Source organism: Winogradskyella immobilis (assembly GCF_021887715.1).
GTDB lineage: Bacteria > Bacteroidota > Bacteroidia > Flavobacteriales > Flavobacteriaceae > Winogradskyella > Winogradskyella immobilis.
The window spans coordinates 173015-287488 of the sequence record NZ_JAIQXX010000002.1 but is presented as its reverse complement, the minus strand read 5'-3'; the positions used below and the strand labels follow the sequence as shown (position 1 = coordinate 287488).

At 31.0% G+C, this 114474-nt stretch carries 105 protein-coding genes and 1 tRNA gene (1 of these 106 running past the window's edge); 25 read left to right on the top strand and 81 right to left on the bottom strand.

The window, feature by feature from the left end; all coding sequences use genetic code 11:
- Positions 1-77 precede the first annotated feature (77 nt).
- From atpG to K8Z87_RS02815, 16 genes are all read right to left on the bottom strand, one after another.
- Positions 78-938, bottom strand: a complete 861-nt coding sequence (gene atpG / locus K8Z87_RS02890) for an ATP synthase F1 subunit gamma (RefSeq protein ID WP_227475971.1) — start codon at positions 936-938, stop codon at positions 78-80.
- Positions 939-1020: 82 nt separating this feature from the next.
- Positions 1021-2601 (bottom strand): F0F1 ATP synthase subunit alpha, encoded by a 1581-nt coding sequence (gene atpA / locus K8Z87_RS02885; RefSeq protein ID WP_227475970.1) that lies wholly within the window; start codon positions 2599-2601, stop codon positions 1021-1023.
- A gap of 59 nt (positions 2602-2660) precedes the next feature.
- Positions 2661-3197 carry an ATP synthase F1 subunit delta gene (atpH, locus tag K8Z87_RS02880; protein ID WP_227475969.1) on the bottom strand — a complete coding sequence of 179 codons (537 nt, stop codon included), beginning with the start codon at positions 3195-3197 and terminating at the stop codon, positions 2661-2663.
- Positions 3198-3203: 6 nt separating this feature from the next.
- Entirely contained in the window at positions 3204-3698 is a 495-nt protein-coding gene (locus K8Z87_RS02875; RefSeq protein ID WP_227475968.1) for a F0F1 ATP synthase subunit B, read from the bottom strand.
- Between the two features lie 117 nt (positions 3699-3815).
- The gene (gene atpE / locus K8Z87_RS02870) at positions 3816-4037 is read right to left on the bottom strand and encodes an ATP synthase F0 subunit C (protein ID WP_227475967.1); all 222 of its coding nucleotides are present in this window, start codon (positions 4035-4037) and stop codon (positions 3816-3818) included.
- A 19-nt stretch (positions 4038-4056) separates the two neighbouring features.
- Entirely contained in the window at positions 4057-5142 is a 1086-nt protein-coding gene (atpB, locus tag K8Z87_RS02865; RefSeq protein ID WP_227475966.1) for a F0F1 ATP synthase subunit A, read from the bottom strand.
- A gap of 146 nt (positions 5143-5288) precedes the next feature.
- Positions 5289-5684, bottom strand: a complete 396-nt coding sequence (locus K8Z87_RS02860) for a hypothetical protein (RefSeq protein ID WP_227475965.1) — start codon at positions 5682-5684, stop codon at positions 5289-5291.
- A 5-nt stretch (positions 5685-5689) separates the two neighbouring features.
- Positions 5690-5941 carry an AtpZ/AtpI family protein gene (locus K8Z87_RS02855; protein ID WP_227475964.1) on the bottom strand — a complete coding sequence of 84 codons (252 nt, stop codon included), beginning with the start codon at positions 5939-5941 and terminating at the stop codon, positions 5690-5692.
- On the bottom strand, positions 5889-6287 hold the full coding sequence (locus tag K8Z87_RS02850; RefSeq protein ID WP_407704192.1) for a bactofilin family protein: 399 nt from the start codon (positions 6285-6287) through the stop codon (positions 5889-5891). The genes K8Z87_RS02855 and K8Z87_RS02850 overlap by 53 nt, the downstream gene beginning before the upstream one ends.
- Positions 6288-6341: 54 nt before the next feature.
- A complete protein-coding gene (porW, locus tag K8Z87_RS02845; RefSeq protein ID WP_227475962.1) occupies positions 6342-8930 on the bottom strand; it encodes a type IX secretion system periplasmic lipoprotein PorW/SprE in 2589 nt (862 codons plus the stop codon).
- A 191-nt stretch (positions 8931-9121) separates the two neighbouring features.
- Entirely contained in the window at positions 9122-9847 is a 726-nt protein-coding gene (locus K8Z87_RS02840) for an ABC transporter ATP-binding protein (RefSeq protein WP_227475961.1), read from the bottom strand.
- A 14-nt stretch (positions 9848-9861) separates the two neighbouring features.
- Complete coding sequence (locus K8Z87_RS02835; protein WP_317207416.1) at positions 9862-11376, bottom strand: DUF5687 family protein; 1515 nt, start codon at positions 11374-11376, stop codon at positions 9862-9864.
- A gap of 218 nt (positions 11377-11594) precedes the next feature.
- Positions 11595-13415 (bottom strand): hypothetical protein, encoded by a 1821-nt coding sequence (locus K8Z87_RS02830; protein WP_227475960.1) that lies wholly within the window; start codon positions 13413-13415, stop codon positions 11595-11597.
- A gap of 445 nt (positions 13416-13860) precedes the next feature.
- On the bottom strand, positions 13861-14742 hold the full coding sequence (locus tag K8Z87_RS02825) for a DUF5777 family beta-barrel protein (RefSeq protein ID WP_227475959.1): 882 nt from the start codon (positions 14740-14742) through the stop codon (positions 13861-13863).
- Positions 14732-15277, bottom strand: a complete 546-nt coding sequence (locus K8Z87_RS02820; protein WP_227475958.1) for a YceI family protein — start codon at positions 15275-15277, stop codon at positions 14732-14734. The genes K8Z87_RS02825 and K8Z87_RS02820 overlap by 11 nt, the downstream gene beginning before the upstream one ends.
- Positions 15278-15283: 6 nt before the next feature.
- Positions 15284-15700 (bottom strand): OB-fold putative lipoprotein, encoded by a 417-nt coding sequence (locus K8Z87_RS02815; RefSeq protein ID WP_227475957.1) that lies wholly within the window; start codon positions 15698-15700, stop codon positions 15284-15286.
- Between the two features lie 75 nt (positions 15701-15775).
- Between K8Z87_RS02815 and K8Z87_RS02810 the strand changes: the two genes are divergently transcribed.
- The gene (locus K8Z87_RS02810; protein WP_227475956.1) at positions 15776-16969 is read left to right on the top strand and encodes a LytR/AlgR family response regulator transcription factor; all 1194 of its coding nucleotides are present in this window, start codon (positions 15776-15778) and stop codon (positions 16967-16969) included.
- Between the two features lie 14 nt (positions 16970-16983).
- Here the strand turns inward: K8Z87_RS02810 and K8Z87_RS02805 are convergent, their stop codons facing one another.
- From K8Z87_RS02805 to K8Z87_RS02795, 3 genes are read right to left on the bottom strand one after another with little or no spacing between them, the layout of a single operon-like run.
- On the bottom strand, positions 16984-17679 hold the full coding sequence (locus K8Z87_RS02805; RefSeq protein ID WP_227475955.1) for a hypothetical protein: 696 nt from the start codon (positions 17677-17679) through the stop codon (positions 16984-16986).
- The gene (locus tag K8Z87_RS02800; protein ID WP_227475954.1) at positions 17676-18311 is read right to left on the bottom strand and encodes a hypothetical protein; all 636 of its coding nucleotides are present in this window, start codon (positions 18309-18311) and stop codon (positions 17676-17678) included. The genes K8Z87_RS02805 and K8Z87_RS02800 overlap by 4 nt, the downstream gene beginning before the upstream one ends.
- A 5-nt stretch (positions 18312-18316) precedes the next feature.
- Complete coding sequence (locus K8Z87_RS02795) at positions 18317-18649, bottom strand: PadR family transcriptional regulator (protein ID WP_227475953.1); 333 nt, start codon at positions 18647-18649, stop codon at positions 18317-18319.
- Between the two features lie 115 nt (positions 18650-18764).
- Between K8Z87_RS02795 and K8Z87_RS02790 the strand changes: the two genes are divergently transcribed.
- Positions 18765-19823, top strand: a complete 1059-nt coding sequence (locus tag K8Z87_RS02790) for a ferredoxin--NADP reductase (protein WP_227475952.1) — start codon at positions 18765-18767, stop codon at positions 19821-19823.
- Between the two features lie 62 nt (positions 19824-19885).
- On the opposite strand, the gene K8Z87_RS02785 is transcribed toward K8Z87_RS02790, so the two are convergent.
- Positions 19886-20869: a glycosyltransferase family 9 protein gene (locus K8Z87_RS02785; RefSeq protein WP_227475951.1), complete on the bottom strand. Its 984-nt coding sequence runs from the start codon at positions 20867-20869 to the stop codon at positions 19886-19888.
- 81 nt (positions 20870-20950) lie between these two features.
- The gene (locus K8Z87_RS02780; RefSeq protein WP_227475950.1) at positions 20951-21559 is read right to left on the bottom strand and encodes a DUF4254 domain-containing protein; all 609 of its coding nucleotides are present in this window, start codon (positions 21557-21559) and stop codon (positions 20951-20953) included.
- A gap of 70 nt (positions 21560-21629) precedes the next feature.
- Between K8Z87_RS02780 and upp the strand changes: the two genes are divergently transcribed.
- Positions 21630-22289 carry a uracil phosphoribosyltransferase gene (gene upp / locus K8Z87_RS02775; protein ID WP_227475949.1) on the top strand — a complete coding sequence of 220 codons (660 nt, stop codon included), beginning with the start codon at positions 21630-21632 and terminating at the stop codon, positions 22287-22289.
- Here upp and K8Z87_RS02770 read toward each other — a convergent pair.
- Positions 22278-23195 carry a DUF6427 family protein gene (locus tag K8Z87_RS02770; RefSeq protein WP_227475948.1) on the bottom strand — a complete coding sequence of 306 codons (918 nt, stop codon included), beginning with the start codon at positions 23193-23195 and terminating at the stop codon, positions 22278-22280. The two genes, upp and K8Z87_RS02770, sit on opposite strands and share 12 nt — an antisense overlap.
- A gap of 40 nt (positions 23196-23235) precedes the next feature.
- On the opposite strand from K8Z87_RS02770, the gene K8Z87_RS02765 reads away from it, so the two are divergent.
- Complete coding sequence (locus K8Z87_RS02765; protein ID WP_227475947.1) at positions 23236-23463, top strand: DUF6341 family protein; 228 nt, start codon at positions 23236-23238, stop codon at positions 23461-23463.
- Here K8Z87_RS02765 and purD read toward each other — a convergent pair.
- Positions 23458-24729 carry a phosphoribosylamine--glycine ligase gene (purD, locus tag K8Z87_RS02760; protein ID WP_227475946.1) on the bottom strand — a complete coding sequence of 424 codons (1272 nt, stop codon included), beginning with the start codon at positions 24727-24729 and terminating at the stop codon, positions 23458-23460. The two genes, K8Z87_RS02765 and purD, sit on opposite strands and share 6 nt — an antisense overlap.
- A gap of 84 nt (positions 24730-24813) precedes the next feature.
- Here purD and K8Z87_RS02755 point away from each other — a divergent pair, with 84 nt between their 5' ends.
- Together K8Z87_RS02755 and K8Z87_RS02750 are read left to right on the top strand one after the other, a co-directional pair.
- Positions 24814-26121 (top strand): phenylacetate--CoA ligase family protein, encoded by a 1308-nt coding sequence (locus K8Z87_RS02755; protein WP_227475945.1) that lies wholly within the window; start codon positions 24814-24816, stop codon positions 26119-26121.
- An 8-nt stretch (positions 26122-26129) separates the two neighbouring features.
- A complete protein-coding gene (locus tag K8Z87_RS02750) occupies positions 26130-27293 on the top strand; it encodes a glycosyltransferase family 4 protein (RefSeq protein ID WP_227475944.1) in 1164 nt (387 codons plus the stop codon).
- Here the strand turns inward: K8Z87_RS02750 and K8Z87_RS02745 are convergent.
- From K8Z87_RS02745 to K8Z87_RS02590, 32 genes are all read right to left on the bottom strand, one after another.
- A complete protein-coding gene (locus K8Z87_RS02745; protein ID WP_227475943.1) occupies positions 27290-28702 on the bottom strand; it encodes an exopolysaccharide biosynthesis polyprenyl glycosylphosphotransferase in 1413 nt (470 codons plus the stop codon). The genes K8Z87_RS02750 and K8Z87_RS02745 overlap by 4 nt on opposite strands.
- Entirely contained in the window at positions 28699-29697 is a 999-nt protein-coding gene (locus K8Z87_RS02740; RefSeq protein WP_227475942.1) for a polysaccharide biosynthesis protein, read from the bottom strand. Before K8Z87_RS02740 ends, K8Z87_RS02745 begins: the two co-directional genes overlap by 4 nt.
- Before the next feature lie 12 nt (positions 29698-29709).
- The gene (locus K8Z87_RS02735; RefSeq protein WP_227475941.1) at positions 29710-30837 is read right to left on the bottom strand and encodes a DegT/DnrJ/EryC1/StrS family aminotransferase; all 1128 of its coding nucleotides are present in this window, start codon (positions 30835-30837) and stop codon (positions 29710-29712) included.
- Positions 30812-31792: an MraY family glycosyltransferase gene (locus tag K8Z87_RS02730; protein WP_227475940.1), complete on the bottom strand. Its 981-nt coding sequence runs from the start codon at positions 31790-31792 to the stop codon at positions 30812-30814. The genes K8Z87_RS02735 and K8Z87_RS02730 overlap by 26 nt, the downstream gene beginning before the upstream one ends.
- A 6-nt stretch (positions 31793-31798) precedes the next feature.
- Positions 31799-33157: an undecaprenyl-phosphate glucose phosphotransferase gene (locus K8Z87_RS02725; RefSeq protein WP_227475939.1), complete on the bottom strand. Its 1359-nt coding sequence runs from the start codon at positions 33155-33157 to the stop codon at positions 31799-31801.
- Between the two features lies 1 nt (position 33158).
- Positions 33159-34145: a UDP-glucuronic acid decarboxylase family protein gene (locus K8Z87_RS02720; RefSeq protein WP_227475938.1), complete on the bottom strand. Its 987-nt coding sequence runs from the start codon at positions 34143-34145 to the stop codon at positions 33159-33161.
- Positions 34146-34171: 26 nt separating this feature from the next.
- The gene (locus K8Z87_RS02715; RefSeq protein ID WP_227475937.1) at positions 34172-35575 is read right to left on the bottom strand and encodes a UDP-glucose 6-dehydrogenase; all 1404 of its coding nucleotides are present in this window, start codon (positions 35573-35575) and stop codon (positions 34172-34174) included.
- Positions 35576-35666: 91 nt separating this feature from the next.
- The gene (locus K8Z87_RS02710) at positions 35667-36407 is read right to left on the bottom strand and encodes a WecB/TagA/CpsF family glycosyltransferase (RefSeq protein WP_227475936.1); all 741 of its coding nucleotides are present in this window, start codon (positions 36405-36407) and stop codon (positions 35667-35669) included.
- Complete coding sequence (locus K8Z87_RS02705; RefSeq protein WP_227475935.1) at positions 36382-37494, bottom strand: hypothetical protein; 1113 nt, start codon at positions 37492-37494, stop codon at positions 36382-36384. The genes K8Z87_RS02710 and K8Z87_RS02705 overlap by 26 nt, the downstream gene beginning before the upstream one ends.
- Complete coding sequence (locus tag K8Z87_RS02700; protein ID WP_227475934.1) at positions 37487-38725, bottom strand: O-antigen ligase family protein; 1239 nt, start codon at positions 38723-38725, stop codon at positions 37487-37489. Before K8Z87_RS02700 ends, K8Z87_RS02705 begins: the two co-directional genes overlap by 8 nt.
- Entirely contained in the window at positions 38709-39758 is a 1050-nt protein-coding gene (locus K8Z87_RS02695) for a glycosyltransferase family 4 protein (protein ID WP_227475933.1), read from the bottom strand. The genes K8Z87_RS02700 and K8Z87_RS02695 overlap by 17 nt, the downstream gene beginning before the upstream one ends.
- Positions 39751-40950: a hypothetical protein gene (locus K8Z87_RS02690; protein ID WP_227475932.1), complete on the bottom strand. Its 1200-nt coding sequence runs from the start codon at positions 40948-40950 to the stop codon at positions 39751-39753. Before K8Z87_RS02690 ends, K8Z87_RS02695 begins: the two co-directional genes overlap by 8 nt.
- A gap of 7 nt (positions 40951-40957) precedes the next feature.
- A complete protein-coding gene (locus K8Z87_RS02685) occupies positions 40958-42040 on the bottom strand; it encodes a polysaccharide pyruvyl transferase family protein (RefSeq protein WP_227475931.1) in 1083 nt (360 codons plus the stop codon).
- Between the two features lie 2 nt (positions 42041-42042).
- Positions 42043-43482 (bottom strand): hypothetical protein, encoded by a 1440-nt coding sequence (locus K8Z87_RS02680; RefSeq protein WP_227475930.1) that lies wholly within the window; start codon positions 43480-43482, stop codon positions 42043-42045.
- Positions 43448-44908 carry an MBOAT family O-acyltransferase gene (locus K8Z87_RS02675; protein ID WP_227475929.1) on the bottom strand — a complete coding sequence of 487 codons (1461 nt, stop codon included), beginning with the start codon at positions 44906-44908 and terminating at the stop codon, positions 43448-43450. The genes K8Z87_RS02680 and K8Z87_RS02675 overlap by 35 nt, the downstream gene beginning before the upstream one ends.
- 10 nt (positions 44909-44918) lie before the next feature.
- Positions 44919-46055, bottom strand: a complete 1137-nt coding sequence (locus K8Z87_RS02670; protein ID WP_227475928.1) for an FAD-binding protein — start codon at positions 46053-46055, stop codon at positions 44919-44921.
- 3 nt (positions 46056-46058) lie between these two features.
- Positions 46059-47372 (bottom strand): flippase, encoded by a 1314-nt coding sequence (locus K8Z87_RS02665; RefSeq protein WP_227475927.1) that lies wholly within the window; start codon positions 47370-47372, stop codon positions 46059-46061.
- 1 nt (position 47373) lies between these two features.
- Entirely contained in the window at positions 47374-47856 is a 483-nt protein-coding gene (locus tag K8Z87_RS02660) for a hypothetical protein (RefSeq protein WP_227475926.1), read from the bottom strand.
- Positions 47857-47860: 4 nt separating this feature from the next.
- Positions 47861-49081 (bottom strand): UDP-N-acetyl-D-mannosamine dehydrogenase, encoded by a 1221-nt coding sequence (gene wecC / locus K8Z87_RS02655; protein ID WP_227475925.1) that lies wholly within the window; start codon positions 49079-49081, stop codon positions 47861-47863.
- Between the two features lie 29 nt (positions 49082-49110).
- Complete coding sequence (gene wecB, locus K8Z87_RS02650; protein WP_227475924.1) at positions 49111-50244, bottom strand: non-hydrolyzing UDP-N-acetylglucosamine 2-epimerase; 1134 nt, start codon at positions 50242-50244, stop codon at positions 49111-49113.
- Positions 50245-50330: 86 nt separating this feature from the next.
- The gene (locus K8Z87_RS02645; RefSeq protein ID WP_227475923.1) at positions 50331-51584 is read right to left on the bottom strand and encodes a sulfate adenylyltransferase subunit 1; all 1254 of its coding nucleotides are present in this window, start codon (positions 51582-51584) and stop codon (positions 50331-50333) included.
- 21 nt (positions 51585-51605) lie between these two features.
- Entirely contained in the window at positions 51606-52511 is a 906-nt protein-coding gene (gene cysD, locus K8Z87_RS02640) for a sulfate adenylyltransferase subunit CysD (protein WP_227475922.1), read from the bottom strand.
- 1 nt (position 52512) lies between these two features.
- Complete coding sequence (gene cysC / locus K8Z87_RS02635; protein ID WP_227475921.1) at positions 52513-53106, bottom strand: adenylyl-sulfate kinase; 594 nt, start codon at positions 53104-53106, stop codon at positions 52513-52515.
- 53 nt (positions 53107-53159) lie between these two features.
- A complete protein-coding gene (gene cysQ / locus K8Z87_RS02630; RefSeq protein ID WP_227475920.1) occupies positions 53160-53951 on the bottom strand; it encodes a 3'(2'),5'-bisphosphate nucleotidase CysQ in 792 nt (263 codons plus the stop codon).
- The gene (gene rfbD / locus K8Z87_RS02625) at positions 53944-54801 is read right to left on the bottom strand and encodes a dTDP-4-dehydrorhamnose reductase (protein WP_227475919.1); all 858 of its coding nucleotides are present in this window, start codon (positions 54799-54801) and stop codon (positions 53944-53946) included. The genes cysQ and rfbD overlap by 8 nt, the downstream gene beginning before the upstream one ends.
- A 12-nt stretch (positions 54802-54813) precedes the next feature.
- On the bottom strand, positions 54814-55359 hold the full coding sequence (gene rfbC, locus K8Z87_RS02620; RefSeq protein WP_227475918.1) for a dTDP-4-dehydrorhamnose 3,5-epimerase: 546 nt from the start codon (positions 55357-55359) through the stop codon (positions 54814-54816).
- Entirely contained in the window at positions 55356-56222 is an 867-nt protein-coding gene (rfbA, locus tag K8Z87_RS02615) for a glucose-1-phosphate thymidylyltransferase RfbA (RefSeq protein WP_227475917.1), read from the bottom strand. The genes rfbC and rfbA overlap by 4 nt, the downstream gene beginning before the upstream one ends.
- 47 nt (positions 56223-56269) lie before the next feature.
- Complete coding sequence (rfbB, locus tag K8Z87_RS02610) at positions 56270-57277, bottom strand: dTDP-glucose 4,6-dehydratase (protein WP_227475916.1); 1008 nt, start codon at positions 57275-57277, stop codon at positions 56270-56272.
- A 10-nt stretch (positions 57278-57287) separates the two neighbouring features.
- Positions 57288-58355 carry a hypothetical protein gene (locus tag K8Z87_RS02605; RefSeq protein WP_227475915.1) on the bottom strand — a complete coding sequence of 356 codons (1068 nt, stop codon included), beginning with the start codon at positions 58353-58355 and terminating at the stop codon, positions 57288-57290.
- Positions 58356-58359: 4 nt separating this feature from the next.
- Positions 58360-60051 (bottom strand): DUF6909 family protein, encoded by a 1692-nt coding sequence (locus K8Z87_RS02600; protein ID WP_227475914.1) that lies wholly within the window; start codon positions 60049-60051, stop codon positions 58360-58362.
- Positions 60052-60078: 27 nt separating this feature from the next.
- On the bottom strand, positions 60079-61581 hold the full coding sequence (locus tag K8Z87_RS02595; RefSeq protein ID WP_227475913.1) for a GH3 auxin-responsive promoter family protein: 1503 nt from the start codon (positions 61579-61581) through the stop codon (positions 60079-60081).
- Positions 61581-62450 (bottom strand): M23 family metallopeptidase, encoded by an 870-nt coding sequence (locus K8Z87_RS02590; RefSeq protein WP_227475912.1) that lies wholly within the window; start codon positions 62448-62450, stop codon positions 61581-61583. Before K8Z87_RS02590 ends, K8Z87_RS02595 begins: the two co-directional genes overlap by 1 nt.
- A gap of 114 nt (positions 62451-62564) precedes the next feature.
- On the opposite strand from K8Z87_RS02590, the gene K8Z87_RS02585 reads away from it, so the two are divergent.
- A complete protein-coding gene (locus K8Z87_RS02585; protein WP_227475911.1) occupies positions 62565-62753 on the top strand; it encodes a twin-arginine translocase TatA/TatE family subunit in 189 nt (62 codons plus the stop codon).
- 53 nt (positions 62754-62806) lie between these two features.
- Here K8Z87_RS02585 and K8Z87_RS02580 read toward each other — a convergent pair whose 3' ends face one another.
- From K8Z87_RS02580 to K8Z87_RS02570, 3 genes are read right to left on the bottom strand one after another with little or no spacing between them, the layout of a single operon-like run.
- Positions 62807-63778 carry a DUF4837 family protein gene (locus tag K8Z87_RS02580; protein ID WP_227475910.1) on the bottom strand — a complete coding sequence of 324 codons (972 nt, stop codon included), beginning with the start codon at positions 63776-63778 and terminating at the stop codon, positions 62807-62809.
- 24 nt (positions 63779-63802) lie between these two features.
- Positions 63803-65374, bottom strand: coding sequence for a lytic transglycosylase domain-containing protein (locus tag K8Z87_RS02575; protein WP_227475909.1), 1572 nt, complete (start codon positions 65372-65374; stop codon positions 63803-63805).
- 50 nt (positions 65375-65424) lie between these two features.
- The gene (locus tag K8Z87_RS02570) at positions 65425-66612 is read right to left on the bottom strand and encodes a phosphoglycerate kinase (RefSeq protein WP_227475908.1); all 1188 of its coding nucleotides are present in this window, start codon (positions 66610-66612) and stop codon (positions 65425-65427) included.
- A gap of 176 nt (positions 66613-66788) precedes the next feature.
- Between K8Z87_RS02570 and K8Z87_RS02565 the strand changes: the two genes are divergently transcribed.
- Complete coding sequence (locus tag K8Z87_RS02565; protein WP_227475907.1) at positions 66789-67952, top strand: DNA polymerase III subunit; 1164 nt, start codon at positions 66789-66791, stop codon at positions 67950-67952.
- A 21-nt stretch (positions 67953-67973) separates the two neighbouring features.
- Here the strand turns inward: K8Z87_RS02565 and K8Z87_RS02560 are convergent, their stop codons facing one another.
- The 5 genes from K8Z87_RS02560 to K8Z87_RS02540 all read right to left on the bottom strand — a co-directional run bounded on the left by K8Z87_RS02560 (position 67974) and on the right by K8Z87_RS02540 (position 75545).
- Positions 67974-68492 (bottom strand): OmpH/Skp family outer membrane protein, encoded by a 519-nt coding sequence (locus K8Z87_RS02560; RefSeq protein WP_227475906.1) that lies wholly within the window; start codon positions 68490-68492, stop codon positions 67974-67976.
- Between the two features lie 222 nt (positions 68493-68714).
- Complete coding sequence (locus K8Z87_RS02555) at positions 68715-69566, bottom strand: class I SAM-dependent methyltransferase (protein WP_227475905.1); 852 nt, start codon at positions 69564-69566, stop codon at positions 68715-68717.
- A 71-nt stretch (positions 69567-69637) separates the two neighbouring features.
- Positions 69638-71509, bottom strand: coding sequence for a tRNA uridine-5-carboxymethylaminomethyl(34) synthesis enzyme MnmG (mnmG, locus tag K8Z87_RS02550; protein ID WP_227475904.1), 1872 nt, complete (start codon positions 71507-71509; stop codon positions 69638-69640).
- A gap of 84 nt (positions 71510-71593) precedes the next feature.
- Positions 71594-72004 carry an rRNA maturation RNase YbeY gene (ybeY, locus tag K8Z87_RS02545; RefSeq protein ID WP_227475903.1) on the bottom strand — a complete coding sequence of 137 codons (411 nt, stop codon included), beginning with the start codon at positions 72002-72004 and terminating at the stop codon, positions 71594-71596.
- The gene (locus K8Z87_RS02540; RefSeq protein ID WP_227475902.1) at positions 71997-75545 is read right to left on the bottom strand and encodes a DUF4175 family protein; all 3549 of its coding nucleotides are present in this window, start codon (positions 75543-75545) and stop codon (positions 71997-71999) included. Before K8Z87_RS02540 ends, ybeY begins: the two co-directional genes overlap by 8 nt.
- Before the next feature lie 183 nt (positions 75546-75728).
- Between K8Z87_RS02540 and K8Z87_RS02535 the strand changes: the two genes are divergently transcribed.
- Entirely contained in the window at positions 75729-76769 is a 1041-nt protein-coding gene (locus K8Z87_RS02535; RefSeq protein ID WP_227475901.1) for an alkane 1-monooxygenase, read from the top strand.
- Positions 76770-76897: 128 nt separating this feature from the next.
- On the top strand, positions 76898-78415 hold the full coding sequence (gene gltX, locus K8Z87_RS02530; RefSeq protein ID WP_227475900.1) for a glutamate--tRNA ligase: 1518 nt from the start codon (positions 76898-76900) through the stop codon (positions 78413-78415).
- 8 nt (positions 78416-78423) lie between these two features.
- Here gltX and K8Z87_RS02525 read toward each other — a convergent pair whose 3' ends face one another.
- Positions 78424-79095, bottom strand: a complete 672-nt coding sequence (locus tag K8Z87_RS02525; protein WP_227475899.1) for a hypothetical protein — start codon at positions 79093-79095, stop codon at positions 78424-78426.
- 162 nt (positions 79096-79257) lie between these two features.
- Between K8Z87_RS02525 and K8Z87_RS02520 the strand changes: the two genes are divergently transcribed.
- Complete coding sequence (locus K8Z87_RS02520; RefSeq protein ID WP_227475898.1) at positions 79258-80187, top strand: SPFH domain-containing protein; 930 nt, start codon at positions 79258-79260, stop codon at positions 80185-80187.
- A gap of 65 nt (positions 80188-80252) precedes the next feature.
- On the opposite strand, the gene K8Z87_RS02515 is transcribed toward K8Z87_RS02520, so the two are convergent.
- Entirely contained in the window at positions 80253-80744 is a 492-nt protein-coding gene (locus K8Z87_RS02515) for a DUF1761 domain-containing protein (RefSeq protein WP_227475897.1), read from the bottom strand.
- 433 nt (positions 80745-81177) lie between these two features.
- Here K8Z87_RS02515 and K8Z87_RS02510 point away from each other — a divergent pair, with 433 nt between their 5' ends.
- Positions 81178-82392, top strand: a complete 1215-nt coding sequence (locus K8Z87_RS02510) for a hypothetical protein (RefSeq protein ID WP_227475896.1) — start codon at positions 81178-81180, stop codon at positions 82390-82392.
- An 88-nt stretch (positions 82393-82480) separates the two neighbouring features.
- Here the strand turns inward: K8Z87_RS02510 and K8Z87_RS02505 are convergent, their stop codons facing one another.
- Positions 82481-84508 (bottom strand): glutamine--tRNA ligase/YqeY domain fusion protein, encoded by a 2028-nt coding sequence (locus K8Z87_RS02505; protein ID WP_227475895.1) that lies wholly within the window; start codon positions 84506-84508, stop codon positions 82481-82483.
- Between the two features lie 77 nt (positions 84509-84585).
- On the opposite strand from K8Z87_RS02505, the gene K8Z87_RS02500 reads away from it, so the two are divergent.
- From K8Z87_RS02500 to K8Z87_RS02485, 4 genes are all read left to right on the top strand, one after another.
- Positions 84586-84990, top strand: coding sequence for a DoxX family membrane protein (locus K8Z87_RS02500; RefSeq protein ID WP_227475894.1), 405 nt, complete (start codon positions 84586-84588; stop codon positions 84988-84990).
- 47 nt (positions 84991-85037) lie between these two features.
- Complete coding sequence (locus K8Z87_RS02495) at positions 85038-85247, top strand: zinc ribbon domain-containing protein (protein ID WP_227475893.1); 210 nt, start codon at positions 85038-85040, stop codon at positions 85245-85247.
- 104 nt (positions 85248-85351) lie between these two features.
- A complete protein-coding gene (folB, locus tag K8Z87_RS02490) occupies positions 85352-85723 on the top strand; it encodes a dihydroneopterin aldolase (protein ID WP_227475892.1) in 372 nt (123 codons plus the stop codon).
- Between the two features lie 40 nt (positions 85724-85763).
- A tRNA-Cys gene (locus tag K8Z87_RS02485) sits at positions 85764-85834 on the top strand.
- A gap of 506 nt (positions 85835-86340) precedes the next feature.
- On the opposite strand, the gene K8Z87_RS02480 is transcribed toward K8Z87_RS02485, so the two are convergent.
- The 6 genes from K8Z87_RS02480 to rnr all read right to left on the bottom strand — a co-directional run bounded on the left by K8Z87_RS02480 (position 86341) and on the right by rnr (position 90908).
- A complete protein-coding gene (locus K8Z87_RS02480) occupies positions 86341-87024 on the bottom strand; it encodes a LysE family translocator (protein WP_227475891.1) in 684 nt (227 codons plus the stop codon).
- 46 nt (positions 87025-87070) lie between these two features.
- The gene (locus K8Z87_RS02475; protein WP_227475890.1) at positions 87071-87742 is read right to left on the bottom strand and encodes a head GIN domain-containing protein; all 672 of its coding nucleotides are present in this window, start codon (positions 87740-87742) and stop codon (positions 87071-87073) included.
- Between the two features lie 80 nt (positions 87743-87822).
- Positions 87823-88059, bottom strand: coding sequence for a hypothetical protein (locus tag K8Z87_RS02470; RefSeq protein WP_227475889.1), 237 nt, complete (start codon positions 88057-88059; stop codon positions 87823-87825).
- 2 nt (positions 88060-88061) lie between these two features.
- Positions 88062-88361, bottom strand: a complete 300-nt coding sequence (locus K8Z87_RS02465; RefSeq protein ID WP_227475888.1) for a YbjQ family protein — start codon at positions 88359-88361, stop codon at positions 88062-88064.
- Positions 88358-88609: a hypothetical protein gene (locus K8Z87_RS02460; protein WP_227475887.1), complete on the bottom strand. Its 252-nt coding sequence runs from the start codon at positions 88607-88609 to the stop codon at positions 88358-88360. Before K8Z87_RS02460 ends, K8Z87_RS02465 begins: the two co-directional genes overlap by 4 nt.
- A gap of 61 nt (positions 88610-88670) precedes the next feature.
- Positions 88671-90908: a ribonuclease R gene (gene rnr / locus K8Z87_RS02455; protein WP_227475886.1), complete on the bottom strand. Its 2238-nt coding sequence runs from the start codon at positions 90906-90908 to the stop codon at positions 88671-88673.
- Positions 90909-91601: 693 nt separating this feature from the next.
- On the opposite strand from rnr, the gene rpiB reads away from it, so the two are divergent.
- Both rpiB and K8Z87_RS02445 read left to right on the top strand, forming a co-directional pair.
- Entirely contained in the window at positions 91602-92036 is a 435-nt protein-coding gene (gene rpiB / locus K8Z87_RS02450; protein WP_227475885.1) for a ribose 5-phosphate isomerase B, read from the top strand.
- The gene (locus K8Z87_RS02445) at positions 92030-92473 is read left to right on the top strand and encodes a GNAT family N-acetyltransferase (protein ID WP_227475884.1); all 444 of its coding nucleotides are present in this window, start codon (positions 92030-92032) and stop codon (positions 92471-92473) included. Before rpiB ends, K8Z87_RS02445 begins: the two co-directional genes overlap by 7 nt.
- Here the strand turns inward: K8Z87_RS02445 and K8Z87_RS02440 are convergent, their stop codons facing one another.
- From K8Z87_RS02440 to K8Z87_RS02415, 6 genes are all read right to left on the bottom strand, one after another.
- A complete protein-coding gene (locus K8Z87_RS02440) occupies positions 92474-93298 on the bottom strand; it encodes an OmpA family protein (protein WP_227475883.1) in 825 nt (274 codons plus the stop codon).
- Positions 93299-93354: 56 nt separating this feature from the next.
- Positions 93355-94989: a S41 family peptidase gene (locus K8Z87_RS02435; RefSeq protein ID WP_227475882.1), complete on the bottom strand. Its 1635-nt coding sequence runs from the start codon at positions 94987-94989 to the stop codon at positions 93355-93357.
- Positions 94970-95359, bottom strand: a complete 390-nt coding sequence (gene rnpA, locus K8Z87_RS02430) for a ribonuclease P protein component (protein WP_227475881.1) — start codon at positions 95357-95359, stop codon at positions 94970-94972. Before rnpA ends, K8Z87_RS02435 begins: the two co-directional genes overlap by 20 nt.
- A 95-nt stretch (positions 95360-95454) precedes the next feature.
- Positions 95455-97221 carry a M1 family metallopeptidase gene (locus tag K8Z87_RS02425; protein WP_227475880.1) on the bottom strand — a complete coding sequence of 589 codons (1767 nt, stop codon included), beginning with the start codon at positions 97219-97221 and terminating at the stop codon, positions 95455-95457.
- Between the two features lie 10 nt (positions 97222-97231).
- On the bottom strand, positions 97232-98833 hold the full coding sequence (locus tag K8Z87_RS02420; protein ID WP_227475879.1) for a S8 family peptidase: 1602 nt from the start codon (positions 98831-98833) through the stop codon (positions 97232-97234).
- 12 nt (positions 98834-98845) lie between these two features.
- Positions 98846-99706 (bottom strand): MBL fold metallo-hydrolase, encoded by an 861-nt coding sequence (locus K8Z87_RS02415; RefSeq protein ID WP_227475878.1) that lies wholly within the window; start codon positions 99704-99706, stop codon positions 98846-98848.
- Positions 99707-99829: 123 nt separating this feature from the next.
- Between K8Z87_RS02415 and K8Z87_RS02410 the strand changes: the two genes are divergently transcribed.
- From K8Z87_RS02410 to K8Z87_RS02390, 5 genes are all read left to right on the top strand, one after another.
- Positions 99830-100567, top strand: a complete 738-nt coding sequence (locus K8Z87_RS02410) for an alpha/beta fold hydrolase (protein WP_227475877.1) — start codon at positions 99830-99832, stop codon at positions 100565-100567.
- A 97-nt stretch (positions 100568-100664) separates the two neighbouring features.
- Positions 100665-101255, top strand: a complete 591-nt coding sequence (locus tag K8Z87_RS02405) for a response regulator transcription factor (RefSeq protein WP_227475876.1) — start codon at positions 100665-100667, stop codon at positions 101253-101255.
- A gap of 350 nt (positions 101256-101605) precedes the next feature.
- On the top strand, positions 101606-102391 hold the full coding sequence (locus K8Z87_RS02400; protein WP_227475875.1) for a DUF4189 domain-containing protein: 786 nt from the start codon (positions 101606-101608) through the stop codon (positions 102389-102391).
- Between the two features lie 57 nt (positions 102392-102448).
- Positions 102449-105691, top strand: a complete 3243-nt coding sequence (locus tag K8Z87_RS02395) for a toxin-antitoxin system YwqK family antitoxin (protein WP_227475874.1) — start codon at positions 102449-102451, stop codon at positions 105689-105691.
- Positions 105692-105702: 11 nt separating this feature from the next.
- Positions 105703-106311: a hypothetical protein gene (locus K8Z87_RS02390; protein WP_227475873.1), complete on the top strand. Its 609-nt coding sequence runs from the start codon at positions 105703-105705 to the stop codon at positions 106309-106311.
- Between the two features lie 144 nt (positions 106312-106455).
- On the opposite strand, the gene K8Z87_RS02385 is transcribed toward K8Z87_RS02390, so the two are convergent.
- Positions 106456-108684, bottom strand: a complete 2229-nt coding sequence (locus K8Z87_RS02385; protein WP_227475872.1) for a SulP family inorganic anion transporter — start codon at positions 108682-108684, stop codon at positions 106456-106458.
- A gap of 138 nt (positions 108685-108822) precedes the next feature.
- Positions 108823-108969 (bottom strand): hypothetical protein, encoded by a 147-nt coding sequence (locus tag K8Z87_RS02380; RefSeq protein ID WP_227475871.1) that lies wholly within the window; start codon positions 108967-108969, stop codon positions 108823-108825.
- Between the two features lie 121 nt (positions 108970-109090).
- Here K8Z87_RS02380 and K8Z87_RS02375 point away from each other — a divergent pair, with 121 nt between their 5' ends.
- Positions 109091-110926 (top strand): cation:proton antiporter, encoded by a 1836-nt coding sequence (locus tag K8Z87_RS02375; protein WP_227475870.1) that lies wholly within the window; start codon positions 109091-109093, stop codon positions 110924-110926.
- A gap of 8 nt (positions 110927-110934) precedes the next feature.
- Here the strand turns inward: K8Z87_RS02375 and lepA are convergent, their stop codons facing one another.
- Positions 110935-112731: a translation elongation factor 4 gene (lepA, locus tag K8Z87_RS02370; RefSeq protein ID WP_227475869.1), complete on the bottom strand. Its 1797-nt coding sequence runs from the start codon at positions 112729-112731 to the stop codon at positions 110935-110937.
- 160 nt (positions 112732-112891) lie between these two features.
- Here lepA and K8Z87_RS02365 point away from each other — a divergent pair, with 160 nt between their 5' ends.
- Positions 112892-114474, top strand: the 5' portion of a protein-coding gene (locus tag K8Z87_RS02365; RefSeq protein ID WP_227475868.1) for a TonB-dependent receptor domain-containing protein. 823 nt of this gene lie beyond the right edge of the window; 1583 of the gene's 2406 nt are visible here — the first part of the coding sequence; it begins with the start codon at positions 112892-112894; its stop codon lies beyond the right edge, outside the window.

Below are 114474 nucleotides of genomic sequence, written 5' to 3'. Positions count from 1 at the left end.
TTTGACTTCCGTTATACTTCAGTCTAATTATTCAAAGCTTCCGGATTTATTTAATTTGACTTCCGTTATACTTCAGTCTAATTATTCAAAGCTTCAGCTCCACCAACAATTTCTAAGATTTCGTTAGTAATTGCCGCTTGTCTTGCTTTATTATAAGTTAACTTCAATTGATCTCTTAATTCGGTAGCATTATCTGTTGCTTTATGCATCGCTGTCATACGGGCGCCATGTTCAGAAGCAAAAGAATCTCTAATGCCTTTAAACAATTGTGTTTTTAATGACTTAGGAATTAATTGTTCTACAATTTCTTCTTTAGAAGGCTCAAAAATATAATCTGAGTTTGTGTCTGCATCACCTTCAACAGGAACAATTGGTAAAAATTGTTCTGTCATTACAATCTGTGTTGCAGCATTTTTAAAACTGTTGTAAACTAATTCTACTTTATCGTATTCACCTTCAACAAATTTTTCCATTAAAAACTCAGCGATAGTAGCAACATTATCAAATGTTAAATCGTCAAATACTGGACTTTCGTTTCCAATAACACGATCTTGTTTTACAAAAGCATCATTTGCCTTTTTTCCTATAGCTAAAACAGACACTTTTTTATCAGCGTAAACATTACTGATTAAGTGTTGTGTTTGTTTAATAATATTAGAATTAAAAGCCCCACACAAACCTCTGTTTGAAGTTATAGCGACTACTAATACATTATTAACTTCTCTTTGAGTTGAATACTTGCTTCCAGAATCGGCATCTAAAGTTGCACTTAAACTTTGTAATAATTCTGTTAACTTATTAGAGTATGGACGCATTGCAGTAATTGCATCTTGTGCTTTCTTTAACTTGGCAGCAGATACCATTTTCATGGCACTGGTAATCTGCATCGTTGAAGATACTGATGATATTCTGTTACGTATTTCTTTTAGATTCGCCATTCTTTATATTTATAAAGACTCTTTCGTTTTAATGCTTCAACAAGTTCAGCATTTCACTCTGAGTGACATTAATTTATATCTTTTAAGCTCTAAACTTTCCAGAAAGGTCGTTTGCTACATTTGTTAATGTATCGATAACCTCATCTGTTAATTTTCCTGATTTTAAAGTATCAAGTATATCTCTATGCTTTGCATTTAAGAATTCTATGAAATCTCTTTCAAATTCTTTTACTTTATCTACAGGTACATCTTTTAATAAATTCTTAGATCCTGCATAAATAATAGCCACCTGATCTTCTACTGTAAACGGATCGTTTTGTGCTTGCTTTAAGATCTCAACGTTGCGCTTACCTTTTTCAATTACATTTAAAGTAGATGCATCTAAATCTGAACCAAATTTAGCAAATGCTTCTAATTCACGGAATTGTGCTTGGTCTAATTTTAATGTACCGGATACTTTTTTCATAGATTTAATCTGTGCGTTACCACCAACACGAGATACGGAAATACCTACGTTAATTGCTGGACGAACACCTGAGTTAAATAAATCACCGTCTAAGAATATCTGACCATCCGTAATAGAAATTACGTTTGTTGGGATATATGCAGATACATCACCTGCTTGAGTTTCAATAATTGGTAAAGCAGTTAAAGAACCTCCACCTTTTACTAATGGCTTAAGAGAATCTGGTAAATCGTTCATCTCTTTAGCAATATTATCATCATTGATCACTTTTGCAGAACGCTCTAATAATCTAGAGTGTAAATAGAATACATCACCAGGATATGCTTCACGTCCTGGAGGGCGACGTAATAATAAAGATACCTCACGGTAAGCTACTGCTTGTTTAGATAAATCATCATAAATGATTAATGCTGGACGACCAGTATCTCTAAAATATTCACCGATAGAAGCTCCTGTCATTGGTGCATAAACTTGCATCGCAGCAGGATCAGATGCGTTAGCTGCTACTATAGTTGTATAGGCTAAAGCTCCTCTTTCCTCTAATGTTTTTGCAATATTTGCAACCGTTGACGCTTTTTGTCCAACAGCAACATATATACAATATACAGGCTCACCTGCATCGTAAAATTCTTTTTGATTTAAGATGGTATCAATACAAACTGTAGTTTTACCTGTTTGTCTATCTCCAATAACCAACTCACGTTGTCCTCTACCTACAGGAATCATAGCATCAATTGCCTTAATACCGGTTTGTAATGGTTCTGTCACTGGTTCTCTATAAATAACACCAGGTGCTTTACGCTCTAAAGGCATTTCGTAAGTCTCTCCAGAAATTGGACCTTTTCCATCAATAGGGTTTCCTAAAGTATCTACAACACGACCAACAATACCTTCACCTACTTTAATAGATGCAATACGTGATGTACGTTTTACTGTAGACCCTTCTCTAACTCCTACTGAAGTTCCTAATAGTACAATACCTACATTGTCTACTTCAAGGTTTAGTACAATACCTTCTAAACCACCATCGAATTCTACTAATTCACCATATTGTGCATTAGCTAATCCGTAAGCACGTACAATACCATCACCTACAGTTAATACTGTTCCTACTTCGTCTAATGAAGCTCCTGCTTCAAAACCTGAAAGTTGTTGTTTTAAGATTGCTGATATTTCAGCTGGTTTTACTTCTGCCATTTTTATTAGTCTTTAGCTTTTAGCTGTTAGCTCCCAAAAAGCTAACCCAAAAACAATAATTAATTTAATGTAAATTCTCTTTTTAGTTTATCGAGTTTATTTGAAATACTCGCATTGTATTGGATATCTCCAACACGTAAAACGAAACCACCTAATATGCTTTCGTCTATTATATTTTTTACTTCTGCTTCCTTACCTGTAAGTTCTTTAACTTTTGCTAATACTTTAGTTCTTAAATCATTTGTTAAAGGTACTGCTGTAGTGACTGTTGCCACTTGTCTCCCTCTTAACTGATCATATAAGCGTGTATAACTAACAGCTACATCATTTAAAAGTGCTAGTCTTTTATTAGAAATTAAAGTATCTATTAAATTAGTAGTATTCGTATTTGCATTTTTAAATACAGATAGTAATACTTCCTTTTTATCTGAAGATCTTACTACAGGACTTTGAAGCATTTGATTAAGTTCAACGCTTTGTGCAATTGCTTCAGTAATATGTTTCATATCACTGTTAACTGCTTCTGCTGCTTTTTGATCTGTTGCTAAGCTTAAAACGGCTTTAGCATATCTTATTGCTGCTCTTGATCCTGACATTTATTTTTAGTTTAAAGTTGCTTCACCTAACATGTTTTCAACCAACTTCAGTTGTTTGTCTTTGTTAGATAATTCGTCACCTACTACTTTTTCTGCAATATCTAAAGATAATCCTGCAACATGGCTTTTTAATTCTGCCATAGCAGCTTTCTTTTCGCTTTCAATAGCAGCTTGTGCTTGTTCTATCATTTTTGCAGCTTGTACTTGTGCTTCTTCTTTAGCATCAGAAATCATTTTGTTTTTCATCTCACGAGCATCTTTTAATAGAGTTTCGCGCTCTGCTCTTGCTTCTTGTAGAATACGCTCGTTATCTGCATGAAGGTTTTCCATTTCAGCACGTGCTTTCTCAGCAGATGCCAATGCATCTTTTATACCTTCTTCTCTATCACTTACAGCTCCTAAAATAGGTTTCCAAGCAAATTTTCTTAAAATGAAAAGTAAAATTAAGAATGTAATCGCTGTCCAAAATACTAATCCAAAGCCAGGTGTTACTAAATCCATTTCTTATTGTCTTTTAATAATTTAATTTTTATTTATCTACAGCTAATTAATGCTATAAAAAATTAGTAAATACAGAAGCAACCAACCGTTACTTCTGTATTTTACATTTTAGTTCATTTATGCTGTAGGTGCTGCTTGTAATAAAGCGACAACCACACCAAATAATGCTACTGCTTCTACGAAGGCTGCTAAAATTAATGCAGAAGATTGAATCTTTCCGTGCATCTCTGGTTGACGTGCCATAGCTTCCATAGCAGATCCTCCAATTTTACCAATACCAACTCCAGCTCCAATAGCTGCTAAACCAGCTCCAATAGCTGCAATTCCAAAAATAGTCATAGTATAAAATTTAAATTAATTAATGATGTGCTTCTTCTGTTGCCATCCCAAAATAAAGAGCTGACAATATTGTAAATATATATGCTTGTATCGCTGTAACCACAATCTCAATTACTGTAATAAATAAAGAGAATGCTACAGATACAGGTGCAATTCCTATTGATTTAAATATGAAAATTAAAGACATTAACGCTAAGATGATAATATGGCCTGCTGTTATATTAGCAAACAAACGTATCATTAACGAAATTGGCTTTGTAAATATTCCTATAATTTCTATTGGCATTAAGAATATTTTCATTGGTACAGGTACCCCTGGCATCCAGAAAATATGTTGCCAATAGTTTTTATTACCACTAAATGTTGTAATAATAAAAGTGAAAAGTGCTAACGTAAATGTAAATGCAATATTTCCACTTAAATTAGCTCCATTAAGAATTGGTATTAAACCAAATATGTTGTTAATCCATATAAAGAAAAATACCGTTAATAAATAAGGCATATATCTTTTGTACCGTTTTTCTCCTATCATAGGAATACCGATATCGTCTCTAACAAATACTACCAAAGGTTCAATAAAACTTGCAATGCCTGTAGGTACATTATTTTCAGATTTCTTGTAACTTCTAGCTGCAGTAATAAAAACTAAAAACAATACAAAAACAGAAACCCACATCATAAATACATTTCTTGTAATAGATATGTCTATAGGCTTACTTGCATTTGTAGCATGGTGTTTATCATCAAAAGCAACTGTATTAGCTCCTTCGTTAAGCTGGTAAATTTTACCATGAAGCTTTACAAATTTAGCACCATTACGCTCAACAACTTCTTTACCAGAATCGTCATGATGAAAAGCAGAAGACATAAAGGTTGTTAAACCATTATCGGTCCATAAAATAATTGGTAAAGATAGAGAAACAGCATGTCCATTCCAATCCCATAAATGAAACCCATGAGCATCTTGAACGTGATGCATAATCATATCTTTTGGGTCGAATTTTTTATCGTCTCCTCCATCTTTAGTTTCAGAGGCAAAACTTATATTAAACACAGCTATAAATAGCGTTGATAATACGATGTTTTTTAAAGTGTTTATTTTCATTCTAATGGGCTTAAAAATACCTTGCTTTAAATTCGCTGCAAATGTACGCACATTAAATGAATTGACAAACAATAATTTTGCTATAATTTTCTATCCTATTATTGAATAAAAAATCAATAAAATTATTACTTAATATTCCCTATAGATTATGCTTTTTGAAGAAATTTTGTAAGTGCATAAACTTCAAAAAATAAATACATAAAATAAGGAATAAAAAAGTTGAAAACGTCGGGTTGTTTGTTTTGAAAATCTGAAAGCAATAATGGCAGTAGAAAAAGAATTGCTAAAATCATCTTTAAAAGTGTCATTCCCATAAACAAATTAAAGACTTGCGTTTTGCCCATTGAAAACTTATAGTTTATAATGGTGTAAAACAGACCTGTAATCACAAAATGAAACACATAAATATGCCAAACCGGAAAGAAAAACATAATCTCATCAGCAAAATAACTCAATAGGTAGGTGTGCATTCCTAATAAAATAGCTGTTACCGCGACTAATTGTAATAAAAACGAAATCTGTCTTTTTTTAAATCCTTCCATATCTATTAGTTCTCTTCTTTTGAGATTGCAATAATACGCCTTATTACATAAATAATAGATGTAATTACCGCCAATAATGATAGCGCAACTGTATATAGATTGTGTTGATTAGGGAATTTTTCGTCGAGTTTTACACCTGTAAAAGTACCAATAGCTATAATGGCAAACATTTGTAGTGCTATGCCAGAAAAACGCGCGTAAGTATTAAGCTGTTCTTTCTGCGCCTTGGGAGTTTTGTGTTGGTCTTTGAGTTTCATTTGTACTTAAGGCTTTTACGGCTCCTTTCATACTACAAGTTGCATTAAATGTTGCTCCAGGTTCAACGGCTAATTTATTTACCTGTACTTCTCCTTCGATATGTGCTGTAGATTTAAGTGACAATGTCCCTGTTAAAATTAGCTTGCCAGCAAACTTACCTTCAAAATCAACATTTTCGCCTTGTAATGTTCCTTTTATAATCCCAGATTTACCAACAACAACTTTACCTGAGGTTTTAATATTACCTTCAACCGTTCCATCTATTCTAAATGGACCTTGACTTACAATATCACCTACAATTTTAGTGCCATGCGCTATAATATTCTGCTGTGTACTAGATTCCATAGTTGTTTTGTGTTTTTTATTGTCTGAGGAAAACATGAGTTCTATTTATTTTAATTATTCTGGATTAAGATAATCACTTAAATTTTTATGACGTTGAACAATAGTATAGTTTGTCGTAGACATTGCAATATGAGGTCGAGTAATCCCTTTGGTATTATCTTCTTTATAATCTTGAAGCGTTTGCCCAAAACCTAATGCTGAAGTTTTAAATTCTAAACCATGTACTACAACAAATACAGTATTTTCATTATAAACATCTTTAGAAAGCGTTAAATTTTTGTGATTTGTTCTATCTATAGCTGCTTTAAGATCAACCATAAATTGGCTTATTAAATCTCCTTCGTTAGTATTAAACTCATAAATTACAGTAAATGCGTTACTATCTTCATCAGGAGTAAATTCTTTATTTTCTAATGCTGGTATCGCTGTATTTAATATCTCTAACGCTCGTTTACCTTCTTCTGAGTTTGGATAAGTTAATGCTATATAATTAACATTTTCTTTATACGCTTCAAAACCTTTTAATCGACCTAAAGCAGAAGCTTTTAAAATTTCGAATTTGGGTACAAATCCATCTCCTTCAAAAACTTTTATTTGTTCTTCGGCGGAAGTTATAACCGCAGCATACTCCTGTTTTTCAAACTGGCGAAACAATTTTTCATAAATGGTTTCTGCACTATTTTCATCTTTTATTAATTGTGAGTTTGGATTACGAAGAATCTCTGCATACCTAGAATCTGGATATTTAGATAAAATCTCATTTTTAGTAATCTCGGCCTCACCATTTTGCCCTAAAATCTCGTAGATTTTATACAAATTATATTTTGAAGGTATTATTAAGCGCTCTTCAGGATTGCTTTTAAGAAGCGCCTCAAATTTAGATTTAGCTAACTGATACTCGCTGAAATTTTCTTTATATATAAGGCCTAATTGGTAATACGCATAGTTACGCTCTTTAGCAATGCTATCTATTTGGGTTTGCTCTGTCGGTAAGGTTTTAATATAAAACTCAGGATCGTAACGCTCATCTTCTGTTGCGTTAGCTACTATATTGTCTATAGCTTCTGTATTGGTATTCAATGATCCTCTTGAGTTTGAAAACCTCCAATTATCTTCTAATTTTCGATCTCCCCATTGCCTTAAAAATTCATTTTTACCAAAAGCAACTGCTGTTTGATTGTAAAAATAAAAGTTGCTTCCGCCACTGCCTGGAGGTCCATTAACACCTGGTAAATTAGCTCTATTATTTCTAGCAAAACTTGGGCGTTGATCTAAAGCTACACCTCCACTATTTGCTGATTTTGCAGCCTGAATTTTTGCTTGTTCTTCTGCAGCAAGCTCCTGGGCTTTTAAGTTTTCAATTAATTTTTCAAAAACCGTTACTTGCTCTACTTTAGGCAAATTAACCAAATACAAAATACTGTCGTTTACTTTAGCAATATCTTCATAGTAAATAACGTCTTCTAAGTTTTCTCGTTTTCTTTTAACGACACGATATTGCTTTGTTTTTTCAACCATATTCGTTAAAGTACTATCGTAATATGATCCGGCAGTTTTATATGCTTTTCTATCAAAATACATATCGCCAAGCGTTACATAATTGCGTGCATTAAGTACTTGGTCACCTTGAGTAGCTCTTAGCGATTTATTGTAGTACGCTTCAGATAAACTATCTAATTCTTCCTCTCGATTATATTCTGCAATTCGATGATATATTTTACCTAAAAATGGACGGTTTTCTCTGTTTTCTTCAAGCTCAGCAAGGTATTCCTCAAAGGCTATTTTATCTCCCGAATTTACATCGAAATTAGTGGCTTTAGCTAGATGTGCATTAATATAAAACGCTCTAGGGATTTTGCGATGTAAATCTATAACTGCATCAAAAGCTAAATTAGCATTGTCTTTTTCACCAAACTCATTATACAGTTGCCCAATAATAAAATGATAACGTGCTTTTTCGTTATTAACTTTAGTTTCTGTAGCCGCTGTTTTTAAATAATATAAAGCACTGTCTTTTTTCTTAATATTTATAAACGCTTCTGCTAAAGTTGCTGAGATATCTGCTAAGTCTTGACCTTTTACTTCTTCTTGCTCTAAATGACGCTTAAGGTTTTTTATAGCAATTTCATTACTTCCTAAACGCATATTACTTTTTTCTCGCCAAACTTTAACCTGATTAATTTTATCACTTGCAGGATATTTATTGAGTATATTATTAAATGCTGCTAAAGCTGGTACAAAACGCTGATCGTAATAACGCGCTTTACCTAGCATTAAATAAGCTTCATCTATCTGTGGGTTTTTTTCTTTACCATCGTCACCTGTTATGGTATGCTTTTGTATGGCTTTTATCGCCTTTTCTTCAGCACGTTCAAAGTCTGAATTATTAGCCTCATTAGATAAGCGTACCTCATCTTTAACCTCCATACGTTCTATTGGTAGAAGCTCCCAGAAATTTTCGGTAAAAGCATTGTTTACTGTAGCTATTCCTTTTTGTAAAGCAATATCGCCATTATACAAGGTATTAAACTCAGTACTTACGGCATGAAAATTTCTACCCACCAAAGTGTCATTTCTACCACAACTATGTACTAAAAATGCAACGCTAAAAAGAAAAAGTATAGCTTTTGTAAAGGTTTTCAAAGGTTACTTATTTGGTTTAAGAAAAACGAAAAACGACCGTCTTTATTATCTTGAAAGGTAAAAATAAACATCTTTTTGAATTTTTGATGCTATTTGAAAGTTTTTCGATGTTTGATAGAAGTTGATTCCAAATAAAAAAGCCTGCAATTATATGTTAATTACAAGCTTTAAAGTTGATTGATCATTAATTGCTATTCCTCTTCTTCAGAAGTTGCTATTGCTCCACTTGCAAAGTGTGCTTCTAATTCTTTTAATGTGGTTGGATTGGTTTCTAAATCTTTTATAACCTCTCCTTTTTCTAATACTACAATACGCTCGCAAACGTCAGTAACGTGCATTAAATCGTGACTAGATACTAAAACAGTAACTCCTTGTTTTTCCGCTAAGTCTTTAAGAATTTGTTTTAAACGAATTTGAGTTGTAGGATCTAAGTTTGCAAAAGGTTCATCTAAAATAATCACTTCTGGATTACCAATAAGTGCCGCAACTATGCCTGCTTTTTTCTGATTTCCTTTACTTAAATCTCTAAGGTATTTTTTCTTTCCAATGATTTCTCCATTAAAGAAATCTTCAAATTGTGCCGTCAATGCATCTACATCAGCTTTGTTTTGCCCTCTTAAATCACCAATAAAGTAAAAATATTCTTCTGGTGTTAAGTAGCCAATTAAAAAACTCTCATCGATAAATGAAGACGTAAAAGGTTTCCAATCTTCACTTTTATCTACAATAATATCGTTTGTAGTAATGTTGCCAGTAGTTGGCTTAATAAGGTCTAAAAGCAAACTGAAATAGGTGGTTTTACCTGCTCCATTATTACCCACCAAACCAAAACTTTGGCCCTTAGGAATATCTAATGTATTAATATTAAGAACTGTAGTTCCTTTATACGCTTTTGAAAGCTCTTTAGTGTTTATCATGGTTATGTCTTGTATTAGTTATCTTGACTAAAGGCGTCAATCATTTTATATTTTGAATCGAGATATTTTTGAGTAATAAAAGTCATTAGTTTTTTGTGAAATACTATACCTATAACTCCTAAAATTATTAGCGTAGCTATAGCAACTTCAAATCCTATAAGCCAATTAATAAGTCCAAATAGAGCCATTGGCACAATCATTAGCGGTATACCTATAAGCCATTGTACTGCTCCTGTACCTTGATAATTAAATGCTGCTTTTTTATCTAAGTCTATTCTTTTTCTATTGAAAGAGCCTCCCCACATAATAACATGTGTATTTATGCCTATGTTATAAATTGCAGCAGCGAAATGAGCGATTAAAATCTTCCATCCAAAATATACATACGGAATCCCTAAAATGAACATAATAACCACACTCATTACCATTAAAATAAACTTAGAGCGGAGGTAACGTTCGTATTTTATATTCTGACTCATCAACATTTTATAATACCCACTATCCCAAGCAGGGATAAATTGCCCGAAATTGATTAAAAAGAACCCTGTTGAAAAAATACCTATAAAAGCAAACATAAACTCCATCTCTAAATATACATCTTGTGTATAGAAAAATAACCCGTAGAACAAACCAATAACCATTAAAAATGCCATAGATTTAGTTCTTTTATTTCTCCAAATTAATTTTAAATCTAGTTGCATAAATGGGGCAACGTCTCCAAAACGCTTTGTCCAAGATAAATCTGAAGCATTTACTTCTTTTCCTTTAGCTTCTAGCGAAGCATCTAAAAAGAGTTTCTGCCTTAAAATTTTAAAATTATAACTATATAAAACTATTAAAAGCAGAGCCGGAACTAAAAGATAAATTGAGTTTTCACTAACTGCAATAATTCCACTACCTAAAATATCTGTGAATGATATTAGCCCGAAATAATTAATAGCAAATAATCCGCCTGCAAAACCAACTATAGGTAAAAAAGATAATCCTTTTTCTGATGAAAAAGCTTCTAATATAAAATTGAGGAAATTGATGATTAATGCAATAAGAATCATACAAACCATCCAAGACAATGCTACACTAATTGGGTATCCATCATTAGCAAGCATTATTGAAAATGGGATTACTGCAAAAAGTGGTAATATGTTAAAGAATGACACTCCTGATTTCCCTAATACATAATGTACAATCGTAGATCGTTTAATTGGTAACGTGAGTAATGGTTTTACACTCATTACCGGCAACTTCTGCAAGAAAAAGCGCATTAGCAAATCGCCAATAATCCAATAGAAAATATATCCGTTAAGAAGTATAAAAGGATCTTGTTCTGGAAATAACTTCTTTAGTGCAGGCAACAAGAAGAATCCCATGACTAAAAATAGACCAACAAAATAAAGTGCGAAAAGCACCATAAAAATATTTATTACTATATTTTTTTGCCAGTAAGAAGAGCGGAAATATTGTTTCCATTCTAAACTTAAAAAACGTTTTATCATAATTTGGTTAGGTTGTCTGTAGGTGTTAGTAGCCAATACTTTTATTTTGTTACACAAGTTACACAAATTTATAATCGTAGCTCCATTTAATCACTTTCTAAATTATAGAATTCCTTATAAAAAAATAAAAGGCTGCCTATTAAATAGACAACCCTTTACCAACCAAAACATAAAACCAAATGAATACTTAAGTAGGTTATAATAAGTTTATGTATTGATTTACCCTCAAAATAAAATAGTAGATTTATTTTTTATTAGTCCCAGAATGTTGAACCAAAATCATTTTCATTACCATTAAAACTGTATGAAGGACCTCCTTCTACAAAGTTTGCTGCAGAATCCCAACGACCAGCAGTTACAGCTTGACTAACTCGCATTTGGTTTGCATCTCCCCATTGTACATAATCAATTAATATATTAGGATCTGTTGAACCAAAAGAATTAGTCGAAAAGATACTTAATCCGTCTACAGATTCATTTACGTTATACGATAGCATTACATTTTCACCTGGTGCTAATTCGGTAGAAGCACCATTAGCTGCAGTAGAAACTTGCACATAAGTTCCAGGACCTAAGCATAAAAAATAATCTCCTATTTCCACTGCGGTATTACCAAAGTTAGATAACCATACCTGATCTGTTTGAGCGTTAAATTGTAATATTCTTACAGTACGAGACTCAGCAGCTGTATCCCAGAACGTAGAACCAAACTCATCTGCTTCACCTATAAAACTATATGGTGCAAATCCATCTACAAAATTCTCAGCTGAATCCCAACGACCAGCAGTTACTGCTTGAGCAGATCTTGGTTGGTTACCAGCGCCCCATTGAACAAAGTCTAATAATACATCTGGATCAGAAGACGTAAATGTGTTTGTAGCAAAAATACTCAAACCATCTTCTTCAAGATTCATATCATAGTCTAACATAATATTTTCGCCTGGTTCTATAACTGTAGAACCAGAAGTTCTTGTTGATACTTGCGCATAAGTACCAGGGCCTAAACATAACCAGTAATCTCCTGCATCTAAAGCGGCATCACCAACATTAGTTAACCATACTTGATCTGTAATAGGGTTTACTTGAAGAATACGAAGTACTCCTAATGGATCTGCTTCTGTACCTTCCCAGAATGTAGATCCAAACTCATCGCCTTCTCCAGTAAATGCATATGGAGATCCATCAGCAACAAAATTTGCCGAATTATCCCAACGACCTGCTGTTACTGCTTGGTCAACTCTTGCTTGATTACCAGCTCCCCATTGTACATAATCTAATAGTATGCTTGGGTCAGAAGAGTTAAAGTTTGTATTTGTAGAAAATATACTTAAACCATCTTCAGTTTCATTAACATCATAACTTAATTGAATATTTGCTCCTGGCGCAATAGTGGTAGAACCACTAGCGGCATCAGAAACTCTTACATAAGTTCCAGGTCCTAAACATAAGAAGTAATCTCCAACATCTACAGATTCTGATCCGAAGTTAGATAACCATACAATATCAGCTGAAGCATCAACTTGTAAAATACGCACTACTGGTGTTGCAGCTTCAACTTCACTTGCCTCATAAAATGTAGCTCCAAATTGGTCCGCTTCACCTGTGAAATTATAAGGTGATCCTAATGGAATAAAGTTAGCAACGCTGTCCCAACGGCCTGCTGTTACTGCTTGACTAGCCCTTGCTTGGTTTCCAGCTCCCCATTGCATAAAATCTAATAATATATTAGGGTCTGAAGATGAAAACGAGTTTGTAGAGAATAGGCTTAACCCTCCTGAAGCTTCATTTACATCGTACTCTAATGTTAGACTTTGATTTGGCGCTATTACTGTAGATCCAGAAGCTGCATTAGCAACTCTTACATAAGTTCCAGGTCCTAAACATAAATAGTATTCTCCTACATCAGTTGATGCAGTTCCTAAATTTGATAGTACAAGTAAATCTCCTTGTGTGTTTACTTGTGTTATTCTAATAATGCCATCGCCATTATTTTCTTCAATAACGATAGCATCGTCATCTGAACTACAGCTTAATATAAAAGCTGGTATTAGTAATAATAAAATTAACTTTTTCATTTTTGTTTTGTTTTAAATTATTTTCTGTTTTCGTTTCAATTATTTAACGGTGCAAATAAATGACACGAATCAACCTTGTAACAACTAAAAGAGAGTAAAACGGAAAAACAAGCTTTAAAACGGAATAGGTAAGCCCTGTTAATACTGGGTTTAACATACATTAACAGATATAGGCATTATGAGAATATTATATCTATATCGTTTTATTAGAAGTTCTTTAAAAAGGAAAAGTGAGATTCTAAAAAGACTTTATAAAATAGATTAATTGATATCTTTTATAAAAAATAAGTCTAATCTATTTTTCTTATAGATGTATAGATACATTTATGTACACAACGCTCTTCTTCATCGTATTCAATTTTAAACATAGATAGTTATACAACTAAAAAACATCTCAAAGACGCTTTTATAATTATGTATTGATAATTTAAAAGAATGTGTGTGTTTATAATTGAATAAAGTATGTGGCATGAAACCCAAAAAAGAAGTTGCCATCTTCAAAATTAAAGTTTCTTCGAGTTTGGGTAATAAAAGCGTCTTCAACAAAATTACCTGTATTTGTCATTTTAAACTGAAGTAACAAATCACTTAACTCCCAATTAACACCAAGAGAGAAAACACCAAAAGTCTCAACAGAATTAAGTTCGTTTGCGACATAAAAATACTCTGAAAAAATAGAAGTATGCCCTTTTAGTTTATATCTAGCTGCAAAACCAACAGCAAATTGATTATTGTCATCTAAATCTGAGCTCACTGTACTACGATGTATATATGTTGGCGAAATTTGTAAAGAAAAATTTCTGGTAAACTTTCTTGCGAATAACAATTGTGTTGTAAAAGACAATCTATCATTAAAATTAGCATTTGTATTGCCTGGAATACTTCTGTGCGTAGCGGATTGGAAAGCAGTAAGACTGAACTTATTAGGCCCGTTATCTTGTTGCCTTATTAATCTGTATTTTACATAATTATCTAAAACATTATTTAATGTAGAAAAACCAACTCCATATGTTAAGCGGTCTGTAAAACTATAGTCTATACCAAAACGTGATGACATTCTGTCTGCAATAAAAGAATTACTTGTTTCTGTTTCCTCCTCTCTAGATAGATTCCAAAATCGATTCATTACTGATATCTCTAAGGAATTTTTTTTGCGTGTTTCTACTGAATGTCCTACACCTACGCGAGTACCTTTAAATGTAGCTTCGGTATAGAATGTGGTATCAATAGGTTCTGCTTTAAGTTTGTCTAACAAGCTTTGCGCCCCAATATTATATATACTGGCAATAAAAAAACTAAATACTATGAGTTTACTTTTATTTTTCATTAGGACGGTATTGAAATTTGAAAGAAACTTTTATCGTTTTTGCAATATTAGGTGACAGCAATTTTGGAACTTTAATTTTATAATCTTCAATATTTACCTCTAACTCACCTTCTATACTGTATGTGTTATTCTCTTTTGTGATTTTCGATTTAATCTCAAATGGTTTAGACACATCTCTCAATTGAAAATCTCCTTTTATAATTCGAATTTGTTCGTCGTCGTCTTGATTAAAATCAATAATTTTTCCAAGAAATGTCGCTTCAGGATAAAGATCAGATTCTATATAACTCTCGTTAAAATGCTCGTGCATTAACGATTTTTTAAACACAAAAGCTTTCATTAATATTCTTACAGCAATATCACCCGTCTCAAGACTTATACTACTTAGTCCCTGATTATTTTTTGCTTGTATATCTTCAACAGAAGTATAGGAGAAAAATGTAATTTCTCCTTGACGATCAATATAATCTTGAGCCTCTATAACAACACAGCCTAAACTTATAAATATAAAGAATGAAAGTAATGTTTTAAGCATATCCATTTATTGTATAAAAATACAGTTTAATAATATAGCATCTAACAACGATCCTTTATAAATTCCTTTAATTTTAACCAACTCTCCTTCTTTTATATTTTCCATTTTAGAAGTTTCTCCTTGTTGCATTTGGCACAATACTAACCTTTCTTTATTATCACTAGATAATAAAATACTATGTATGTTATTTTTAAAAGTTAATTCTTTTACTGTGCCTTCTACTTCTATAGCTTTGTTTATATAACTTTTTAAATAATCATTATCAGCATTATCTATATATGCAATAATCTCATTAGTGGTTAAGCTAACTTCTGTTTCTATATCTCTTGTGTCTTTTTCTGGTTTATTTATATAAGTATATAAGAAGACCGTAAGACCTAAAATAATAAAGAAAACAAATATCTTTGTTTTATGTCGATACAAAATTAATACACTATTTGTTTTTAAGCAATCTTAAAAGATTACGACTATTACGCTGTTAATACACTAAACTAACACATGAAAAACTATAAATTCTATCTCTACACAGCAGTTAGCTTTGTTTTATTCTTTGTATTGGTCTCTATAATTAGCATTCCTTACTTATTAAAAATAAATGGTAGTGTGCTTTTAGATAATAATATCTCTTACGCAAAAACCCAAGTAAAACATACATTAATAGATCTCAATGATTCTAAAATTTTTATAAAAATAGATTCTATAGAAAATAGATTAAAAACAGATATAAATGTCTCCGAATTTCAAAGAGATTCTGAAATTGAAAAAATTAAAAAAGATTTAATCGCTACAAAATTACAATATCTCGTCGAAAACACCGAGTCCGAATTAGTGTTCCTTTCTGTTTTTGATTGGCAAGGCAAAATGAAATGCCATCCTGATAGAACAAAATTAGATTTAAATGAAGATGCCGAAGCTTCTGACGCATTAGCTATTGAAAATTCAGTTTCAGGCGCTGAATTATATGACGCGATTTATGATAATAAATACACTAAAAGTTCTAAAGTAATATATATTCAATCAATACCTAATTCAGACCTTATCGTTGCATCCAATATAAACATCGAGAATTTTAAAACTAAAATTAATACCTGGAGGACGCAACTTTATTTTTTTATACTTATTATAGGTTTACTGATTCTTTTAATGGTTTTTGCGGCTATACGTGTCATTACTGGATATTACCAAAATCAATTGGATCAAAAGAATACTCGTTTAGAAGATGGTGTACTTAATCTCTCTAAACTCAATGATTCTTTAGATAATTATCAGAAAAAACTAAATGAAATTACTGAGATTAAAGCACCTGCTGCAGTTTCTTCTAGTGAGACTAATGCTGAAGAATCTACAATAAAAGAAAAAGAACGCATTTTAACTTATGTTAGAAATGAACTTGTTCCTATCTCAACGGAAGATATTGCCTATATCTATGTAGAAAATACCATAACATATATTGTAAGAAAAGATGGGAAACGTGCTACAGCAAGTGAGAGTTTAGATCAAATTTATTCTTACCTCAACGAAAAATCATTTTTTAGAGCCAATAGACAAATCATTGTTGCTATTTCGGCTATTGATAAAATTACCAAGTTTGGTAATAGCCAACTTAAGATACAGGTTAATCCTGCTTCTGAAATTGATATTATCATCGGAAAAAACAAAGCTGCTGCTTTTAAGCAATGGTTGGATTTATAATCTTCTCTTTATAATTAAGCGATCTTATAATCTGGATGTTGTTTTGCCATTTGTTGTCGAAGATTTGGAGTTACTACAAATATGGAAATATAAAGTAGAAGTCCAAACAATATAATGAAAGATGATATGGCGACTAAAGCTGTTGTGCTTAGAACTCGTCGTTCTAAATCTAAAATTACTGAAATATAGATTCCAATATTTAAAAAATGGATGAGTCCTCCTAGTTGTACAATTATTGAATTAAACAACCACTTTTTTCCCGTTTTCTTTTTAATAGATTTTACATACTTACCTTGTCTATAAATAAATATAAACGGTACTATCATTAATACAATACAACTTATAAGTAAAACCCAAAATATATTATTAAAAAAAACCATCATACTATAATAGCTCCATATTAAAAACAGAGTTAATATGATTCTTGGAAGTTTAAAAAAACTTTTAAAATAACCCCAAACCAATAAGCGATAATGCTTATTTAAAGCTTTTGTTTTTTCTTCAACAACATTGCTAAATCCCATAATTCCAAATTTTTTAAATTCTGCTTTCAGGGCGTCTTGAAAGGATATATTAGGGTTAATTGCCCTTTGAGCTTCAATACCATTAGCCAAATGGTCTACAAGTTCCGTTTGCACATCGTACCAGTCGACATAATGTTTTTGTGTAAAGGTATAAAGCTCTTGTGTTTGAGTATTAGATAGTTTCATTCTTCACCTACAAGTTGGTCGTATTTTCCTAATATTGTTTTTCTGTTTTTTTCAACAATAATTACTGCTGAAAGTCCTAAAAGAATAGAAAATAAAGCATATAGTGCTAATAATAAATAGTTCTCATACAACGCGTCTTTAAATGCACTAAAACTGTATAAAAAAACGGACGGAAGTGAATTTATAGTAAATAATGATTGCATTGATTGTACTCTTTTAACTGCTTTACTATATTTTATTTGATAAAATAAAGGATAAAGTATCAAAGCTATTAAAGTGAAGAAAAATATAGAGCTAAACTGCTTTATAGTAAAAAACCGTAATAATAAATTTCCAGAGAAAATTAAACCGAGAAGCAGAATTATAAATTTAGGTTTATAAAAAAATTCAGCAAATTGAAACCAAAGTTTTTTTTGATAACTCCAATGGATTATTTTCTGTTGTTTTTTAGCAAAAGTCTTAACAAAAGATACTTTAGTTTTTAAATAATCTTCAATTAAATCGAAATTAGAGTTTTCTTCAAATTCAGTTGCTAAATGATCAATAAGTTCTGAACGAATATCTAAGTATTTAATATTTTGATCTAATATAAAGTGATCTATAAATTTTATTTCTTCTTTGGTTAATTTCATAAAATTTAAGCCAATTTAGGATTTATCAAGGTTTGCATTGTTTTAATATAGTCTGCTAATTCTTCTAATTTATTTGCAGTTTCCTTGGTGCCATTTTCAGTAAGTTTATAATACTTACGTAAGCGGTTATCTACTTTTGCAATCTCTACATCTAATAAACCTTCAGCCTCTAATTTATGAAGCGCAGGATATAAAGCTCCCTCTGTAATGTTTAACTCTCCTTTGGTTAGGTCTTTTACCTTTTGTGTAATTTCGTAACCATACATTTTATTGTGCTCATTTAGCAACTTTAAAATAATAGTGTTTATACTTCCTTTATATAGTTTAGAATTACTCATAGTATTACAAATATATACATAATTTTCTTATGCATAAGATTCTTATGTATTATTTTAATCTTAAATTCTACTTACAAAAACATTGGCTTCCTTATTTTTGCAAAAAAATATTGCAATGGCACAATTTCATTCTCTAACTATATCATCTATTACTAAAGTTACAGAACAATCTGTAGCGATTACTTTTAATATTCCTGATGCGCTTAAAGCTACTTTTTCTTTTAAATCTGGTCAGTACATTACATTAAAAGCAACTATAAATGGAGAAGAAATTCGTAGAGATTATTCTATATGTTCTTCTGTTAATAGTGGTGATTTAACTGTAGCCGTAAAAGCTGTAGAAGATGGAACATTTTCAGTATATGCAAATTCTTCTTTAAAAGTTGGAGACACTATTGAAGTTGCCGAACCAAATGGGCGTTTCATCTTTGAGGCTAATGAAGCTAAAACCAGAACTGTAGCTGCTTTTGCTGCAGGAAGCGGCATTACACCTATTTTAAGTATTGCTAAAACCTTATTAGAAGACGAACCGTTTAGCAATTTTATTTTAGTTTATGGCAACAAACGTTTAAATGATGCCATGTTTGCAAACGAGTTAATACAATTAAAACAAACTTACGGTAATCGTTTTCATATTCATTTTATATATAGCCAAGCTCAAGAACAAGATGCGCTTTTTGGTCGTATAGAAAAAAGTATCGTAAATCTTATTGTTAAAAATAAATACAAAGGTGTTTCAATAGACGCATTCTACTTATGCGGCCCAGAACAGATGATTCACACTGTTAAAGATGCTCTTACAGAAAATAATATAAAAGATAAACAGATATTCTTTGAATTATTTACAGCTCCAAGTGAAAATAACTCTAAAAGCTCGGCGCAAGTTGGCGAAGGCAACTCTAATATAAAAATCATTGTTGATGACGAAGAATTTAAATTTGAAATGTCTCAAGACCAAAGTATACTTGATGCTGCTTTAAAAGAAAAGATCGATGCTCCGTATTCTTGTCAAGGTGGTATCTGTAGTAGTTGTATTGCACGCATTACCGAAGGCGAAGCTATTATGCGACAAAATAATATTTTAACAGATGCTGAAGTTGCTGAAGGTTTGGTTTTAACTTGCCAAGCACACCCAAAAACAGCTACTGTAGTTGTGGACTATGATGATGTATAGTTAAGGTGTTAGGTGTTAGGTGAAAAAATCTTAAATCCTTGTTACTGTTTATCTCGATAAAGTCAAAAAGCAAAAACAACTGACTTTACTTTTTCTACAACTGTTTCTACAGAAATAGAACTTGTTGCTTCCTCGTAACCTTCAGGTTGCTTATTGCCATAGGTTGATGTTGGTATTAATGGATATTGATTTCTATCTGCTGTTAACGCATAATCTTTAGGTTGATTAAACGGTGAAAAACCTGCAAACGGATGCGTTACTCCCCAAATTGTAATCACTTTAATTCCGAGCATTGCAGCAATATGTGCATTACCAGAATCCATAGATAACATCACATTGAGATTAGAAATAATATCTAACTCTTCGCCCAAACTTAATTTTCCTGCTATCGATGATGTATTATTATATAAAGATTCTAGGTCTGAAAGTACTTCTATCTCTTGTTGGCCTCCACCAAACAAAATAATATTGTAATCTTTAGATAATATCTCAATAACAGATTTCATTTGATCTATAGGATACATTTTACCTTTAAAAGCTGCAAAAGGAGCAATGCCTATTATTGGCTTTGATTCATCATTTATAAAACCTTTTAATTTTTGGTTTAATTCAATGCTTTTAGGAAATGATGATTTAGATAAATCTAACGGTAATCCTAATGCTTTAAAAACATCTGCATAGCGCTGATGTGTTGTTTTTAATTGAGTAAATGATTTGCCAGAAATCAGTGCTTTCTTTTCAGCTCGGCCTTTATCTTGCTGTACTACTGTTTTCCCAATAAAAAAGGTTTTTAAAATCTTACTTCGCAATACATTATGCAAATCAGCAACAACATCAAAGTGTAATGCTGTTAATGCTTTAGATAATTTATAAAGCCCTAAAAGACCTTTATATTCGCCTTTTAAATCTGCAGAAAATACGGTTACGTTTTTTAAATCTCTAAAAAACGGTTTAAAAAATGCGCGTGTCACTACAGTGACTTTTACATCTGGATATTGTTGTGTTAACGCTCTTAGTACAGGAACACACATAGCAACATCGCCCATTGCAGAAAACCTTATAACTAGTATGTGTTGTGATTTTGGCACCTCAACGTTTTACATGAGATTTCTGCTAAAGCAGAAATTTTACTTCTGACCTCTTAACACAGGATTAAGTTCGTCGTCATTATACATTTTCATCTGTTTGTAGACCTTCATGTATTTATCACCATTAGAAATGTCTTGCAATAAATCATCAATAGCAGTACTTAAATCTACCCGTTGTTCTAAAAGAACATCTAACTTTTTTTGGCAAGCCGCTTTATGGGTATCACTAGCATCATCTCGTACCGTTTCTATATGCATGTGGTAGATTTTTAAAGCTAGTATAGACAAACGATCTATTGCCCATGCTGGGCTTTCAGAGTTTATTTTAGCACAAGATTTTACAGTTACATCATTATATTTATCTAAAAAATAACTATCAATAAACTCAACAGTATCGGTGCGATCTTGGTTAGATGCATCAATCATACGTTTTAACTTTAATGCTGCAACAGGGTCTATATTTGGATCTCTAATAATATCTTCGTAAGCCCATTGTACCGTATCTATCCAACATTTTCTGTATAATAAATGCGCTATAATATCTTCATTCTTATCAAATTTATTGACAAAAGGTTGATCTACGGTATTTAAAACTTTGTAGGTTTTAATTACATCTTGAAATATAGTATTTGCTTTTTCTGAAAACATTGTATTGTTATTTAATATGCAAATATAGTCTGAATTATTAACTTTAGCTTTTCATAATAACCTCATCATTATGCAAATTCATAACCTCTCAGACCATCCATCAATATTAAATACTTTCATTTCTCAAATTAGAGATATAACCATTCAGAAAGATAGTATGCGCTTTCGTAGAAATATAGAACGCATTGGCGAAATTTTAGGCTACGAACTTAGTAAAGCACTGAACTATAATTCACAAAACATTAGTACTCCACTTGGTGTTTCTGAAACAGAATTGCATTCTAACGCTATTGTTTTATGTTCTATTTTAAGAGCTGGTGTTCCACTGCATAACGGTTTGTTGAATTATTTTGATGGAGCTGAGAATGCTTTTATTTCGGCATATAGACACCATAAACACAACCCTGAAAGCTTTGAAATTGTTGTAGAATATTTAGCTTGCCCTAACCTTGAAGGTAAAACTTTAATTTTAGCCGATCCGATGCTAGCAACAGGTCAATCTATGGTTGCTACTTTTGAAGCTCTAAAACCTTTTGGAGTTCCTAAAGAGATACATATCGTAAGTGTTATTGGCGCACAAAAAGGAGTGGATTATGTTGCTGGCCATTTTAATAAAAATAGTCATTTATGGATTGCTGCTATAGACAAAACCCTAAATGATAAAGGTTATATTATTCCTGGATTGGGAGATGCTGGAGATTTGGCCTTTGGAAATAAGCTACAACAATAGTCTTAAAATTGGAGCAATAATCATAAGTGTAATAAATACTTCTTTAAACCAACGTTCAGTTATAACTTCTAAATAATTGGCCATAATGATAGAAAATGGAACTAATAGAAATATAAATTCACTTCCGTTTTTATTTGGCGCAATAAGTCCTATTAAAATTGCTATCACTGAAGTCCATGCGACTAAAAAATAAGCAGGTCTAAGCTTCTTATTTTTATCCGTTAAATTTTTAAAATAAAAAATCATACTCCATATATAAATTGAAGCTGCTACTGTTAGTACTATAATATCATCTATAGCATTATATGGCTCAAAATCTAAACTAGAATAAAGCCTATATGTCTCCGTTTTAATATAAACGTCATTAAAAATAATATTATAACTCAACAATATAACGAAAACCGTTGCACAACCTAATATAGGAATGATAAGATTTTTAGGCTCATTTTGCCAATAATAAATTAACGCTACAATGACTATTAATAAAAATAATAAGACCCAAACATAGAATAGAGATGCCAAAGCAATCCAAAAAGCAGCATCAAACAATTTCTTTTTAATATGAAGCTTGGAGTGTAAGCTTATTAAACGGCGCAATGCAAATAACACTAATACGTTTGCTATTAATAAGTTTGAATCCTTTAAGGTCTCTGGAAACATTGCAAATAACAATGCAAAAACCATAATGGCATAACTGTTATTTTGCGTTAGATTATTTTTTGAAATGATAAAATCTAATACAAATACAGAAAACAAAGCCAAAAATAACACTCCTGTTTTAGAAGTTATGTCTAAAATATCAGTAGTAAACGACTCATAATTAGCAATACCAAACAAAAGAGTAACCAATAGTACAACTATAATAAAGTTTATTGGTTTAGATTTTTTGAAAATACTTGTTATCATTAACTCTTTTTGTATTTTTGCTCTGTAAATTTATAAAGTTATGAAAGATTTCTTTTACGCTATACAAGATTTGTTTGTAAACACGCTTTTTTCTCCTTTTGATGCATTAAGAGCATTAGAGCTAGAAAACTGGTTTGGTGCTAACATAATGTCTTGGATTTTTATGGCTATTGGCTCTGTTGCATTTATATATTGGATGCTCGAGTTAAAAAAATACAACGACAACGATGAAGAAGATAAAAGTGTCTCTGCGCACTCTTATCTATAAATCGAAACCTATATCTTTTCGGTAGTACATCTTATCAAAACTTAGATTTTCTATGGTTTGGTAAGATTTTTTTATGGCTTCTTGGTAGGTTTCTCCATACGATGTAATTGCCATAACACGTCCACCTGAAGTCATAATTTTATCATCTATAAATTGTGCTCCAGCATGAAAAGCAATAGAATCCTTAATAGTATCTACTCCTTTTATTTCTTTTCCTTTTTCATAAGATTCAGGATAACCACCAGATACTAGCATTATTGTTGTTGCAGCACGTTCATCAATTTCAATAGTTACATCTGCTAAAGTCCCATTTGCCATGGCTTTAAAAACCGCTACTAAATCTGTTTTTAATCTTGGCAAGACTACTTCGGTTTCAGGATCTCCCATTCTTACATTATACTCGATAACCTTAGGGTCATCACCTACTTTAATCAAACCAATAAAAATGAAACCAACATATGGTAAATTATCATTTTTAAGACCTTCAACAGTAGGCTTCACAATTTGATTTTCTATTTTATCTAAAAAACTTTTATTAGCAAATGGTACTGGAGATACAGCACCCATGCCACCTGTATTTAATCCTGTATCGCCTTCACCAATTCTTTTATAATCTTTGGCTGTTGGTAAAATTTTATAATCTTTACCATCTGTAAGTACAAAGCAACTCAGCTCAATACCATCTAAAAATTCTTCGATAACTACTTTGGCACTTGCATTTCCAAATTTAGAATCAACAAGCATATGTTTTAATTCTGTTTTTGCTTCTTCTAAATCATTAAGAATTAAAACTCCTTTTCCAGCTGCTAAACCATCTGCTTTTAATACATATGGTGGTTGAAGCGTTTCTAAAAAAGTGTAACCTTCTTCTACATTAGTTTTAGTAAAGCTTTGATACGCCGCTGTTGGTATATTATGACGCATCATAAACTCTTTAGCAAACTCTTTACTCCCTTCTAATTCAGCAGCTGCCTGCTGTGGCCCAATCACTGCAATAGATTTAAGATCGTTGTCTTTTAAAAAGAAATCGTGTATGCCTTGTACTAATGGATCTTCTGGTCCAACTACAACTAAACTAATGTTCTTAGTAATCACAGCATCTTTAATTGCTTCAAAATCTGTAACACCGATTGCTAAATTAGTTGCTATACTAGCTGTACCTGAATTTCCAGGTGCTACAAAAAGTGAATTACATAACGGGCTTTGAGAAATTTTCCAAGCGAATGTATGCTCTCTTCCACCAGAGCCAAGAACCAAAATATTCATAGTAGTTTTGTTGTTTGCGCAAAAATAATTGCTTTTACGCTTAAAAAGCAATTATTTTACAGAAACCTTATCATCATTTCTTTTTTGCAATTATTCAATCTTTCGCTTCGTATTAAAGGCTTCAAAATAAATAAGGCCAAAAAGGCTTTTTCTAAAATTAAAGCTATAGGCAAAAGTGATTATCCGCCTTATATTGAAGATAAAAAAAGAGCAATTATTGAATATCATTTAAAATATAATTCGTTTTATCAATCTATAGGGAAGCAGATAAATTTAAATGATTGGAATACTGTTCCCGTACTTACAAAACGGCATTTACAACAACCATTAAGTGAAAGGCTTTCTAAAGGTTTTAATGAACATTCTGTATATGTGAATAAAACTTCTGGTTCTTCAGGAGATCCATTTGTTTTTGCTAAAGACAAGTGGAGTCATGCACTGACTTGGGCAGAAATTATGCATCGGTTTTCTTGGTACTCTATTGATTTTAATTCGTCTAAACAAGCTCGTTTTTATGGCATTCCATTAGATAAAAAAGGTTATTATAAGGAACGAATAAAAGACTTTTTTGCAAACCGCTATCGTTTTTCAATTTTTGATCTGAGCGAATCTGCTTTTGAAAATTGTATTAATAAATTCAGTAATACATCATTTGATTATATCAATGGTTATACAAGTCCAATTGTACAGTTTGCAAAATATCTTAAAGAAAAAGATATTGTTTTAAAAGATATTTGTCCCAGTTTAAAAGTGTGTATGGTCACTTCTGAAATGCTATTTGAAGACGATAAAAAATTACTAGAAACACAATTTGGTATTCCTATTGTTAACGAATATGGCGCTTCAGAATTAGATCTTATTGCATTTGAAAACCCTAAAGGAGAATGGCAATTAAATAGTGAGACCCTTTTTGTTGAAATTTTAGATGATGAAAATAATCCTTTAAATTATGGAAATGAAGGACGAGTTGTTATAACATCTTTATATAATAAAGCACACCCTTTTATTAGATATGATATTGGTGATATAGGCATTTTGTCTAAAAAGAGTACACTTAAAAAGCCTATTTTAGAAAAACTTGTTGGACGCACTAATGATATTGTAATTTTACCTAGTGGAAAAAAAGCTGCTGGTTTAACGTTTTATTACATTACTAAAAGCATTATTGAAGATGATGGTAATGTAAAAGAGTTTATTATTGAACAACTAACATTAGATCATTTTAAAGTTATCTATGTTAGTAAAGATTCTCTCTCTAAGGATAAAAAGGAAATTATTACAAAAGCCATGGAAACCTATCTTGAAAAAGGGATCTCTATTAGTTTTGAAAAACAACAGCAACTTATGCGCTCTAAGAGTGGAAAACTAAAACAGTTTATTTCCCATATTTAAGATTATAGATGAAAGATATTCTTATAATAACGAGTTATTTTCCTCCTGAAATTGGCGCTGCTTCTAACCGTATCTTTCATTTAGCAAAAGGGCTTAAATCTGACTATAACGTTTCTGTTTTAACACCCTTACCTAATTACCCAACTGGGGAAATTTTTAAAGATTATAAACGCAAATATAAAGTTGTCGAAGATATCGATGGCATTACAGTAAATCGTCTTTGGATTTATGCAACTGTTTCTAAACATAAAATTGTTCGTCTTTTTGCCATGTTATCTTATAGTTTTAGTTTAATATGGTTTTTTATATGGAATAAAATTCCTGATAAAGTTATTATACAATCACCTCCGCTTTTAGTTTCATTTACATCTATGCTTTTTTTGCGTTCTAAAAAACGAAAGTTAATATTAAATGTTAGTGACTTATGGCCTAGCGCTGGTTATGAACTTGGTGCATTGAAAAAAGGCATTAGTTATAAATTGCTTCAAAGTATAGAACGTTATAATTATAGAACAGCTACTATTATTTTAGGACAGAGTGAAGAAATTTTAACCCATATAAAAACAATAGTAAAGAATCCTAAAACTATTCTCTATAGAAACTACCCAGATTTTCTTCCTCCTCAAATTCCTAAAAAGAGAGAACCTACATCAAAAAACATAAAACTAGTATATGCGGGATTATTAGGTGTAGCTCAAGGTATTTTAAAACTCTGTAAAGAATTAGATTATTCTTCTATTGAACTACACATTTATGGATCTGGAGCAGAAGAGATTGCTATTACTTCATTTATACAAACCCATCCTGAACTTACAATCACATTTCATGGCCGGATTTCTAGAGATAAACTGCATAAAGAACTATTAAAATATGATGTTACTATAATTCCTTTACTTAATAGGATTTATGGATCTGTTCCTTCAAAAATATTTGAATATGCTAGACTAGGCTTACCTATGATTTATTTTGGTGGAGGAGAAGGAGAAAGTATTGTTGAAAAACATAATCTTGGCTGGGTTGCAAAAGTTGGCGATTATAACAATTTAAACCATATGCTCAATACTATAGATATTGAAATTATTAATGAGAACTTTAAAAAAACCCTTCAAAATATTGCTGTTAAAAGCTTTGATTTTAAAACTCAATTAGAGACTCTAAAACAATCCATTTAATAGGCGTTTTCATCACCTAGGAACACGAGTAAAATTGTAGAGCCAATAATTTTTAAATCTAGGAGGAGTGACCAATTTTCGATATAAAAGATATCGTATTTAACTCTGTTAACAATATCGTCATCTGATTTTATTTCACCTCTAAAGCCTTTTGTTTGCGCTAACCCTGTAATTCCGGGCTTTACATTATGCCTGTATATAAAATTGTATTTGTCTACTTTTTTTGAATATGCATCAGTATATGATAACATATGAGGTCTTGGTCCTACTACTGACATATCTCCAAAAAGGACATTGTAAAATTGGGGCAATTCATCAATACTTGTCCGTCTTAAAAAACGACCAATTTTAGTAACTCTTTCGTCATTTTGTTTTACATAATCTTCCCCATTATTAACTTCTACTTTTAAAGATCTAAACTTATAACATTCAAACTCTTTATAATTTATACCATTTCTTCTGTGCTTATAAAAAAGCGGTCCTTTAGACTCTAACTTTATTAAAATATAAAGTAATACCGTAAGCCATGATAAAAGAAAAATAATTACAAATAATGAGAGTATAATATCAAATACTCTTTTTAATAACTGATTAAAAGGTTTATTTAAGACAACTTGTTGTATTGAGAGCACTGGTAAATAATTGTAAAAATCTGTTTTTAAATGCTTATCAAATAATGTTTTAGCTTCTGGTATAAACTTAATGTTATATCTATTAAGTTCGGCATGTTTTACAAATGTATTTATTTGTTTCTCGGACAACTCGTCCATAGCACAGTATATTTCATCGACTCCCTCGTTTTCTGACAAATAAGTTATCGCTTCTTTTACAGAACCGTCTAATTGTTTTCCTTTTGTAGAATCGCTATAAACGCCTAACAAATCATATCCATATTCTCTTTTCTTATTGAAAAACCCAACTAATTCTTGGGCACTTGAAGTATTACCAATGACTAGGATGCGTCTTAGATTTCCATTTAAATATTGTCTGAATTTTTTTAAGCCATAATACATTATAAACTTAACCAAAGTAATGGCTCCTATTGTAGTAAACAAATATTTAGTAATGGCCATTGTCTCAATCTCTATATCTCTATTGAAACCAATAAAGGCAAAAATAATAACAGAAAAAATAAAGAATTGCTTTATAACTAAGATCAGGATATTTAATGCGGAAGTATAACGATATACATTGTAAAACTTAATACTATATGCTGAGATAAGCCACAATATAGATACATACATTATAAAAAATGTAGCTTTACTCATTAAAAATTCAAGAGACCAATAGGGATCATCATAGGTTTGAAAATCTATATAATGAGAAGCAAAAACGTTTAATGTTAATATATCAAAAACGATAAGTGCAGGTCTTAATACCCAAGAATATCTACCTCTGATATAGCTCATTTATCCACTTCTTTTAAAATTCTCTTTAATTCTTCAATAACTTGCTTGTCATTTCTTTGATTTGCATTTAAAAACAAATCTTTTAAACTACTCTCGGTCAATATTAAATGATTAAATGATTTATAATATGTTATTTTATCATATTCTGTTTTATTCAATCTGATTCCTTCTTCCACTAATTTTTCAGAGAGTTTTTCACCTGGCCTAAGTCCAATTATTTTTATCTCTTTCTCTATAGGCTCTGGTAATTTTTTATTCTTAATGATTTGTTTAACTAAGTTATATATTTTTTGCGGTTTACCCATATCTATAATAAAAGTATCGCCACCACTAGAAATATAACATGCTTTAATCACTGAATTACATGCATCATTTATAGAAATAAAATAACGTTCAACATCCTTATGAGTTAAGGTTATCGGTCGTTGTTGTTCTATTTGTTTATTAAATACTTCTACAACTGAACCATTACTCTTATAAACATTACCAAATCTAATTATAGAGAGCTTTGTGGAACTAGATTTATAATTATTTACATACAATTCGGCAATTCGTTTGGTTCTACCTAAAACACTTGTTGGCTCTACAGCTTTATCTGTGGATATTAACATAAAATTCTCCGCTTTGTATTTATTAGAAAGTTTTACTAAATTTATTGTCGCATATATATTCGTCAAAACACCTTCTGAAGGATTTTTTTCTAATAATGGTAATTGTTTATAGGCTGCCGTATGAAAAACAATATCTGGTGTGTGTGCATCAAATATTTTATCTAAATGTATATCGTTTCTAATGTCAGCTAATAGAAAGACTAACTTGTTGTTTTGAGTATGATTTTTAAAATTCAACTCTAAATTATATAGCGCTAATTCAGATTGATCTATAATAATAATTGTATTGATTTCTAATTCAATAAGCTGTTTTACTAATTCAGATCCTATCGAACCTGCGCCGCCTGTTATAAGTATGGTTTTGTTTTTGTAATAACTCTTCATAGAATAAAGCACTTAAACAATACTATTTATAGCTTTTTTAATATAATCGAGCTCTTTTATATTTAGACTAGAACTGCTTGGTAAGCAAAGCCCTTTATTAAAAAGGGTTTCTGCTACATTATTGCCATAATACTTATATTCTTTATATAATGGTTGCATATGCATTGGTTTCCAAAGTGGTCTTGTTTCAATATTAAAATCTGTAAAAACTTTAATCAAACGTTCTCTATTTTTTAAATTATTAATCAGTATACAATTGAGCCAAAAATTTGAATTCACATCACCCGTAATCTCTTCCTGAAGTTCTATTTCTTCTGAATTCAAAAAAATATCTCTGTAGAATTGATGAATCTTTTTCTTTAATGAGATATTCTCATCTAATATAGAATATTGCGCCCTAACTATAGCCGCATTAATATTATTCATCTTATAGTTGTAGCCTACTTTAGAGTGTTGATAATGAGTTTTACTGTCTTTAGCTTGTGTGGCCAAATGATTAATCTCTTCGCTTTCACTTATAGAATCACATATTATTAAACCACCTGAAGATGCTGTAATAATTTTATTTGTATTAAAAGATATAATTCCAAATTTACCAAAAGTACCGCATTTTCTCCCATTTACAGATGACCCTAATGCTTCTGCTGCATCCTCAATAATAGGAATATTATACTTTTCACCAATACTTATGATTTGATTAATTTTACAAGGCATTCCATAGGAATGCACAACTATGATTGCTTTGGGTTTAATTCCATAATTAATGCGTTCATTAATTGTTTTCTCTAAAAAAACTGGACACATATTCCAAGTTTTAGGTTCACTATCTATAAAGATTGGCTTAGCTCCTAAATATAAAATTGGGTTTACTGACGCACAATATGTGAATGATTGACAAATAACCTCATCATCTTTTTTAACGCCTGCCATTATTAGAGACAAATGAATAGCTGAAGTTCCAGAATTTAATGTTACAACTTCTTTATCATTAAAATATGATTTAAACATTTTTTCAACTGAAGAAACATTAGAGCCATAATAAGATAACTCATTTGTTTCTAGAGCTTCTAAAAGGTATTTAGACTCTAAACCTGAAATTCGACTTGGTGATAATTTAATATTTTGTTTGTTTGAATTCATTACCAAAAATGAGAGCTCTAAAAATAACATAAAATAGAACCAAACATAAGGCAATAACTATAAAAAACATTATGGAATTAATTTGATTATAAATACTATAAATAACAATAACTGAAATCAAGATTTGTATAATTGAATAAGCCAAAGAAACTTTTAAGTCAGGAATGTTTTTAATGAAAACAAGTTTTTCGTACAAATGTTCTCTATGTGCTTTTAAAATGTTTTGTTTATTTACAATATTAATACACATTGTAATTCCTGTATCAATAAGATAAATTACAATCAATAAAAAGATCATTGGATTAGCTTCTGTTAAATAAAATTTCAAAATTATGAAACCAATTATATAACCTAAACATATACTTCCGACATCTCCAGAAATAAAAAATGGTTTTTTTTTGAAATTTCCTATTAAAAAAAGAAACGTTGAAAATAAAAGTAAACCTAATATTGATGAACTCATATAAGGAACTATATTATTAACCACTAATAATGCTAAGATTGTAATAAATGTATAGGATGCCAACATACCATTAATTCCGTCCATAAAATTAAATGAGTTGATATAACCGACATAAATCAATACTATTATGCAGCTCAAATATATTGAGGTTAATAGATTTTCATAAAACAAGAAAATAGTAACGCTTACACATAATATCTGAATACTGAGTCTAAAGAGAACATTAATTGATTTTAAATCATCTATAAAGCTAATAATCATCAACAGAAATACTATAATAGATAGGTAAAATGGAAATGTTTCAAAAAAAAGTAAGCTATATGAATAGCTTAGCGGGAAGATGATACCAGCGCCTAAAATTATGTTCTTTTTAGAATTTTTTAATTGAATAGTGAAATCTAATTTTTTAGCTATTCTAATGTAAATAAATAAAATAATACTCAAGCCTATTATTCCAATACTAGTCCTTAGAATTTCACCTTGACTTATCATGAGTTTTTAATACGCCTTTTCTTCTCCTTTAACAGCATTAATAACTGTTTGAATAATAATTTTAATATCTAATAAAAGAGACCAGTTTTCAATATAAAAAATATCATACTTAACACGTCCTATAATATCTTTATCAGTCTCTATTTCGCCCCTAAACCCCCTAACTTGTGCTAGGCCTGTTATTCCTGGTTTTACAAATAATCGGACCATAAATTTATCTACTTTAGACGCATATTCAGTTGTGTGACTTAACATGTGTGGTCTAGGGCCAACCACCGACATGTCGCCAAATAAAACATTAAAAAACTGAGGTAATTCATCAATACTTGTTTTTCTGATAAACCCACCAACCTTTGTTACTCTAGCGTCGTTTTTTTGCGCTTGTATTTTATCAGCTTCATTGTTTTTTGCCATTGACCTAAACTTATAGCAATAGAATTTCTTATTATTAAAACCATTCCGTTGTTGTCTAAAAAACACAGGGCCTCTAGATTCTATAGTTATTAATAAAGCCATAATTGGTGCTAACCAAGATAGAATACCTACAATAACAAATAGAGAGAACACTATATCTAATGTTCTTTTAAAAAACTTATTAATAGGATCTTCTAAAGGTATATTTCTCAACCATAAAATAGGGATGTAATCGTAATATTCATATTTAAGGCGTTTAGTATAAATATCTCGATTATCAGGTATAAATTTTAATACTTTTAAATTATTATCTACAAAATCTATTAATTGAGCGATTTTTTTATTACTTAATTCTGATACAGAACAATATATCTCATCTATATCTTCATTACTTATATAATCAAAACAATCTTTTAATTGAAGTATTTCTTCATTTTTAAAGTCAAAAGTCTTACAATGTTTATAGCCTAATTCTGGCCTAGTCTTAAATAAATTTTCAAGGTCATGTGTTTTTTTATTATTGCCGATAATTATAATTCGTCTAAAATTACCACCAAATGAGCTTCTATATTTTTGTAGGAAGTAAAAAAAAGAATATTTAACTAATGTGATTGCCGAAAATAATGCTGATATAAAACTTAAAACGTATGATGTAGAAAAACTAACTTGCTTTTTATAGCCAAAAAAAGCAAATATAATTAGTGTAAAAAGTATTAATTGCTTTAGTATAAGTATTGCAATTCTAAAATTTTTAGTATATCGGTAAACATCATAGAACTTAGTGTTTAGTGATAGAACAATCCAAGCAATAGAAGTAAAGAAATAAAAGTTATATGATTCTATTTCGCCCCCAAAATAAAGTATAGAAAAGCCAATAATTAACATTAAGTCAATTAAATAGGCAATAGGTTTTAAAAAACCTGAATAACGTCCTTGCTTAAATAAATTCAAATTATCTTTTTATATGTTTTTCAAATGATTTATGTTCTTTTTTATACAATACATCATCTGGTAAATCCCTAAAATAATCAAATGTTTTCTTAATACCTTCTGATCTGTCCACTTTTGGTTCCCAATTTAAAAGTTCTTTTGCTAAAGTAATATCAGGTTGTCTTTGTAGGGGGTCATCTTTTGGTAATTGTTTAAAGGTTAATTGTGTGTCATTATCTGTTAATTTAGAAATTTCTTTTGCGAAATCTAAGATTGTGATTTCTTTAGGATTTCCAATATTTACAGGTTTATTATAATCGCTAAACAATAAACGATAAATTCCTTCTACTTGATCATCGATATAACAGAAAGATCTTGTCTGTGAACCATCGCCAAAAACAGTTAGCCTTTCTCTTCTTAATATTTGCCCAATAAATGCAGGTATTACTCTGCCGTCATTTAACCTCATTCTAGGTCCATATGTATTAAAGATACGTGCAATTCTAGTTTCTAAACCATGAAATCTATGATAAGCCATAGTAATAGACTCTTGAAAACGTTTTGCTTCATCATAGACACCTCTTGGCCCTATAGTACTAACATTACCATAATATGTTTCTGGTTGAGGATGCACAAGTGGATCTCCGTAAACTTCAGATGTAGAAGCGATTAAAATTCTTGCTTTTTTAGCTTTAGCAAGTCCTAACAAATTATGGGTGCCTAATGACCCCGCCTTCAATGTTTGAATAGGAATTTTAAGGTAATCTATAGGGCTTGCCGGCGAAGCAAAATGAAGGATATAATCTACTTTACCTGCAATAGATATAAATTCTGTGACATCATGCTCAATAAATTCAAAATTTGGGTGAGATAATAAATGTGATATGTTTTTAGAATCACCAGTAATAAAATTATCCATAGCAATAACAAAAAAGCCTTCGTTGATAAATCGGTCACATAAATGTGAGCCTAAAAATCCAGCAGCACCAGTAATAAGAATTCTTTTCATTTAAGTATTATTTGTTAAAAACAATATTAAGCTTTAGTTCCACTACCAATTTGATAACAAATAAAACCTATTTTCTCTAATGTCTTTGTGTCTAATATGCCTCTACCATCAAAAATGAAGGCAGGTTTTTTCATATTGTCATATATTTTTTGCCAGTCAAACGTTTTAAATTCATCCCACTCAGTTAATACAGCAATAGCGTGAGAATTTTCACTAGCTTGATATGGATTTTGTCGAATTTTTAATAATTCTCTATTTTCTTCAGGATTCCGAGAGTTTAAATGCTCTAAATCAGCATAAATACGTTCTTCAGTAACCTTAGGGTCATAAACTTCTATATAGGCTCTTTCATTCAATAAGTTATCCGCTACTTGAATCGCTGCAGACTCCCTTGTATCATTAGTGTCTTTTTTGAAAGCCCAACCTAAAAAAGTGATTTTTTTTCCGGAAACCGTGTTGTAAAGTGTACTCACGATATTATCAGAAAATCTGTTTTTTTGATAATCATTCATCAAAATAACCTGTTCCCAATAATCTGCAACTTCGTTTAAGCCATAAGACTTTGCTATATAGACCAAATTTAAAATGTCTTTTTGAAAACAAGACCCGCCAAAACCAACAGATGACTCTAAAAATTTTGGCCCTATTCTAGAATCCATACCAATTGCCTTAGACACTTCATTAATATCAGCTCCGGTTTTCTCACAGATTACGGACATAGCATTAATTGATGAAACCCGTTGTGCTAAAAAAGCATTTGCTGTTAACTTAGAAAGTTCAGAAGACCAAACATTTGTTGTCAGTATTCTATCTTTTGGCACCCAATTTGCATAAATATCTACTAATGATTGTATTGCTCCTTTTCCTTCTTTAGTTGAATCCCCACCAATTAAAACGCGATCTGGTTCTAATAAATCTTTCACCGCTGTTCCTTCTGCCAAAAACTCAGGGTTAGATAGTATTTGAAATTGAACACCATTACCGGTATTGTCTAAAATACTTTTTATTGCAGAGGCTGTCCTAACAGGTAACGTAGATTTCTCTACTACAATTTTATCTTGCCTTGATACTCTTGCGATTTGCCTTGCACACAACTCTATGTATTTTAGATCTGCCGCCAAACCTTTACCTTTACCATAGGTTTTAGTTGGCGTGTTGACAGAAATAAATATCATATCTGCCGCATCAATTGCATTATCTACTTCTGTTGAGAAAAACAAATTACGCCCTCTCGCTTCTTTTATAATACTATCAAGGTCAGGCTCATATACTGGAAGCTTACTTAAATCATTAGAATTCCATGCAGCTATACGATCAGTATTTATGTCTACGACAGTAACATTAATTAGAGGGCATTTTTGAGCTATAACAGCCATGGTTGGTCCGCCTACGTAACCTGCGCCAATACAACAGATTTTTTTTATGTTCATTTACTATCTTTTGTAGTGTAATTGAAATATTTATAAAGTCAAAGGTAATATAAATCTATGTGGACACAAATTGTTTGAAAGCAAGTCTCTATTAAAGACCAAAACGTTCTTTAATAACCAAGATAATAAATTTACTGTTGCCAACTAAATAGCGTTTCCACATACGGTTAGGTTCTTGAGATAACCTGTAAAACCATTCTAAGCCAACATTTTGCATCCATAAGGGGGCACGTTTAACCTTTCCCGAAACAACATCGAAGCTTCCGCCAACTCCCATTACAAGATTTACCTTTTTTAATAAAGCTTTGTTCTCATACAAAAAGTTCTCTTTTTTAGGGGAGCTAATAGCTACAAACAAAATATTTGCACCACTATTAGCAATCTCTTTTGCTATATCTTGTTGTTCTTCTTTTTTAAAATAGCCATTTCTATATCCCGCTAAGATATTTGAAGAGTATTGTTCTGTATATTTATCTACAACTGTTTTAACAATGTCTTCCTTAGCACCAAAGAAAAAGACTTTATAGTTTTTTTTATGTGCTAATTCTACAAGATTGATCATTAGATCTATACCTGCTACACGCTCTTTTAATGGTTTTCCCAATACTTTTGAAGCCCAAACTACTGCTTGCCCATCTGCATTAATTAAATCACTCTCATTAACACTCTGTCTTAGTTGCAAATCGGTTTGCATAGCTACTATTTTCCCTGCATTAACAACGCAATGATGTATTTGATTTCCTTTAATTATTGTATTATCTACAATACTTAAAGTTTCTTCTATTGTTAAATTGTGAATGTGTGTATTAAGAATAATTATTTCTTCTATCATATATTAGCTTTAATGTTGTTAAAAATAAAAATGAATTAAACGGATATGCTATAATATTACCTCCTAAAAATGATACTATTATAATTGTAATAAAATAAGCTTTAGACTCATTAGAAATACAGTAATACTTATACAAAAATTTAAAGATCAATATGTATATACATAAGCCAATTATACCAAAAAAAAGAACGATGTCAATGAGATCTAATTCTGTTTTATAAATAGATAAGTCGTAACCTCCAATTAAAAAATCTAATACTGAATAAGCTTCTTTTATGCTTTCAAACGTTTTCAAAAGTAATTTGTCACGATAAGAAAAAACCATCGTAAAAAGTCCGTCTCTCTCTACGATAAGCTTGAATAAACTCGTTTGAAATAACGAAATCAAACCAAAAATAGAAATACCAGAAACAATTAAAGTTATATAACGAAATTTTTTATTTCTTATATCAAAAACATAGAATAAAATAACCAAAACTAGAACACCTAAAAAGATCGCTTTTGTCCCGCATAATATACCACAAATAAAAGCTATTATAAAAAAAAAAAGATTTCTTAAGTATGCAAAATATGCAATAATTGACAAATAAAATACAGTAGCTTGCATTTGTGTTATAATAAATCCGTCATAACCAAAACGAAGATGACCATAAGTTAAGAATAGTGATTGATTAAAGATCATCCCTATTATTATAAATAAGAAATTTATAATAATCAGTGTCTTAATGATTTTTTTTAATCTTATATGATCTATGTCGTATTTTAAATAGAATAATGCTACTCCATAAAGATAGCTATATTGAATAAAGTATTCAATTCTTGCTTCAGTATAATTTATTGAAAACAAAAAAAGGCCTAATAAAATAAATACATATAGAAGCAATTTTTTCTTGAGAAAAAACTTTATATCTATTAAAATTTTAATAGATATATAAGTTAAAAACACCGCTTTTATATATCTATGAAAAGGAAGTAATTCTAAATTAAAATTTACATTTATTTTCTGAAGAAAATCTAACGCTATCTGACAAATAAAATAAATTAAAATTATATTACCCTCCACTTTAACCCCTTCGTTTCTAATCATTTATTTTATTTAAATTATTAAAAACAAGAAAACTCATCAAAAAAGAGAACACAATCACTCCTACTTGCCTATTTAAGATGGACTCGGTAAACATTATACAAAACAAAATGAAAAAAATACTTAAGTGAAACAAATCTTCTTTTGATAAATAAAATACAATAAAAAGCAATGATATGAAACAAACAAAACCTATAATTCCAAAGTGAACAAGTTCCTCTAAAAATTGATTATGAGCATTTAATCTAGCTGTATAAATCCAAGTTCTCTTTTCTCTAAATTTTTGCATTTCATTAATTCCATCACCTATTCCTACCCCAAATATTAAATTGTCATTTATTACATTATATGCAGATTCCCAATTTTTTCTTCTTGTAATGTCTCCTTGTTCAAAAAAGTGAGAGGCTCTATAAAAAATATTACTATTATTATGAATCTCAAATATATTTACAATCGCCTTTGTTACAAACTTTCCATTAAAGACTAATATTAGAGATAATATTAGCAATAAAATTAAAAAACTTTTATACAAAACCTTGTTAAAAAACTCTTTAGCTTTTTTTAAGATAAAAAACAAAAATAGCATTATGCAAATAAAAGTTATCATCTGACTTGAAATCAAATAAATATTAAAAACTAAAATAACACAGAATAACACAGAAAGAGTAATAGATTTAACCGTATTATTTAACAGCACTGCTAACGAAGAACATAATAAAATACCAAAATAACTAGGATGCATTTCATAGGGCATAAAGCTAATATAGAAGTACCTTAAGTAATATGTGAAAAATGTTTCTAAAGATTCATTATTTAAATATATGCTATAAAAAGAATTAAATATTGTGAAAATTGCCGCAGCTAAAACTACATAAACATATGTTTTTAATAAGGTTTTAAAATCTATATACTTAAAATTCATATAAAATATGACTGGAATTAATAATAATGGAACCCTTTTTCTTAATAAAGAAAAAGCTCTTGATATATCTTCCGTATAAAAAAGGCTTGTAATATGTAAAATCAAAAATAAAAAGTAAAAACAAAACAGGACTTTATAACCTAAAGGCAACTCAAGAGGCAGCTTTTCTAGAAAAAAAAAATTAATGATAGACCAGAAAACTAAAACGAATAATAAAATACTACTAGCTGCTGGTGAAAAAAGTAAAGATGTAGGTACTAAAGCAAATAATACATTGAACCAATATTCATCATTACTAACTAAATGTTTCATAGATTCTTAGGTAATTTAAAAGCATTTTTTCTTTGGAAAATTTATTTTTTATTCTCTCTGCATTATTAAGAGCTAATTCTCTTTGAATCGATATCTCTGTTAAACTTTTAAAAATTGTTGTGTGTATAGAATTTAAATCTTGAATATTAAAAAAGTTTGAATCTTGTGAAAAGTCCAGAACTTCTCTTAAAGCTAATATATCATTACTTAATATAGGGATTCCTATTGAGGCACCTTCTACAGCTACTAAACAAAAACCTTCAAAATATGAAGGAATTATTAATAAATCATACTCATTAATATTATCCCAAGGATTAGGTCTGTACCCTTTCAAATTCATTTTTAAATTTCCTCCAGAATTTACTATCATTTTATTGTATTCTTCAACATTCTTTCCTTCACCAATAACATCAAACTGTATATGATTAAACTGATTACTTTTATAAGTTAATAAAGCTTTTAAAATATTATCAAACCCTTTTTCTTTACTTAACCTTCCAATATATAAAATTTTAGGAATATCTAATTCTTTTGTTTTACAATATGGTTTAGAATTATTTATACTTATTCCATTATAAATCATTTCATTGTCAATATTATATTTGTTTAAATAATCTTTGACAGTCTTAGAGATGCTAATTGCTTTTTCTGGTTTTATAAATTTATATAAATAATTTTTATTTAAATAAGCACTATGAAAAGTATGTAAGTGATTGTCGCTTTTTCTCAAGGTATACTTAAATAGTATATCTATTCTATTATGAGTATGTAAAATAAGGCTAGGGCATTTGGTTTGTATTTTTTGTATTTCTTTTACAACCCCAAATATTGAAATATTAGTTCTATCAATAAATTGAATTGAGGTGGTTTTGATTAATAAATCACTATAATATCCTTTTTCAGCTATTAAATAAACAACATCAAAAGATTCATAAACACCACTTAGTAAATCAAAAACTATTTTTTGACAACCACCATAATTCATATGGTTTAGCAAAAAAACTAAAGCTTTATCTGTTTTTTTTCTAATCATCTTCTCTTTCTAATAAAAATTCTTTCTTATTTTTTTGAATCAAAGCCCTAAATATGAAATAATATATCATATACATTAAAAACTTAAAAATAGGATATAATAAAAAACAAACAATAAAAAGTGTAATTGCTCCACTAATATAATAATTAGACTTTAAGTTATTTCTGTACAAACTAAAAATATCTAAGAAGAAAAGAAATGTGCCAAAAAGTCCTATTTCGAATAAAAAAACATGTAATTCACTAGAATCTCTTGCATGAGGTCTTATTTTGTAATTTAAAACACTTAAACGATGAATCACTCCTTGAGACGCCCACGACCCAAATCCTTCTCCAAAAACTCTTTTAGAAACAGGCTGTTTATCAAAATAAGCATTAACGCGTTTAAAAGGTTCTGTTCTAGAATAATAATTAAAAAGTTCAATCCCGCTCTTCCCTTTTTTAAATTCGGATCGCTTTTCCAAAATTAAATAAAAACTAAACCCTCCTATTAAAACTAAGAATAAGCCAATTACTATGTTCTTTTTTAAGTATTGGTATCCATAAGTAAAAACTAATATAATTAATGTGCCAAAAGAACCGTTAAGTAAAAGAACCAATGTTGTAAAAACAGATAGTGTAATATGCCTTTTAAAAAAGGTAAAAATGTCATTTTTGATTAATAAAAATGTATTAAAAGTAAAGGCAATTGCAAACCAATTTGGTTCTACAAAAAACCCTCTAAGCCTTAAGCTTACAGAACTACCTTTATCATAATGCGCTATATCTAAAAAACTTAATTGATAGTCAAAAATCCAAACTAGTAATAACTGTGTTAGTCCTGTTACTATTAATAATATTTGAAAAGTATAAAACACCTTTTTTGTAAAGGTTTTAAAATTAACTTTAACAAAGAAATATACATTTAGGGCTAAGAATAAATAGAGAAAGATAAACAAACTATCAATTCCAACTTTAACTAATCCATTTATAAGTACATATATTGTGAATAAAATTAGCCATTGATCAAGTTTTAATAACTTGATTTTTTTCTTAAACCCTACTAGAAAAAAATAGCCTATATTTAGAACTATTATTGATAATATTCCTATATGGATCTTAATTCCTATATTAATTTTTAAAAGTGAATCAAAAGCAAAACTTAAATAAATTAATACAACTAAATATTTATATGATTTTTGTATTAATTTCATAAATAGTTTATATATTTTCTCTTAGTGCATTCAATAATTTTCTTTTAGACAAATTAACTAAATCATTATATTTAGGACTAACTTTATTATAATTTATAGGCTCTAAATGTAAGTCTTTTAAATCTTCTATACGAGAGATAAATCTATCTTCTATTCCAAGACGTTCTAACAAAGTAAGTTGCCTTCTATTTAATTGCTTTTTTGTAACTCGTGTAAAAACTGTAAAATTTCGTTTAAAAATTAAAGAATATGCATTCCCATGGAAAGAATTTGTACAAACTATTGTTGCTTTAGAAAACACACCCAACCATTTTGATGGAGACTCATACAAATAATTCTTATCGGCTTCTTTAATTTCATGATGACCTAAATTAATAAGAGGTAATCCCGTCATTTCCTTTATTTTATTTATATATTCTCTAACAGGTTTACTATCTTCTGTTAAATAAGAAACTAAATAAGGGTGATCTGGAACCAAAGAAAAGTCTAAAACCTCACTATAATCTTGTATTAATAATGTAGGATCTACTACTATTTCTGAAGCACACTCATTATTTGTTATTTTAGACACCTGATCTTGCGCAAAATCTTCACGCACCAATATAGTGTTAAAGTTTTTTAATAATCGCTTCGTTTCGCTTCTATCACTTTCCTTAAAGGCGCTATTGCCCATACTTGCCGCATAAGCTACTTTTTTAGCTGTTTTAGGTAAAAAGTCTAAAAAATAACCTGTATCTAGTTTTCCTTTTGTTAACTGTGAATTCCAAACTTGATCACTCCCACAAATAAAAGTGCCTGAAGATGTTTTGAAAAAAGATTTTAAAGCATTAGTATTAAAAAAGATTTTTTTTGTAAGTGGCAAAAAGTTTCTTCTAAATTTATAAAAGCGAATATTTTTTAAAAACTTATTATATGTTTTACCTAACCCTTTTCTTGGTCTATACGTTTGGTAAACAAAATAACTGGGTCTGTAATCTAAAACTTCAGTCTCTATTTCATTTTCATTTAAAAACTTAGCTAAAGCGTATGCTTGTAACACAGCTCCATAGTTAAGAACATGTTGAAATGTAATTATATATGTTTTTTTCATAATTATTTTACTTGAAAAATATTTACTTTATTTAAATCTAATATCTTAGTTTCTGTTGTTATATCTCCTCCTGAAAATTTAACCTCAACACGGTCTATATGCTCTGGTTTTAATTTAGACCAACTATTAAGCTTACCTACATAACCATTTTTTGTTTGTAAGTAATTTTTAAATTTGCGGTAAGCATTATCAGATTTCCATTTATTTTTTTTAGATTTATCTTCTAATAAATGTTTGTATTTTTCTTTAGGAAAAATACTTAATATTGTATTTACCTCTTTAAAATCTCTTGGCATTGAATCTATTAAAACTCTAATATCTGTACTATAATCATCTGCAAATAATACTTTTATATCTTTAATTTTAAGAACATCTTTACTTCCTTTAATTTTAAAGACATAAGGCGTATTATCAAACATCTTAGAGTTAACAAAATCATAATTTTGTTTTAAATAATCGGAAAAATAAGAGGTTACTTTTATTGAGCCTGACTGCATAACATGGCCAGGATCATGAAAGTCTGTGAATTTTAAATCTAATTCTTTTTTTGTCTCTTTTGTATTTAACTCTAAAACCTTAGCGTTTTTGTATGGTTTCACTTTATTCTTTATTACGCTTATAGAGGATTTATTCTCTTTACTTGCATCAAGTTTAACATTATTAATAAATAAAAACTGAATACCTGAATGCTCTTCTGCAATATCAAGCAATTCTTGAATCTTTGCAATGCTTGTTTCATCTATTACATTATATTTTGTTACCGTATTGCCAGGAGTTTTCAGATATAGTTTATCAAAATCCTTCTTGCTAGATTTTAATTTTTTTAAATTCTGTTTCACTCTAGTATCATAACCAAAAACCTTACCTATAATTAAATTCTTTTCTGTTTGGTAATATTTTAGTTCTTCTTCTGTTGTTATATTATATAAAACTCTAGAAGTCTTAGAAAGGCTTTGTAACCATATATCATTTTTATCTTCTGGAATTATGCTTTTTAAAAGTTTGACTTTATCCAACGAAACATTAAAATTAGCTATAGCCTTATTATTAAAAAACCAAGAGTGATCTGAATCAGGAGCTACAATAGTAGTACTTGAAATATCAATGACAACCAACTTAGGTTTTTGTTCTCTAAGTATTTGTTTTAATATAAATGGCTCGAAGCATAGTCTTCGTGCAGATGTCCCTAAATGTATAGAAGTAAGACCTGTTAAACTATTTAACAATAGCGGATCATAAGCTGTAAATAAATACGAGTTGCTCATAAAAACGACATCGAATTTTTGTTTTTTAATAGTTTGCAAATTTATTGCTAATGTTTCATCACTATCTGGTTTAACAAATCGACTTAAAACAGTATTTGTAAGAACTACAAATAGTAATAGAAAGGCCAATATTCTATATAATTTAGAACTGAAAATAGATAAAATTTGCTTGTTCATTGTTATAATATCCAAAGATTAATAAAAAGAAAATAATTAAAAAATATATAGACCACCTTAAAACAATGTTTTGTCTAAAAACACCTTTTTTAATATTAAACTTAATGTTTAAAATTTCTACCGTAAATAAAAGAATAATACTTACTAATGTTATCCTAACTTCTGGTTCTAATAAGCCATATTCATATATTTTACCATTAAAAAAGTTGTTTAATTCTATCTTTTTTAAGCTTACTAAAAGATCTATTGCTGAAGAAAAAGAATCAGCTCTAAAAAACACCCAAGCAATAGTAACTAAAGCAAACGTAATAAGTATTCTATATAGTTTAAAAGAAAGCTTATTGGTATTCCACCCTAACTTAGCATATGTTTTTTGCTGTGTTTTATAATATACTTTTTCAAAAACAACTAATACACCATGTAAAGCTCCCCAAATAACAAAAGTTAAAGCAGCACCATGCCATAAACCACTAACTAAAAACACTATAAAAAGATTAAGCAGCATACGTGTTTTACCATACCTGTTTCCTCCTAAAGGAATATACAAATAATCTCTAAACCAAGTCGATAGAGAAATATGCCAACGTCTCCAAAATTCGGTTATAGATTGCGCAATATATGGATTATCAAAATTCTTTTTTAAATCGAATCCCATTATACGAGCAATACCAATAGCAATATCTGTATAAGCGGAAAAATCACAATAAATTTGAACAGAAAACAACAGCATTGCTATTAAAGATCCGAATCCATCACCTGCTATTGGATTATTATATACTTGATCTACAATTACAGCAACCCTATCTGCAATAACTATTTTTTTAAAGAAGCCCCATGCAACAAGCATTAATCCATCTCTCATTCGGTTATAATTAAAAGAGACTTTTCTGTCGAATTGAGGCAATAGATTGGTAGTTCTCTCTATTGGTCCTGCAACTAATTGAGGAAAAAACGATACAAAAAGGGCGTATTTACCAAAGTGTTTAGTTGGCTTAATATCCCCCCTATAAACATCCACTGTGTAACTTAAAGCTTGGAATGTATAAAATGAAATACCTACAGGTAACAAATAATCTAATCTGAGCACATTTACATCCATACCAAAATTAACAGACAGTTTATTAACTAATTCTAATGTAAAATTAGCATATTTAAAAAAGAATAAAATGGCAAGATTTGAAGAAAAACTGATAAAAATCAACATTTTCTTCTTACTAACAGTATTTGCTTTTGCTATAAGCAAACTAGTTACAAAAGTAATTAATGAAGATGTTAGGATTAACAATGCATATTTGGGGTTCCAGCTAATATAAAAATAGTAGCTAGACAATAACAACCACAACCATTGCGTTTTTTTAGGTATTATAAAAAGAACAATAGCTACTATTGGAAAAAACAATAAAAATTCTATAGAATTAAATAACATATATATATATTTAAAGAACTACAACTTCTCTTTCTAACTTAATTTTAAATTTTTTGAAAACAGATTCTACAATACGCTCAGAATAATTATAAATTTCATCACCCGTAGCATTTCCTCTATTAACAATAATAAGCGTTTGGTCTTTGTATAAGCCTACATTATCTTCCTGCTTATTAAGCCAACCTGTATGTTTAATTAACCAACCTGCAGATATTTTTACGTGCGTTTCATTTAAAGGATAAATAATCGCACTAGAATACTCCTCTTTAATTTCATTAGCCAAATTAAGGTCTACTATTGGGTTTTTAAAAAAACTACCAACATTTCCAATAGTTTTAGGGCTTGGTATTTTAGAATTTCTTTTATTAATAATAGTTCGTCTTACTTTTTTAAGAGAGATAAAACCGGAGTTTTCAAGTAGTTTTTTAAGTAATCTATAATCTACACTAACCGCTCTTTTTTTAACGTTTATTTTTAGTGTTTTTATTGCTTTAAAAAAATCTATCAATAATTCCTTATAATGCTTTGCGTATCTTAAAAAAAAAAACCCTTTATTGTTTATAATTTTTCTCTTGTGTGGTGGTATTTTATAAAGTTTAAAATCTACAGTAGTTATTATATAGCTTTTATAAGGGGGTTTTTTAAAAACACTATTTCTATAAGAAAAACAACATTCCTCTTTATTTAAATAGACCTTTTTATTTGTTTTTAAATCGTAAGCACTTACCCCTTCAATTACTTCATCTGCCTCTGTACCATAAGCTCCTATATTTTGAACTGGAGCAGCACCTACGTTCCCTGGTATTAAAGACAAATTCTCTATTCCATAATAAGAATTATCAACACAGTATTCTACAAACTTATCCCACTCCAAACCAGAACCTACTCTTAATATTATAGATTCTTTGTCTTGACTTAATTCTTGTATATCTTCCATTCTAGAATGCAATATTAATCCTGGGAAAAAGCTCTTAAACAAAACGTTACTTCCTCCTCCTAAAATAAAGTAAGGTGTATTAGCTACGTTTTCTTTTTCTAAAAAAAGGATTAACTCATCTTCATTTTGAAAAGAAAAAAAAGTGTTAGCTTTAATATCTATTCCAAATGTATTATAGTTTTTTAACGAGTGGTTTTTAAAAAATTGCATTTTTTAATTTTTAATATTTGCTAATGTTTTTACATCTCTAACTAAGTAATACCAGCCAAAAAACAGACTTTTTGTTTGGATCCAAAAGATATAACGATATCTTTTTATAAAATAATGTGTTATGTAAGAAGAGAAAAAAAAAGCGAGTAGCGATGCCCAAACAGCACCAATCATACCTAATTTTAAAATTAAGATATAATTAAATATTATATTTACGACACCGCCAACAACACTTTTTATGTAAGCTAATTGGTGTACGGCTTCAATTATCATAATTTGAGCAGCAACGGCTCCCATTGCAACAAAAAGCCCTTTAAAAGCGAAAATCTTCATTACTTCAATAGCAGGGTAATATTCTTTACCATACAATATGTTTATTATTATTGGAGATAATAGCATTACAATTATAGATAATACTAAACTTCCCCATATAATTACGTTTGAAAATGCTTGTCTATTTAAATTATAATTTTTCTTACTTAACATTCTTTTCGAAATCAAAGTTGGAGTTATTGATTCTGATAAAACAATAGGTATAAATGATATAATACCTGTAATTGATACGGCTGCGGAATATTGACCAACAGCATAATCATTTATAAAATGTTTAAGCATAATCTGATCTACTCTATTAAAAATAACAACGGCTATACCCGAAAGTACTAAAGGAAATGAATCTTTTATTAATTGTTTTCTAACAAGAACATTATCTTTCCATTTAAAAACAGAGCCCTCTGAAATTGTATATAAAAATATTAAAATAGCCGAAAAAAGAAAAACATCAAAAACTCTTAAAATGATAAAATAGTCTATAGACAATTCACAATAAATAAATAAAATACCGGTTAAAAGAATTATTAAAGCGGTAAGCAATTCTGCTCTAATTATTATTTTATTTAATAATTTACTAATAAAAAAAGCTCTTAAAAATCTGAAAATTTGGAAAAAATAACTTAATCCATAAATAAGAACAAAATATTTTATAATATTCTCATCGTCTAATAAAAAAACAACAATTGAAAGTAAAATATAACCTGCTGTTGCAAAAAACAGGCATATTTTTAATGCACTTCCTAGTAATACTTCTTTTTTAATCTTTTTTTCTGAAAAATCTCTTACTAAAATGCTCTGCAATCTAAACTCAGCAAAAACAGTAAACAATGTTACTAAACTTATAACATAACTAAAGACACCAAAATCTTTAGGCCCTAAATACCTCGCTATAATGATTCCTAATAAGGCTAATTTTAATCCAGAAAACAATTTAGCAAAAACTCCAAAAATTAGATTTAATAAATTTTTATTATTAATCTTCATTTTAAATTCCCATATTACTAATAGTAATTGGTTTACTTAAAACCTTTCTAAACTTATCCCTGTCAAATAAGAAAAATTCTATTTTCTCTATTCTTTTCACATCCAAAGAGTATGGAACTTCAATATATTTAAAGCTATTAACAGTAATTAAACTGGGTTTTATAGGTGTTGAAATATATTCTTTATCTTTAAGTAACTCTTTATATTTATTTTTATCTAAAAAGGTCTTCACGGCTAAAGAATACTTTTCTACATCTAAAGCTAAGGCATCATCATTAAGTCTAATAATTAGCATTTTCTCGTCTTTATTTTTTTTAATAAAAGCAACCTTTTTCATTGAAAGTCCATGAATAAAGTTTAAATCAACATCTCTAGCATTTGGATATGTTTCTAAACCATTTTTTAAATGTGTATCGTACTCCTTTTGTAGACTAGTACAAGAAAAAACAAACATTGATACTATTATAAATAATAATCTCTTCATACCTTTAAATTTTTTGTTTAAATACACCACAAAAATCTAAAGCTATTTTAGCTGAAGAAATTTCTAAGGTTTTAAACTCATCATGTGCCACTAAAAATACAATAATATCGGCTTTTTCAACAGCTTCTTTATATTCTGTTAATTTAAATACTTTATGGTCAGTAATATTTGGCTCTACAATAAAGCACTCCTCATTATTAGACTTTTGTAATACTTTTTGAGCAATGTATTTTGCTGGAGATTCTCTTAAATCGTCAATATTGGGTTTAAACGTTAATCCCATTATAGCAATACTTGGTTTTCGTCCGTACTTTAATTCAAATTCTAACTTAGCTGTTTGTACTTTTTCTGCACACCAAAAAGACTTGTAATTATTTACTTCACGAGCCGCTCCAATAATTTTAGATTCCATAGGATAATCTGAAACTATAAAATACGGGTCTACCGCTATGCAGTGTCCACCGACTCCACAACCAGGTTGCAAAATATTTACCCTTGGATGTTTATTAGCTAATTCTATTAGCTCCCATACATTAATATCTGCTTTATCACATATCAAAGAAAGTTCATTTGCAAATGCAATTTGTACATCTCTTGAAGAATTCTCAACTAATTTACACATTTCTGCTGTACGAGCATTTGTCTTATGTAAGTCGCCTTTTATATATTGTTTATAAAAATCAATTGCTTTTTCTGTAGATCCATCATCCACGCCTCCAATAACCCTGTCATTATGGACTAGTTCATACATTACGTTTCCAGGAAGGACTCGTTCTGGACAATAAGCAATATAGAGTTTCTTTATTAATTCTGGTCGTTCTGAATAAATAAGATTCATCATTTTTTCAGTCGTTCCAATAGGAGATGTTGATTCTATAATATATAAATCGTTCTCTTTTAATAAAGGAAGAACAGCTCTTGTCGCTGCTTCTACAAATGAAATATCCGGCTCATTCTTTGCCTTAAAAGGTGTCGGCACGACTATTAAATATGTTTTGGCCTCAACAGGAGTTGTTCCGGCTTTTAAATAGCCGTTTTTAACTGCATCTGCCACAGCAATATCTAATTCTGGTTCAACAATATGTATTTTTCCCTCATTAATAATATCTACTACTTTTGGGTTAATATCTACACCATGAACATAAGTTTTGTTTTGAGCTATTAAGGCTGCCGTTGGTAAGCCTATATACCCCAAGCCTATCATGACTACTTCTGGTTGATTCATTCTCTTCAATTAAATTAAAAAATCTTGTTCTATAAATTTTTGATAAAACTAGCAATTCTATTACACGCCTTACCATCTCCATATGGATTATGTAACCTGCTCATATTATTATAAGCTGTACTGTCAGTCAGTAAGCGCTCAGCCTCTTCTATTATTTTGTTTTTGTCCGTCCCAACTAAAACAACAGTTCCTGCCTCTACAGCTTCTGGTCTTTCTGTTGTATCCCGCATTACTAATACTGGCTTTCCTAAACTTGGTGCTTCTTCTTGAACACCCCCACTGTCTGTAATAATTAAATATGATTTTTCCATTAACCATACAAATGATGGATATGACAATGGTGCAATCAATTGCACATTATCTATTCCATCAAGTAATTCATATACTGGTTTTAAAACATTTGGATTCAAATGAACAGGATAAACAATTTGGACATCTGGGTTATTACTAGCTATCTGTTTTAGCGCTGAACATATGTTAATAAAACCTTGACCGTGGTTTTCTCTTCGATGCCCCGTTACTAATATTAATTTCTTTTTATAGTCAACAACCCCCTTCAAGTTTTCAATTTCTTCATTTTGAAAACTTGAAGATGTTACTTTTTTTGCACTAAACTGTAATGCATCAATCACAGTATTTCCAGTTACTAATATATCTGTTTTTGATATATTCTCATCAAGTAAATTTTGTTTTGATGTCTCTGTCGGAGAAAAATGATAGTCCGAAATTCTTCCCGCTATACTTCTATTAATCTCTTCTGGAAATGGAGATCGTTTGTTAAATGTTCTCAGCCCTGCTTCTACATGACAAACCTTAGCCCCACTGTAAAATGCAGCAATACTTGTTGCCATCGTTGTCGTGGTATCTCCATGAGCATATACATAGTCTGGTTTGAATTCTTCTAAAATTGGTTTTAAGTTTGTTATAATATCTGCTGTAAGTGAATATAGGTTTTGATTTGGTTTCATTAAATCAAGATCATAATCTGGAGTGATTTCAAAAAAATCAAGAACCTGATCCAACATTTCTCTATGTTGAGCCGTTATACAAACTTTTGTTTCGAAATAATCATTATTTTTTTGAAATTCTTTTACAAGTGGCGCCATTTTTATAGCTTCTGGTCTTGTGCCAAATACAATTAAATTAGATTTTTTTTTATTCATATTAAATTATATGGAGGTGTAAAATTAGAATATTTTATTTACATTTTAAATCTTAAACTAAAAAAGCTCTCCTACTTTAAATTCGATTAAACAACCATCCCTGAAGCAACTGTTTCATTGGTCATTTCATCGATAAGAATAAAAGAACCTGTTGTTCTGTTTTCACGATAACTATCGACCATTAAGGGTTTTGTTGTTCTAATTTTAACTTTACAAATATCGTTTATTTTTAAAGTTTTATCATCACTTATTCTATTTAAAAATTCAATGTCAATTTTGTAAACAATTTCTGTAATCATTGCCTTTTGATCATTAGAGGTATGTTTTATAATATACTTCGCTCTAGGTTTAGCATTCTCATCATTTAGCCAGCACAACATGGCTTCTATATTTTGTGTAACCTGAGGTTGATTATTAGAACGGGCAATCATATCGCCTCTACTGATGTCAATATCATCTTCTAAAGTCATGGAAACAGACATGGGTGCATAAGCTTCTCTTATCATTCTGTTATAAGTGTCTATTGTTTTTATTTTTGAAGTAAACCCAGAAGGCATTATAGTTACTTTATCTCCTACTCTAAAAACACCACTTTCTATTCGACCTGCATAACCTCTATAATCTCTATGGTTTTCATCTTGAGGTCTAATAACAGTTTGTATAGGAAATCTCGCATCAATTTTATTTATATCACTGCTAATATGAATGGTTTCTAAAGTATGTAAAAGTGGTGCTCCTTGATACCAAGGCATCTCTTTAGATCTATTGACTACATTATCACCACACAAAGCACTGATTGGAATATACCTCACGTCTTTAACAATCATTTTAGAAGAAATTTCTTCAAACTCTGTTGTTATTCTATTAAAAATATCTTCTGAAAAATCTACTAAATCCATCTTATTGATACATACAATAACATGAGATATTTGCAATAAAGACGCAATAAAAGTATGTCGCTTTGTTTGTTCAATAACGCCATTTCTAGCATCAATTAAAATAATAGCTGCGTTTGCCGTAGAAGCTCCTGTTATCATATTTCTTGTATATTGAATATGACCCGGTGTATCTGCTATTATAAATTTACGTTTTGGGGTTGTAAAGTATCTATAAGCAACGTCTATAGTTATGCCTTGTTCTCGCTCATCTCTTAATCCATCAGTAAACAATGCTAAATCTACTCCATCGTATCCTTTTTTACGACTCGTGTTCTCTATAGCCTCTAATTGATCTTCAAAAATAGACTTTGAGTCATAAAGTAATCGTCCTATTAAAGTGCTCTTACCATCGTCTACACTACCTGCTGTTGTGAAACGCAATAACTGATTATTATCTATCATCTTTTATTATATAAAACTATATTAAAAATACCCTTGACGTTTTCTATCCTCCATTGCCGATTCTGAGCGTTTGTCATCACTCCTATTCCCTCTTTCTGTTTGTCTCATCGTAGATACTTCATCTACTATTTTTTCTAAAGTATCAGCATCGGACTCTATTCCTCCTGTAATGGTAATATCCCCTAAGGTTCTAAATCGGATTTTTTTTGTTACTACTTCTTCATTCTCATCAAGTGTTAGAAATTCTGAATTAGGAATCCAACTATTCTGTCTCCAAATAACTTCGCGCTCATGCGCAAAATAAAGTGAAGGAATAGAAATGTTTTCTCGTTTTATATAATTCCAAACATCCATTTCTGTCCAATTACTTATCGGGAAAACTCTAAAGTGTTCTCCTTCAAAACATTTTCCATTAAAAATATTCCAAAGTTCAGGGCGTTGGTTTTTAGGATCCCACTGACCAAAATCATCTCTATGGGAAAAGAAGCGTTCTTTAGCTCTAGACTTTTCTTCATCTCTTCGCCCTCCGCCAATAGCACAATCAATATTGTTTAATTCTATAGCATCTAGCAATGTGTTTATTTGAAGTGTATTGCGCGTTGCCCGCTTTCCTTTTTCTTCAGCCACTCGACCATCATCAATTGCTTCTTGAACAGATCCTACAATTAAATCTGCTCCAAAACCTTTGATAATCTCATTTCTAAATTTTATAGTCTCAGGAAAGTTATGTCCCGTATCTATATGAAGGAATGAAAAAGGAATTTTTGAAGGATAAAATGCTTTTTTAGCTAAATGTGCAACCAAAATAGAATCTTTACCGCCAGAAAATAATATTACAGGGTTCTGAAATTGAGCCCAAACTTCTCGTAGTACAAAAATAGCTTCACTCTCCAGCTCATCCATATAGCTTAGATAATACCTGCTCATATTATATTTTTAGTTTAGGTTGAATATATTTTAATATCATTTCTGTTGCCTGCTGTTGTGTTTGTTTTTCTGTTTTTATTTCAATATTAGGGTGTTCTGGTGCTTCATAAGGTGATGATATTCCTGTCATATCTTCAATCTCACCTTTACGAGCCATTTTATATAACCCTTTCACATCTCTACGTTCACATTCTTCAAGACTAGTATTTATGTAAACTTCTACAAAATTGTCTTCTTTAACTATATTTTTAATGGCTATTCTATCTTCTTTATATGGTGAAATAAAAGCTGCTAAAACAACCAAGCCTGCATCCATCATTAAATGTGCAACCTCAGCAACTCTTCTTATGTTTTCAGTTCTATGCTCTGGCGAAAAAGTAAGGTCTTTATTAATGCCCTTTCTAATATTGTCACCGTCTAAAACATATGTGTGTATTCTTTTTTTATAAAGTTCTTGTTCTAAAAGATTTGCTATAGTTGATTTACCAGAACCTGATAGGCCAGTGAACCATATTAATAACGGTTTATGTCCATTTATTTTTACTCGATCTTTATTAAGAATCTTAAAATTATGTTCCAAAACATTTTTTTTCATTAATTCTTTTTAATTACTCTAGCTAAAATAACTAATCTCTATCTGACTTCTCCTTAAGAAACTATAAAATATGGATTTAGAAGATTCTCTTTATTGTATAAAAGTGGTTCGTTAGTTTCTTGAGATATTACATTGAAGTCAACGGCATTACATATAGCCTGACCTGCTGCTGTGTCCCATTCCATAGTAGGTGCAAAACGCGGGTAAATATCCGCCAACCCTTCTGCTATCAAACAGAATTTTAGAGAACTCCCTTTAGATACGATCTCGACATTATTGTCTTCAGTTTTTAGTGCGTTTATAAAATCACTGGTTTTTTGATTCATATGCGAACGACTACCCACAATGCGTATTAAATTTGAATTAGTTTCAGCTGCTTTTATGACAATTTTTTTATTGAAAATGTTTTCCAAAGATTCTTGATGCGTATTTAACTCTACTTTAAAACTTGAATTTTGTTTTACCTCTCCAAAATACAATACTTTGGTAGCTGGGACGTATATAACACCTAATTCTGGAATACCATTTTTAACTAAGGCAATATTAACTGTAAATTCTCCATTACGTTTTATGAACTCTTTTGTGCCATCAAGAGGGTCTACAATCCAACATTTATTCCAGTTTTTTCTTATAGAAAAATCAATTTGTCTGTTTTCTTCACTAATAACAGGGATATTTGTTTTTAATAAATACCTGTTTATAATATCATTAGCTTTTTTATCTGCTTCAGTTAGTGGTGAATCATCCTCTTTATATTCTACTGAAATTGTAGAATCATAAATTTTCATTATAGCTTCTCCTGCTTCTAGTGCAGCTTCTATAGCTATTTGTAAATTACTATTCATTTAAATTTGATATTGCTTTTTTGAGGCTTATTTCCCAATTAGGTATATCTATATCAAAAACCTGTCTTATTTTATTAGTATTTAACACACTGTAATCAGGTCTCTTGGCTAAAGTTTTATAATCTTTGGAAGAAATAGAATTTGTTTTAATACTAATATTCAAGATTTTAAAAATAGTTTTAGCAAACTGATACCAACTTATTTCTCCTGAATTACTATAGTTGTAAATGCCATAATTCAAAATGTTTAAATCGATAAACTTTAAAATTACCTCAGCTAAGTCTTTAGCGTAAGTAGGGCTTCCTATTTGATCATTAACAACATCTATTTTATCTTTTTGATTCGATAATTTTAACATTGTCTTTAAAAAATTAGTTCCATATTCAGAATACAACCAGGACGTTCTTATTATGAAATATTTTTGCGAGTTTTCTATGACCTTTAACTCGCCTTTGCGCTTAGTTTTTCCATATACATTTATAGGGTCTGTTTTATCTGTTTCTAGGTATGGTTTTTTAGAATTACCGTTAAACACAAAATCCGTTGAAATATGTATCAGCGTAGCATTAGCTTCATTACAAATATTTACTAAATTTTTGATTCCTTCAAAATTAACCTTTGTTGCTTTTTCCTTTTCAATTTCGGCTTTGTCAACTGCTGTATATGCCGCACAATTAATACAATAATCAATAGTATTTGTGTTGAAAAATAATTCTAACTGATCATTGTTGGTAATGTCTAAAGCTTTTGATGATTTAAAAATAAAGTTAAGCTTTGGATATTGATTTTTTATATCTTGAATACATTGTGAAAGCTGACTATCTTTACCTGTAACTAAAATGGTTTTCATAGCTATAAGCAATTAAAATTGAGCATTCTTAAGATGTGGTAAAATCGTGTCTTTTTCAGAAAGTATAAGCTTGTCTTTTTTTAGTTTCCAATCTATATTTAAATCGGGGTCATTATATATTATGCCTGCTTCAGAAGCTTTATTATAATAATTATCACATTTATAACTAAAAATAGTATTATCCTCCAAAACCAAAAACCCATGGGCAAATCCTTTTGGTATAAATAATTGTGTTTTATTTTCTTCGGAAAGTTCTATTGAAAAATGTTGTCCAAAAGTTTTAGAACCTTCTCTTATGTCTACAGCTACGTCTAAAATACTTCCTTTTACGACTCTTACTAATTTAGCTTGGGCATATTCGCCTTTTTGATAGTGTAATCCACGTAAAACCCCTTTAGAAGATAACGATTCGTTATCTTGAACAAAATGAATATTGAGTCCTAATTTAGAATTAAATCGTTTTTGATTAAATGTTTCGTAAAAATAACCTCTGGTGTCATTAAAAATTTCTGGTTGAATTACAAAACAACCCAATAAGCCTGTCTCTTTAATACTCATTTCTTAGCTAATAAACTTAACAAGTGCTTCCCATAACCGCTTTTAATTAATGGTGTCGCTAATTCTTTTAGTTGAGAATCATTAATATAGCCCATACAATAGGCCGCTTCTTCAATAGCACCTATTTTTAAGCCTTGGCGTTCTTCAATAACCTGAACAAATTGAGACGCCTGCATTAAAGATTGAAATGTCCCTGTATCTAACCAAGCTGTTCCTTTATCTAAAACACTAACTTTTAGTTTTCCTTGTTTAAGATAGGCTATATTGACATCTGTAATTTCAAGCTCGTTTCTATCACTAGGTTTTATACTTTTTGCTACTTCTACGATAGAGTTGTCATAAAAATAAATGCCTGGAATTGCATAACTTGATTTGGGTTTTAATGGTTTTTCTTCTATCGAAATGACATTTCCTTTTTTATCAAATTCAGCAACGCCATAGCGCTCTGGATCATGAACATGATACGCATAAATTATGCCTCCATTAGGGTTATTATTTTCTTGTAATAAATTAGATAATCCTGTGCCGTGAAACACGTTGTCGCCTAATATTAAAGCAACTTTATCGTTCCCTATAAATTCTTCGCCAATAATAAATGCTTCTGCTAAACCGTTTGGTTTTTCTTGTACGGCATATTTAAAATTACAACCTAATTTTTTGCCATTACCTAAAAGCTTTTTGAATAAAGGTAGGTCTTGAGGTGTAGATATAATTAATATCTCTCTGATACCAGCCCACATTAATGTTGATAAGGGGTAATATATCATTGGCTTATCGTAAATAGGCATTAGTTGCTTACTTACAGCTAATGTAAGAGGATGCAATCTTGTGCCAGAACCGCCTGCTAATATGATACCTTTCATTAAAAATTTATTTTCTCATTTCTATATAAATGAAAATTTCTTTTAAATTAAACATTATATTTTTTTAAATACCATTTAATGGTTTTTAAAATTCCTGTTTCAAAATTTTCATTCGCTTTCCAACCTAATTCCTTTTCAATTTTTGAAGCATCTATGGCATATCTAAAATCATGACCAGGCCTATCTTTTACAAATGTAATCTGTTTTGAATAAGATTGAGTTTTAGGTTTCATTTCATCAAGAACATTACATATTTTGTTGGCAATGTATAGATTATCTCTCTCATTATTGCCCCCAATATTATATGTTTCTCCAGCCTTTCCATTATGAAATGCTAAGTCTATTCCTATGCAATGATCTTCTACATATAGCCAATCTCTAATATTTTTTCCATCTCCATAAATTGGAATTGACTCATTGTTTAACGCTTTTCTAATAATTGTTGGGATCAACTTTTCATCATGTTGCTTTGGGCCATAATTATTACTACAATTCGTGGTGACAACATTCATTCCGTAGGTATGAAAATAACTTCGCACAATAAAATCTGAAGCTGCCTTTGAAGCACTATAAGGGCTATTTGGCGCATAAGGTGTCTTTTCTGTAAATAAGCCTTTTGCGCCTAATGTTCCGTAAACTTCATCTGTTGATATATGGTGAAACCTATTATTATTTAGATCTTTTTTATATTGAAAAGGGGCTTCCATCCAATATCTTTTTGCGCTATTTAATAAATTAAACGTGCCATGAATATTAGTGTTTATAAATTCATCTGGATTTTCAATAGAATTATCTACATGAGATTCAGCTGCAAAATGAATAACACTAGAAAAATTGTATTCTTGGAATAAGTTGTTTACTATATTTTTATCACAGATATCTCCTTTAATATAAATGTATCTAGGACTGCTTGAAACGTTCTTTAAATTTGAAGTATGCCCAGCATAAGTATTCTTGTCTAAATTGATAACAGAATAATTAACATATTTATCTAAGAAATATTCAATAAAATTAGATCCAATAAAACCTAATCCACCTGTTATTAATACATTCACACGGATTTTTTTATTTTATGCCTTCATATTCTTTCACAAACTTATTAAGGCCAATAAGTGAAAATAGAAGTAAAGTAACACCTATAAATATTGCAGGCATTAAAAACCTTAAATCTTGATGCCATTCTTGTATATCATACCCTGTTACTGGGAAATCGGAGATTACAGAAATAATGTTTTTTTGCGTCACTTTATCTTTCTCAATACTTCTTCTTTTAGCCGCTAATTCAAGTTTTTCCTTTACTAAAGGTGCTTCATTAACTAATAACTCATTCTTTTGGGCATCTCCTAAAGATATATTTGTTCCTGCTCCCGGAATTGGTTTTTTATCAGCCTCCTTATTACGTATCTCAAGATAACTTTTAATTAAATTATCCATTTCTTTCTCCTGTTTAATCAAGGTGGTATCTTGTCTATCAAAGTTATCTTGATTGACTCTTAATACCTCATTTAAATATTCATTTTTAGAAATTGCATTCACAAAAGTAGTATCCAGCATAGGATAAATATTTTTATCAATAGACGCAACTCCTATTTTATGTCTATTAAAATTATAGTTACTTAACGAGCTAACATAAACATCATATTTAGCCTCTTCTCTACCTATAGAATCTAATCCTTTTTTATAATTCGAAAACATCTGAAACCTAACATTTTCATCTATAGCTGGCTCAATGTAAAATCCTTTAAGTTTAGAAGCATATGTTGTGTCTATATTTAAAATTTCAGCAATTCTGACAACATCTTCTTCTGTCGCTAGCTCATTTAAATTCTTTATGTTTTCATAGACTTGATATCCAGAGTTAAAGTTAGTTTGAATGAACATATTTGCTCCATATAGCTTATCTGAACTCCTATCTAAAAAATAACCAATAACTAAACCTACAAATCCGGCCAAAGCATACCATTTTAAACGCTTAAAAAAGTGGGCTAATATTAATATTAAAACATGAAATAAACCTTTGAAGATTTTTGCAATAAAATCAAAAAACTTTTGAAACATATTGCCAATCATCTTAAACAACTGCCCTAAATCTACTTCTTCATTTTGCGGTGTTGGTTTTAACTCTTCACTCATATTTTTAATTGTTGAATATTTGTTGTAAAATTTTATTTGTAATTACATATGTTGGTTTAACACCTGATGTACCTAAACCTCCTGATGCTAATGTGCTGCCTGTTTCTAATGGGTTGTCACTAGCATAATAGGCGTATCTTACTTTTACGTCTTCATTAATACTTCCTCTTACTTTAGATGCGGCTTGTATTGCCTTTTGATAATGCGCCCCTTCCATTTCTAAACCAATGACATTCCAAGTCGATTTTTTAAAGAATTTTAAAATTTCTTTGTTCTGTAAAGATGTACCTAAAACCGTAATCATAGAACCCTCATAAACATCAACGCCACAATCTTTTAAATCTTCTTTAGTCAATTCATTTTTAAACGGATAATTATCAGCTGTCCCTTCAAAGATATGTGCTGAAGGAACCATTACATCTCCTTTTCCTCCTTGCAAAATACCTGCTTTACCCATTATTGAAATTGACTTCACATCTAAATGCACTTGCTCTTTATTTACATTTACAGGCTTTAGTAGCTCATCTAGAGTTTCGTAAGCTTGCTCACCAAACGCATAATCCATAACAAATATAACGGCTTTATTATTTATATCATCTTCTAAATGTTTAAAGTTTGTTTTAGAAAAATCAATTTTTGCCGTATCAAAAATCTGAACATTAATATTTGCCCCAGAAGTATCCTTTATGTAAATCATACCATTTTGTATGGCTGACTTTTCAACCTTACTTCTCATTGACTGATTTTCGGGTTTGCTTAAATCTTCAAAAACTTCGTAAATAGATTTTTTTTCTTTTGAAGTTTTTAAAGCTGTAGTAGCAAATAAAGAATTCATTACACTATGCATATTTGCACTTATAATATGTATAGGCCTCCTTAATAAGTTGTGCTTGTATAATACTGATTTAATTTCATCTGCCCATATCTCACCATGAATATGGTGCCCTAAACGCTCTCTCAAAACAGGACTAAATGTTACTGTGCGTTTGTTATTATTTATAGTTTCTTCTATAGCTAATTTGCCTAACCAATACACTATATTTAATAAGCGTTCTGGTTGCGATTCAGTAGCAAAGTCATTGTATATTTCAGATAATTCATTAAATGTTCTACCTAAAATATTAGCCATATGTGTTATTACTATCTCCCGATCTTTTTGTGATAATTTTTTCTTTGTTTTAATCGCATTTTCAAGCTTAACCCAATCTCTAATCGTTTTACCTTTATCATCGATTACAACACGCTTACTTATTTTATGAGATTCCACAAAAAGAAATGTGAGATGTGTTAATATGTCATAGATTTCTGAGCGTCCACGTGTAATTTCAATATTCATTTGCTCATCATCAATGCGGTAGCAATTTCGTCGTCGTTTTGGGGGAATTATAGCTTTAAAATGAGAATCCCCATAGCCTTCATCACTAGTGAGGTTAATAAAAGAACATTCTTCAATACCAATAGGTAAACGATCTATAACATACAATAAACCTTCAAGTTCTGCTTTCTCATCCGCAATAGAACCATAAATTTCTGGTCTAAGTAAAAGCAATGCTTCTCTAAGTGTTTCTCCCGAAACTCCCATCGGTTTATAAAATCCACGATTAAACAAGTGACGCATAGTGATATACATACGCTCAATAGCACCAGAACTTTCCTGGGCTCTTGTTCTTTCGTGTTTTTTCTTTTGGTTACTCATATAATTCTTTAACCTCCAAATATAATGTTATTTAACGAATTGTTGTTTGATTATAGCATCCGCAATTTTACGGTCATTCGCTAATCTAGGGATTTTATTTTGCCCTCCTAATTTTCCTATAGACTTCATATATTTCTTAAAACCATCTTTTTCAACTTTTGTGATTTTAAGTGATTGAAGCACTTTCCCAACAATTAAATCTTTATAATAACTATTCTGATTTTGAAGCGATTGATCTATGTTTTCTATAAATTCTGAAATGCTCTTGGGTTCATTTTCAAATTCTATAAACCATTCATGATATGGTAAACCTTCTTCAGGGTTGATTTTAGGAGCAACAGTAAATTCATTAATAGAAACATCTATATGTTCACAAGCTTCTTTTAATGCTTGTTCTACTTCTTTACCGATAACATGTTCACCAAATGCAGAAATAAAATGTTTTATTCGACCCGAAACAATGACACGGTATGGTTTAGTACTTGTAAATTCTACTGTATCTCCAATATTATAGCCCCAAAGCCCGGCATTTGTAGAAATAATCATCACGTAATTGACACCTAATTTTACATCTTTAATCGTTATTCGTTTTGGATTATCTTCGAAAAAATGTTCTGCTTCTACAAACTCATAAAAAATACCCGAATTTAATTGTAAAAGCATACCTCTTTCATTTTGCTTGTCTTGAAATGCAAAAAACCCTTCGCTTGCAGGATATAACTCTATACTATCAACCTTTCTCCCTATTAAGTTCTCAAACTTTGCGCGATAAGGTTCGTAATTGACCCCTCCAAAAATAAAAAGATTAAAATTCTTGAAAATATCTCCGACTTTTTTATCGGTCTTCTCTATTAGCTTTTCAAAATACATTTGCACCCAAGACGGAATACCAGAAATGATGGTCATATTTTCTGGTAAGGTTTCTTCAACAATAGCATCCACTTTTGTCTCCCAATCTTCAATACAATTGGTTTCTAGACTTGGTAATCTATTTTTTTGAAGGTATTTAGGCACATAATGTGCTACAATCCCAGATAATCTCCCTAATTGAATACCATTTTGTTCATTTAAAACAGGACTTCCTTGAAGAAAGATCATCTTACCATCTACAAACTTAGCATTGCCTGTTTCGTTAATATACATTAAAATAGCATTACGTGCGGCTTCAACATGACTAGGCATACTTTCTTTGGTAATAGGAATGTATTTTGCTCCTGACGTTGTCCCAGATGTTTTAGCAAAATAAATAGGTTTTCCTTTCCAAAGAATATCTGTCTCGCCATCAACAACACGTTCTATATAGGGCTTTAAGGCTTCATAATCTCTTATCGGTACACGTTTAACAAAGTCTTGATGAGTGTTAATACTTATAAAATCGTGATCTTTTCCAAAAACGGTATTAGAAGCCTCTGTAATTAGATTTTGAAACACTTTTTCTTGAGCTTCAACAGGTTTTGAAGCCCATTTTTGTATCGATTTTACGACACGTTTCGCAAAAGGTTTTGCTAAAATTGCTTTAAATGACTTCATTATTGAAAATCAATAAAATTTGTTGGATTAACGGGATATCCCTTACTCCAAAGTTCGAAATGTAAATGTGGCCCTGTAGTTAATTCACCTGTATTTCCTGACATGGCAATAACTTCACCTGCTTTAACCAAATCTCCTTGTTCTTTAGTTATTGTTCCGTTGTGTTTATATATAGAAATCAACTCGTTACTATGTTTTAAAATAATTACGTAACCTGTTTCTACGGTCCATTCTGCAAAAATAACAGTACCATTAGCAGTAGCTTTTACTGGAGTATTTTCGGGTACAACAATATCTACTGCATAATGTTTGTCTTCTATATTATAGCCTTCAGATATTGTTCCGCTTAAAGGAGAAAATAGCACAAAATCCGTTTCTGAAACCGCTGTTTCAAACAAGTTGTACTTATCTTCTTTATCCACTTTCTCTCGTAATAAGGAATCTTCTCTGCTTGGAAAAACCTCTGTTAGGTCAATATCATTTTTAGCTGCTTCAATAATTGAATCTCTATTAAAATTTACTTCAGTAACATCACCTTTAAGTACTTTTCGTATTGAAGCATAATAGCTCTCATTAATTAAAATCTGTTGCTGTAACGAGTCTGTTTTATAGGTAAGTACTGTCGCTTTCTTTTTTAATGCTGTAGAAGAATAACCTGGAATATATTCTCTTAATGGAGTAAAGGCAATTAATAAAATGGTAAAAAATATTAATAAAATTGAAGATACAGACGTTAACACAAAAACGTTAAGCCGAGTTAACTTAATGGCATATCGCTCTTCAAATGTATCTTCATTTAAAATAACTAAACGATACTTATGTAAAAGTTTTTGAGGTATTAATTTTCTTCTTTTCTTCTTAGCACTCATCTTTAACAAAATTAAAAAAATACGGCAATCTAAAGTTCTTTAAACACTAAATTTACTACAATATCACTGTTATTAAACTTTAATTACTAACTTTGCAGTCTAAATTGAATTGTTATGATTACTAGTACTATACTTTTAGGTATGCCAGGTGGAACAGAATGGATTATAATCGGTGTTGTTATTCTTCTTCTTTTTGGTGGTAGAAAAATCCCTGAACTCATGAAAGGGTTAGGTGGTGGAATACGAGAATTTAAGAAAGCCAAAGAAGATGAACCTGTAAAAGATTTAAAAGATAAAGAGTAATTGTATTACTCGTGAACATAAAAAAAGCCAACTCAATTGAGTTGGCTTTTTTATTAATTAATTTTTATGGATTTTATAATCGCTTCAAGCTCAAAAATGTTTTCACGTTTGTCTTGCGAAGGCGCATAAACATATCCTTCTGCCACTAAATAGCGGTTATTAATTTTATCTTCAATAGCGTAATTAACAAAAGGACCTCCCATATAGGCTCCTTTAATTTCCCACATTCCTTTTGTTTCATATGCAGGTTTATTGTCTAAAATTATATCAAATAACGCTGGTGCATAATCTGTACGGGTTGTCATTATTATATCATCTTCTCCAGGTATACGCTCTTTAATAATAGTATCTCGCATATTAATGATATCAACAATAGTACTATCTCCTTTTTTAATAGCATCTAAAGGATAATAATAAAACATTAAATCCATGGTTTTATAACCTCCTAAGTTTTTGCGAAGCCAATAAAAGTTATCCTCTGCTTTTGCTATTTTATATATAGAAGGAATGTCTACAGTAATACCCAAGGCAGTTTCCATAGCTTCATCTTTAAGCAATGATTTATTAATTCTACGTAATTTTTCTCTACGCTCTTCTTTATTGAATGCATCAATAATCTTCGCTGAATTTTTGTTTAACTGATCTATAATTTCTTGATCTGTTTTTCCTTTAATTACAACTACGGTTTGTGGTCTGGCATAAACATCTCTTGTAATTGAAACTCCAGAATCATCAATCTTTTCTATTTTTAAAATACTTCGACTACTTGTGGCAAACCCATCAAAAACTTGAGTAGGGATTTGGCGCAATGAAAAAATGGGTTCATCAGTTGGCAAACCAGGTAATGGTGCCGTTAAAACTTCTCTAATAGCTTCGCCAACACGACCTTCCCAAAGTAAATTATCGGCTACAATTGATACGTTATTTATATTACCTGTTGAATTCGCTAAATAACGCACATTGTCGCTTTTACCTCCACAACTCAATAGTACTATTAAGCACGCTATAGAAAATATATTCTTCATCTTTTACACTGTTTTTTTATCGATTTATTTAGACACAACAAGAGTCGTTCCAATTTTGAGTTTATTGCTACTAATATTATTCCAGTCTTTTATATTCTGAACCGAAACTCCCGAAAACTTTTGTGCAATACTCCAAAGTGAATCTCCATTTTTAACCTTATACGTTTGTTTTCCGGATGTGTTTACTACTGTTTTTGGTTTTGACACAACTTTACTAGAACCTCCTCCCGGGTTTCTAGGATAAATAGTTAAACGTTGCCCTATCTTAAGGTTATTGTTTCGTAAGCCATTCCAGCTTTTAATACTACTTACTCTAACCCCATAACGTCTTGCAATTTTTCCTAGATAATCTCCACTCTTAACACGGTATCTAATTTTAGTCTCGTTTTCAATAAACTGTGGTAATGGTTTTTCACGTTTATTAAGCTCTTCTTTAGCAAACGCATAGATTTTCTCTTCATTAGCCACAAAACTTCCAATAGCATACCTAGGCAAACGCAACGTATAATTTTCGTCTTTTATATATGGAATAATATCAAGTTTATAAGAAGGGTTTAAGTACTGCAACTCTTCTATTTTTATATCTGTTACCTCAGCAACTTGATCTAAGGTGATCATTTGTTTTATATGTATTGTATCTGTTTCTACATATTGAAATGCAGGTCGCTCTGGTTTAAATCCGTGTTCTTCAGCATATTCAAAAATATACATCGTTGCTAAAAATGCAGGCACATAACCTGCGGTTTCACGAGGAAGATTGTGTCTTATATTCCAATAGTTTTTAGAACCTCCTGAACGTCTAATGGCTTTAGACACATTTCCTGGGCCAGAATTATAAGCCGCCAAAGCTAAATCCCAATCTCCAAAAATTTCATAAAGCTTAGCCAAATATTTTGCAGCAGCTTCAGTCGATTTAATAGGATCTCTTCGTTCATCCACATAACTACTTACATCTAAACCATATATTTTGCCGGTAGAAAACATAAATTGCCATAACCCGGTTGCTCCAACCCGAGATCTCGCTTTAGGCTTTAATGCCGACTCCACAATAGCCAGGTACTTAATCTCTAAAGGAATATCATACTTGTCTAACCCACTTTCAAACATAGGAAAGTAATAATGACTTAAGCCCATTAATCGCGAAAAGGAATTGCGTCTATTTTTTAAATAGCTTTTAATAACATTTTCTAGCGATGAATTATATTCTACATTAAATGGTGTTTTAGCATTGAGTCTTTCTAATCTTACTTTTAACGTGTCTGTAGTTAATTCTGGATAATCGACAGGATTGCTATAATCTAATTCTGTAACTGTTTTATATATGGTGTCAAATAATGCATTGCTATATAGTTCTTCTAACCATTTTTCGTCAATTTTAGCTGCTTCCTCATAATCTTGTAACGACTTTACTGTTGTGCTATCAATTATAGCAGGAATGGATTTATCAACAACCAATTTGCCATCAATAATGGTGTCAGATGCTGTCTCTTTTTCTAACTTCTCAATATTCTTTTTTACAAGAATACTATCGTTTTGGGTTTGTGAAAACCCTAAAAAGACGCATAAAAAAATACTATATCTCAGTACTATTTTCATCAAGAATATTTATATATCTATACAACGAGGTTTGTTATAGAAATTGTATGTTAATTCATTATCGCAGCGATACCTGGTAAAGTTTTTCCTTCCAAACTCTCTAACATTGCTCCTCCGCCTGTACTAACATAGCTCACTTTATCCTTAAAACCAAATTGTTTCACCGCAGCTACAGAATCTCCTCCTCCAACTAAAGAGAATGCGCCGTTTTCAGTAGATTCTGCAATAGAATCACCTAGAGCTATTGTACCATTAGCAAAACTTTCTAATTCAAAAACACCTAAAGGTCCATTCCATAAAATGGTTTTGCATGTATTAACAACGTCATTAAATACCTCTAAAGATTTGGGACCTGCATCTAAACCTTGCCATCCATTTGGAATTGCATTTACATCACATATTTGTGTATTGGCATCATTACTAAACGCATCTGCAGCAATAACATCTAGAGGTAAATGAATTTTAACACCTTTCGCTTCTGCTTGTTTTAGTATCTCTAAAGCCAGTTCCATTTTATCATCTTCGCAAATTGAATCTCCAATATTACCTCCTTGAGCTTTAATAAATGTAAATGTCATGCCTCCTCCAATAATTAAATGATCAACCTTATCTAATATATTTTCAATAACGGTTATTTTAGAGGATACTTTTGCTCCTCCTAAAACAGCTAAAACAGGTTTTTCGCCATAATCTAAAACCTTCTGTATGCTCTCAATTTCTTTAGCTAGTAAATGACCAAAACATTTCTGTTCAGGAAAAAATTGTGCAACTATTGTTGTTGATGCATGCGCTCTATGTGCAGTGCCAAAAGCATCATTAACATATACATCTCCTAAGCGAGATAACTGTTGTGCAAAATTAAGATCTCCCTTTTTCTCTTCTTCATGAAATCTTAAATTCTCTAGCAATAAAATCTCACCAGGTTGCAGTGTATTCGCTAACGTCTCAGCTTCTTCGCCAATACAATTACTAGCAAATTTCACTTCTACTCCAAAAACATCTTCAATATCATCGACAATATGCTGTAAAGAAAATTCGGGTTGCACACCTTTGGGTCTGCCTAAATGCGACATCAATATACAGCTACCACCATCTTCTAATATTTTTATAATTGTAGGTTTAGCAGATACAATTCTGGTTGTATCTGTAACATTGAGATTGTCATCTAAAGGCACATTAAAATCTACTCGAATTAATGCTTTTTTATCTTTAAAATTAAAATCATTAAGGGTCTTCATAGTCCGAATTTTAATGAACAAAAATACATGAATTTTTTCATTTGGAAATTTGAAGGAAGCTAATCATAAAAATTAAAAGAGTCTATAAAACTAGTGTTAAAGCAAAACTGAGTTCCGTTTTATACTGAAAACATATTAAGGTTAAAAAGCACAAAAAAATTACATAGTTTTGTTTTATGCTATTTTCTGAAATATTAGGGCAAAATCATATTAAAAATCACTTAACCACAAGTGTTGATGCGGGAAGAATTCCACACGCGCAATTATTTGTTGGTCCAGAAGGTTCTGGCACACTACCTATGGCTATTGCCTATGCTCAGTATATTTTATGTGGTAATACCGACTCAGAAAATAGCAATGGTAATGAGGCTTGTAATTTAAAGTTTAAAAACATTTCGCATCCTGATTTACATTTTGCATTTCCTGTCACTTCAAATGACAAAGTAAAACGCCATCCTATTTCAAATCATTTTATGGAAGAATGGCGTCAACTTATAGACCAACAGCCCTATGGTAATTTGTTTGATTGGTATAAACTATTAGGTGTAGACAATAAACAAGGACAAATTGGTGTAGACGAAGCTCACGATATTGTAAAATCTTTAGCATTAAAATCTTACGAAGGTGGTTATAAGGTAATGCTCATTTGGATGGCTGAAAAAATGAATACAGCTTGTGCTAATAAGCTTTTAAAACTTATTGAAGAACCGCCTGAAAAAACCGTATTTATTTTAATTGCCGAAGACGAAGAACAAATTATAAATACCATACGTTCGAGGTGCCAAGTTTTACATTTTCCTCCTTTAGCTGAAGCCGTAATTTCTGATGCACTTGTAAAAAATTATGAATTAGATGTTTCCGTAGCTACTAAAATTGCCCATCAATCTAATGGTAATTACAATAAGGCATGTGATTTAATTTATCAAGATAGTGAAGATATTCAATTTGAAAAATGGTTTGTACTTTGGGTGCGTTCTGCTTTTAAAGCCAAAGGCAATAAAACTGCTATTAGAGACTTAATATCTTGGTCTGAAGAAATTGCTAAAACTGGTCGCGAAACTCAGAAACAGTTTTTACAATTTTGCCTCAATTATTTTAGACAGGCTATGCTTTTAAATTATAATGCAAATGAATTGGTTTATATAGAGCCTAAAACTGAAAATTTTAAATTAGAAAAATTTGCGCCTTTTGTCCATGATAGTAATATTTTAGATATTTCTAAAGAATTACAAGATGCCATGTATCATATAGAACGTAATGGAAATTCTAAAATTATTTTAACCGATTTATCAATAAAATTAACACGGTTGCTTCATAAGAAAAGTCAATTAAAAAACTGATTTTCAATTGTTTATATTGAATTATTTCTGCTCTTTATGACTTGCATTTATAGCCTCAATAATAATCTCTGTAATATCATTTGTAGCCTCACCATACATTACACTACCTGCTTCATTTTTTCCAAGTATAAATGTATATCCATTGGTTTTCCCGTATTCAGAAACAAAATCTTTTACTTTAATTAAAACAGAATCAATTTCTGTATTAAATGCTTGTTGCATTTGTTGCTGCTCTAATTGGTATTGCTGTTGAAGTATTTGTTGTTTTTGTCCAAGCTCTTGAGATTTTTCTTGAGCCTTAGATTGCGACATCTTTTGAGCGGCTAATTGAAACGCTTGTACTTCAATTTGAAAGTCTCTACTAACACTATCCATTCGTTTTTTAAATGCTTCATCTTGAATTTTAAATTTATCTTCAAGTTCAATCTTCATTTGATATTTATTAACTACTTCGCTATTATCTATAAATCCAATTTTTTGCTGCTGCTGACAAGATGCTAAAGTGATTAAAAGAACTAAAGCTATAATTATATTTTTCATGTTTCGTTTTTTAAAATTAAATTTTTGCAAATGTATAAAAGTTAATGCGCTAAAATGGAAATTTATGTGGCATAGAATTAATTTATTAAAATTTGGTTTTTAATATAAATTATCAATTAAAAACAGATTGATCTAATGCGCTTTAATTTTCTTCAAAAACTCTTGAAATATAATTGCGTAGACCACCATGCAAAAGTGTCTTAAAACGCTTTATTTTAAGTTTTAGCTCTTTTTGAAGATATAAATTAATGAAGAATATTCTCCAGAACGTCTTGCCTTAAAATTAGATTGTAATCCAATCCAAAAACTCATAAAAGGATTCATATAACCTCTTTTGTATTTTTCAGAAAGTAGGCTCACATAATACGAATCAAAAACCATTGGTAATGTTTTTTGAAATCTAAACCCAAAATTTTCAATTAATCGTTTTATTCCTGTTTGAGAAAAATGCCAAAGGTGTCTTGGCACATCATAAGCTGCCCAAAACGATTTATAATATTTAGCATCAAAACTTTTATAATTAGGCACCGCAATTACTAAATATCCATCAGCTTTTAAAAGACGATTAAACGCTTTAAGATGCTCTTCTAAATTTGGTAAATGTTCTAATACGTGCCAAAGTGTAATGACATCAAAATTATTGGATTCTAATTCTAAAAGTTTAGAACTATCAAACACTGAGTTTTCTGTTTTAGTGTTTGCAATTTTTCGAGCTTCAGCGTTAGGCTCAATTCCCGTTACGTTCCAATTATCGGTTTTTGTTGTTTGTAAAAAATCACCTGTACCACAACCAATATCTAAAAGATTTTTGCCTTCTGTTTTAAATGAATTTATAAGTTTTAATTTTCGTTTTAATGCAATACTTCTAACGAAGTGATATAGGTTTTCTAAAAGGTTTCGCTTTGCATCTGTATGAGAAATGTAATCTTCGTTTTTATAATATTCAGATAATTTATCTGGATGTGGTTGAGGTTGCGTTTCTAGAATATCTTCATGCGTATTATAAACCAAATCAAATGTTTCTTTAGAAACAGAATGGTCTTTAACCTTTAAGTATATTCCTTTTTTATTCATATCACTTTAACAAAGTGTTTTAAAAAGATTTGGCTTTAGCAAGAATAGAATGTTTCACGTGGAACAATTATTTATCTCCCTAAATACACTAAAAGAACAGAAACATCTGCTGGTGTAACACCACTGATTCTTGACGCCTGAGACACCGTTACTGGCTGAATAGCATTCAGTTTTTCTCGGGCTTCATAACTCATCGATTTTAATACAGAATAATCAAAATCAGCCGGTATTTTTAAATTCTCTAAGCGAGATAACTTGTCTGCATTATTTTTTTCCTTTTCTATATAACCAGAATATTTAACCTGAATCTCTGTTTGTTCTAATATTTCAGTGTCTAGATTATTAGTTATCACATAATCTTCAACAGACTGAACTTGGCGCATGTCGTTAATAGTTATGTTAGGTCTTGCAAACAACTTAAACATCTTATCTTGTTGTTTCACTGAAGCTGACTTTTTAGACTCTAATACTGGATTTATTTCCTCAGGCTTAACACTTGTATCTTTAAAAAACTGCACAAAAGCATCAGACTTAGATTGTTTTTCTTCCATACGCTCTAAACGTTTTTTAGAAGCTAATCCTAATTCATAGCCTTTTGGTGTTAATCTAAAATCTGCATTGTCTTGACGTAATAGCGTTCTATATTCAGCACGAGACGTAAACATTCTGTATGGCTCTTCTGTCCCTTTTGTTATTAAGTCGTCTATTAAAACACCTATGTAAGCTTCATTTCTTTGTAATGTAAATGGATCTTTCTCTTGTACTTTTAAACTTGCATTAACACCAGCCATTAAACCCTGAGATGCTGCTTCTTCATAACCTGTTGTTCCGTTAATTTGACCTGCAAAATACAAGCCATCTACCAACTTTGTTTCTAACGTATGTTTTAATTGTGTCGGTGGAAAATAATCATATTCAATAGCATAACCAGGTCTAAAGAATTTTACATTTTCAAAACCGACAACAGAGCGCAAAGCTTTAAACTGAATATCTTCTGGTAATGATGTTGAAAAACCGTTGACATAAACCTCAACCGTATTCCAACCTTCGGGCTCAATAAACATTTGGTGTCTATCTTTATCTGCAAATCGATTAATCTTATCTTCTATAGAAGGGCAATATCTTGGTCCAACACTTTTAATTCTACCATTAAACATTGGCGAACGTTCAAAGCCTTCTCTAAGCAAATCATGAACTTTTTCACTCGTATATGTCATGTAACAAGAACGCTGTTTTGTCAATGGTTTTGTACTATCTAAATATGAAAACTTTTCTGGGTGTTCGTCACCTGGTTGTTCTGACATTTTAGAGTAATCTAACGAGCGCCCGTCAACTCTTGGAGGCGTACCCGTTTTCATTCTGCCAGATTCAAAACCTAAGTTTTCTAACTGTTCTGTTATTCCTGTGGCCGCTCGTTCGCCAGCTCTACCTCCACCAAAATTTTTGTCGCCAATATGAATAAGTCCATTTAAAAAGGTGCCATTAGTAAGTACAACTGTTTTAGATTTTACCTCAATGCCCAAAGATGTTTTAACACCAACAACTTTATGATTTTCAACGATAAGTCCAGAAACCATTTCTTGATAGAAATCCAGGTTTTTTGTTTGTTCTAAAAGCAACCTCCAATCTTCAGCAAAACGCATACGATCACTTTGCACTCTGGGACTCCACATCGCTGGTCCTTTAGATTTATTAAGCATCTTAAATTGAATAGCCGATGTATCACTAACGATACCACTATAGCCTCCAAGCGCATCAATCTCTCTAACAATTTGTCCTTTAGCAATGCCTCCCATAGCAGGATTGCATGACATCTGCGCAATATTTTGAAGGTTCATTGTAATCAATAATGTCTTGCTTCCCATATTGGCAGCAGCAGCAGCAGCTTCACTACCTGCGTGGCCACCTCCTACAACGATAACATCATAAACATCATTAAACATAATCTAATCTCTTAATTGTTCCACGTGAAACATTCTTAATATTCAATTATAAAAGTTTGCAAATATACGCCGAAATCGTGGATATCACGAACGTTTAGCTAAGTAGTAATCTTCTTTAGAACGCATTAACTTCTCTTCAGTCTCAGATTTATCTTTATAACCACAATAGTGTAATATGCCATGAATGATAACTCTTGCTAACTCATCTTTAAAAGATGTTTTAAAATCTATTGCATTATCCTTTACGCGATCTATAGAAATATAAATGTCTCCATGTAATTCTTTTCCTACAGAATAATCAAAACTAATAATATCTGTAAGCGTATCGTGATTTAAAAAATCAAGATTGATTTTATGTAAATATTCATCAGAACAAAATACATAATTGATCTCTCCTTCTTTACGCTCTTCTTCATTAATTACCGAAGATATCCATTGAGAAATTATTGCTGTATTTTCTAATTTAAAATCGGTTTCGTAATTAAAACTAATCATCTTTGGTCTTAAAATAATCTTGCACTTTTTTCTTAAAGCGTTCGCGCAAAGGTAAGGCCTGGCGATTTAATATTTCAGTAGTATTGAAATACTGTTTTGCCGTTGGGATTTGACTATTCGATTGAGAATTGTAATTCTTTTTATTGGTTTTAGATTCTCGCTTATTATCCTGACCTTGAATAAAAGTAGCTTTATCTAACTTAAGTAGTTGATGCTGTAAATCCATCATTTTCTCTAAGGTCTGGTTGGTAAATCCTTTATTGATTAGATCAAGCTCTACTTCTTCCATTTTTTGAATAAGGTCTCCGACCTGTCCTTCTGCTCCATCTTTGCCTATCTTATCTTGTAACGCCTGTCTCAACTGTTGTTGTTGTTTGTAGATTTTATATAACTCGCCATTTAATTCTTCATTGCCGCCTTCACCATAACCATCCTTTTTTCCGTCTTCTCCTTCTTTACCTTCTCTATTACCATTCTTACCGTTTTCTCCCTCTTTACCTTCTCCATTATTCTCTCCTTGATTACCGTTACCTTGGCTATTTCCTTCTTGTCCCTGTTGGCCTTCATTTCCTTGTTGACCTTGTTCTCCTTGTTTACCTTCTTTGCCTTGTTGACCTTGCTCACCAGGTTTTTCTCCGTCTTTCTCTCCTTGCTCTCCGTCTTTACCTTCTTCGCTCTTTTTAACACCTTCTTCCATCTGTTTATTTAGCTCTTCTTGAGACATAATAATATCTGGTAATGAATCGCCATCTCCTTGACCTGGTTTTGGTGTAGCATTCATTTGCTCTTCCATATTATCTAACGTGTTACTCAAAAAATCTGCTAATTCGTTAGATGCTGTAATTGTATATTGTTGTGATGATGTTCCTTGATAAATTCTGTTTTCAGACAATTGATCTAAAGCTTTATCAATATAAAAATAGACGTTAGTAATTTGTTTATTTACGCTTTCTGAAAGTTTAGGGTTGCGAAGAGACAATGCAAACAAACTATCGTCAACATGCTCAAAATGCTCTCTAAGCGTATTCTGCTTTATTATAAATTTACCATATTGATTGTGGTTAACATCAATTGCATTAAACTGTTTCATTAAGCTTTCTTCATCAAAAGAAAAAAGTACCAAATTGTCTAAAATTTGACGAAGCATTTCTGCATCTTCTTGCATTTGATCACCGCCACCTCCACCGCCAGATTGTGCAGCTTGTTTTAACTGATCACTCATCTGTTGTATTTGTTTTGCAGCACGCTTTTGTTTTTGCTTAGCGTTTTTCTGTTGCTCTTGCGCTTCTTGTTTTTGTTGTTCGTTTTGCTCCTCTCCTTGTTTCTCGTTTTCTTCCTTCTTCGCTAAACTTTCCTTGGCTTCTTTTTGATCTTCTTTAATGCTTTTTTCAGTGAGTTTATCTCTAGGGATTTCCATAGGCTTTCTCAACTTACGGTTCTCGCTTTTTAACTCGTCTAAATCTTTTAAAAGCTCATCAAACTCCTTGTTAAGTTTTTCTTGCGCTTCTTTTGTATTGTCTTTATCTTCTTTTTTAGAAAGCTCGTCTTGTTTTTTAGCTAAATCTTCTAATTGATTCTGTATTTTTTCTTGTTTTTTAGCCACATAAAAACGCTTGGTCAGTTCTAGTAACTGTTGCATACTGCGTTTTTTGTTTTTATTCTGTTTTGCTAATTCTTCGAGCTTTTGAGTAAACTCTTCCTTATTAATTTTATCTTTTAATTTTTCTAATTCTTCAAGCAGTTTTTCGTCTTTTTTAAGTTGTTCTTCATTCTCTTTAAGACGTTCTTTTAAATCTTCTTTAAATTGATCTTCTTCCTCTTTATCTTTTTGAAATTCTTCAAGGTTATCTTGCAACTTTTTGTTGAAGTTCTTCATGAGCTCCTCTTGCTCTTTTTGGCGTTTTAAAAAGTTTTCAAACTTCTTTTTGTCATTAAAGTTTAATTCTTCTTTTTCCTTTTGGGTTTTTGAAAACTCTTCAAGCTTCTTGTCTTGTTCTTGTAGTTTTTCAAATGTTTTGTTGATATCCTCAATAGTTTCTCCTTGTTGCTCTAACTGCTTTTCCTCTTCTTCATCTTTAGTTAGTTTTCGGTAACTAAACACACTACTTTTTACACTCTTATAACTATGAAGTGCATCGTTATCAAAAACCTCAAAATACAATTCATATGCCACTCCATCTTTAAGGTTTAATTGATCTGGAAATGCACTTACAAACTCGGAAAAATTAGAATTTGATATGTTTATTGATTCTTCTATCTTTTTATCTTCTTCGCCAACAGGATAATACACTAAATTAAGTTTGCTTAAACCATAATCGTCATTAACCTGTCCATAAAAATAAAGGCTTTGCTCATCAATAGAATCTTTTTCTACCTTTAAATCTAACTCTGGATAAGCGTCTTTGACGACATTAATTGAAAATGCTAAATTCTCGTAATCTTTAAGGTTAATATTACTCGTGGCAATACTGTAATTATAATTTTTATATAAGCGTTTTGTCGCTTCAAATACACCTGATTTATCATTAGCAAATTGCAATGTGTCTGCTCCATAAATGTTAACTGCCGTAGTAGATTTGGTATTAACATTCCATGTCACTTTTGTGCCTTCAGGAATTGTGGCATTCCCTGAACTCTTTAAAGTTTCGTCTTGTTTTTTAGTGTGCACCGGATAATCTAAAACCATGTCAAAATTAACCAATGTGGGTACATTCATTACATTTAAATCATAGGCTTTAGACGTTATATCGTTTGCTGATAATTGAAACGATATATCTTCTTTAGGCTGAGGAAATACATATTGAAACTCACCAGGAGAATTCTGTTGTAAAAAATACGTTTGGCCATTATACATTATCTGCGCATTATCTGGCGTAACGTCACCTACGGTTTTAATGTTGAGTTTAAAATCTTTGTTTTCAATAGCTTCTAGCGATTCATTAACCACAAAAAACTGAAATGGTGCTGGAGGTTCATAGGCTGTTTGGTGATTAATAACACGCTCATAACTGTCATTAAACCAATCCATTTTTCCTGTTATAAAAGACAGTAGAATAATAGCAATAGGTATTGCCGCATACTTTAAATACTTTAAACTCGATTTAAAATTTATGGCCATCTGAAATGGAACAGGTTGTAATTCTTCGGATTTTTGCTCTATACTCGCTATTAATAAATCAGACTGATAACTATTTTGATTAAGTTGAAGAACATTTAGCAACTTGTCATTAACTTCTGGAAAGTGATCTCCGATAAGTTGAGAGGCTGTTTCAAAATCAATACCTTTTCTAAGGTTGAAGAGTTTTGCGAGAGGAAACGCTATAAACTTAATAAACAAACCTAACTCTACGGTAATAAATACCCAAAACAATATTGTTCTGGCTGTTGGGCTTAGCCACAGCATATATTCTACAAAAAGCGTTACTAAAAAATACAGTAAGCCAATAGCGAAAAATAAAATACTGCCCTTAAGCAATTCATTAGTATAAAACTTCTTAATAAACTGCTGTAGTTTGCCTTGTATGGTTTCAAAATTACTCATAGCTTCTTCTAGAACTCACTAAACTACAATTTTATTTTAATTTGTAATTCCTTAAATTTGGTAAGATTCTGTTAATTTAGACGAATTGAGTGTTAAATCGCACTGATCTATAACAGATTCTCGTTTTCGCGGGAATAAAAAACAATAGATTCCCTTTTTTAAGGGAATAAATTATTCAATTTAATGAAAGACCTTAAATATTTAGCCGCATTTTCAATTCCTTTTGTGGCAATTCTAAGTTTAATTTTAAAAGGTTATTTGTTTTGGGCAACTCCAATATTTACTTTTATTTTACTTCCAATCTTAGAGCTTTTATTACCTGTTGATACTAAAAACCTAAAATCTAAAGAAGTCGATAATAAACTTAAACGAAAACTGTTTGATTGGATGCTTTATTTAAACTTACCTTTAGTTTATGGGGTTTTAATCTATGCTTTTTTCCTGGTGTCATCAATTAATTTAGAGACCTATGAGTTTATTGGAGTTGTCTTTTCCGTAGGCATAGTTTTAGGTGTTAATGGTATTAATGTAGCTCACGAACTTGGTCATCGTCAAACGACTAACGAGCGCTTTATTGGTAAGGCTTTGTTACTACCGTCGTTTTATATGCATTTTTATATTGAGCATAACTATGGTCACCATTTGCATGCTGCTACACCAGAAGATCCTGCCACTGCGAGGTATAATCAATCCGTGTATTCGTTTTGGCTCACCTCAACAATTCGTCAGTATATTAATGCTTGGAATATTCAAAAAAAATTATTGAAAAAGAACAACCAATCGTTTTTTTCTATTAAAAACGATATGTTTTGGTTTGCAATTTTTCAAATAAGTTATCTTCTGCTAATCGGGATTGTTTTTGGAGTAACAGTTCTACAATTTGCTTTTTTTGCAGGTATTGTTGGGTTTATTTTGCTGGAAACAGTAAATTATATTGAACATTATGGTTTACTGCGTTTAAAAAATAAATCTGGTCGTTACGAACGTGTTAAAGAAATGCATTCTTGGAATTCTAACCATATTCTCGGACGTATAGTGCTTTATGAACTAACTCGACACAGTGATCATCATTACAAGTCCTCTAAGAAATATCAGATTTTAGATTGCCACGATGAAAGCCCACAGATGCCTTTCGGTTACCCAACATCTATGGTTTTAGCAATGGTACCTCCACTTTGGTTTAAGATTATGAATAAACGTGTGCCTAAGAAGATGGTAATTTAGATTTCCAGATCAATTAGATTATTAGAAAAACATAGTTAAGCTTCTAATTTCTTTTATCTATTCTCTTTCATCACTTTTCTTTGTTCAGAAACCATATCAAACTATCTTTGCGCTTTAATTTACAATATATGTCTAAAAATGTACGTGTGCGTTTTGCACCAAGCCCAACAGGACCTTTACATATTGGTGGTGTAAGAACTGCTTTGTTCAATTATTTATTTGCTAAAAAACACAATGGTACGTTTGTTTTGCGAATTGAAGACACCGATCAAAATCGTTATATAGAAGGTGCTGAAGACTATATTGTAGAATCCTTAAATTGGTGTGGTATTCCTTTTGACGAAGGTCCAAATAAAAATGAAACGTTTGGACCATATAGACAAAGTGAACGCAAACACTTATACAAGCAATATGCCGATAAGCTTATCGCTTCTGGTAATGCTTATTACGCATTTGACACCTCTGAAGCCTTAGATATAGAAAGAAAAAACCATGAAGCAAAAGGGAAAACATTTATTTATAATTGGCACAACAGAGAAAAAGGACGCTTAGTAAACTCTTTAGTCCTTTCTGAAAAAGAAACACAAGAAAAAATTAATGCTGGAGAGCATTATGTTATACGCTTTAAATCTCCACAAGATGAAACGTTACATTTAAAAGACATTATACGTGGTGATATTTCTATTGATACCAATGTGCTAGATGATAAAATCTTATTTAAAAGTGATGGTATGCCTACTTATCACCTAGCGAATATTGTTGATGATCATTTAATGGAAATCACACATGTGATTCGTGGTGAAGAATGGTTACCATCTCTTGCATTGCATCAACTTTTGTACAATGCTTTTGGTTGGGAAGCACCTCAATTTGCACATTTACCACTAATTTTAAAACCTACAGGAAAAGGAAAATTAAGTAAACGTGATGGAGATAAGCTAGGTTTTCCTGTTTTTCCATTAGCATGGACAGATCCAAAAACCAACGATGTCTCTCGCGGTTATAAAGAAGATGGTTATTTCCCTGAAGCGGTTATAAACTTTTTAGCTTTTTTGGGATGGAATCCTGGTACAGAACAAGAATTATTTAATTTAGAGCAACTTATTTCTGATTTTGATTTAACAAGAGTTAATAAAACAGGAGCACGTTTTGATCCGGATAAAACCAAATGGTTCAACCATCAATATATGCAAACGCAACTCTCTTTAAATTTAACCAAAGATTTTAAAGCACTACATCCCGAGTTAAATGAAATTGATGTTAACTATATTGCCTTAGTTGTTGATTTAATTAAAGAACGTACCACATTTGTATCTGACTTTTGGCACTTAAGTCATTTCTTTTTTGTTGCTCCGAACAGTTATGATGAAAAAGCATCTAAAAAAGCTTTAAAAGAAGGTACAAAAGCTATTTTGCAAGAGCTTATTAATATTATAACTGTTACTAAAGAGTTTACTGTTCAGAATTTAGAATCGAAAATTAAAGGTTGGATTACAGATAACGAAATTGGTTTTGGGAAAGTAATGATGCCTCTTCGCTTAGCTTTGGTTGGAGCTTTACAAGGTCCTGATGTGTTTGATATTATGTTTTTAATTGGTAAAAATGAAACCGTAAAACGCATTGAAGACTTAATACACGCTTTTTAAACTTATTCTTAAAAAATAAACATCGCTGAGAATACCAACATTGTCTGATTACCCTTAAAATCTGTTCCGCTTCCTGCGGACTGATTAGATTTATTTAGGTTATTAAAGATATTCGTTAATCCATAAATGTATTGCGCTCTAACTTTAAAATTATCAATACCAGCTGTGACTCCAACAGCTCCATTGACATGAACTTGAGAGATTTCTTCAATATCATCTAGGGTTAAGTCTGTAAAACCTTCTAAAATATAATTTTCTTTACTCTCGTCATTGATATCTAATTGGCTATTATACTGAACCATTGGTCCGGCATCTATTGTTAAATAATTTTTAATAAGCTTTAGGTGCCCTATAAGTGCAACTTGAGCTGTAAATATTTTGTGTTCTACAAATTCATTTACTCCTCCAGAAGTTGGTGCCGCACTAAAGTCTAACTTGTTTTCAGACAGCTGAATATTATAACTTACATTATACCAACGGTGAGGCAAATCTACTGTAGCTGCTAAACCTCCTTGCCAGCCGCTCCCGCTGTTAGTTACAAAATCATCAGTGCTAATATCAAATTGAGTAATGCCACCATAAACTCCTATTCCATTTTGAATACGATAGCGTTGTGCATTAGAAAATGTAACAAATAGTAGTATAAATACTACTAATAGATTGGTGGTTGTGTTTTTCATGCTATTAATCTTAAAAACAAACCTAATCAAAAAAATTAAAAACCACTCCTAAATTTAAAAAATCACCATTCTGAAACTCTTTTTATATAAAAAGATAGATTCCTCAGAAAATATAGTTTAAATTTAGTTTCAATACATGTTTAACCATTAAAAACACTTGTTATGCCTTATTATTTAATTCCTATTGCATTTTTATCATTACTTATTTTAGCATCTGCTTTCTTTATTGTTAAACAGCAAACGGCTGCGGTTATTGAACGTTTTGGTCGATTTCAAAGTATTCGTCAATCTGGTTTACAAATGAAAATCCCTTTAGTAGATCGTATTTCTGGCCGATTAAGTCTAAAAATTCAACAATTAGATGTGATAATAGAAACTAAAACTTTAGATGATGTATTTGTACGTCTTAAGGTTTCTGTGCAATACAAAGTCATTAAAGACAAGGTCTATGATGCCTTTTATAAATTAGATTATCCTCACGACCAAATTACATCTTATGTGTTTGATGTGGTGCGTGCTGAAGTTCCTAAAATGAAACTTGATGATGTCTTTGTGCGTAAAGATGATATTGCTATTGCTGTAAAGTCTGAATTAAACGAAGCTATGATGACCTACGGTTACGACATTATTAAAACTTTAGTCACCGATATAGATCCTGATGCTCAGGTAAAAGAAGCCATGAATAGAATTAATGCTTCTGAGCGCGAAAAAATAGCGGCACAGTTTGAAGGTGATGCTGCGCGTATTTTAATTGTAGAAAAAGCAAAAGCAGAGGCAGAAAGTAAGCGTTTACAAGGACAAGGTATTGCAGATCAGCGTCGTGAAATTGCTCGAGGTTTAGAAGAGTCTGTAGAAGTTTTAAATAAAGTTGGTATTAATTCTCAAGAAGCTTCGGCATTAATTGTTGTTACACAACATTACGATACTCTACAAGCTATTGGTGGAGAAACTAATAGTAACTTAATTTTATTACCAAATTCTCCACAAGCAGGAAGCAATATGCTTAATGATATGGTGGCTAGTTTTGCAGCCAGTAACGAAATCGGCGAAGCCATGAAACAAGCTAAAGAGAATAAAAAGTTAAATAAATAAGATCGCTTATCACTTAATAAATATAAAACCTCATAACTATGTGTATGAGGTTTTATTTATTCGTTTTATACCCATCCGCAAATTATTGATCCCATAACCGCTAAGGTTACAACCCAATATCCTGAATTAACTAATATATATTTTACGCTCTTGCGTTCAAATAAGGCAATAGTTCCTATAATTGGAAGTGCGCCAAAAACACCAAACATAGACCCATGAAGTGCGCCATGTTTGAACGTTCTATAGGCCATTCCGTAATCATTCATAAACGCTTCAAAAGAAGGTTTCGCAAGCTCAGGTTCTGCCCCAACCATACCAAAAGCTCCCCATTGGTGATTGGTAAAATTCATTAAAAGTAACGCCAATAAAGCTGCAAAAAGTAATGAAAGTCCAAAGATGACTCCCATCTTTCCTGTTTTCATTTTTTCTTCCGTCATTCCAGATTCTCGCATCCAAACATTTCCAAATCCTATTTTTGGATTGTACCATAACGCTCCAATTAATAATGCTGCAACTGCAGCTACAGGAATCGTTATGAGATTAATTGGTAATTCCATAATTCTATAGTTTTTAGTTTGTAGTTCAATAAAAATACAAAAAACCTCTAAAAGCCTATATAGGAGTTATTTAATTACATTTCAATATTCCCTAATTAGTTTGACTGTTTTTTAAACAAATAAGGTCGATTTTAGCTCATAAATAATATTATATAAACTTATTTGGGATTGAATTATGTAATGTCATTATTTTATTCGTTTTTAAATGTTTGTGTTTTTAAATGTTAAACAAATGATTATTTAAATAACTGAATATCAAATGTTTATATGTTAAATAATTAATTATCATCGTTAAAAAATAACATTATCTAGAAAAATTTTTAATCTAAAAATTTCATTTTTAACTGTGATTTTTCCTTCTCAACTAACTTTTTAATGCCGACACTTTACTCTTACTGTTTCTTTGCACCGTTAAACAAAAAAATCAATAAAAATGAAAAAAGTAAGTTTTTTAATATTATTATTAATTGGAAGTCTTTTCGCTATATCATGTGAGGGAGAAGATGGATTAGATGGTCAAAATGGTCAAGATGGAATTAATGGTCTTGACGGAAGAGATGGACAAGATGGTGAAGACGGTGAAGATGGAGAAAACCCACCTGCACAATCTACTGCTCCATTTGGGTTTGTAGAAGACATTTGGAACAACTTCGATATTGAAGATCGTCGTGTAAACAGAAACCCTGGAGACATTGGTGTTGGTGATGCTGTTTTAATTAGAGATGAAAACAATCATTTCTTCTATGAACTTTCTAGCTTCAATACTTCGGACTCTGCGGGTACTGAGTACTATGTGTATACTACTGTGGCTGGAGCATCTTTAGATACTCAAAATGGTTTTGCTGAAGATGAAAGACCTAGACAAGTAATGAATTTAGAAGGTACTGCTCCTTTTACTATTACTAATGATGGAGGCACTATCTTTATTCCATTAACAACACCTCCTGGTCCTGCTGCTTCTGGACGTATGTTTGATTGGATTGTTATTTATCCAGCAACAGGCGCTGATACATCTATGCCTGGTATTGTTGCAGATTTAGATGCTTCTGATTTAATGCCAAGAAAACAAATTTGGAATGTTTTTGACCTTGAAGATAGAACAGCTCTAGATCAAGGAATTGCTGCTACAACTAATAATGGTACTGCAAGATTAATTACAAACCAAGACCAAGGAAGAACACAATATTGGATAGAATTAGATGGTTTCCAAAATGTAAATCAACCAATAGTTCGTGGAAATGGAAACATTGTAGCTGAAAGATTTGCAGTATTTGCGGCTGTAGCTGGTGCTGGTTTAGGAGTACAAGGAGGTTTTGATGCATCTGAAAGACCTGTTTTTATCGGATTCGTAGATGCTAATGGAGACCAATATGTTCCTTTATTAGAAGGTGATGTTGCGGATTTAGAAGCTGAAAATGGAAGAGGTATCCAATTCAATCTTAACAATGGAGGAGTTGCTTTAAATGACGGTGGTTATGTTATTCCTCAAAGAGCTACAGGTGGAAATAACAGATGGTACGACTGGGTAATTTTACACCCAATTGATGCAAATGGATTAAGGCCAATAACTTACCCAAGTTTTGCTGCTGACTTAGATGCTGATGACGAATTGTCTCAAAACCAAAGAAGATCTGCAGGAAGACAGTAAACAGATATAATAAAAATTGCTAAGAAAAAGAGAAAGCGCGCTGAATTAAATTATCAGCGCGCTTTCTTATTTAAAAAACAGAATGTAATTATAGTTTTGTTGCTTCTTCAACTAACAATTCATTCTTATCTTCTAATGCTTTTGTTATAAAATTCTCTATTGATTCATTTTTTTCTTGCCCATTATTAAGCAATACTCCCAATACAAGTGTTACAGCAATACGTGTTCCTGCTTTCTTTGCTGCCGTGCCAAATAAAGGTTCTAATTCTTCATAAGTGACCTTCTCTGCCAATTTTAAGATTTCAGATCTCGATTTAAGACGTTTCTCTTCAGGAAGGTTTGTGTATTTTTTACCTAATTGCTGAATTATGCTTAATGCAGGTCGTTCTTGTTGTGGTTGTTTTTGTTGATTATTATTTTGTTGTGGCTTTGGTTTGCTTCGACCATGCTCAGCACGGGTTTGCTTTGCCCAGTTATCACGAAGACCAACAGTTTTATTAAATACTATTTTTTTTGATGTTGAATCATTATCAACATTAAAGTAACCCAAACGTTGAAACTGGTACTGTTCACCTACTTTTACATCACCCAAACTTGGTTCTAAAAACCCGGTCTTTATAATTAGCGAACTTGGATTAATATAATCCATATAGTCTTTGTCCTTATCTCCGTCTGGAGCTTCATGCATAAATAAGCGATCGTATTCTCGTATTTCTGCTTTTATAGCATGCGCAATAGACACCCAGTGTAATGTACCCTTTACTTTTTTAGAGGTATCTGTATCATAAGTACAATGAATTTCAGTAACGTTACCTGCATCATCTTTAACAACAGTATTTGCTTTTATAATATAAGCGTTCTTTAAACGAACTTTACCTCCTAGTTTTAATCTAAAAAATTTATTACTTGCTTCTTCCTTAAAATCTTCTTTTTCAATATAGATTTCTTTAGAAAATGGCACTTTTCTATGGCCAGCCATATTATCTTCAGGATTATTCTCTGCATCTAACCACTCTTCTTTTCCTTCAGGATAATTGGTAATAACAACCTTAACAGGGTTTAAAACCGCCATAACTCTATTGGCTGTTTTATTTAAATCTTCTCTAATGCAAAATTCTAACAAGGATACATCAATAACGTTTTCTCGTTTAGCGACACCTACTTTTTCAATAAACTTTCTAATAGAATTTGGAGTATAGCCTCGTCGTCTTAACCCCGAAATTGTAGGCATTCGTGGGTCATCCCAACCGGTTACAATATTGTTTTCTACCAAACGCAATAATTTACGTTTGCTCATAATGGTGTAACTTAAATTTAGTCTGGCAAATTCTCTTTGTTTAGGTGCTAATGGAAGGTTTTCTTTATCATAATTATACACATGGTCTCTAAACCAATTGTATAATTTTCTATGTGGTTTAAATTCTAACGAGCACAATGAATGTGAAATTTGTTCTATATAATCGCTTTCACCATGCGTCCAATCGTACATCGGGTAAATACACCAATCGTCTCCTGTTCGGTGGTGATGTGCATATAGAATACGATACATTAACGGATCTCGCATTAACATATTAGGGTCTTCCATATCTATTTTGGCACGTAATACATGTGTGCCTGCTGGAAACTCCCCCGCTTTCATACGTAAAAATAAATCTAGATTTTCTTCAACAGAACGATTTCTAAAAGGACTATTAACACCTACTTGTGTTGGAGTTCCTTTTTGCTCGGCCATAGCCTCAGACGATTGTGAGTCTACGTAAGCTCTCTTATCTTTTATCATCTGAACGGCCCAATCAAACAACTTCTGAAAATAATCTGATGAATACAATTCATTTTCCCATTGATAGCCTAGCCAAGCAATATCGCGCTTTATGGCATCTACATATTCTTGTTCTTCTTTTGCCGGATTGGTATCATCAAAACGAAGATTGACTGGTGCGTTATACGTTTCACCCAACCCAAAACTAATACCAATAGCTTTTGTGTGACCAATATGCAAATATCCATTAGGTTCAGGAGGAAAACGAAAACGAAGGTTTTCTTTTGGTAAACCATTCGCTAAATCTTCTTCTATAATATGCTCAATAAAATTGAGTGTTTTTGTGTGTTCTGACATAAAATCTATAACGCATTGTAAGTGTGACAAAATTAGATAAATTTTAATTTATATTTTTACATAAACTAACATTGATTATGAATACAAACATCTCAACACTATTTACTCGACTTTTATTAGGGCTTATTTTATTTTGGCAAGGTTATGGAAAGATTTTCACTTTCAAATTTGAAAACGTTTATAAAGGTTTTGAAGCTTATCAAGACACTTTTTTACCAACTTTTGTTTTAAAGTTTGCAGCATATTTTACTACTTATGGGGAATTTATTTTTGGATTGCTGTTAATTTTAGGCCTTTTTAGAAAATATGCCTACTTAGGTATTGCATTGATATTACTTATTGTCTCTTTTGGTCATGGTTTACAATCTCCTATTTGGGATTTACAACATGTTTTTGTGAGAAGTGCCTTTTTAATCTTTTTAATGATGATTCCATTAGAAAAAGATACTTATGCTTTAGATCGCTTTATTAAGAAAACATAAGCTGTAACAATTCTATAAGCTACACTACTTATAGGTAAACACATATTATGACAAACCGAAATTATAAATGCCCAAAATGCGATAATCGTGATTTTGAGGTTGGACAAATGCGTGCTACTGGCGGCACTTTGTCTAAAATTTTTGATGTGCAAAACAAAAAATTTACTTCTGTAACATGTTCGCGCTGTTCTTATACTGAATTTTTTAAGGCTAAGACTAGTGCTCTTAGTAATGTTTTTGACTTTTTTACCAACTAATTAATACATCGGTATCCTTTAATCAGTTGAAAGGTTTTAACAAAAAAGATTATTTAGGTCTCGACTGCGCTCGACCAGACAAGTTTATTTTATAACTTTGTCTTATGGGATTAATACAACTTGAAAACATCCGTGTTTATGCCTATCATGGCTGTTTACCTGAAGAAACCAAAATAGGAAGTGATTATCGTGTAGATCTAGAAATAAAAGCAAATTTAAAACCTTCTGCTAAAACTGACGAACTCTCAGATACTGTAGATTACGTGTTTTTAAACAATGTTGTTATTGAAGAAATGAAAACAGCATCTAAGCTTTTAGAAACTGTTGCTGAGCGCATTTTAAATCGTATTATTAATGAAGATAAAATGGTTTCTAAAGCCACTGTAAGCGTTAGTAAAATTAACCCACCTATTGGCGGTGATGTTGCTATGGTTAGGGTTAAAATGACTAAAAAGCGAAAAAAGCGTAGTAAATAGTGTAAAAAGCTAATTATTTTTATATTTGCCCACACAATAAGGTATCGTGGCCGAGTGGCTAGGCAGTGGTCTGCAACACCATCTACAGCGGTTCGAATCCGCTCGATACCTCTTAAAACCTTCAAGATATCTTGAGGGTTTTTTTATTATATTTTTAGAAAAAATAGATTAAATAACCACATCATCTACAGCAGTTCTCCTGATACTTTGGGGCACTCGATACCTCATCTATTTTAAAGCTCTTAACCTTGTTAAGGGCTTTTATTTATTTAAAATTTTAAGAAAATTTAGATTAAAGTATTCCGGTTCGAATCCGCTCGATACCTCTTAAAACCTTCAAGATATCTTGAGGGTTTTTTTATTATATTTTTAGAAAAAATAAATTAAATAACCACACCATCTACAACGGTTCTCCTGATGCTTTGGGGCACTCGATACCTCTTCTATTTTAAAGCTCTTAACTTTGTTAAGAGCTTTTTATTTGTTTAAAATTTTAAGAAAATTTAGATTAAAGTATTCCGGTTCGAATCCGCTCGATACCTCTTAAAATCTTCAAGACTTCTTGTTTATTTAAAACTCTAAAGAACTCGATAGTTAATAATATTAAGGTTGTATTTTTACTCTTTTATAGGACTTATCTTTTCAATTTGTTCTTTGCTTTTCTCGTACATTTCTGGAAACAAGCCTTGTGTTAAAAGCAAAACACCAAAGCCTAAAATAGCGAGAGCGATAATTTTTTTGGTCTTAAAAATACGTCTTGGCGTCAGTTTGGTTCTTAAACGTTTTGCAGCTACAATTTTAAAAAGGTCTGTTATAAAATAAGTGGTTAACATGGTGCTTACAAAAATAATCGCTCCATTTTCTGATGTTGTTAATGACGTCCCTATAACTATAAAGCCTAGCCACCCTAAAAGCACACCTATGTTAATAAAATTGAGTAAAAATCCTTTTATAAAGAGTTTTCCGTAGTCTTTTTGAATTTCTACTTTATGGTATTCTCTAACAATCACTCTAAAAGACTTTGAGGTTTTAATAAATGAAATAACTCCGTAAACCACTAAAAGCATTCCTCCAAAAATGAGAAAACTAGGATCGTCTTTTATTTTTTCTACTAATTTGTTGGTGCTAAAAAAGGCTAAAAGAATAAATACAACATCTGCTAGAATTACACCAAAATCGAAAATTAACGCACTCTTAATCCCTTTTGTTGCACTGGTTTCCAAGAGCACAAAAAATACAGGTCCAATTGTAAAAGCTAGAATAACACCAAAAGGTATGGCTGTTAAAATATCGTCTAACATCTAAGTTTAGTGGTTTAGACAAAAATAGTAAAAGTGTTGTTATAATTTACATGCGTTTTACACGACCACCAAGAACTCGTTTTTCATCAATTAACTTAGGGTTTCCGTAGACAAAAACATCTCCACCAGCTTTTATTTTTATGTCTACTTTTTCTGAGGCATTAACCCTAGCTTCACCGCCTGCACTAATTGAAACCTCTGTAAATTCTGTTGTAAATTCTTGCGCATTAAAAACACCGCCTGTAGACACATTAATATCTTGTTTTTTAGACTTGCCCGTAAGGTTAATTATACCACCTGTAACCGATTTAATTTTTGCATATGAGGTGTTAGCCTCAACTGTAATTTCTGCGCCTTCTTGAGCTTTTAAATTAATTTCGAATTGTTTAATAGGTGTCTCAACAGTAATTTCCGCACCTTCGTTTCCGTCAATAGTTTCAACACCCGTAAAATAAAGTATTACTACGGTATCATTACCATCATAAATTTCTTCAACATCCATACGGATTTTTAACTTTCCGTTTTTATTAACAATATTAACATCACCTCTATTTTTACCTGTAATTTCTACACTGTTTCTATTCGATTTAATCATTTTAAGATTGATTAAATCAAAAGCTTTTACTTCTGTAAATTCACCAATGTCCTTTTTTATTGCATCTTGTGCGTTGATCGTTAATGCAAATATTAAGGCAAATGCTAGTGCTATATTTTTCATGTCTTTATGTTTTTTTGTTTTAAATATTAAAAGTACTCATAACAAAGACCGTGCTAAACTGTATTTGTTACATTTATAAATTATTTAACAACAAAAACACGTTTGCTAAATATCCATTTGAATTGAATTTCTTCTCCAGATTGTTTTTGTACCACTTGTTTTCTTGGAGAAAAAACAGAAGCTATTACTACTGCAATAAACCCGGTAATAAAACCACTTTCTATTTTAAATAGATTAGTTAAAACAAGCTTCGCACAAATAAATATAACGAAGAAGCTTCCAAAATATATGATATTGGCTTTTAAATTTTGACTCATACTTAAACAGCTACTTTTACTGCGGTTCCTGTAACGGAAACCATAGGGTAATTATGGGTTGTTAACTCTACTTCTACTTTAATACCAACAACAGCATTGGCTTTTAATTTTTTAGCATTTTCTTGAAGTCTTTTAAATGCTATTTCTTTAACGTTATCAACGCTAACTTGTATTTTTTTCATGTATTTAGACATGCTAAAACTAGCACTTAATGTTTCTTCGTTTAGTGCAACGCCAGTTACAATACCTAAATAGTCTTCTATTTTAAAACCTTCAATTGAATTTGTTGTTGTTAATATCATATGTTTTTAGTTTTTAGATGTGCTTCCCATAATGCTTGAGGGTTTTCTACAGAAAGATCTACTTTTCCGCAAGAGCAACAGATCTTAGCTTTTAACGCTCCTTTTTCAAATTTATTAAAAAATCTGTTATCTGTTTTTTGAATGTGAATTGATAACTCTTTTTTTTGATTTCCGTGTGCTAAGTCTGCAATGGCTGCATCATGAATAATTTTAGTTGAACCGCAAGTGCTACAGGTATCTTTTTCCATAATCTTAAGTCTTTAGTAATTAGAATATCATTTTAATAAAATGTTACACCAAAACTTAAAATTAATCGGCTTCTGGTTTTCCTATTAAGGTAAAATCGAGATGTTTTTTTACTAAATCTGTGTTTTTTACTTTTACAACAACTTCTTCTCCAAGTTGGTACATAGTTTTGGTGTTTTTTCCAACCATAGCGTAATGATCTTGATCAAAATAATAGTGATCATCTTTCATATCTCTAACGCTAACCATGCCTTCACATTTATTAGATATAATTTCTACATAGATTCCCCAATCTGTAACACCAGAAATAACACCAACAAATTCCTCGTCTTGATGATCTTGCATAAACCGAATTTGCATATACTTAATAGAATCTCGCTCCGCTTTGGTTGCTAAGTTTTCCATATTGCTACTATGGTTGCATTTTTCTTCGTACTCATCTTCATTAGCTGATTTTCCACCATCTAAATACTGCTGTAATAGACGATGTGCCATCACGTCTGGATAACGCCGAATCGGTGAAGTAAAGTGGCTGTAATAATCGAAAGCCAAACCATAATGCCCAATATTATGCGTGGTATATTCTGCTTTAGACATGGTACGAATCGCTAAAGTATCTACTAAATTTTGTTCTTTTTTTCCTTGAACATCTTTTAATAAATTATTAAGTGAAGACGCTACTGTTTTTCGATCTTTAAAATTGAGCTTATGCCCAAAACGCCCTACTACATTTTGTAATGCAGCCAATTTAGCATCATCTGGCTCATCGTGCACACGATATACAAAGGTCTTTTTTGGTGATTGCTTACCTATAAATTCTGATACTTTACGGTTGGCCAACAACATAAATTCTTCAATAAGTTTGTTAGCCTCTTTACTCGTTTTAAAATGAATACCTACAGGATTTGCCGCTTCGTCTAAATTAAATTTTACCTCAACTTTATCAAAAGAAATAGCGCCAGATCCCATACGCTTTACTCGCATTTTTTTAGCTAATTCATCTAATTTTAAAACAGCATATGCAATATCTTTTGATGTATTGTATTCTTTTCCTGTGAGTGAAACTTCTTGAGGAATTGTAGTATTAAGTTGAGACACTTCGACTGCGCTCAGTGTGACATTTGGATTATTTTCAATAATAGCTTGTGCTTCTTCGTATGCAAAACGTGCATCAGAATAGGTCACTGTTCTGCCAAACCATTGGTGTTTAATTTCGCATTTATCATTCATTTTAAACACCGCAGAAAATGTATATTTTTCTTCATGTGGTCTTAATGAACACGCTCCATTAGAGAGTACTTCTGGTAGCATTGGCACTACCCGATCTACTAAATAAATAGATGTTGCGCGCTCATAAGCTTCATCGTCTAAAACCGTGTTTGGTTGTAAATAATGAGAGACATCTGCTATATGAATGCCTATTTCGTATAAACCATCATCTAACGCAGTAAATGATAATGCATCATCAAAATCTTTTGCATCTTTAGGATCAATGGTAAAGGTTAAATCTTTACGCATATCTCTACGTTTTTCAATTTCTTTTTCTGTAATAGAAGTATCTAATTGGTTTGCAAACTCTTCTACCTCGTGTGGAAATTCTGAAGGCAAACCATATTCAGCTAGTATGGCATGTATTTCAGTACTGTGCTCACCAGGTTTACCTAAAACCTTTAGTACTTTACCATAAGGAGAATCTGCTTTATCTGGCCAATCTTGTAAACCGACTAAAACCTTATCTCCGTCTTCTGCTTTATTTATTTTATTAATGGGTACAAAAATATCTTTATACATCTTAGTACTATCGGCAACTACAAAGGCAAAATTCTTTTTGTCTTGTATTTGAATTGTACCTACATATTCCGTTTTTGCACGCTTAATAATATTAGTAATTTCTCCTTCTGTTTTTCCACGATGCTTTCTTCTGTAGAGATAAAATTCTACTTCATCACCATTTAAAGCCTTGTTAACATTATTTGAAGCTATAAAAATATCATCTTCAAAATCATCAGTTATTATATAACCACTACCTTTATTAGAGGCATCAAATATACCTGTGTAATATTCTGCAGTAACTACAGCTTTATATTTACCACGACCAAGATCTTCAATCTCTTGCTTAGCAGCTAATTTATGTAATGTTTTAATGATTTGATTGCGGCTACTCGCATCATTAACTCCTAGTTTAGCAGCAATTTGTTTGTAATTAAAAGTTTGATTGCGTTCTTTTTTTAAAATACTTAGAATTGTATTTACGTAATTAGAAATCTTATTTTTAGATTTCTTTTTTTTCTTTCTTGTCATTTATTATTTATAATCATTTTCATTTCCTAAAAGTGATAGGAATTCTTCATTTTAAACTTAATATTAAGAGGAAGAAGTGGTTTCCTGCAAAGGCAGGAAAGACAAATTAATAATGTCTTTTTTAATTAAGTTTATGCAAATTTACGTTTTAATTATTTAATGATGTTTTGTAATAGTTAAATGAATTTAAAATTACAGTTATCCACATTTATATAATCATATTAATTTTTCTTTTAAAATTTAAAAAATAAAATAATGATTATTATAGTCTGTTAATAGTTAGTATAACTTTTGTAACATTTTGTTGTATATATAATTCAATGTATTCTATTAACATATTGTTATTATTATAATATGCTTATTTATAGTAATATTACATTTACTATTAACAGATGTTTATAAACCTATTAAACATAAAAATTTTAATAAGTAATACTTAAAATATTGTTGGTATCTGTGTTTTAATATTTAAAAACTAAAGTGAAAAAATACGATTACTTTTTTGGTTAATACATTTCTATTTTGGTTTGTAAAAATTTAATTGATAACCTAATTTTTATTTTAAATAGTTGTAAACACTTATTAACATGTAATACCTATTTCTATTAACCAACTTTATTTATTTGTAATTTTGTAATAACTAAGATAAACTAGATTTCCGTTTTTAAGGAAACTAATTAAAAAACTAATTAGATGACAATTTCTATAGGTAATGATCATGCCGGACCAGATTATAAAGAAGCTATTGTAGAGCATTTAAAATCTAAAAATATTACTGTAAAAAATTATGGTACAGATACTTTAGATAGTGTGGATTATCCAGATTTTGTGCATCCGGTTGCTAAAGATGTTAATGATGGTAAAGTTGATTTTGGTATATTAATTTGTGGTTCTGCTAATGGTGTGGCGATGACGGCTAACAAATACCCAAATGTGCGTGCTGGTATTTGTTGGATGAGTGAAATTACCGAATTAACACGTCAGCATAATAATGCAAATATTATTTGTATTCCTGCAAGATATACTGCAATCCCTCAAGTTTTAAAAATGGTAGATACGTTTTTAAACACAAAATTTGAAGGTGGTCGTCATCAAAATAGAGTAGATAAAATACCAATGTCTTGTTAAGTATAAGTGTAAAAACATTTGAAGACTTAACGACACTTCAACTTTATAATTTACTTCAATTACGAAGTGAAGTTTTTGTAGTTGAACAAGATTGTGTATATCAAGACATTGATGGAAAAGACCAAAAATCACTTCATGTTTTAGGTTATAAAAATGAAAAATTAGTAGCATATACACGTATATTTAAAGCAGGTGATTATTTTAATGAAGCAAGTATTGGTAGAGTAGTGGTTGTAGAAAATGAACGACAATACCAGTATGGTTATGATATTATGAATGCTTCTATAGATGCTATAAAAACCAAATTTAATACCACAAAGATTCTTTTATCCGCGCAAGTGTATTTAAAACGTTTTTATAATAATTTATTGTTTTTTGAACTAGGCGAGGAGTATCTTGAAGATGGTATTCCACATATTAAAATGTTGAGAGTGTAATTACTTTTTAACAGCTGTAATTAATAGTTCTACACGTCTATCGTATTCTGGTAAACCACCAAGCGGATATTTACGTTTTAAACCCACATACTTCATACGGTTTCTACTAACTCCTTTATTTGCTAAAAAATCATAAACATATTTAGCACGAGCAACAGATAAATTTCGTTTTTTGGTTTTTCTATCTAAAGCATCTCTAGTACCATTAGTACAACACACATGACCTTGAATGGTAAAACTAATATCTCTTCTCTGTAATAAAATAGCGGCAATTCTATTTAAAACTTCAATAGATTCTGGAACGAGATAACTATAACCCGTTTTAAATAATAGATTTTCAATCTGAATATTATCACCGACTTTTAAATCTCCAGTTAATAATTCTTCTACTTTAGTATTTGGTAAAATGGTTTTTCTAGGTGGAAAAACTTGAGTGACTACAATTTCTACTTTTCTATTGAGTGCTCTAATTTTTTGAACGTTTGTTTCTTTAATAATATTTAAAAGTATCTCACCTTTTCCATCAATATTAGTAATAAGATTGTCATCAACTTCATTATTAGAAAAAACGGTTTTTATAGCATTAGCACGATTTTTAGATAATTTTAAATTGTAAGAATCACTACCACGATCATCGCAAAAACCATAGATAGAAATCTTTTTAACATCAATAGATTCTATTTCAGACAAAAACAATAATAAACGGTAATGCTCTGTTTCTAGTATTGTATATTTATCGGTTTCAAAATATACAATATGCTTCATCTCTTTTTGAGAAAAGGCAAATTGAAGACTTAAAAAAGTAATTAAAACAAATAACCGCATGTTATTATTTTTACAGTAGACAATATAAAAATAATAACTTACTCTGAGATCGTTTATTATTTAAGTATACTACTATACTCGGTAGGATTGTTTAAAATATCTAAAGCTCTTTTAATTTCAGGGTTATTAGCTGTATAATATTCGTATAAACCTTCACTATAAAAATAGCGTTTAATTATTTCGTCAGTTAATAATGAAGATAGTTTTGCTTTATTAGCGTCTATAGCAGAGTTTTTATAATTATCTATAGCTTTAACTAATTTACTATATTCAGAGTTTATAGTTGTATTTAATTCTTCTTCTTTGGCAACATCTAAAGCTTCATTAAAAGCTTTTTCTGTTTTAGTTTCAAAATTAAATCCGTTTTGTTTTAAATACGATTTAAAGCTATTAAAATCTGAATCTGATAATCTAAAACTCGTTAAATCCTCAACTTTATTTTTATAAAAATAATCTGTAGAAAAATTAAATATGAGATTTTCGGCTTCAATAGCTTTACTAATAGGTGTTTGTTTAGATTGTGTTATTTCTATATCTGGTTGTACTCCGCCACCATCAAAAACAGAACGTCCATTTCTTGTTTTAAAAGCTTTATAATTTTCTTTTTTAGTACGTGTTGCTTTTCCGTTTTCATCTCTATTCCAATAATCTAAAGCTTGGATACAACGCCCAGAAGGAGTGTAATAGCGAGAAATAGTAATCTTCATTTGTGTACCATAAGTTAATGGTTTTGGGCGCTGTACTAACCCTTTTCCAAAGCTACGAGACCCAATAACCACAGCACGGTCCATATCTTGTAAAGCTCCTGAAACGATTTCACTAGCGGATGCAGATTTACCATCAATTAAAACCACTAGTGGAATTTTTGTGTCTATAGGTTCTCTTAATGTATAATAGGTTTTATTGTATTTTTTTACTTGAGATTTTGTAGTGACTACAAGCTGCTCTTTAGGGACAAAAATATTAACGAGATTTACGGCTTCACTTAATAGTCCACCAGGATTTCCTCTAAGATCTAAAACCAATTGTGTTGCACCTTGATTTTTTAAAGACCGAATGGCACTTATAGTTTCAGAAGATGCTTTCCTTGTAAATTCACGTAAAACCACATATCCAGTATTATCATTAATCATAGAATAATGAGGAACAGCATGGATTTCTAGAGATTCTCTAGTAATTTTAAGCGTGTTTGTTTTTCCTTGTCTTACATAAGTTACAGTAACATCGGTCCCAGCCGCACCTTGTAATAAATTACCAGCATCATCTTTAAAATCCTTAACAATTACATTATCTACTTTAATAATTTCGTCTCCTGCTTTTAAACCTGCTTTATCCGCAGCGTAATCTTTATAAGATTCTACAATAACCAGTTTATCTTTAAGGGTTAATACTTTTGCGCCAATACCAGTATAATCACCTGCATTATTTATTCGAGAAGCTTGCACATCTTGTTCATTATAAAAACGTGTATAAGGATCTAAATCATCTAACATACTTTTTATAGCAGTATCCATTAAATCACCAGGATTAGTTTCATCAACATAATTCATGTTGAGTTCTTTAAACATGGTTGTAAATATTTCTATTTGTTTTGCTATTTCAAAGAAATTTGAGTTGTATGCAGATGTTGTAATAAAAACAAGAAGTATTGTTATTGGAAAAATTACTTTTTTACGAAGGATCTTTTTCATCTGGGTTTTGTTTTTTAAATTTTTCTAATAGAAGCTTCATTTTCCGATCTAAAGTCTTAAAATCTGTTTCTTCTTTACCAATGTACAAAAACATAAAAGTATAAGGTGTTGTGTTTTTGTTAAAGTATGTATTCTTATTTAAGCGATAAGCTTCTCTTAGTAATCGTTTTATACGATTTCTAGTTACTGCTTTTTTATGCAAACGCTTACTCACAGAAACACCTGTTTTTAATAAAACAGCATCTTTATCGTCTGTTTTAAGATAGATTAATCGAATTGGATATATAGAAATAGATCTACCCTCGGTAAATAGTTGTTCAATTAACTTTTTACTTTTTAGCTTTTCTTTTTTAGGGTACGTATTTCGCATATATATTATAAAAAACCTCTTCTATAAGAAGAGGTTTTAAAATTATAATTAAATATTTAATTACTCGATTATCGAGGTTTAAATATTCTTAAACTTTATTTCTTATTATTATCTCTGTTTATATCAGCCATTGTTTGCGATGGATCAATTTCTACAGAAGCTACGTCTTTTGAAGCATCAAAAGTATAAGTAGGATATGCCCATGCCCAATTATCTACTATAGTCGCTGACGTTGGTTTAGAACCACGCATCATACGTAAAGGAATGTAGTAGTCTTCAGTAGAACCATCTGTATATGTTACAGTAATATCTATAGGCATTGGCATTAAACCAACACGCTCTAATGTTATAGATTTACCATCTACATTTTTTACTCCATAATCAATAGTATTTGTAGTTTGCGCAAAATCGATGAGGTACCAATCGAGTTCAAAATCAGTAATACGCTCTGCAGTACGAACAATATCTAAAGGCTTTGGATGCTTAAATGAAAAGTCATCAAAGTATTTTTTTATGGTTTTCTTTAAATTATCCTCACCAATAACATAACCTAATTGAGCTAAAAACACAGCTCCTTTGCTGTATGCAGCAGCACTATAAACCCCATTAAGGTCATAACGATCAGCATGTGTAGTCAATGGTTGTTCTCTACCAGATTTTGCTAAATTAAAATAACCTCTATACGATCCTAGAGTAGGATTTGCTCTAGGTTCGTCTCTTAAAGCGTTCATAGCTAAAGCAGAAATATAACTTGTAAAACCTTCATCCATCCACTCGTGTTTAGCTTCGTTACTAGCTAATAAAAATTGAAACCAAGTGTGTGCTAATTCATGTGCAGTAACTCCTAAAAGACTTCCATAACTTCTTTTTCCTGTAATTAATGTAGACATAGCATATTCCATACCTCCATCTCCACCTTGGATTACTGAATATTGATCATAAGGATACTTACCTACATTTTCTGAGAAAAACTGCATTAATTTTACAGTTGCGAGTTGTAAATCTTTCCAGCTTTGTAAATTATCTTCAGGTAAATCTTTCTTATAATAAAAATGAAGTAAAGGACCATTAGGCACTTGCATCGTATCGTGAATATAATCTTTGTCAGCTGCCCAAGTAAAGTCATGAACATTTGCCGCTACAAAATGCATTGTTTTTTTAGTACCATTAACCTTTGGTTCTCCTTGAAGATATCCAGTTCCGCCAACCACATAATCTTTATCAATGCTTAGTTTTACATCAAAATCTCCCCAAACTCCATGGAATTCTCTTCCTATGTAAGGATCTGCATGCCAACCTTCAAAATCATATTCAGCTAATTTAGGATACCATTGCGTCATAGAAAGCGAAACACCTTCAGCATTATTACGTCCAGAACGACGAATTTGAACAGGTACTTGTGCGTCAAAATCCATTTCAAAAGTAACTTTCTCACCAGGCTGAATAGATTTATTTAAGGCAACCTCTAATACTGTGCCTACTGTTTTATAACTTATTGCGGTACCGTTTTGAGATAAAGTATTAACTTTTATATATCCAACTTCATCAGGTTGAAGTTTACTAATACGGTCTTTAACTCTACCATCAGGATCTTGTATTGTAAGTGAGCGTACATCCATCTCACTTCCTGGTTGAAAGGCATTAAAATATAAGTGGTAATACACACGGTTTAATACATCTGGCGAATTATTAGTATATACTAAGGTTTGTTTGCCTTTGTACTGATAATTATTAACATTCATGTCTATTTCCATTTTGTAATCGACATGTTGTTGCCAATACCCATGATTTTGAGCATTTACAGTTTCTGAACCAAAAGCAAAAATGCTTAAAGTAAGTAATGTGGTGAGTAATCTTTTCATCTTTAGTTGTTTATAATTTAGAAGCAATAATTAGTGCATTATATGCATTTGCAATTTTTCCTGTTTTAGATAATTGAGAAAATGCTTGTATATCGGAAGCTTCACCGCCGACAATAACTTTATTTTTAAGAGGTGTGCCCGATTGTAAAATAACTTGTTTTACTTTTTCTGCACTCAATTTAGGATATTGAGACCGAATTAAAGCAACAATACCAGCTACACCAGGAGCTGCCATTGATGTTCCGCTATTTTCTTGATATTCATTTTCCGGAACGGTAGAATAAATAGCTTCTCCTGGAGCAAAAATATCAACATTTTTAATTCCATAGTTAGAAAAACTAGCTACCATAGAACTTCCGTATTTTGAAGATAAAGCACCTACCGAAATATAGGTTTTAGAAATTTCATTACCGTTTACATGATCTGAAGGAAAATTAGATTCCACATCAACATTTTTAGAATCGTTACCCGCAGCATGAACAAAAACCACATCATTATCTGAAGCGTATTTAAGCGCGTCTCTAACCCAATCACTGTGTGGAGAAAACGATTTTCCAAAACTGGCGTTAATTACTTTTGCACCATTATCAACAGCGTATCTAATAGCTAAAGCCACATCTTTATCGTATTCATCTCCTCTCGGAGTTGATCTAATTGCCATAATTTCAACATTGTTTGCAACGCCATTAGCGCCTAAACCATTGTTGCGTTCAGCAGCTATAATACCAGAAACATGTGTTCCATGGCTTTCAGAAGCTTCTTTTGGCTTTACATTTCCGTTTCCATAGCCTACTTTGTCATTTAAATCGTCTGGGTTATCTCCGGTTTTACGACCTTTAAATGCAATGTTGAGATTATAATTTAATTGATCGTCTATTTGCTGTTTCTGCTCATCAAAAACAGCAATGGTTTCTTTAATTGTACCAATGCCAAAACCAAAAGTTTGAGAAATAATACTTTGATGTCTTAACAAGTTCTGATCTACGGATTTAATTGCAGTAACATCTTCTAAGGTATAATCTTCTTTTCCTAAATGTTTAGAAATAGCACTATGAGAATTATTAATTACCGGTAATATTTGATCGTTTTGTGCTTTACGTTCTTGCCAAGTTTTTAATTCTTTGTCGTAAGCTGCTTTTGCTTTTGCGTAATCAGGAGTGTTTGAATTTCCATTAGCGATAATTCTTGTAAGCTCTAATTGTTCTTTGTAGGTTTCTCCTAAGAAATTCCAACCATGAATATCATCAATATAACCATTGTTATCATCATCTTTTCCATTATTTGGTATTTCGTCTTTATTGGTCCAAATTACACCATCTAAATCTTCATGATCTATATCTATACCGGAATCAATTACAGCAACAATAACCTTTGTACCTTTTTTTCCTTTTATAATTTCAGAATAGGCTTTATCAACACTCATTCCTGGAATAGTATCTTTTACAAGATCTAAATGCCCCCAATTTTTAGCTTCTGCTTCAGTTAATTCTGAAACTTTTAAATGAAAGTTATCAATGTTTTCTACCGGTGTTGAAATAATAGGGTTGCTACCACAGCCAACAATTAATGTTGATGCTAAAGTTATTCCAAATAGTATTTTGTTGTTTTTCATGCAATTAATTTTTTAACTAAAAAGGGCGTTACAAGTAAATGTCTCATAATGTCTTACTCCCTTTTCAGTATGTTTAACGGTGATGATTTCGTTATGTGCATCGTGCTCTAAAAATAAATAATAATTGTGATCTGCCGCTAGATTTAAAAACAATTCTTTTTCATCTAAAGTTAATAGAGGTCTAGTATCATAACCCATAACAAATGGAATTGGTAAATGACCAACTGTTGGTAATAGATCAGCCATAAAGCAAATAGTTTTTCCCTTATAATGAATCATCGGAATCATTTGTTTTTCGGTATGTCCGTTTGCAAAAAAGATATCAAAACCAAGTGCAGAATCTTTTAAAATATGTTGTTCTGGAAGTGCAGTAAACTTTAATTGACCACTTTCTTCCATCGGAATTATATTTTCTTTTAAAAAAGACGCTTTTTCTCTGCGGTTAGGTTGTGTTGCCCATTGCCAATGACTTATATTACTCCAGAAATGTGCGTTTTTAAAAGCGGGTTCATAACCCGTTCGGTCCTTATTCCATTGTATACTTCCGCCACAATGATCAAAATGCAAATGCGTCATAAATACATCTGTAATATCATCTCTATGAAATCCATGATGCGCAAGTGATTTATCTATAGAATCATCTCCCCACAAATGGTAGTAGCCATAAAACTTATCACTTTGTTTGTTACCCATACCGGTGTCTATAAGAATAAGACGATTACCATCTTCAATAAGCAAACAACGTGCCGCTATATCTATCATATTATTTTGATCCGCAGGATTTGTACGTTGCCATAGTGATTTGGGAACTACTCCAAACATAGCTCCGCCATCGAGTTTAAAATTTCCGGACTGTATAGGGTATAATTTCATAAGACGTGCAAAATAAGAAAAAGGACTAAAAAATGCAGAGACGTTTTGATTTTATTGTGATTTTTTGAGTTGTAAGTATTTTACTATATTTAGCTGGTTTTAGTTTTAAAAACGTTATGATTAATGAAAACTAAGGGTACAATATTTTGTATACATGGCAATTCATCTTCTAGTCAAATTTTTGACGCTTGGTTGCGTTTTGAAAATTATGATGTAATAACTATAGACCTTCCTGGTCATGGAAGAAACCAAGACTATAGCTCTGAAGACGATTTTTCTTTTAATTCATACTGTAACTTTTTAATAGATTTAGCAAATAAAATAGAAGGTGAAATTATTGTTTTTGGACACTCATTAGGAGGGCATTTAGCAATTTCAATTGCTAAGTTTATAAAAAACATTAAGGCGCTCATTGTTATGGGCACTGCTCCTTTAAAAAAACCTATAAATACTTCTGAAGCTTTTATGCCTGTGAAAGAATTGAATGTTTTTTTTAAGAGTATTTTTGATAAAGCAGAATTATATAAAGCTGCAGATAAATTAATTTTAAAAGACAGTAATAAAACGATGTTTATAAATAGTTTTATCGAAACCAACCCATTGACACGAGAAAAAATTGCTACAGAAATAATTGATAACAACATATTAGACGAGTACACATTGTTTAAAACACTAAATATTCCAAAATATCTTTTAGTGGGAGAGAATGATTGTATGATTAATAAAGACTATTTAGCACATTTTAAAGAAGGCAATAATAAATGCGAAGTTATTAATATAAAAAATTGTGGACACTATCCTGTAGATGCTACAGAAGATATAAAAACCATTATCAAAGATGTTGCTCAAGCAGTTTTTTAACCCTATTTATGAAATTACATACTGAAAAAGAACAGATAGCTGTATCTCGACACTATTTATTAAAACTAAAAGACTCGTATAAAAACAATAAAGTGAAATGCAAGGTTTTTTTCCTTTTCCAGTATTTATTAAAAACGAGAACACCCACAATTACAATTATGTTAACCATAATTTTTTATCAGCAGCTCCAGAAATGGACAGGTTGGTTAAAGAAGGCAAAGATTATCTTTTAGAAATTTCTAATAAACCACTTTTAGAACTAACATGGTTGAAAACAGCTATGTTTTATAGAAACCCAGATGAAAAAGCTATTTTAAGTAACCTCCAGCAATCTAGATTATACGATACAAACACCTTTTATCTCACAAACAAAGCTATTGTAGACGAACATTTTTCTATTAATATAGCTCTAATTGCTAATCAGTTCTCAGGTTTAGAAAACACCTTTCAAGAGTTAATACCAGATTTAAAAAAAGACACACAGCTTTTTTTAAAATTTCAAACCCTTACCAAACGCGAAAAAGAAATTTTAGAACTTATCTTAAAAGGGTATACCAATAAGCAAATTGCCAATTTAACAGTAACTTCTTTTAATACTGTAAGGACACATAGAAACAGAATCTATAAAAAACTAGAGATAAAACATTTTAAAGACTGTTTAAGCTACCAGTATTTTTTTACTCGATAATCTAGATTTAAATACTTCGATGTAAGTATGGAAATGTTTAAAATGGTTTCCTTAGAACACTCCTTCAACATACCCAAGATCGTTGATTTCTAATTAAAAAAATACGCTTATAAGCGTATTGTTGGGTATGGGTGGCATAAGTATTTTTGTATTAAAACCATGTTAACACAACTTGTTACAACACTTTCATTGCTTCGCTATTAAATACATACCCAATATTAGGTATTGTTAAGTGTTGTTAAAACCAATTGCTTTACCCATAAAAAACTAACCCTATATATATGGAAACTATTAAAACCCTAACCTTAAAGACTACTCAATACTTAAACCACCTGCTAAGTATCATTTTATTGTCAAATCTATTTTTAGCTACTGCTCAAGAAGGCAATTATGGTAGTTTAGCTATAGACCAACGAAATGGCGACCAATACGGTTGGGCTATAAATTATAATTCGCAAAGTGAGGCTAATAAGCGCGCTATAAGTGAGTGCGAAAAAAATGGTGGTGATAACTGCCACACCGTTATGTGGTTTAAAGGAGGTTGTGCTGCTTATGTGGTGCAGCGTGGTAATCCTAATATCTATGGTTGGGGATTAGCGAATACTCGTGAAGAAGCCGAACAAATAGCCCTAGATGAAGCTAGAGCCCGAGGCGGTTTTGACCTAGCAGTTAGAGTATGGGGTTGTAATGCAACTAAAAATAGCGATTACGGTTTACCACCTCTAACAACTAATGGGGTCTATGGTTTTTATTATTTTAAAGATAAAAGCGCCAATAAAGCATATTTCAGTAAAGTATTCTATCAACCTAATGTTGTCAAAAAACAAAGCGATAATTGGACTTGGTCAGATTATGCTGAAACCAGAATGACCTATAGAGCTAAAAAATTTAGAATTGCCTGTATTAATGATATTATGGGCTTTGAAGTAAGTAAAGAAACTTTAGACACTATTTTACAAAAAGAAACTCTAGACTGGGAAGGATACACGGAATTATATATCAACAAAAAATTCATTAACAGAGACATTCAAACAGAACGTAAAGCGGTGTTTGATAAAGTATATGAAGGCTTTAAAAAAAGAGTGCAAAATGAGAATGAGGGTATTGAAATCGTTGAAGTTTCTATACCGCTTTAAACGTTTATTAAGGATTGTACACATTACATAAAAAATAACACTAACAATAAATTTATAATGAAAAAACATTACACATTATTAGTACTACTATTAGGTTTATTTACTGCAACGTATAGCCAATCTGGTTGTTCTTTTGAAATGTCTATAGATTATGAACTAGGTAGGGATGGTGATGACTCATCGCCAGCACCAAAGCAATGGACACTAGTAGATGGCAATAATAATACCCCATTTAACTTTTTAAGTTACAACTATTATGTAAAAGATTATTATGGTCTAGGCGAGACAGGTGATGAAGTTCTTTATAAAATGGAAATAGAGAACCTTTCGAATTTTGATGTATTTATAAAGCTTAAGTGGAGTAATGAACGTTCTACAGGAGCAATAACATTAAAAGCAGGTAGCACATACACTACAGAAAACCTATATGAAAATACTGCGAATAATGCTTCTCTTGAAGTAAAAAGTATAAGATTAGCTTTTAATGCTGATCATCGTAGAGAATTTGGCTCGGCCAGACCAAGAGATTTAAAATGCGGTGAAGATATTAATGCGTTTTTAGACGAATTAAGAGCAAAACAATCCGAGTCAGGAGAACCAATAAATAATGATAATACTATAGCGCAAAGCGAAAACTTAAATACAACAGAAAGTAATACACAAAACACAGCTACGAGTCTAAATACCTCAGAACAAAAGCCGCAAGAGACAAGATTGCCTTCAGAGAGTATTTACCAGAAACGTCAGCGCGAAGCCAATGAAAGAGCAGAAAAACAAAGACTAGCAGAAGAAAAGCGTTTAAAAGATGGCCAAGATTTTATCAATCAGCAAAACAGAGAAATAGCAGAATATAATCAGTCAGTAGATAAATTGGGTGATGAATTAAGTTCTGAGCTTACACAATTATTTTCTGGGAGTGATAATGCAGCATTAAACGTATTAAATGTAACAGAAAGCATTATGGCTTCTGGACTCATTGAATCTATAGACGGACTCACAGCGGTTGGTATAGGTGGTGGTGCTTTAGCCATTGGAGCAGGTTTATTACAAGCGGCAAAACAAAAAAAAGCACAAGCAATTAAAGATAATAGTAGTAACATTAAGACTAAAGTAGATGAGATGAGAGCTACTTATACCACGTTTGAATCCGCAATAAAAGAGAAAGATAATATTAAAGTACTAAAAACACACAATGATTTATCTGTAATAGAATCAAGTATTATAGAGAGCGCCAATTTTATAATTGATAAAAAGGGCAGTGTTGAAGGGTTAGGTAAACTTAAAACTACAATTTCTCAGTCTAATGAGAAAAGAAGCTCTGTAATAAACCGAGTTAAAGAAAAATTGCTAAATAATTTTTATAAGCTAAGTCCAGAAAAAAAGCGAGAATTTGTCGCGGTATTACCCTATTCTGAATCTAAAGGCATAGCTAGAGAATATGTTGAAGATGACTATATGATGGTATATGATGATAATTGGGAGCTTTTAAAAGAAGGGTTTTTAAAAAACGATTTTCGTCATGGTTTATGGAAAGAATATTATCCAGATACTGGCGATTTGTATGAAAAATCTATTTTCGAAAGAGGTGTTTTGTCGGAGAGTATTGCTTTTTATAAAAAAAGTGAGGAGCTACTTTTTGTAAGAAAGTTGACTTCTAATAATATTTACGAAACCCAAACGTATCATCCTAATAAAAATATCAAAAGTAATGGCAAGATGTTAATTGAAGAATATGGGAAGTTTAAACGTATTGGGACTTGGTCTCTTTATAACGAAAATGGAAAGCTTTATCGATTACTCTCTAATGATGATAATGAAGTAACAGTTATTGATTTTTATGAAAATGGTAAAAAATCTACAGAGACAATATTAAAGCTAGATCAGATACAAGGTATAAGAAATTTATATTATAAAAATGGACAGTTAAGACAAGCTATAGAATATAAAACAATAACTGATAAAAAAGGAAGTCGAACTTCAATCAATAGGGGTGTAGTTGCTTTCGATAAAGAAGGGAATCTAATTGACGATGGAAATCTGATTGATGGGAATGGCACTGTTATTATATATAACGAAGAGGGAAATATATCTGAGATAGTAACTTATAAAGAAAATAAATTAAAAAGTTTATTGCTAAACCCAAAAAAAATACAGAAAGCTTATCAAAAATTTAGAAAGAAGGATCCTTATGAACCTAAAACAGATTTTGATATTAATAATCATACCACTTATGATTTAAAACCATTACCAATTTCAGAAACATTACAGGAAGAAGTATTAAGTGCTTTTGAAAAAATACCATCTGCTAAACCGCCAAAAAAGATTATAAAGGCAACAATTAACAATAATGACACTGAGCCTGAAGTAAATAATACTAAGAAGAAGGATAATAAATTAGAATCTATTGACAAACTTGATGGAATAAAAATAGGAGAAGATGAAAAAATAACTGAAATATTGTCTAGTTTTTATACAGAATATAATGTAATTAAAGAATCGCCAAACCTAATAACATATTTTAAACCTAATGGTGAGTTTTATAGAGTTCATAACAGTTCTAAATCAAAGTCGTATTTGGATATAGACAAAAATTTTGAAAACTATACTACAGAACTCAATAATTTAAGAGAACAATCTGAACTTTATATAAAACTATTCAATAGTATAAATAAAGGGTATACATCAAGACTAAAACCCAATAATCTATATTCTAAAGATCCTTTTAAAGCTTTCTTTTCAGATCATTTAGCTGTTGCTATTCAAAACAATTATTATGATGAAGACACGTTAAATAATAAACATTATTTTGAGGATTTAAGAGACACATATGATAATACAAAAACACCTACTATAACTATATCTACTGGTAATTGGATTGTTGAAAATAACACAATCAAATTAATTTCGTCTAAAAAATCTATAGTGTTCCCTGCTCAACTTTCAGTCTTAGAGTATAGAGGTAAAAAAAGCGCTTTTTTTTGTTCGAAATTAGAAAACCCTCCTTTTAAAACCCTCAGCACAGATGCCTATGGAATTGGAATTAGTAAAAACTATAGGCACTTAATTTTTAATAAAACACAATCTAAATTGATTTGGGCAATACAAAGTCAAGAAACAACTACTAACAATGTTTTAGGGGTTGAAGAAATTCTAATTTCTAAATCGATATCTAGTAACGGAATATTAGAAAATAATAGTAAAGAGATATTTGAGAAGATTATAATGGTAAATAATTTTAATGATGAGATAAGTATATTTTCTGATCAAAAAATACTTAATGACTTTTTTCAAATTAAATAAACCTACTAAAAATGAATAAAAACAGTTTATTACTTCTTTTTGTCGGAATGTGTTTTTATATGCACTCACAATCCAAAAGTGGCCCGGTATATGTTTTGGTAAAAGATATAAAAACAGACAAACATTGGGGTTGCCCAACCCAACAAACCGATTATGAGATTAATTATTCGCTTAGAAACGTAAAAGATTACAAAAGAAAAAGTAAAGCCTTAGAGGTATTTAAAAAACGGTTTCAAGCAGGCGAGGATAATACCAAAATTATTGCTCATGAGGTCTCTATAGCACCCGATGATTTTTTAGTTGTTTATGAGTATGTCTATGAATATTCAGATAGAAGAGATGAAAAATGTAGCACTAACTTAAGACGAATTATTAAAGGGTTTAAAGTAAAAAACCTAGAAGAGATTCCAGAAAAAATGCAAGAAAGATTAGAGGCTAATTTTAGAAAAAAAGACTATGATATTCATAATATACTGGAAATAAGGGTACCTTTAAACCTTTCAGATAATGCACCTTTATTAAATGTTATTAGTGGTAAAATTAGAGACTATGTTAATAAAAATGGCAAAGTAGATAAAACCAAAAAAAATAAAGGGACTGCTGTTGGGGTTAGAGGATAATAACGTTATTCCGTTAAATTATTAGCATAAGCCTAATATTTAGCCCAAAAGCCATACCAATCTATTACCAACAGGATTTTCCGAGTTCTAAAAAAAACCTATGGTTAGGCACCGTTTTTTAATTTTGTATTTATTTCTAAATCCCTAATCCTTAATATCTAGGATTGTGGCAAGTTCTTTGCCGTAATCTATAAATGCTATCGTTTCATCTGTCCTTGCTAATTTGATTTTATCAAAAATGACCAGTGCCTCGCCATTACTTTCTATATGATAAATTTGATGATTTTCGAAAAAGCGAATAATTTCGTCTGTAAAAAAGGATCTAATTTCGTTTTCATTATTTCCTAAAATGAGAAATTTATTAGAAAAATCAGGATACATTTCAAAATCAATATCTTTGTAACCCGTATATGATTTTACACGATCAATTATCTTGTCAAATAAGCCTTCTTTTTCCATTGTAAAAACAGGTATTTTTTTAGGTAACTTTATAACCATTAGTGTAGTATTAAATGTTTCTGCTGTAAAAGCTGCACCTTCACTAAAAGTTATATCCGCAATTTCCCAAGGCATATCTAAATCTTTAAAAGTTCCTTTAAGGCAATTTGATTTACGCTCAATAGGTCTAATTTCAAAAAAGTGAAATTTTTTCAAATCCGCGGTATTCCAATCTACTCGACTCGTGTATTGATAATCTTTTTCATTGGCTAAATTTTGTAATCGAGTTTGCCTTGATGATAGTTTTACTACCTGATTATTTAAAGCAATTTTTAAAGCTCTATTATAAGTAGAGGATGAAACATGCGAATCCAGTCCTTTAATAATGACGTTACCACCCGTATTTTTTTGCATTTTTAGGTAATCCACTATATAATCCATATAGGTAATCCCTACCAATCTTGTTTCTGATAAATCAATGTTAACATCTGCTCCAGAAGGAATTTGAGCCACCATTTTATCGATTTTTAAGATGCCTAAAAAATTGGCAATCCCTTTAATCTTTATATCGTAACTGCCATCTGATTTTGCAACCAAATTTGAACCCGAACGATAAACCATTTTAAAAAATTGAGGTATGGATACCTTCGCCAATAGCATATGACTAAACATTGCTAATAATAACCCTCCAAGTAATCCAATTAATAAATTAGTGTAAAGCGTTAAAACCATAGTGCCAACAAAAAATATTAATTGCTCGATGCCTTGATTATAAATTTGTTTAAAGACAGCAGGCGATGCTAATTTAAACCCAGTGTAAATTAGTAAAATGGCAAAAGCACATAACGGTACTTGCCTCATTATTGGGCTCAATACCACAATAAAAAGTAATAATAAAAGGCCTTGATACATATTGGACCACTTTGTCTTTGCCCCATTATGAATATTAACCGTACTTCGAATAATCACAGCAATAATTGGTAAACCTCCAATCATACCAGCAGCTATCGTACTTAGTCCAATACCTGTTAAATCCTTATTCAAATCGGTCTTTCGTTTATAAGGATCAATTTTGTCAACAGCTTTCGCAATGGCTAAGGATTCAATGCTCGTTATGATTAAAATAGACACTACGGTTGTCCAGAATTCTATTGTATTAATTTTACCAAAATTCGGATGCATTATTGAATCCATAATATTATCTGGAATATCTAGCAGCAGATGGGGGCCTACCTCATAAGCTCTTCCAAAGAATGAAAGCGTATGCTGATCAAAGAAATTGAAAATATAAACAAACGGAATAGAAAGAGCAATGACCCACATTGGTGTGGGCAAGATATGAAAGACTTTATAACTGATTTTGGAATGAAACAATAATAGAAGTAAGCCTACCAAAGCAATAATTACCACAAAAGGATTAGCTTGAGGTAGAAATAGAACTGCATCAACAAGGTTTTGTATGATACTAGGACTATCAGAATGCGTACCTAAGGCAACATGGATTTGTTTTGCAAAGATGATAATTCCTATGGCCGCCAAAATACCATGAATCACAGAAGAATGGAATATATCCGCTAATCGACCTAATTTTAATAATCCCAATACTACTTGAATTGCACCAGAAATAACCACCGCTGCCAACACATAATTAAATGCTTGCCCAGAACCATCATCCATCAATGCAATGCCTAAAAGTATAACTGCAATAACTCCTTTAGCAGGTCCATTGACTGATATGTGACCACCTCGATAAAGAGTTGTTACAACACCACCAATTATTGCCGAAAGGATACCTGACATAGCTGGTGCACCTGCTGCCAAAGCAATTCCTAATGAAAGAGGTAAAGCAATAAGTGAGACACTTACCGCTGCAATTAAATCACTCCTCCAATTTTCAATTAAACCTTTAAAACCTTTTTTTGGTGTAATTTCCATTTATTTAACTAAAGGTGTTTACAAAATATTGAGATTTTGAATATAAAATGTCAATAGGTCGCTTCACAGTTCTAAAATCATGTAATATATGAAATAGTTTAATTTTTGAGAAATTTGAATTTAAATCTATGATTTGTATCATAAAGCTTTATTAATAAGCATATGAAAAAGAATGAGTTTAGCTTTTAAAGCTAAAGCTAATCTTGAGGCTACAAAACCAAGAGTCTTAATGTTGAGAGGAAACATAACACCAATTCCAATGGTTCGAGAAGGCGTAATAGACATTGCAAAAAAAAGGTTTTAAAATAAGTGTCGAAGACAACATTTTTTTAAAATACAAAGCGAATGAAACTATTAAAGGCCAATAGGTTTTATAATTATTTATTATTTTCACAAAAAACGAAGTATGTTAGAATTAGCAGGCATTATTATTTTAGGCATTTTAGCGCAATGGGTGGCTTGGCGTTTTAAAATCCCCGCTATTTTACCGTTAATATTAATTGGTTTATTGGTTGGGCCAATTGCAGCAGAATTTTTGTCTGAAGATGGTACCAAATGGATAGAACCCATTTGGAATGGAGAGAAAGGATTATTTCCAGGAGAGAGTTTGTACTATTTTGTCTCTTTAGCAATTAGTATTATTCTTTTTGAAGGAGGGCTTACCTTAAAACGAAACGAAATAAAAAATGTAGGACCAGTAATAACCAAACTCATTACCGTTGGTTCTGCAATTACCTTTTTCGGTGCAGGTATTGTAGCACATCTTTTATTTAATTTAAGTTGGGAACTTTCATTTTTATTTTCTGGATTAATTATAGTTACAGGACCGACAGTAATTACCCCTATTTTAAGGAACATTCCTTTAAAAAAGGATATATCTGCAGTTTTAAAATGGGAAGGCATTCTTATTGACCCCATTGGGGCATTAGTTGCCGTTCTTGTTTTTGAATTTATTAGCGTAGAAGGTGATAGTGGTTTTACCAAAACAGCATTCATAGAGTTCGGTAAAATTCTATTATTTGGAACAACCTTCGGGTTTACATTTGCCCATGGTCTTGCTTTTGCAATTAATAAAAAATTAATACCTCATTATTTATTGAATGTGGTATCGTTATCAGTGGTACTATTAGTGTTTGTGGAGTCCGAAATATTTGCTCACGAATCTGGCTTATTAGCGGTTGTGGTTATGGGAATGGTTTTAGGAAACGGTAAGCTTGAAAACATTAAAGAACTCCTTTATTTTAAAGAATCTCTCAGTGTTTTACTTATTTCTATCCTATTTATTTTACTAGCAGCTAATATTAATATTGACGACTTACTCTTATTATATAATTGGAAAACCGCAGTACTATTTTTAATTGTGGTCTTAATTATAAGACCATTAGCGGTTTTTGCTAGTACTCATAAATCGGGATTAAAACAAAACGAAAAACTATTTATCAGCTGGGTGGGACCAAGAGGTATTGTTGCCGCGGGTATTGCTTCACTTTTTGGAAGCAAGCTTATAAAACAAGGAGTAGAAGGGGCAGAATATATTACGCCAATGGTGTTTATGATTGTTTTAGGTACCGTTTTATTAAACGCTACCACAGCACGCTTTTTTGCCAAAATAGTTGGAGTGTTTTTAAAGACATCTGATGGGATTTTAATTGTTGGGGCTTCAAAAGTATCACGCTTATTAGGACATTATCTAGAATCTCATGGAAGACATGTGGTACTTATAGATAGCAACAAGGATAATATAGAAAAAGCAGGGGAATTAGGCCTAGAAGCGTTGACCACTAACATTTATTCAGATAATTTAAAAGACAATATAGAACTTAATCATGTTGGTTATTTAATGGCATTAACAGGAAATTCTGAGATTAATAAATATGCCATAAACAAGTTTAGTAGTCAGTTTGGTGAAAACGGATCATTTAGGTTGGTGTCGATAGAAGAAATGAAAGATGATAAAAATAATCCTAAAGAGGGTTTGTTTTCGCACACGGATGATTTTAACACCTTAAGTAATGTCGCTAAAAAATATCCAAGCATTCAAGAAATAACTCTGAAAGATAAAACACATTACGAAAGCTTAATAAGGATTACCAATTCAGATAAAGATATCATCCCTTTATTTATAAAAGATGAAAAAGGAGAATTGACAATAATATCATCCTACAATAAAGATGTTGATTCTATAGGTGAAAATTGGCAATTGGTATATCTAGGAAAGCCTTTTGATATAGAAGAAGTTTAACTAAACCTTTAATCATTCAACTTTAAAACAGCCATAAACGCTTGTTGAGGTATTTCCACATTACCAACTTGACGCATACGTTTTTTACCTTTTTTCTGTTTTTCCAAAAGTTTACGTTTACGCGAAATATCACCACCATAACACTTAGCCGTAACATCTTTACGAAGTGCTTTTACAGTTTCGCGCGAAATAATCTTTGCTCCAATAGCCGCTTGAATAGGAATATCAAACTGTTGACGAGGAATTAATTCTTTTAGTTTTTCGCACATCTTTTTACCAATATTTTGTGCGTTATCAGTATGTATTAATGCAGAAAGCGCATCTACAGGTTGGGCGTTTAATAATACGTCTAACCGAACCAATTTAGAAACCTTTAAACCAATAGGCGAATAATCGAAAGAGGCGTAACCCTTAGAAACCGTTTTTAAGCGGTCGTAAAAATCAAAAACAATTTCCGCTAACGGCATTTCAAAAATCAGCTCAACACGCTCGGTAGTTAAATACGTTTGATTTATAATCATTCCGCGTTTCTCAATACACAAGCTCATTACGTTACCAACAAAATCGGCTTTGGTAATAATAGTGGCTTTTATATAAGGTTCCTCAACACGATTTACGGTTGTTGGCTCCGGTAAGTCACTAGGATTATTAACAATAAATGGAATATTAGGTTCTTTATTAGTGTAGGCATGATATGATACGTTAGGAACTGTAGTAATAACGGTCATATCAAACTCGCGCTCTAAACGCTCTTGTATAATTTCCATGTGTAACATCCCTAAGAATCCACAACGAAATCCAAAGCCTAATGCCGCAGAACTTTCTGGTTGAAAAACCAAAGAGGCATCATTGAGTTGTAATTTTTCCATAGATGCTCTAAGTTCTTCGTAGTCCTCAGTATCTACAGGATATATACCTGCAAAAACCATAGGTTTTACATCTTCAAAACCTTCAACAATATTTGTTGTTGGCTTGGCAAAATCCGTAATAGTATCACCAACTTTAACTTCCTTAGCCGTTTTAATACCAGTAATTAAATACCCAACGTCACCAGCTTTTACACTTTTTTTTGCAACTTGAGTTAATTTTAAAGTTCCAACCTCATCCGCAAAATATTCTTTATCGGTAGCGACAAATTTAATTTTTTGCCCTTTTTTAATTTCACCATCAAAAACTCTAAAGTAAGTTTCAATGCCTCTAAACGTATTGTAAACGGAATCAAAAATTAAAGCTTGTAAAGGAGCATTAACATCACCTTGAGGAGCCGGAATACGTTCAATAATAGCTTTTAAAATATTATCTACGCCAAAACCCGTTTTACCACTTGCATGAATGACTTCTTCGGGGTCGCAACCTAAAAGATCGACAATATCATCAGTTACTTCTTCTGGATTGGCACTAGGTAAATCTACTTTGTTAAGAATGGGAATGATCTCTAAGTCATTTTCTAAAGCAAGATATAAATTAGAAATCGTTTGTGCTTGTATGCTTTGAGCAGCATCCACAATTAATAGCGCGCCTTCACATGCTGCAATTGATCGAGATACTTCATAAGAGAAATCTACGTGGCCAGGAGTATCAATAAGGTTTAGTATATAATCTTGACCTTCTAATGTATACTCCATCTGAATGGCATGAGACTTAATGGTAATACCACGCTCACGTTCTAAATCCATACTATCTAGCAACTGATCTTGTTTTTCTCGAGCAGTAACCGCACCCGTATAATCTAACAAGCGGTCAGCAAGTGTGCTCTTTCCATGATCAATATGCGCTATAATGCAAAAATTTCTAATGTGTTTCATCTAAATTTTATAAGGCAATCTTAATTTGCAAATATAATTGTTTTCTAAGGCTATAACCTATCAAAAATGATAAGAATAGACCATTACTGTGGAAAAACCGTACATTGAATTTAAAAACTATTTTTATATTGCAATCCAAACCTAACTAATGATAGCTCGATTGAGATTTTACCTTAGTGCAATTCTTTTTGTGTTTTCTTTTGTTGCTTTTGCTCAAGAATTTTCTGTTTCAGGAAAAGTTGTTGATGAAAGTAAACAAGCAATTTCTTACGCTAATATTATATTACAAACCACATCTAATGCTACTTTTGTAAAGGGCACAAGCACTGATGATAACGGAAACTTTGTTTTAAATGCCATAGAACCCGGAGAATATCTTTTAAAAATTAGTTTTATAGGTTATAAAACGATTGAAAAATCTATTATTGTTTCGGATAACTTGAGTTTACAAGATCTAAAACTCATAGAAGATTCTGAAGCTTTAGACCAGATTACGATTACAGCAAAACGCCCTACAATTACTAGAAAACCAGACCGTCTTATTTTTAACGTTGCCAATACGGCTTTAATAGAAGGTACAACGCTTCAGGTTTTAAAAAGCACACCAGGAATTATTGTTTCGGAAGGAAGCATTAATATAAAGAGTTCTCCTGCTGTTATATATATTAATAATAGAAAAGTACAATTAACTTCAGACGAATTGATTCAGCTTTTAGAAAGCGCTCCTGCAAATAGCATACAATCCGTAGAGGTAATTACGAATCCTCCTGCGAGTTTCGATGCCGATAGTGGCTCAGTAGTTAATATTATAATGAGTAAAAATTTAATTGCTGGATATCGAGGAAGTATTGCAACAAATTATACGCAAGGAGTATTTCCTAGATATAATGCGGCAACAAGTCATTATTTTAAAAATGATAAAATTAACCTTAATGTTAATTATAGCTATACCAACAAAAAGATTAACAGATCTCAAGAAGATACGGTTAACTTTTTAGACACAAATAATACTATAGATCAAATTTGGAATTCTGACGCTAACAGAAATACAGATTCCGAAACACATAACCTGAACTTTAATTTTGATTATTTTATTAACGATAAAACAACATTGAGTTTAACTTCAACAGGTTTATATGTTCCGTTTTTTAATTATCAAATTAGAAACAATACAGATATTTTTGAGGCTAACTCTAGTTTTTTATCACGTTTTACATCAGACAACTTATCTAGAGATGATAAATTAAATATTGGCTCAGATATTAATTTTAGACATGAGTTTAAAGAAGGCAGTAGTTTATCTATTAATGGGCATTTCACCACATATGATTATGAACGAAATCAAAATGTGTTGAGTAATTTCTTTGATATAAATAATACATTTACAAATACATCAGAGTTTAATACATTAGCAAACCAAGATACAGAAATAGTTACAGGTCAGGTAGATTATAATGTGCCATTAAGCGAATCTTCAACGTTTAACGCAGGTATTAAATACTCTAGTGTTAACACGCAAAGTGACATAACACGCTTAGACATTATTAATGGATCAGAAATTCTAAATACAGCAAATAGTAATACGTTTGATTATGATGAAAACGTATTTGCTGCGTATGCTAATTATAACAAATCATGGAAAAAATGGGATTTAGTTTTAGGATTAAGAGCTGAGCAAACCGATATTGAAGGATTTTCTGAAACCCTAAACCAAACGAATACTCAAGATTTTTTAGAATGGTT

Coding starts and splice junctions, on each gene's coding strand:
- atpG (WP_227475971.1), bottom strand. CDS start 938: ATGGCGAATCTAAAAGAAATACGTAACAGAATATCATCAGTATCTTCA.
- atpA (WP_227475970.1), bottom strand. CDS start 2,601: ATGGCAGAAGTAAAACCAGCTGAAATATCAGCAATCTTAAAACAACAA.
- atpH (WP_227475969.1), bottom strand. CDS start 3,197: ATGTCAGGATCAAGAGCAGCAATAAGATATGCTAAAGCCGTTTTAAGC.
- K8Z87_RS02875 (WP_227475968.1), bottom strand. CDS start 3,698: ATGGATTTAGTAACACCTGGCTTTGGATTAGTATTTTGGACAGCGATT.
- atpE (WP_227475967.1), bottom strand. CDS start 4,037: ATGACTATTTTTGGAATTGCAGCTATTGGAGCTGGTTTAGCAGCTATT.
- atpB (WP_227475966.1), bottom strand. CDS start 5,142: ATGAAAATAAACACTTTAAAAAACATCGTATTATCAACGCTATTTATA.
- K8Z87_RS02860 (WP_227475965.1), bottom strand. CDS start 5,684: ATGGAAGGATTTAAAAAAAGACAGATTTCGTTTTTATTACAATTAGTC.
- K8Z87_RS02855 (WP_227475964.1), bottom strand. CDS start 5,941: ATGAAACTCAAAGACCAACACAAAACTCCCAAGGCGCAGAAAGAACAG.
- K8Z87_RS02850 (WP_407704192.1), bottom strand. CDS start 6,287: ATGGAATCTAGTACACAGCAGAATATTATAGCGCATGGCACTAAAATT.
- K8Z87_RS02840 (WP_227475961.1), bottom strand. CDS start 9,847: ATGATAAACACTAAAGAGCTTTCAAAAGCGTATAAAGGAACTACAGTT.
- K8Z87_RS02830 (WP_227475960.1), bottom strand. CDS start 13,415: ATGAAAAAGTTAATTTTATTATTACTAATACCAGCTTTTATATTAAGC.
- K8Z87_RS02825 (WP_227475959.1), bottom strand. CDS start 14,742: ATGAAAAATAAAAGTAAACTCATAGTATTTAGTTTTTTTATTGCCAGT.
- K8Z87_RS02820 (WP_227475958.1), bottom strand. CDS start 15,277: ATGCTTAAAACATTACTTTCATTCTTTATATTTATAAGTTTAGGCTGT.
- K8Z87_RS02810 (WP_227475956.1), top strand. CDS start 15,776: ATGAAAAACTATAAATTCTATCTCTACACAGCAGTTAGCTTTGTTTTA.
- K8Z87_RS02805 (WP_227475955.1), bottom strand. CDS start 17,679: ATGAAACTATCTAATACTCAAACACAAGAGCTTTATACCTTTACACAA.
- K8Z87_RS02800 (WP_227475954.1), bottom strand. CDS start 18,311: ATGAAATTAACCAAAGAAGAAATAAAATTTATAGATCACTTTATATTA.
- K8Z87_RS02795 (WP_227475953.1), bottom strand. CDS start 18,649: ATGAGTAATTCTAAACTATATAAAGGAAGTATAAACACTATTATTTTA.
- K8Z87_RS02790 (WP_227475952.1), top strand. CDS start 18,765: ATGGCACAATTTCATTCTCTAACTATATCATCTATTACTAAAGTTACA.
- K8Z87_RS02785 (WP_227475951.1), bottom strand. CDS start 20,869: ATGGGCGATGTTGCTATGTGTGTTCCTGTACTAAGAGCGTTAACACAA.
- K8Z87_RS02780 (WP_227475950.1), bottom strand. CDS start 21,559: ATGTTTTCAGAAAAAGCAAATACTATATTTCAAGATGTAATTAAAACC.
- upp (WP_227475949.1), top strand. CDS start 21,630: ATGCAAATTCATAACCTCTCAGACCATCCATCAATATTAAATACTTTC.
- K8Z87_RS02770 (WP_227475948.1), bottom strand. CDS start 23,195: ATGATAACAAGTATTTTCAAAAAATCTAAACCAATAAACTTTATTATA.
- K8Z87_RS02765 (WP_227475947.1), top strand. CDS start 23,236: ATGAAAGATTTCTTTTACGCTATACAAGATTTGTTTGTAAACACGCTT.
- purD (WP_227475946.1), bottom strand. CDS start 24,729: ATGAATATTTTGGTTCTTGGCTCTGGTGGAAGAGAGCATACATTCGCT.
- K8Z87_RS02750 (WP_227475944.1), top strand. CDS start 26,130: ATGAAAGATATTCTTATAATAACGAGTTATTTTCCTCCTGAAATTGGC.
- K8Z87_RS02745 (WP_227475943.1), bottom strand. CDS start 28,702: ATGAGCTATATCAGAGGTAGATATTCTTGGGTATTAAGACCTGCACTT.
- K8Z87_RS02740 (WP_227475942.1), bottom strand. CDS start 29,697: ATGAAGAGTTATTACAAAAACAAAACCATACTTATAACAGGCGGCGCA.
- K8Z87_RS02735 (WP_227475941.1), bottom strand. CDS start 30,837: ATGAATTCAAACAAACAAAATATTAAATTATCACCAAGTCGAATTTCA.
- K8Z87_RS02730 (WP_227475940.1), bottom strand. CDS start 31,792: ATGATAAGTCAAGGTGAAATTCTAAGGACTAGTATTGGAATAATAGGC.
- K8Z87_RS02720 (WP_227475938.1), bottom strand. CDS start 34,145: ATGAAAAGAATTCTTATTACTGGTGCTGCTGGATTTTTAGGCTCACAT.
- K8Z87_RS02715 (WP_227475937.1), bottom strand. CDS start 35,575: ATGAACATAAAAAAAATCTGTTGTATTGGCGCAGGTTACGTAGGCGGA.
- K8Z87_RS02710 (WP_227475936.1), bottom strand. CDS start 36,407: ATGATAGAAGAAATAATTATTCTTAATACACACATTCACAATTTAACA.
- K8Z87_RS02705 (WP_227475935.1), bottom strand. CDS start 37,494: ATGATTAGAAACGAAGGGGTTAAAGTGGAGGGTAATATAATTTTAATT.
- K8Z87_RS02700 (WP_227475934.1), bottom strand. CDS start 38,725: ATGAAACATTTAGTTAGTAATGATGAATATTGGTTCAATGTATTATTT.
- K8Z87_RS02695 (WP_227475933.1), bottom strand. CDS start 39,758: ATGATTAGAAAAAAAACAGATAAAGCTTTAGTTTTTTTGCTAAACCAT.
- K8Z87_RS02690 (WP_227475932.1), bottom strand. CDS start 40,950: ATGAAATTAATACAAAAATCATATAAATATTTAGTTGTATTAATTTAT.
- K8Z87_RS02685 (WP_227475931.1), bottom strand. CDS start 42,040: ATGAAAAAAACATATATAATTACATTTCAACATGTTCTTAACTATGGA.
- K8Z87_RS02680 (WP_227475930.1), bottom strand. CDS start 43,482: ATGAACAAGCAAATTTTATCTATTTTCAGTTCTAAATTATATAGAATA.
- K8Z87_RS02675 (WP_227475929.1), bottom strand. CDS start 44,908: ATGTTATTTAATTCTATAGAATTTTTATTGTTTTTTCCAATAGTAGCT.
- K8Z87_RS02670 (WP_227475928.1), bottom strand. CDS start 46,055: ATGCAATTTTTTAAAAACCACTCGTTAAAAAACTATAATACATTTGGA.
- K8Z87_RS02665 (WP_227475927.1), bottom strand. CDS start 47,372: ATGAAGATTAATAATAAAAATTTATTAAATCTAATTTTTGGAGTTTTT.
- K8Z87_RS02660 (WP_227475926.1), bottom strand. CDS start 47,856: ATGAAGAGATTATTATTTATAATAGTATCAATGTTTGTTTTTTCTTGT.
- wecC (WP_227475925.1), bottom strand. CDS start 49,081: ATGAATCAACCAGAAGTAGTCATGATAGGCTTGGGGTATATAGGCTTA.
- wecB (WP_227475924.1), bottom strand. CDS start 50,244: ATGAATAAAAAAAAATCTAATTTAATTGTATTTGGCACAAGACCAGAA.
- K8Z87_RS02645 (WP_227475923.1), bottom strand. CDS start 51,584: ATGATAGATAATAATCAGTTATTGCGTTTCACAACAGCAGGTAGTGTA.
- cysD (WP_227475922.1), bottom strand. CDS start 52,511: ATGAGCAGGTATTATCTAAGCTATATGGATGAGCTGGAGAGTGAAGCT.
- cysC (WP_227475921.1), bottom strand. CDS start 53,106: ATGAAAAAAAATGTTTTGGAACATAATTTTAAGATTCTTAATAAAGAT.
- cysQ (WP_227475920.1), bottom strand. CDS start 53,951: ATGAATAGTAATTTACAAATAGCTATAGAAGCTGCACTAGAAGCAGGA.
- rfbD (WP_227475919.1), bottom strand. CDS start 54,801: ATGAAAACCATTTTAGTTACAGGTAAAGATAGTCAGCTTTCACAATGT.
- rfbC (WP_227475918.1), bottom strand. CDS start 55,359: ATGAGTATTAAAGAGACAGGCTTATTGGGTTGTTTTGTAATTCAACCA.
- rfbA (WP_227475917.1), bottom strand. CDS start 56,222: ATGAAAGGTATCATATTAGCAGGCGGTTCTGGCACAAGATTGCATCCT.
- K8Z87_RS02605 (WP_227475915.1), bottom strand. CDS start 58,355: ATGAGTGAAGAGTTAAAACCAACACCGCAAAATGAAGAAGTAGATTTA.
- K8Z87_RS02600 (WP_227475914.1), bottom strand. CDS start 60,051: ATGAGTAACCAAAAGAAAAAACACGAAAGAACAAGAGCCCAGGAAAGT.
- K8Z87_RS02595 (WP_227475913.1), bottom strand. CDS start 61,581: ATGAAGTCATTTAAAGCAATTTTAGCAAAACCTTTTGCGAAACGTGTC.
- K8Z87_RS02590 (WP_227475912.1), bottom strand. CDS start 62,450: ATGAGTGCTAAGAAGAAAAGAAGAAAATTAATACCTCAAAAACTTTTA.
- K8Z87_RS02585 (WP_227475911.1), top strand. CDS start 62,565: ATGATTACTAGTACTATACTTTTAGGTATGCCAGGTGGAACAGAATGG.
- K8Z87_RS02580 (WP_227475910.1), bottom strand. CDS start 63,778: ATGAAGAATATATTTTCTATAGCGTGCTTAATAGTACTATTGAGTTGT.
- K8Z87_RS02575 (WP_227475909.1), bottom strand. CDS start 65,374: ATGAAAATAGTACTGAGATATAGTATTTTTTTATGCGTCTTTTTAGGG.
- K8Z87_RS02570 (WP_227475908.1), bottom strand. CDS start 66,612: ATGAAGACCCTTAATGATTTTAATTTTAAAGATAAAAAAGCATTAATT.
- K8Z87_RS02565 (WP_227475907.1), top strand. CDS start 66,789: ATGCTATTTTCTGAAATATTAGGGCAAAATCATATTAAAAATCACTTA.
- K8Z87_RS02560 (WP_227475906.1), bottom strand. CDS start 68,492: ATGAAAAATATAATTATAGCTTTAGTTCTTTTAATCACTTTAGCATCT.
- K8Z87_RS02555 (WP_227475905.1), bottom strand. CDS start 69,566: ATGAATAAAAAAGGAATATACTTAAAGGTTAAAGACCATTCTGTTTCT.
- mnmG (WP_227475904.1), bottom strand. CDS start 71,509: ATGTTTAATGATGTTTATGATGTTATCGTTGTAGGAGGTGGCCACGCA.
- ybeY (WP_227475903.1), bottom strand. CDS start 72,004: ATGATTAGTTTTAATTACGAAACCGATTTTAAATTAGAAAATACAGCA.
- K8Z87_RS02540 (WP_227475902.1), bottom strand. CDS start 75,545: ATGAGTAATTTTGAAACCATACAAGGCAAACTACAGCAGTTTATTAAG.
- K8Z87_RS02535 (WP_227475901.1), top strand. CDS start 75,729: ATGAAAGACCTTAAATATTTAGCCGCATTTTCAATTCCTTTTGTGGCA.
- gltX (WP_227475900.1), top strand. CDS start 76,898: ATGTCTAAAAATGTACGTGTGCGTTTTGCACCAAGCCCAACAGGACCT.
- K8Z87_RS02525 (WP_227475899.1), bottom strand. CDS start 79,095: ATGAAAAACACAACCACCAATCTATTAGTAGTATTTATACTACTATTT.
- K8Z87_RS02520 (WP_227475898.1), top strand. CDS start 79,258: ATGCCTTATTATTTAATTCCTATTGCATTTTTATCATTACTTATTTTA.
- K8Z87_RS02515 (WP_227475897.1), bottom strand. CDS start 80,744: ATGGAATTACCAATTAATCTCATAACGATTCCTGTAGCTGCAGTTGCA.
- K8Z87_RS02510 (WP_227475896.1), top strand. CDS start 81,178: ATGAAAAAAGTAAGTTTTTTAATATTATTATTAATTGGAAGTCTTTTC.
- K8Z87_RS02505 (WP_227475895.1), bottom strand. CDS start 84,508: ATGTCAGAACACACAAAAACACTCAATTTTATTGAGCATATTATAGAA.
- K8Z87_RS02500 (WP_227475894.1), top strand. CDS start 84,586: ATGAATACAAACATCTCAACACTATTTACTCGACTTTTATTAGGGCTT.
- K8Z87_RS02495 (WP_227475893.1), top strand. CDS start 85,038: ATGACAAACCGAAATTATAAATGCCCAAAATGCGATAATCGTGATTTT.
- folB (WP_227475892.1), top strand. CDS start 85,352: ATGGGATTAATACAACTTGAAAACATCCGTGTTTATGCCTATCATGGC.
- K8Z87_RS02480 (WP_227475891.1), bottom strand. CDS start 87,024: ATGTTAGACGATATTTTAACAGCCATACCTTTTGGTGTTATTCTAGCT.
- K8Z87_RS02475 (WP_227475890.1), bottom strand. CDS start 87,742: ATGAAAAATATAGCACTAGCATTTGCCTTAATATTTGCATTAACGATC.
- K8Z87_RS02470 (WP_227475889.1), bottom strand. CDS start 88,059: ATGAGTCAAAATTTAAAAGCCAATATCATATATTTTGGAAGCTTCTTC.
- K8Z87_RS02465 (WP_227475888.1), bottom strand. CDS start 88,361: ATGATATTAACAACAACAAATTCAATTGAAGGTTTTAAAATAGAAGAC.
- K8Z87_RS02460 (WP_227475887.1), bottom strand. CDS start 88,609: ATGGAAAAAGATACCTGTAGCACTTGCGGTTCAACTAAAATTATTCAT.
- rnr (WP_227475886.1), bottom strand. CDS start 90,908: ATGACAAGAAAGAAAAAAAAGAAATCTAAAAATAAGATTTCTAATTAC.
- rpiB (WP_227475885.1), top strand. CDS start 91,602: ATGACAATTTCTATAGGTAATGATCATGCCGGACCAGATTATAAAGAA.
- K8Z87_RS02440 (WP_227475883.1), bottom strand. CDS start 93,298: ATGCGGTTATTTGTTTTAATTACTTTTTTAAGTCTTCAATTTGCCTTT.
- K8Z87_RS02435 (WP_227475882.1), bottom strand. CDS start 94,989: ATGAAAAAGATCCTTCGTAAAAAAGTAATTTTTCCAATAACAATACTT.
- rnpA (WP_227475881.1), bottom strand. CDS start 95,359: ATGCGAAATACGTACCCTAAAAAAGAAAAGCTAAAAAGTAAAAAGTTA.
- K8Z87_RS02425 (WP_227475880.1), bottom strand. CDS start 97,221: ATGAAAAGATTACTCACCACATTACTTACTTTAAGCATTTTTGCTTTT.
- K8Z87_RS02420 (WP_227475879.1), bottom strand. CDS start 98,833: ATGAAAAACAACAAAATACTATTTGGAATAACTTTAGCATCAACATTA.
- K8Z87_RS02415 (WP_227475878.1), bottom strand. CDS start 99,706: ATGAAATTATACCCTATACAGTCCGGAAATTTTAAACTCGATGGCGGA.
- K8Z87_RS02410 (WP_227475877.1), top strand. CDS start 99,830: ATGAAAACTAAGGGTACAATATTTTGTATACATGGCAATTCATCTTCT.
- K8Z87_RS02405 (WP_227475876.1), top strand. CDS start 100,665: ATGCAAGGTTTTTTTCCTTTTCCAGTATTTATTAAAAACGAGAACACC.
- K8Z87_RS02395 (WP_227475874.1), top strand. CDS start 102,449: ATGAAAAAACATTACACATTATTAGTACTACTATTAGGTTTATTTACT.
- K8Z87_RS02390 (WP_227475873.1), top strand. CDS start 105,703: ATGAATAAAAACAGTTTATTACTTCTTTTTGTCGGAATGTGTTTTTAT.
- K8Z87_RS02385 (WP_227475872.1), bottom strand. CDS start 108,684: ATGGAAATTACACCAAAAAAAGGTTTTAAAGGTTTAATTGAAAATTGG.
- K8Z87_RS02380 (WP_227475871.1), bottom strand. CDS start 108,969: ATGTCTATTACGCCTTCTCGAACCATTGGAATTGGTGTTATGTTTCCT.
- K8Z87_RS02375 (WP_227475870.1), top strand. CDS start 109,091: ATGTTAGAATTAGCAGGCATTATTATTTTAGGCATTTTAGCGCAATGG.
- lepA (WP_227475869.1), bottom strand. CDS start 112,731: ATGAAACACATTAGAAATTTTTGCATTATAGCGCATATTGATCATGGA.